Genomic DNA, 115,343 nt, shown 5'->3' on the forward strand with positions numbered 1-115,343 from the left:
ATTACCGGGATGATCGTTATTATGATCGTCGGGACCGTCGCTACTATCGCGAAAAGCGTCGTTATAAGCGCGACAAGCGTCGCTATCGCAGTGATCGCCGCCGTGGTTGTGATCGTGGTACAGGCGGTACGATAATCGGTGCGATTGCCGGAGGCCTGTTGGGCAACGAAATCGCCGGTCGCGGTGACAAGACTGAAGGTACGATCATCGGCGGTGCAGTAGGTGCTCTTGCTGGCCGGGCGATTGACGGTAACTGCTAAAGTGAAACCGTATAGATATTAAAGATAAGCCCTCTGTATTCCGTTTTGAATACAGAGGGCCTCTCATTCCTCGCGTCGCGTATCGAGGAAAGGGGACCGTGGTCGCAAGCTCCGGTCCCCGTTTCTTTTTCAGTCTATCGGATGAGTCACCGGCGCGCCAGCATAGGCGGTATCGGCCCAACCCAATCGGACAGATTGGCTTTGTCATTCACAAAATAAGGTTTGCCCTGACTGTTAAGGTAGAAACGCTGCATCTCGCTGCGGCTGAATGGACGGGAGCCTAGTCTTCCAAACACTGCCATCTGGCCGCCAGTTTCATCAACCGCGCGGTCACGATCCAGTCCCTTGGACAAAGCCAAGACTGGATTCGGGGTGCGGGCAAAGGCAATTAACTCCGGCATAGGAGGAGGGGAGAAGCCATAATAATTGGGCTGGCTGTCCGGTGACGTCAGCTGAATAACTTTCAGGCCATTGCGGCCATCGGCGACATAGGCAAATAAAGTCGCGTTGGTCGAACCAACAATCACATCTTCCGCATCGTTCATCTGGCCGCCGAAAGTCTCTTTGCGGTAGATAACCGGTGCTTCGGGTTTGGTGATATTGGCGATGACCAAGCCTTCATCTTTCGCCGCAATATAAGCGTAAGTGCGGGCCAGATAGAGGCGGCGGGCGTTGTTCAGCGGGATTGTTCCGGATTCCACGGCAACGGGTTTTTCCATATCCGTGATGTCGAACAGCTTCACGCCCTCTGCGTCCGTAACCCAAATGTACCGGAATTGTAGTGCAGAAGCCCGTGCGTCGGTCATCGGCATGGTAACAACATGGCGCGGTTTCAGTGGATCGTTGAGGTCAATGACGACCAGCCCACTCGCGGCCGTAATATAGGCATAGTGACCGGCCAGCGTGATATGCTTGGCGCCGTTCAAGACCCCGTCGCCATTCCAGGTAACGGCGCGTTTGAAGAAATTATTGCGGAACTCGCCATCGGCCAGCGTGTTGACGTCAACCAGGATCAAGCCTTCTTCGCTGTCCGTAATGACAGCATAGTTATAGATGGGATGGAAGGCCTGCTCTTCGTTAATTTCACGCAGCTCCGCCGTGTTGCGTTCTGGTGCAATTGGCTGGTTGGTCGACAGCGCCATGCAGGTTGCGTTTTTCGTGTCGACATGCGTGTCATGACCCAACGAAGAGAAGGGCGCTTTTACAATGCGTTCGGAGAAGCCCTTGTTGCCGATGGAGGCAACATCATAGGCACGGAACCCGCCTTTACCTTCGGCGACAAACATATATTCGCCGCGCAGCTGCAAACAACGGACGCTATCGCCAGTGCCCTGAACAACATTGGCAAATTCTTCGAGAGCCTTGGTTTCACCGGACAAATCATCATCCAGTCGCTCGCCGCGGACCCAGTTGATCAGCTCGCGGCCATTATCTTCGACATGCATTTTCCAATAGTCGGGATAGGCATATTTTTGCAGGTAAGAACCGATGACCGCTTGCGGCTCGTCCCATTCGGTAACGCGGACGGCTTCAAAGCCTTTATCCATGCCGACCCATGCGTGCAGGCCGACAAAGTTTACGAAATTCGTGCCCTGCAGCAAGAGCTGCGACATGATCGCATTGTTATCGTTAGCCCCGCTCAAGTGACAATCGGAACATTGTTTCGTTTCGGTTTTACGAACTGTATGTGGGAAATGAGGCGCAAAGGCCTGGCTGGAAAAACCTATCGACGAAATCGGCGGCTGCTGCACATAGATACGCTCGCGGTTGATATTGGTCGAGGAAAGCACCAGCGCAGAAGTGGAGCGTACGGGTGCAATGATGCTGCCTTTGGTTGTTTGGTGACGGCCCAGCTGGAACATCTGATCACGAGCAACTTGCGGGTTATATGTTGCATAGTTACGCGTCGTGCCACCTTCATATTTGTGGCTTTCCGTCTGCCAGTTAGCCTCAATCGGCAAGTGACAACCACCACAGCTGGTTGTCCAGCTGAGATGGCAAGTAAAGCACACCATATTCTCGTCTTTATGGGCACGGTCAGCCGGCTCGACGCCGCTACCAAAAGTGAATTTTCCGGTTTCAGCTCCGGTTTTCGACATCAGCTTGGCCCGTGCCGATTTCAGGTTAAAGTCGGGATGCGATCGATCGACACTGTCTTTGACCAGGCTGACGCGCCAGCTGATTTTTGGATCTACAATAGACCGTTGAATCAACACACGTTTGCCATTGGTATCCTGCATCCATTCAAAACGGCGTTGACCATCGGCATTGCGCAACAGACTTAAATTATTGCCTTTTGGCCGTGCCGCCAGATTAGAGGTCATTAGTGTTGGATAGGCATCGGCGGTACCGTGACAATCCTTACAATTAATTTCCACCGCATTGGCGACTTCGCCGTAGATAAGGCCATTGCCGTGGCTGTCTTGGGCAAAGTGGCAATCGGCACATTGCATACCAACTTCGGCATGAATGCTCATCATATGAACCGATTTACCTGGGTTTATGCCCGGTTCCACAAATTTCGGTTCGTCCTCTTTGCGGAATTTTTCCGGATCATCATTGTCGACAATATCACCATCTTCGTCGAGCAGATTGCCATCGCGGTCGCGTTTTAATATGGCTCGGAAATTCCAGCCATGGCCATGATAGTCAGCAAATTGTGTGTCCTTGGCCTCGCTGTTGAGGTCATAGACATTGCGCAGGAAATCGAGATCGCCCCACAGGCCTTTGGGAGAAGCGGCCTCGGGGTTACGGTCCAGTATCTTGCGGACTTCTTCTGCATCCGGATATTTCTGCTGCTTGTAGGTTTTCTGATATTCCTCGTCGCTCATGCCCTTGGGCCGCGGCGTGGTATTATTCGGTCCGGGCCACATCAGCGGTGCATCGGACTCATAGTCCCACATCGTATAACCAAGGAAGCTGTTCAGGAAGATATTGGGCTGATGCATGTGGCAGTTCATGCATTGCGCAGTTGGAATGGCACGGGTGAAGGCATGTTGGATTGGATGGCCTTTTTCTCGTTTCGCTGGGTCTATGTCACCGCTGTGATCATTGCCATGTCCATCATCATGGCCGTCCTTTTTGCCATAGGAAGCATCATAAGTTCCATATTTACCAACCCGATGCTCGCCCTCTTTGAGGTTGCGGATGGTTGGATCGACAGTTTGGGTCTGACCATCGCGGCCATATTTAGCCCAGATCAGGCTGTGGCGTGGTTCGCGGTCATTGGCATAGACAACATGGCAGCTGGCACAACCGGATTGGCGATAATCGCCCGGCTGGTCGTTGGTGCCCATGAACCAGGTAAACGGGTCGTTGAGGCGGGTTTTGTGGATGTTGAGAGCGGGAATGGCGACACGCAGGCCCGTTCCTGGACCGCGATTGGATTGTTTCAGATCAGGGCGTCCGGGTTCTTCCAGCCGCTGGATGATCCCACCGATATTGGGTAGGCCAATTTCGGGAAATTGCGTGTTGATATTGCGTCCGCCGCGTTCAAACACGCGAAAAACATCACCGGGCGGAATCGTGTGCCAAGTGGGCAGGGGATAAAGAATGGGCAACGCCCCGCGTTTCTTCTGCTCTTCCGTTACAGTGCCATGCGGGCTGCCGGGGGATTTGATCGTGGCTGGCAGACCTTTGCGCGTATAGGCTTCACCGAAGATGTAATTTTTAAACGGCACAATACCGTTGTTATAAGCCGCTCCGCCCCAGAGCATGGCACCGGTTGCCATCAGGGATCGTTCGGACGCTTCAATAATCTCCATATGGCAAGCGCCACAGGATTCCCGTGCGACACGGTAATCAGACGGGTTGACGAAGCGGACAAATTCAGGGGATTCCTTGTTCAGCAATGTGTAGCTGCGCTTCGGATTGGCAGACGAAGGCCAGTGCCAGCTTTCCGGATATTTGGGGAGGACATGCGCTTTTTTCAGCGCATACATATATTGCGGGCTTTTCTTGCCCCATGTATTGTCGCCAGTAACGCTAGCATCGCCGCCATGACAATCGACACAGCCTAGCACTACCGCTGGTGTCTCATGCATGGTTTTTTGATCGCTGTCGGTATGACAGGAAACACAGCCGGTGCTTTTCACATTGGCCGCATCCCATGTCTGGTTCTGCGGGGCAGGTGGTGTGAACGTATAATCTATTTTTTGAGGTTTTTCTTTCCCCGCTGCAAGCAATGCCGGCGTGGCGGCAATGCTTAGTCCAGCGATTCCGAGTCCTGCGACAAGAGGGCGCTTATATCTGGAAAGGAGATTGAAGAACCACATATCAGAAAGCCAATATTGCGTTAAAGAGAATGGAATAGTGGAAATCGCGTTTGTCGGTCTGGTCGAACAAATCCTTGAAACCCTTCCCGGGAAGTAGGGCTGCACCCGACAAGCGGAACACGATATTCTGGGTGGCTTTGGGGCGGTAAATCGCAGCTGCTGACAAGTCCCAGCCGATATCCTTGGGTATCGATCCTTCAACACGTAAAGCCTCAAGGCTCTCGGTCTTGTGGAACCACAAATGATTGGCATTGGCTGACAAACGGAAATCAGGCGTCAGGTCGGCATCGACACCAACACCGGCCAATATCGTACCCGGATTGTTGAAATTGCTCTGCCCTTGTTCCTTGGAGGATCGCAATGAATTGAGGATACCGTTGCGTCCATTGATGCTGATCACGCGTCCGCCACCGGCAAAGGGAATGGTTTGCCGGATCCAGTAGCTGGTATCAGCACCGGCAAAAATCGGGTTCTCGAAAATCGCGTCAAAACCGGCTTCAGTATTATTATAGGGATTGCCGTCTCCGCTTGCGAACAAGCCCGATGCCCGGAAACGCAAGAAGTCGACATCATAGCTGGCCTCGGCAGCGGCAAAATAGGCGGCAATCTTGGCCGGTTCGCTGGTGAAGATGCTGTTGCGGTCTTCACCAAAAGCCCCGTAAATCTGGCCGGTAACGTTAATCCGCCCGATACGACCATCCACGGCATAGCCGGGATAGACCACATCATAGGCCCGGCCGCGTAAATCACCGATCAGGGCTGGACGAACCGGAAAGCCGTTATCGTCAATCTCGATATCGCTCTTCTCGCGGTTCATATTGTAGGTAACACTGAACTGACTGGTCAGGCCGACAAAGGGCAAATCCTGACGATAGAGATTAGCAAAGAATATGTAACTTTCGCGCGGTGTCTGCAAAATGTCGTTGAGGCCGCTATTCGTGTCTTTTTCCAGCTGTACAAAGGCGCCGAGATTATATTGAACCCGGTTATTGTCGCGAGTACCAAACAGGCGGAAACCGAGCTGGTTATCCTGAAACAGGAATCCTCGGAAATCGGCCTGCATCGGCTGAATACCGATACGGAAACTGTCAAAGTCATAGCGCGCAGAAGTGTTGCGGATATGATAATCGAAAAATGCTTCCTGCACGCCGACAAAATAGTCTGTCCGGTTGGATGTTTTGGACGGTTCGACAAAAAGCACCCGGCGTTCCGGCACGTTAACATGATTGATTTGCGTGGCCAGCGTGAGCCGGTACTCGACATCAGGGGGTTTGTAAGCAGTTGATCCCTTGATCAGTGCAACGCCGGTGATGAAAGTCTGCGCATAAACTTCCGAACCGGAACGCCCGAAAACGTCTATACTGCCAGGACGTTCAGTGGTCTGCACACCCACAGGGATAGGAAAACTGCGCGGTTCAATCACCGTGTCTGAAATCGCGTTGACGACAAAGAACCAGTCATCGCCTTTCAGAAAAGACGGTTTCTTGTCGGCCGGAATCGGCTTGTCGCCCTTGAGCACATTTTGTGCGTAGGGATTGGACGTATTGCTGCAGTTATTCTTCAGCGCACCAAAAACTTTGTAGATCGACTGATCCCCGCCTTTTTGCGGGCATAACGTCTGCAATATCCGCCACCGATCCGGGACCGGGAATTCATCAGTTGGAAAGGCTTCAGGCGGCGGTGCGCTGATCGCACCGGGGTTATTCTGAGTAACGCGGTCGGGTAGTTCCCTAGGTACACCGGGACGGCGGCGACCATCTATCAAGGCTTCATCGGCCTCCAAGCCGTCAAAATCCATTTCCAGCTGTTCAGGCTCTGCCGCCGACGGTGCAGCTATATCGCTGCTTGCAACTGGTGGCTGTGATGCGGTGATCGTAGCTTCTTCTTCGGGTTCAGGACCGCCTATCGCTGAGGTTTCAGCGCCTATGCCCACGGCCAACGCGTCGTTGCCAATCGCCAATGCGCCCGCACTGCCATCGAGATGCGTCAGATCAAAATCCGAATTTTCTACGCGCATCCAATCAAATTGCTCGCCAGCCAGCAACGCAGTCAGCGAGCTTTCCATTTCTTCGACAGTTGCGCGCTGCGCTTCGAGCTGTTCTGTCTGGCCAGACATTACTGCCATAATCGGCATAAGAGAGGAAGAAGCAGCGGACACTTGCTTTAAAGTCCCTCGCAGACATTTTGGTCGTCGGTATCGAGAAAAGGTGCGAACGGACAGTTCACATAGCGCAGCCGAACTTGCGCATCGCCAAGGTCTACCACAACATTGTCGGCGCGAATGGCCTTAGGTGCATTTCCGATACTGCCAACGCGCAAACCTGCGTTATGCAGGCCGAGGAAGCTGATCATGTCATCTTGGTCGATGCCGTCGCCGGATACACCAAGACCACCAATGAGTTGATCGCCGCGATAAATGGGAACACTGCCCGGGAAAATCTGGATGCCATTTTCAAGCCGGTTTTGTCCCGCCACTGCGTCCGGTGTGTTGGTACAGCGCATATCAGTGTCATCCATGGATCCGCCAGTGACAAAGGTTAGATGCTCGACAAGATTTTGGAAAATCAGAGCAGCCTGAAGCCCAGTAGCCAATGGATTGAAATCCTCAATCGGGCGCGACAAAGGTCCGGGAGGACGTCCTAGTTCTCCATCTGGAAAATAGGGCCGAGAGAGATTGCCGCCGGAGCGATCAGCAAAAGCAACCGTTCCTGTCAGCGCATTGGGATCATTCAGGAACGTCCGGACGCGCTGAACAAACGCCGCAACATCGGTGTCGGGGTTGCCGAGCAAATCGGATGCCGCAACGCTGTTGGAGAAAAAGGATGCTGTCCGTGCTTTTTGCAGCGAAACATCGGTTCCAAAAATCGGTGCATCTGGCGACCGAACAATGCCTAGTATTTCGCCATGCGTGTCCACCACCGAAATCGAAACCTGCGCACGACTATCCAGTGGTTGCCGGATTTGCGCCCGTGCACGAGACATGACGATGAATGCTTCTTCCAAGATGGCACGAGATTCGTCTGCTGTTAGCGGCGTAGCAACATCTGCTCCATCAGTACCGGCGCGGATCGGGAAGCGGTTCGCACCGGTGCCATCGGACAGCACAAAGGCATCGCGGTTTTTAAATTCGGCAGCGGTTGAAGCCCGGATGCCTGAGTCTTCGGTGCCATAAGCTGAACCGGCGATGATTGTGGCGGTGGAATAGCCGGTCACCGCAATCAAATTTCCGGAGGTGACGTTAATTGCTGCGAAATTATTTTGGAGCGGGGACAGATCGTTCACGACCATATCGCTGAATCGCAACGATGTGCCATCAACCGAAATGCGGTTAGCCGTGATCGCAGCGGACGGCGCAAATCCCTGAATTCCCGCTAGAGCAATGGCTTCTTCATCATCGACATCAATATCGAGAATATTGGAATCGAAGCCATAGTCACCGTCACCCATGACGCCGATTGCACCAACGACAACGCCATTTTTGTAGAGCGGTAGTCCGCCCGGATCAGCCGACAGCCCCAAGGGAGAGCGCTTTGGCCCGATCAGCGCCATCGCACCGGCGTTGCCGAACCGTTGATTGAGGTCGGAACAGGGGAGTTGGCTAAATTGCACGCCAAATAGCGGACCGCTTTCCAGACCTGCCGCGGTTGGCGCAGGAGGAAAATGTTCCTGCACGATCTGACTGGCGGTACGAGACGAAAAAGCGTTGCCTGAACTCGACAGATAGGCTCCGGTCACAGCTTTGGCGATTGCTCCTGCCGCTGCTGGTACAACCACGCCCTGTACGTCTACACCGGGATTGTTGATTGTCCCCATCGCGGTTCGCGCGCTTGTGGTGGCAGTAGCGCGCGCGCCGTTCATTTCAAAAACAGCAAGCACGTTACCAACGCGGTCAGTTACTGCAATGACGGAGGGCAAATTACGCGCCGTTGCTTCGCCGACCGCTTGGGCAATAACGGTCTGGACATCCGCAACGCTCAGTGACTCTTGGGCTGGTGGCGTGAACGCGCCACCATTGCCATCTATCGGTGATGGTGAAGGGGTTGGCGTCGGCGCCGGTGAGGGCGATGGTGTGGCGCCAAAGTCGTTGCTGCCACCGCCACCTCCGCAAGAGGTAAGAACCAAGGCAGCTGCGGAGATTGCAGCGGTGAAACTGAATTTCCGCATTATCGTAGAGCCCTTATGGTTCTGACAGCGCTGCCCAGTGCTCGACGGAATTGCAGGGGTTTGTAGCTGTTAGGTTCATCAACGGCTTTATAGGCCACATTGATCTGACCGCGCAGGCTCGCTGCTGCTGCTTCGCTCACCTGACCGCTATTAACCAGGCCGTTGAGTAGCGTATCAATGGCCATGACCGCCTGCACGCTGCCCTCATAGTCGGTGAAGCGCGGCGAGATGGCTTGTCCGGCGATGATCTCCATGATCCTGAAGGTTTGATCGCGACCGAAGCTGGCTCTGGAGAAGCGATCAGCCAGCGTCTGTGCCGTTTGACGCAACCGCGCCGCAGCTTGAACAGCTGGCGCGCGACCTTTGCCCATCGCCGCGTGGAATGCTTTTGACCGGGCTTCGAACTGACCGGCTAGATCGGGTGCGGCCACTTTTATTGCCGCACTCAACATGATCATATTCTCGTCATTATAAGGCGGCATGCCTTCGGGGATGGGGCGGCCGGGGTTATTGATCGAAGTCGGACGGGCCGAGGCTTCATCATAGATGCGGCGGTGACAGCTATGGCAGTCATAGAAATAAAATTCGGGAAACAGCCCCTCTTGTGCCAGCGCGGGCTTGGAAAAGAGATTGAGTGAGCGCTCCAGCGCCATGGACTGCCCCACGGCCCAGAACCGAACGCTGTTGGTTTTTCCTTTGCGCCGGATATAGTCGATATCCTCATCATGATGCTGCTGGAGTGTCGAGAAGAGATCCATTTCAAAGGAAATACGGGGGTGCCCGGCGGCCATGATCCGGTGATCCACAAATTGGCCGCTTTTCGCGCTGCCGAAGTGGCAGTCGAGACAATTGCTGGCGCGTACTTTGGGATTATCCAGCGGGGTCAAACCTAGCGAGACGTTACGGGCATGATTAGCGCCTACGGCATAGTGAGCAGATAGCCATCCGGATGAAGGGCCGTGACAGGCTTCACAACCTACACCATCACTAACTTGGAAACGTGGCCCCTTTTGGGCGGCCGGCGTACTGTGACAGCCCAAGCATTGTTGGGATGAAGACGCATCTTTGATGCCAAGACGCTTGGCGATGGCAATACTGCGGGGCTCTCGCAACACGCGAAAGGCGCGGCTATGGGCGCCGCCTGGGGTGGATTCTTCTTGCCAGCGCATCAATTCGTCCTGACGTACAATTTCGCCATCGGCTTCTTGCCGCCCATGACAGGTAGTGCCGCCGCAGGTCGCAACGCCCATATGGGTTCCGCTTGCTAAATCTTGAGCGGCTTCGACCGGTGCAGGTGTCGCGACTGACGATATAAAGAGGGCTACGCCGGCAAGCGCAAAACAGAATAGGCTAGCGGCCAGTATCGACCAGCTTCGCTTCCACGAAAGATTTTTCCCCATTTGCATCGTTGCTTTTCCTGATCCGGAGATCAGGCCCCTCTGTAAGCTCGACGCGACCCAAGTCGTTAACTATGATCTACGCGCTCTATTATGCTTCATTGAAACCTCAATGCAACGGTAAAAAAGCTCGAATATGGCGGTTTTTCTATGACTTGCATCACTCTTTTCGCTTTACTCACTGCTCAAACGTTGCTGATTTACAACTGTTTCACGCTTTGACTGCCCAGTCACAAAAATCTGATGTGGTCTGATTCGGAAGACTAAACTTTGCGGCGAATGACCAAATTACGAATTTCGGTCATGTCTTCCATCGCGAATCTGATACCCTCTCTTCCTAGGCCGCTATCCTTGACGCCGCCATAAGGCATATTGTCAACGCGATAGGATGACACGTCGTTAATCACGACGCCGCCAACATCAAGCCGGTCCCAAGCATCCAAGGTTTTGAACAGGTCACGGGTGAAGATGCCAGCCTGCAAACCAAACTTACTATCGTTAACTTCGTCGAGAGCGGCGTTGAAATCACTAAACTTGGATAGCAGCGCTAGCGGGCCAAAAGCTTCTTCGCGATTGGCGGCAGCATTGCTGTCGACATTTTCCAGCAAAGTTGCTTCCAGCATATTGCTGGTGCGGTTGCCGCCACAGAGCAAAGTCGCTCCGCCAGTAACGGCCTCGTCGATCCAACCATGCAGACGCTTGGCCTCGCCTTCCGATATCATGGGGCCAATGAACGTGTCCCGGTCTTTGGGATCACCGGCGATCAATGTCTTGGTTTTGGCAACTAGCATGTCCTTGAACGTGTCGTAGACAGATTCATGAATGATGATCCGCTGTACACCGATGCAGCTTTGGCCGGATTGGTAAAAGGCACCGAAGATAATCCGCTCCAGCGCGTCTTCCAGATCAGCATCGTGATCGACGATGACTGCAGCATTGCCGCCAAGTTCGAGGATTACTGGTTTCTTGCCTGCCTTGGCTTTCAGATCCCAGCCAACACCGGGGGAGCCGGTGAAAGAAAGAAGCTTCAGGCGTTCATCAACTGTGAATAGATCTGCACCATCGCGGCTTGCTGGCAATATCGAAAACGCGCCTTTGGGCAAATCGGTTTCAGCCAGAACTTCGCCCATGATAATCGCGCCCAGCGGTGTCTTGGACGCTGGCTTCATTACAAAGGGGCAGCCCACAGCAATAGCAGGAGCAATTTTATGCGCGGCGAGATTGAGTGGAAAGTTAAACGGCGAAATGAAGCTGCAAGGGCCAATGGGCACCCGTTTCCACATGCCTTGATAACCTTTGGCACGCTCGGAAATATCAAGGGGTTGGACCTCGCCATAGTTACGCGTCGATTCCTCAGCGGCAATGCGGAACGTGTCGATTAACCGGCCAACTTCGCCCTCGGCATCCTTAATCGGTTTGCCAGCCTCAACGCACAGCGAATAAGCCAGTTCATCAAACCGCTCTTTGAACCGGTCCACACAATGTTGCAGTACATTTTGCCGCTCATAGCTTGCCATTCGCGCCATGGGTTCGGCGGCTTCCACCGCTCCTGCTATGGCTTCCTCAATTACATCAGGTGTTGCCAAAGCAGTCCGGAAAGCCACCTCATTGGTAAACTTGTCCGTGACTTCCAGATCTTCATTTGGTTGGGAAGCAACATTATTGAGGTAAAGCGGATAAACGTCTTTGAGTTTTGTCATGATCTATCCTCTTAAATCTTCGCGCTGAGGTCCTTGATTTCAACGTTGAGGATACGATCATTGTCGGAATAGTCCACCGGGCAATCGATCAAATGTACGCCTTCGCTGTTGAGGCATTTGTCGATCGTTTCCTGCAGGTTTTTCGCGCTGGTGATCCGGTGCCCATGAGCGCCATAGCTTTCCGCATATTTTACGAAATCCGGATTGTCATAGGTCAGGCCCCAATCCTTGAAACCCATATTGGCTTGCTTCCAGCGGATCATACCATAGCTGCTGTCGTTGAGGATCAGCACCGTGATATTCAATTTCAATCGAACGGCTGTTTCCATTTCCTGACTGTTCATCATGAACCCGCCATCGCCGCAAATCGCCATAACTTTGCGATCAGGATAGACCATTGCCGATGCCATAGCGGAAGGCAGGCCAGCACCCATGGTTGCCAATGCGTTGTCGAGCAATACGGTATTTGCCTCACGCGCTTTGTAGTTGCGGGCAAACCAGATTTTATAGACGCCGTTGTCGAGGCAGATAATACCATCGGCAGGCATTTGCTCGCGAACGACTTTTACCAGATGCGGTGGATAGATGGGGCAACGCATGTCGTCATCCATCGTTGCCGTATGCTCTTCTTCGGCCGCACGGGCCTTATACATGTGGTCGAAGTTCCAAGAACCGGAAGGAACAATATCTTCTTTCATCTGCCAGATAGCATTGCCAATATCGCCGATCACTTCGATCTGCGGGAAATAGACCGGGTCGACTTCAGCTGTGTTCATGGAAACATGGATGACTTCGGTGCCGCCGTCTTTCATAAAGAAAGGGGGCTTTTCGATGACATCATGACCTACATTGATGATCAGGTCAGCGGACTCAATCGCGCTGTGGACAAAGTCATTGGCCGACAAAGCCGCGCAGCCCATGAATTCCTTATTGGTTTCATCGACCACGCCTTTACCAAGCTGCGTCGTGACAAATGGGATACCGGTTTTCTCGATAAACTGAGTCAGCATTCGCCCAGTCGTGGTGCGGTTTGCTCCGCCGCCAATGACCATGATGGGTGACTTTGCGCTTTCGATTTTTTTGGTCGCAGCGCGCACCGCCTTGGGTTCAGCAATTGGACGTCGGGATAAGCTCGGTTTGATCGGCGTTGAATCCGTCTGCTCATCGGCAACATCTTCCGGGAATTCGATATGGGTCGCGCCGGGCTTTTCTTCTTCGGCCAGACGGATGGCTTCGCGCACGCGGCTTGGGATATTGTCCGCAGACGCAAGTTGATGCGTGAACTTTGTAATCGGGCCCATCATATCGACAACATCGAGAATCTGAAAACGGCCTTGCTTAGATTTCTTGATGGGCTTTTGCCCTGTGACCATCAAAATCGGCATGCCGCCGAGTTGCGCATAAGCGGCGGCGGTTACGAGATTGGTCGCACCGGGTCCGAGGGTCGCCATGCAGACGCCAGTCTTACCGGTATGCCGTGCATAAGTCGCGGCCATGAAGCCAGCGCCCTGTTCATGCCGCGTCAGGATCAATTCAATTTTCTTGGAGCGCGACAAGCTGTCGAGCATATCGAGATTTTCTTCGCCGGGAACGCCGAAAAGATACTCTACGCCTTCATTTTCAAGACATTGGACGAATAAATCAGATGCTTTGGTCATGTGGGTCCTTCCCCGATCTTGCTGATCAGTGTTTGCTCAAAATTGTGGCAACGACCCCAGAATGAATTTTTCCCCTCCAGAAAAAGACTCATCCCTACCCCTATGCTATTGGTTGATAAGTCAAATTTACATGTGTGTCACGTCTCAATCGCAAAATTTTATCGGTGGTTTAGTAACCGCGATCCAGATTAGCGACCGCAACCATTTCATCACCATTTTGGTAGCGCTTCAAATTCTCGACAAAGCGCGATGCAGCGCGCTGAAACATGCGGGTTTGCGCCACACCCGAAACATGCATGGTGATGAAGCAATTGGGCGCGGTCCAGAGCGGATCGCCCTTGGGCAGTGGTTCCGGTTCGGTAACATCGAGGACGGCTCCGCCAATAGTCTTGCTGTTGAGCGCCTCGACCAGTGCATCCTGATCAACCAACGATCCGCGCGCGACATTGACCAGCCATGCCGATGATTTCATTGCCGCGAATTCGTCTTTGCCAAGCAGTTTTTGTGTTTCGGTGGTGGCTGGTGCCGAGACGATTACCCAATCAAACTCTCCGAGCCGATCGCGCCAATCACCTGTCCCAATCACTTCTGTACCAACGCCAGCAGGATCATCGCTGGCTGTCCGCCGCACAGCGGTTACGTCGATTTCAAAGCCGGAGAGCTTTTTGGCAACCTGTTGGCCAATGCCACCATAACCAATGATCAATGCCTTGCCGTCGGCCAATTCGGTCGTGCCGGGCGCTTGCTCCGGCCACTCCTGTTGCCTCTGAAGCTCTAGCAATTTATCGGTTCTCTTTGCGGCAGCGAGCATGCCCATCAGCACAAATTCTGCGATAGGCGAGCTGTTGAGGCCTGCGCCATTGGTAACGATTGTCCCCTGCTGCTTGAGTTGATCGAGCGGAAAATGTTCGACCCCGGCGTAGATGCTGTTGAGCCATTTCAGGTTGGTGGCTGCACCAAGAACCTGCGCCATTTTCTCTTTATCATACATATCGAACCAGCCGATTTCGGCATGGGGCGCTATTTCCAGCGCTTCTTCTGTACTGGTAAACCATGTCACATCAAGATCATTGCAATGCGGTTCGACCATCGGACGCACCAGGGAGGCCATGGCTGCTATAGGTTTGCTCATATCATAATGCTCCATTCCCAGCGTAACGGATCGCCATCCATAAGTTCCACACCCTGCGCGATCAGTTCATCGCGGATGGCATCGGCGGCGGCAAAATCCTTGTCCGCTTTGACTTTCTGGCGAAGGTCGAGCTTTTCTTCAATCTCTGCTTCCGTAATAGACGCGGATTTCGGACGCAACCGCAAGTCCGCTCTGGTTAGCATTTCCAAGTTCAGTCCAAGCAGCTTGTCAATTTCCTGCAACAGTTTCATCCGCTGTACCGCATCGATTTTTTTCAGTGTGAGCAAGTCTTCCAGCAAAGGAATGACCGGGCAACTGTTGAGATCATCGCTCATCGCAGCATCCAATTGCTCACGCATTTCGGCAAGCTTGGGATGAGGCGGCCTTTCATCTTGCCCAGCCGTGAGGCGACCCTTCAATCGCTCGATGCCCATGATGATACGTTTTAGCCGCGTAAGTGCGGCGACCAGATTATCCCAGCTAAATTCGAGTTCGCTGCGATAATGGGCCTGCAAACACATCAGGCGATAGGCGAGGGGGTGAATGCCTTTGTCGATCAGCAGTTGCAGGCGTAAAAATTCGCCCGCCGATTTGGACATTTTGCCCGCGCGGTCGATCAGGAAATTATTGTGCATCCAGATCCGCGCGCCGCTGTGGTCGCAACCGCTATGCGCCTGGTTCTGGGCGATTTCATTCGGGTGATGGATCTCGCGATGATCGATCCCGCCCGTGTGGATATCAAAAGGCAGGCCAAGCAATGCCTCTGACATGACAGAGCATTCCAGATGCCAGCCCGGTGCGCCTTTGCCCCATGGGCTATCCCACTCCATTTGCCGGGTTTCGCCCTCTGGTGTCTTGCGCCAGATCGCGAAGTCGGCGGCATTGCGTTTGCCTTCCACGGTATCAATTCGACCTTCGCCATCTTCGGTCGCGGCACGGGCGAGACTTCCATAATCCGCGATGGTCGAGACATCGAAATAAAGGCCGCTATCCAGCTCATAGCAGTGCTTGTCGGCAATGCCTTTGGCATAGTCGATCATCTGCGGAACATAGTCGGTAGCGATCGACCAATGAGCAGGCTGGCGGATGTTCAGTGCTTTGATGTCTTCCCAATAGGATTCGGTATAATGTTTGGCGATATCCCAGATGGACTGCGCCCGTTCGGCCGCTGCCTTTTCCAGCTTGTCCTCTCCGTCATCGGCGTCATCGGTCAGATGCCCGACATCGGTGATGTTGATAACATGGGTAAGTTTGAAACCCTTCCAGCTTAATGTTCGTCCCAACAGATCGGCAAAAACATAGGCGCGCATGTTGCCGATATGGGGATAGTTATAGACTGTCGGACCGCAGGTATAGACGCGGGCTTCCCCATCATGAACCGGCTCGAAAGTCTCCAGTTCTCGCGTAAGGCTGTTGAATAGTTTCAGCGGATGATCGATTGTCCCTTGCATGGTTCATCGCCTAATGGCTTGCGGTGCAAAAGGTCAACCGATCAATTCATTCTGCCGGTTCCAGTTCTTCTTCCTCGGCCGGGCCGCCCTGACCACAGGATTCATCGCCTTCCGCACATTCGCTATTATCTTCGTCGCTGACCTCTTCTTCGCCAATCCACAGATCATCATTGCCGGCGCCGGTGACTGGTTCATCAATCAACGGATCTTCGACATATTCCTCGTTTTCCTTCAGTTCGATGAGATTGGTTTCGAACGGATCGCTGACCACAGTGCCATCTTCGTTAGGTGTGACCTCTTCCTCGATAATATCCTGCACCGGATCATCAATTTCTGGATCGGGCGATGGATCAGGTGTTGGTGTCGGAGTTGGCGTGGGTGTCGGGGTAGGAGTTGGAGTGGGCGTCGGGGTAGGAGTTGGAGTGGGCGTCGGTGTCGGCGCACCACAGCTCGACGGATCGATTATTACACAGCCATTAATTGTGGAAGCATTGTCAAATCCAACCACAGCGTCTGTTGCGAAAATCGTGTCGATACCGGTGTCACCGCCAACAATACCATTGATCACAATATTGGCGTTGCTGCCCGCACTGAGTCCGTTGATCATTAAACTATCGACCGTGAAGCCGCGGCGTTCATCGAAAGAGACACCGGGCGCTGTGTTCTGGATGAACAGATCGCCATCGACTACAAACTGAGCAATGCCGCCACGGATGAGGCCATTGTCGAGATCAACACCGTCATTATTCTCAAGACGAAGATCGACGGCATTTACATCAAGTCCGGCAATATCGGCAAAGGCCTGATCGGTCATTGCATAGATATTTTGCGCGGTCAGGGTCATAAGTCCCACGCCACCAAAACCGCCATTAGTATCGGTAATCTGGATCAGGCCGCCATTGGCATTGATCCTGAGGTCGTTCAGGGATGTCATGTTCAATGTCGTGCCAGCCGAAGCATTGGTGAGGTTCAAATTTCCGTCAACTCGCGTGGACTGACCGGAATCGATAGTTAGAGTGCCTGAAAAACCGATTGTCGCTGTTTGAGCGCCGCTAACATTGTCGCCAGCCTGTATGGTCAGATCCTGAACGATCAGGTCCGGTGTAGAGTTGCCGGTTTGGGCAACAAACAAGGTGAGGTCCTGATTGGATTGGATGCGCGAAAATTCATCATTATTAAGGCTGAACACACCGGCGGTTCCTGCGCCACCCAAAATCGCTTGATTATTGCCGTTGCTTTCGATGAAAATATCATTGGTCTGAGTAAACTCGCCGAGCTGGCCGGACGTACCGATGTTGATATCGGCCGATGACAGGTCAATCGTCGTGCCGGTCGCAAGGGCCTGGATATCGACCAGGTTGCCAGCCGTTATGGTCAACGCAATGTTCGCATTGACGGTATCATTAATCGTAACGTCGACTGCTGCCGTCACGTCAATATTGCCATTGGCGCTGACGACTGCTTGGCCGCTGATCCCGGCGGGCGATCTTCCTACGCCGCTAGCTACGATGATGAGTTCGTTTAACTCTGCACTGCCCGCCAGACTGGTGAGCTGGATGTTGCCTGTAGCGCTGGCATCATCGACCACAAGGTCACCTCTTGTGACGATGTCTATGTTGCCATCATTGGCGGTGGCTCTGACTCTCATCGCCCCATCAGATCGGAGAAACACATTGTTGCCGATGGCGCGGACGGGATCGGTGAGCATGGCATTGTCACGCACAGCAACATCGCCGCCGGAAGACTGCAACACGGTCGATCCGCCGATCAGCTCTCCAATTTCAATACCTAGATTAGCATCAAAATTGCTGCTGAAGACTTCGGCGCGCGTGACATCGACCAGCCCATCAACAAAGGCCCGGAGTGAGCTGGCAGCGACGGTTTCAGCAGTGAAGTTACCATCAGCCCGGACGCTGATGAAAGAATCGGATGTCACATTGCCAAATGTAACGGAACCGACCGACCGCAAGTCCAGCCTAGAAGGTATTTTGCTGGTCACATCGACATCACCGAAAATGATGTCGCCCGAGGCGAAGAAATCCCCGGTACGTGAAATGTCCAGATCGCCGCCGATATTGATGTTGCCGTCGAGCGCGCGGATACGCAAACCTTCGGTAAACCGAATATCACCATTATCGCCAGTATCCGCGCCGCCTAACGTAACCGAAGTGCCTTCCAGAAATGTTTCATTGACCGAAATAACATTGCCGATGGTCAAGTTGCCAGCGGCCACAACCCTATTGGTGGTTCCGGCCATCAAACTATCAAATGTCGCATCTCCAGTATCGCTGGTAGCAGTAATGGTGTTGCTGGATATCACATCGCCGGTCACAATGGCTGAAGCATTAAGCGTGACTATTTCTCCAGACTGAATATTGCCGGTGATCGTCAATGGGCCATTTGCATCGAGGTTTACGCCAACACCGCCGCCGCTGTCAGTCAGGGTAGCGGAATTGCCGGTAATGGATCCACCGGCCCTTACAATCAAATCGATTCGACCGGCGCCAATATCAACAAAGCCGACATTGCCATCAGTGATTGCCGTAAATGCGCCGTCGGCCAGAATAGTCGACAGGTTGATATCTTGCGTAGCATTTAAAATGGCACTGCCGCGTAAGCTATTGGTGCCTAGCGCGGTTATGCCGCCATTAGATGCCGTTGCTTGTACGGTACCCAGGTTAAGATCACCCAATGTGATATCCGTGCCGCGTACAATCGCCGAAGATAGCTGACCGTTGTTGCTCAACGGACCAATTACAACAGTCCCGCCGCCGGTGATATTTATCAAGCCATCGGTAACGGCTCCAGTGACAGAAGCGGCTGCTATGTTGCCACCTGCAAGCAAGCTCACCCTATCCTCTGTCTCAAGAGCACCGGAAAGGGTAATATCGCCGTCAGCATCCAGAGAAATAGTTTCACCGGAGCGGGTACCATTGCGCGTCAAGGTACGGGTCGCACCGCCGCTGATGCTTCCACCGGCCACTATCGCGATCGAGTTTCGATTATTTGTAATATTGTCAAAGCTTATGTCACCGCCCGCATCGGCGTTAAACCTGGCTTCTGAACGGACGTTGCCCATGCTGATACTGTCGACTGCATCGAGATCGATGACCCCAGCTGCAGTGACGGTTCCAAGAGTAATATCACCACCATCAATATCGACACTCTGGGCACCAGACGTGGCCCCCAAAAAAACTGATCCCGGCGCATTTAATATTATGTTTGTGTCAGGCACATTGATCTGATCAAAGCTGAAATTGCCACCAGCATCATAATCTACGTCGCCGACCCCAACCGTCAAAACGCCAACATTCATGCTGCCTGGCACGGAATAGAAGCCTTCCGGTACATCGCCACGATCTTCTACTGTCGTCAGTTCGCCGCCAGTATTTATCACGGCGGCCGAGATATCACCGCTGACGGTAATGCCAATATCGTTTCCGCTGTTCAGCGATCCCGAACCCAGCAAACTTCCGGCTGCCTCAACACCCAGTGTACCGCTAGTGAGTTCAGCATCGCGCAGGTTCACATCGCCTTCTGTGCTGTTCACAAAGATTTCGTCGCTGGCAATGAAGCGTGACGGAATGCCGTCCGCACCCATGACAATGTCACGGCGTGTGGATACCAATATCCGATTGGCTATAATGTCGCCATTTTCGATGATCGCCTGGATTGGAACGCCGGATTGACCGATTTCAACGATGTTATCGGCACTCAAAGCACCAAGGCAAAGATTGCCTTCAACACAGTTAGCACTCAACAAACCATTATCGTCAGATTGGCCAACGGCTGCAATTACGGCGTTTGACGGAGCGTTGTTGATGTCAGCGCTGATGGAGCTGGCGGTTATTGTTCCACCGATGCCATCCACGGCGTTGGCAGTCATTATGACAGCAAAATCATTGGCGTTGATGTCGCCGGCAGCGAGGATCGACGCGATAGGCGTCAGGGGTGTGCTGAACAATTGGCCTGCGGCGCCAATGTCACCGGCGAGCAGGACCAGATTGTTCAAGCTGCTAAACGGGTCAGCAAGATTGGCTGGATCGACGGGATCGTTCGCCGCCGCAATGCTTGCGCCGGATTGGATGATTATGTCATCACCGGTACGCACCGAAAAGAGATTGTCGGAAACAATGTCGGTGCCGGTCTGGAAAATTGCATTGCCGCCAGCTTCAACCCGGATTGCGCCGGAAGATGAAATATCGCCGGTGAATGTGGCGTTAAATTGGGGGTCAAAAAATTCAAAGCTAAAGCCATTGTCGCCGCCAGCCCGCACGAATATACCGCTCGTCACTGTTGTACCTGCGCCAGATACAAAAGTAATTGGCGGTCCAGTTACAGAGGCATCGTTCAGCAGCGCATTTTGCCCAGCTGACAGGTCAATATTGGTCAAAGCTCTCAAATTAGAAGCAGAGGCATCGCCTTCCGCGCGAATAGCAATGCTAGTGTCGGAGTTGATGATCGATCCGGCCGCGCTGTTAAAATCGCTTTGCGCTCGTGCATCAAAAGTTCCGGCAACATCAATCGACGTTGTTGGACCCGCATTGTTGCTATGGGTTACGAGGATGGAGGAGCTGCTCATAACATCCATCAATCCACCAACCACCAGCTGGCTATCGCCATCATAGGCAAATTCAGCATTGCCAGCTACGTTGATGATTACATCGCCTGCAACTGAAATGGCACCACTATTGCCGCTCATGAAAAAGCCGCTCGCGGGCCCGACTCCGGCCAAAGCCTCAGCGTTTAGAGACGCCAGCGTGATCAAACCGGCAGGATCGATTGATGTGTCGGTTATTTCGATCCGACCGCCAATACCGGTAGGAACTGAGCCGTCGCCCGCGTTAAATCCATTGGCAATCATATTAACGTTGCCGAGGGTGATGATACCGGGGCTACCTTCCTGAACTTCTAAAGCAGAAGTTCCACCCGCACCCAGTCCGCCCACGCCAGTTATTCCCGCTATTCCAACCCCAAAGCTTCCGGCTAAGCCGGCATCGCCGCCCTGACCGGTTGTGGTTATGGTAATATCGTCACCCGTAAGGTTGCCCCCTTGGGCCAGCAAACGGGCTGTGCCCCCGGTTCCTTGGCCAGCATTACCGCCGTCCCCCGATGTCTCTGAATAAGAATAACCACCGGTGCCGCCCTGTCCGCCTGTTCCGGTGCTGGATAGCGTAAAGGGCTCGCCACCGTTTAATTCGAAATTTGCACCTGTGCGGACAGTTATTTCTGTTGTTCCGCCTGTGGCCGAACCGCCAGCGCCGCCGTCGCCGCCATCTTCAAGGAATCCACCGAAACCGGTGCCACCAGTGCCGCCGACGGCATCACTATTGGTGATCAGAGGTCCGCCAGTGGTGGTCAGGGCCGCATTGGCACCCACTATTTCTAATCTCGCAACACCGCCTTGCGCGTCACCGCCATTGCCGCCGCTGCCTCCAATACCGTCACTGATGCCACCATTTCCGCCGGTTCCGTTGGATAAAATTGTTGGTTGGTTAAGCTGGACTGTTACGTTGTTGACGTTGAGGGTGGAGGTACCTCCTGTAGCATTTCCGCCATTGCCGCCATTAAGGCCGCTACCACCAAGGCCGCCGGTTGCGCTGCTGCCAACAATATAGCTTGGATTGGTGGCGTCATCCTGATTCAGGTTGATGGTAGCAAAGCCGCCAGTGCCGTTGCCACCATTGCCACCGGCTTCGGGCGCTTCGCCGGTGGTAATTCCTCTGCTATCTCCACCATCGCTGCCAATGCCCAGTGATTGCACAGTCAACTGATTGAAGCTGATCGCACCGGTTGTGTTGTTGAATGTTGCGTTACCGCCGGTTCCGTTGCCACCACGTCCACCAGTGCCAGCGAGAATATCTACCCCGTTGATATTTCGCGGACGGGCCAAACCGCCTTCACCGCCAAAACCATCTGTGCTGATAAGCACTTCCTGGGCATTGACGATTGATGTGCCGTCAAGATTGAAAGTGGCAGTCCCGCCGGTACCAATACCGCCATTGCCGGCGTTGCTGCCGTTTCCTGTGCCGCCATTGCCTCGGATAGAAATAAATGAAGAGAAGCGAATTGCATTACCCAGCGCATCGACTCTAATCTGGTTGACGTCCAACGTTCCTGATGTGGCGTTAAAGGTCGCATTTCCTCCGATACCAATACCACCATCGCCGGCACTAGCGCCAGAGTTCGGATTGCCCGTACCACCTGCACCGCCAAGCCCGCTTGCGGTAGCCGTTAAGGTATCGATGGTTGCATTGCTGCCATTTAGGTTAAAGACAACATCGCCGCCTGTACCCGTGCCGCCACTTCCGGCTGGACCCGACGGGTTGGGGCCACCCACTCCACCGAAGCCATCGCTGCTGATAGTGATATCATCAGCTACAAATGTTCCATTCAGAAGATCTATAGTGGTCAGTCCACCGATGCCGGCGCCGCCATCGCCATTGGGAGGGCTACCGAAGCCGGATTCTACATCGAAAAACACAGAACCATCTGTGCTCAATGAAAGATCGTTTAACGCCATGGATGCCGCGTCCCCATCGATCACCAATCGAACGGTACCGCCAGTTCCATTGCCAAGATCTGCGTCACCAACGCCATTGGCGCTGGCTGTAACACTTCCGGTGAAGTTGATGGACGCGTCGTCTGCAGAAATCAGTATGTTACCGCCAATTGCATTTACGGCTGATGAAATCGGGCCGAAAAAACTTGCAGTTTGAGCACTTGAAAACAGGCCTACGCTTCGGCCTGAAATTACCGCGCCATTGCGGGAAAGGACATTGATATTTCCGCCAGAAAGTGTCGTGCCATCATCAAAGCTGCTGCTGCTCGATAGCGTTAGGCGGTCGAAGCTGATCGTACTGTCGTCGGCAATGAGGTCGATTGATCCCGCGGTATCGGCATCAAGGCCGCCAGTTATCAGCAAACCTGAGCCTACACCTGTTCCGATCACGGATATCGTTGTTGACGGTGTAGCCGCATTACCGGTGGAAACATCGTTTGTGTTCGTGTTTAGGCTAAGGTTGTTAGTAACAGTCAACGTTGTGCCAACGCCGCTGATTGAGAGGTTGGCGGTCGGTCGGTTGGCGACCCCACCCACAACTTGACCCAGTCCAGCGGAAAAATTTCCTTTTTGTGCTTCAGAAGTTGAAGAAAGCGAATCTATTGTATGACTGCCCCCGGTGATGGAGATATCAACATTACCAGCAAAGCCGTCATTGCTCTGGGCGATATTCGGGTTGCTGCCGTTCGATGCAATTCCGCTGGTGTCTATGGCAATCCGACCGGCAACCATTGTGCCGCCTTGGAGATTGAGAGAAAAATCACCACCTGTACCGTCGCTGCCAAAACCACCAACGCCGTTGCCACCAGCTTTACCACTATTGGCACTTACTGTTCCCGCGTCGAAGGTCACACCGCCGAAGCTGATGCTGCTGGTATCATCGGTGAGGGTCACACTGATATTACCTGCCTGGGCTGAGCCATTAATCTCTTCACCCTTGCCGCCTTGCGCTTGGGTCAGAAATTGTGACGAACCATCAACTTGAAAACGGCCGCCAGTGTTTACGTCGATGGTGATGTCACCGCCAACAGCATCTTCGCCAACCCCAGTTCCTCCATTATTGCGGAAGGTGAAGAAATCATCAGCCCCCATTGCGCTGACGTCGGCGATAAAATTCCCTGTTATGTCAGTTGCACCGATGCCGTCCGGATTTGCAGGGTCGTTGACCGCAATAATATTAATGGTTCCGCCATTTGCTGATGAACTTCCAGCACGAAGGCTGGCATTTCCCGCAACACGGAAAACGCCTCCGGAATCAGCGCCAATGTTGATTTCTGTCCCGGCATTCAAATCAAGGTTATAGCGGTCACCCGATGCGGCGCTCTGGATATCGATTCCCAAGTTCGTTGAAACCGCATTGATGGAACCATTTCCCGTTGCGGAAATATCTGCCGTGAAATCGCCACCGGTAAATTCTATGTTGCCAGCAAGAGCGGAAAGGGGTGTATCGGCAACCACAACCTGCGCATTGCTTGTCGATCCCCCGACAGAAACATTATATCCAGCGCTTAAAACTACCTGGCCATTGACGATGCTGGCTTCGGCAGCGGGGCGATATCCAACTTGGCCGCCGACAAGCATCGTAATCGCGGCATTTTTAGGAACAGCAACCATGTAAATAGCTTGCGCATCACGGTTTGCTTCATTGACAAACATGGTGGCTGGATTGTCTTCAATAGGTATTGAGGAATCGCCGGTTGTCGTTCCGGTGTGAACAATGCCGTTGCCATTGGTGGTGCCAACCGTAACGTTGATATCGAACAACCCATTATTGATCGTCAATTCGGCTTGTTCGGCCGCGACATAGGCGGCAGAGCCCGCAACATCCACAGTGCCACCCTGAACGACACGAGGAGCGACAAGGGCTACATAGTCACTAATATTTGAAAAGGCTGTGTCGGCGTCGATGGTTGCTGATTCCGCAATACTGACGACGGATGAGCTGTTTGCGATGCCGTTGAAACGGATTTCACCCGTGGGCCCAAACAAGCCGCCGCTGGTATCGATATCATTAGCGGTCAGAACCAAACTGCCAACGTTAAAGACAGAGCCAGCACCTGCAATAATACCGCCAGGGCTATAGAACCAGGCGCTGCCACCTTGAGTGCCATTAACTCGGGTGTTTACAGTACCGTTAAACTGGATCGCGCGAAATTCACCAGCCAGGCTAGGTGTAGGCAGGATACGGTTAAGGACCGTAAATTCAGTTGCATTGTTGAAGGTAATCGAACCGGTAGACGGGAGAATGTTAATCGGCACGATGGTCGTGTCTAACGTTGCAGTATCCAGAGGTGCCCAGTTGATGATGGATTCAGTGCCTGAGATAAAGACGTTATCTGTAGTTGGTCCGGGTGACCAACTATCGCCAGGCTGAAAGGTTGGGGTGGCCTGAAAAGATCGAGTTGGATCAAGCGCCTGAGCTTGGGCTGTTTGGCCCAAAGCCGAAAGAACCACCGCAGCAGCTGTGAAAGAACCACTGGCGAGCAGTTTTAACTTGCTGAACGAAGGCGCATTGGCGGACCTGCTTTTGCTTTTTGCCATAGCTTTGCCGTTGATCCGGATGGTTTTTCTATTCTCTGTCATCATCTTGCCTCTGTTCATCATTCGCCGCCTTGTTGCCTATCGCGACCATGGTGCGAGCTGCACCGTCAGTGTCATCAAAGCTCGCGCGCTGTCTCGCCGGGTTTGGAAGGGGCCGCGTTTCAGCGGCACTACGGCCATCACATCCAGGCTGGCCTGACGGCCAATGGTTGCGCGGATACCGCCGCCAGCGGAGTATATTTTTTGAGGATCGTCGGGGAAATTTTTGTTCCAAACGGCCATCGCATCAAAATAGACATAGGGCTGCCAGGCCGTCCCATTAGGGGAATCCGGGATCAGGGAACCATAGCTCACCTCGGTCTGCAGGCCGTAGCCGCTGTCGCCAATAATCGTTCCTGGGTCATAGCCGCGACCGGTTGTGTAATTGCCGCCTGAAATTTCTTCATAAGAAAACAGAGCGTCGGGTGAATATTGAAAACGCGGCTTCAGGGTGAAAGCCAGCAGCGGGGTAGGGCGATAGTCGAGCTTCGCCTGTCCGCGGATCACAAATGCGGTGGGATCGCCATCGGCTCGTGTTGGAATAACGGTCTGGCCAATGCAGCGGACAAATGCTGGTCCGCAACCTTCGCTGGCGCCCAATATGCCCAATCCCTGGCGAAATTCCAGTGACCCTGCCATCGCCCATTTTGGTTCGAAGGCGGAATAGCCACCTCGACCAGATATACTACCTGCCTCAATTTCGCTGAAGTCCAGGCGAGCATAGGCGATGCTAAGGTCATCCTCATTCGTACGTGTGCCCAGAATTTCGGTCTTCTGGTCAATATATTCAAAGCCGATTGTCCCAAACAGGTTGCGGGTCTGTTTGCGGATGAACGGATATGTGGCGTAAACACCCGCCACCAAGGTTTCGGATTCAATATCAAAATTGTTGGCTATCTCGGGATCGGTCCAAGCATAGGTGAAATTGGCACCAAAACGCAGGCCTTCGCCCCCGACCCGAAATTCATGACCGGCTTGTAGAACCTGTTGTTCGCTAAAGTCAGCGGTGGAATAGGCACTGATCGTCGTTTCATCGCCAAGGCCGGTAATGCCATTAAACCGCGCACGCACCAGCCCGCCAAAACGCCCAACCTGTTTGGAACCGAAATTCTGTATATTGGCATCGACATATACGGGTGTACGGACCACGTTAAATTCGCCAATCACATCACCCGGCCGGCCATCGGCACCGGACGTAACAGGACGCAGCGACAAGCGCACATCAAGCCCGGGAATATCCCGAGCAAGCAGCAAATAGCGTTCCGCCACATCAATATTGAAAACTGGCTCGTTGGTCAGTTGATCAATATACTGCTTCAGCAGTTTTTCAGATGGTCCGGCATCCCCGCGCACTTGCACGGATGTCATACGCGCAAGGAGCACATCAAACTTTACATTGCCGCCATCAATTGTCTGTGGCGGGACCTGTACTGCGGCAAGATAGCCAGCACCGCGCAAGATAGTCGCGGCGCGATCGCGAATTTCGCAAACCACGGCGACTGAGACTTCTTGGTCGATATAGCCGGTATAGGCAGATCGTAATATCGATGCATCGACTATACCCAATCCGCTGAAATCAACGGATTGCAATGTGAATTTGACATCAGCAAATTCCGGGCTGGCGAGCGGACAAGCCGATCGCTCGATACCGCCCTCTACCGTAAGCGGTTGCGGTTGGCCTTTCTCGGCCTCGCCCAGCAAGCCCCGCTGAATTTCTTCTCGCGTCGGAGCAGCCACAGATGATTGTGCCCATAAACTACTATGAGCAGCCAGTATGACTGGTACTGATACCAATAAAGCTAGTTTTCTTGTTGCGCGCGCTCGCGACATATTCTTCCCCGGTTTTTCATATTCCCTGCGCGACCCTGTTCGGGAATATGATATTTTAGCTTCACGCCACGACCCTCACCTCGAGGCGTGAAACCTTCTTTTCAATTAACTCTGTTCTTCGTTTGCTGATGAACCATCATCGAGTGTTTCGACCAACAGATCGAGCTGGCTCTGACAGCCATTGGCGATCAAAGCAGTCGCCGCCTCGTCAAGATTTTCGGGTGCTTTATTCAGCATCACAAAATTGACTTCGACAGACTTTTCTACATTTGATCCGATCAATCGATAGCTAGCACCATCTGTTAACGGTGCCTCCGCTTTCGGCCAGCTTTTCAGCGGATTGCCTTTGCGCCAAGCGACTTCTGTTACAGCGCCGTTGGTTGGCTCGACAATGCTGGCGGTGGCTGATCCGGTATAGTCCGGTCGCCACAGCACCAATGCGTTGGCATCTGAAACGCAGAATTTGCCGCCCTTGGTCACGTCCAAATACCAAAGATTAGGATTCCTGGGCGCAACATTTGCTTCTACGACACCGGCGCTGCGGACAGCTCCGGTTCTGGCCCGGCTGCTGCCGCGGTTATTGATGAAGCTCGAGAGGCGGGTTGAACTGTTCGATTGGCGTGCCCTGCTGCTGTTTAGGGAAAATGTCCCTGGCCCCTTGATAACGCGGGTGCCGCCTTTGCCGAGAATTGTGACCCGGTCCAGTTTTTTGAGCGTGAGCTTCGCATTGTTGGATAACTTCTTGCCAGCAGGATAGGATTTTGCAGATGGTCCGGTCGAACGCACGACCATGTTCTGGGCAATCGCCGTACCGGTCATTCCCACTAGCAAAAACGCGCCAAACGCAGTTTTACCTATATTTCCAAATTTCTTCCCATATCTGGGTGATTTCAAATCAGCCGAGTGCATAGCTTTCTCCATTCTCTGTCTTTTCCAGTCGTTTTCGCAAATTGGCCAAGCCTAAATCTTCGCCATATTGCGTCACCATAGCGGTAAGTGCCTGAATATAATCAGTATCACCTTTTTGATGGGCCGCTATGACGGCTGTCACTGCCGCACGATCTTTTTCTTCCCAATCAGGTACCGGTTCAAAAACTTCTACCGGGGTAGAGCGACCACGTAGCGTGATCTTACCCATGGGGCGGTACCAATCGAGACCGGTGCGCTCCATCGCTTCCCTGCTGACCAGGACTTTCGTCTCCAGCGTCTTGTTGGCTGCTTCCAACCGAGCCGCTGTATTCATGGCGTCGCCAAGCGCCGTATATTGGATGCGGCCATCTCCTCCGAAATTACCGACAATCGCATCGCCATAGTGCATACCTACCCGTGTCCGGCCGATAGGCGGCACGCCTTCGGGCACGTTTTTGCGAAATTCCTCACCCGCCTGATAAAGGGCATAGGCGGCTTTGGCAGCGCGTTCGCCATCATCAGGATAAGCAATCGGTGCGCCCCAGAAAGTCACCAGCGCGTCGCCGACAAATTTGTCGATGGTTCCGCCATATTCGAGCGCGACTTCACTCAGCCGGTCGAGATAATCGTTGAGCAATGTTGCCACCATTTCCGGCTCGATGGCATGGCTCAACTTGGTAAAACCTTCGAGATCGGTGAACACGGCAAATATCTGACGTTTTTCGCCGTGGAGAGAGAGTTTCTCGGGATCCCGCAAAATTTCACCGGCGATAGATTTCGGAAGATATTTGCCGAGTGCGCCCTGCGCAAAAGCACGTTGTTTGGAGTTGATGGTTCTTGCTGCCGATCCAACAGAGGAATAGCCGAATAACCAGCCTAGAGCCCATCCAAAAGCGGGCAGGGTTAATGTATCAATGCCAATATTCTGCAGGACAAAGGGAAAAACCAGGAAAAAGGCAAACTGGCCGATCAATATACCGCCGACCTTGGCTGCATTGCCCATGATGAGCGCGGAAAGTCCGCCACATATCGCAACGATCAGCGCTGCAACCCATAATGTCCAGCTGGGAATAAGCGCGGGTACATCATCATTGAGCAACTGCGCTAGCATATGGGCGTGCACTTCCAGGCCGATCATTTTGCCGTCTTCGCTCTGTAAGTCAGTAATGACCCCAATAGGCGTTTCAAACCGGTCGCGATCGACAAAATCGCCGCCGATGAGGACATATTTATCCTTGATGAAAGACTGCAACATGTCAGCGGTAGCCGGATCAGCGAAGCTTTCGATGGGGAATTTATCGAACACCGGCATATCCGCGGTTGAGGGCACCAAATAACGTATGGCACCATTATTTGCTGCGAATTTCGGGTTGGGCTTGGTGAGAGCCATGGCCATGAATTCCGGGGCTTCGGCGTTTTGGGGTGTCCAGCGCCGCTGAACGCCATCGCTATCGGTATTGAGCCGGATGGTTGTCGGCTTCAGCTTGTCGCCTTCAACTTCGTCTAGGAAAGATTTCAGAAACTCATGTTCGGCGAAGGCGATTTCCGGATTATATTTAGGATCAGCATAGGCAATATAGGTCGGCGTTTCGAGTTGCTTGAAGGCCGAAACCAGCAGTTCGTCATCATCCTGCGGCATGGTGAAAAGAATATCTATGCCGATTGATTTCGGCTGGGCGGCATCAATGGTTTCCAGCGCCTGGGCAAGGATCGTTCGGTCTACCGGGGAGCGCTGACCGGTCAGCTTTAGCGTATCCTCGTTATAGACGATCATCACGACCCGGTCTTCTTTCTCGACCTCCGGCGCGAAGACTGAGGCGCGCATGTCATACAGCGCACGTTCGGCATCCTGGATTAGCGGTGTGGTCCAGCTATACCGGGCCATGAGAAGAGCAAGCACGAGGAATAATAGTGTCGAGCCCAAACGGATCGGACCAAGCTGGTCGAACAAGCGGCGCATGGATTGCAATACGCCTCGCGCTTCCGCTTTGACATCACGGCCTGATAGTGCCGGGTCGTTTGGGTTTGCTGTGCTTGTCACTATTTCAAAGCTGATACCGTCATTTCAGGACTGTCGGTTGTAGCCGCATCCGCACTTTGGCCATCCGGCGACCCATCGAGCAAGAAAGGCCGTGATCCATCGCCGATAATGGCGAAACCGGACCAATAGTAGGGATGGGATGTTATGGGATCGTCCATCAATTCTTTCTGTGAAGTCCGCAGTGCCGAAGCGACAGACTGGCCTTTTCCTTTTGAGAACAGGCCGCCAATAAGGCGCTCGGTTGCCTGAAAATCATCAGGTGCCGGCCAATGGCTGGCGAGCACAGAGCGGCTGCCTGCGCCTATGAAGGACCGTACGAGGCCGTCCAATGCAGTGCCGCCGCCGCTGCTGACACCAGCTTCGCGGGTCGCCCTGATGCTGGCTTTACCAGCCGTATCGCAGGCTGAAAGGATAACGATATCAGCATCCAGTTTCATGTCGAAAATTTCGTCAAAGGCAAGCAAGCCATCTGATTTCTCACCGCCAAAAGACGTAAGCAAAGCAGGTTTGGCAGGACAAGATGGCTTGGGCGCCGTGACCAGGCCGTGGGTCGCGAAATGCAGAATGCGATAATCAGAAATATCGGACTTCGCTAATATCTTGTCGTCCGAAAAAGCTGCGCCGGTGAGTATCTCCGAGCCACCTTGGCCGATGATCGAACGCGCTTGAACCAGCTCGGCATCGGAAATCGGATTGTTCCATTCGTTTAGTGCCCAGTTGCACTGTGCGTCGACACCACTGGTGGAAGCACGAACGCCGCTCGCACCGGTAGCAGCCGCCACCGGTTGGTTATTACCAAGGCCGAGATATTGCCGGGAGGCTTTGGAACTGGGCGATTTGCGGGCATCGGCAAATCCGCGTGCCGATACAGCTGTGCTGATATTGGTATCCGTGCCGAGCCAGCGCATGCCGGTATAGTCAAAGGGATCGCCGTCTGGTTGCTCTACCCGCTCCAGATACTCAGCGACGGACGCATCATCGACGACAAACAAATTTATCGGCAAGCGCAACATCGCTCCATCTGGCTCAAATATAAGATGGCTTTTTGCCGTCAATCGTTCCGATATCGGTTCCATCAGATCCTTAAAAAGGCTGCGTGATGTCTCGACGTCAAAGGGGTAGGTCACATATTGGCCATTTTCAAAAGCCGAAATGGATGCCCGCAGCACATCCACTTTCTCATCGAGCGCATTGGCGGTGAGAGAGCTTTTGTAAGTGGTAGCGAAATCTTTCTCGGTGTAGAAAATGAAAACATCATTTCCGACAATTGCCATACGCAAATAGGCTTCATTGTCGGTCATGCTGGACCGCAAATCTTCCAGTGCGATCGAACTGTCCGCGACCGCGCGATATTGCGGATATTGTGCCAGACTAACAATGGTTAGCTGTTGGCTCCGTTCCAATTCTTCGATCTCGGCGGCAAGGTCGCTGCGCCGTTGCCGCGTTGTCGTCGTTTGCTCGACCTTGCCCAAGGCGGTAAAACGCATGCGCAAGCGTTCGATGCTGCGGTCGAGATTGGCAGACTGGCGGAACAATCGGGACGCCTCGTCAGTGCCGCCTCTTAACTCCCGTGATAAAACAGCTTGGGTTTCGGCAACACCTGGTCTTACGAGAATTTGGGAGGCTTTGAAAAACTCCGCAGCGGCACCTGGATCCTCTGTCATGAGTTCGAAATAGGGAGCCAATTGATTAGCAATACCTGTCACGGCGCTGCGTTTGCCAATCGTATTGTCGACCACTTCCCGGTAATATTGCCGGGCTTCGCTTGGCTTGCCTTGGCGTAGCAAATAGCTTGCTAGCTTTGCCTTTGCGCCATTGACGGCCCTGGTTTCAGGATATTGTAGCTCAACCAATTCGAGGCCGTTGCGCAACAGTTGTTCTGCATTGGCAAATTCGCCCTGCGATTCCGCGATCAGTGCCAGTTCCGACAATATCTGTGTGCGCAGGCGAGTAATTGATGTCACGCGGCCGTCACGCACCGCAACTGCCTGATTATAAGAGGTGGTGAGAGATTTCTGAGCTTCGGCGGCATCACCTCTGATCCGCTGAGCTGTTCCAATAAGCTGCAGGGCTTGCGCATCGATAATCTGTCCGCGCTCTGCTGCAGTGAGTTTCAGTTCATCATTCAGACCCAGCAGATTAGCTGTCTTGTCATCGCCATTGAGCCGCATCGCGATCGGCTGCGTGATGGTGAGGCCTTTGGTCAATGAATCCTTTTGTAAAGCATCCGCCGCGATCGGTAAGTTGACCCGCGCGACTGCCTCTTCATAACGCCCCTGATTTAGCAGATGCATGGCTTCGAAATTGCGCAGTAATTTCTGGTTTACAACGCTGCCGGAATCAACCGATGTTGCTTCGCGAAACAGCTCATCAGCTTCAGCAAATTCTCCAAGATTTGATTTTTGCAAAGCACGGTTGATGAAATATTCTTGGGGATTGATATCAACGTCTTCAAGGCCTGCTGTCCGTTGTTGCAAGGTTTCAAAAAAAGCTGCCGCCTCGGCATAGTCGCCGCTCAAATTTCGGCGATAGCCCTCTGCCAGCGCTTGATCGGGTTTCAGCGTCAATGCCTGCACCCGAGCAAAAGCGAAGGGATCTTCAATAGAGGTCGAGGCAACATCGATTTTGCCTTTGACAATCTTGTCGGAAATGATGGATTTCAGTGCGAGCGTGGTTGCGCTGTCATAGACCGTCAGGCCTTCTGCAACATAGGAGACGTTTCCGCGCTGCTCTTGGAATATCGAATAGGCAACTGGCTCTTCGGAAAGCTTGCACGTGATGCGATTCATGCCGCCAATAACGGCCTGCTGGGATTGGTCAGGGCAGGAAACTGCATCATTGCGATGCGGAGCTATGCGCTGCAAGACATCGTCTTCTGGCGCGCGGAAGGCATAGACATAACCTACGGGACGGGCGGAATCGCGGCATACGACTGCCCAGCTGCGGTCAAAAATGCTCTGTTTTGCTTTGTTCTCAAGGCTTCTGTCCTGAACCTGACAAAGCGTTCCATCACCCGATCCAATCGGAAAGCTGTCGCGCAATGAAACCGGCATCCCTTGCGCATGAGCAAGAGAAGAAGAAGCTGCCAAAATTGGTAGCAATGCCATTAGCGGCAAACGAAATTCACCCGGACCGATCATATATTCCCCACAATACCCCATGGCAACTTATGCCCGTCGGCTAAGTTACTCAAATTGCGACCCGAAAACCCTCAGGAACATCCATAAGCGACGTTTCCGAGTCTGGCATAGGATTTAATGGACACAGTGGTGTAAATGAGGTGACAATTGTCACCATTTGAAACACCTAAAAGACAAAAATCAATATTTTCAGATGGTTAGATGATTTAAAAACCCTGAAATTTTACAACTTCGTCCAGCGATACACGTGGGACATCGAAGTTGTTAATCGGCGCATCGGGATCACGATAGCCAATGGCCATGCCGCAGAAAAAGATATGGTCATCGTCAATGCCCAGCAGCTCGCGCATATAGGTACCATACATGGCCCATATTTCCTGCGGGCAGCTGTCCAGGCCTTCTTCGCGGAGCAGCAGCATGACAGTTTGCAGCCACATGCCCATATCCGACCATTGCGGCGGCCCCATATATTTGGGGGTATAGGTGAACAGCTGCACAGGTGCGCCAAAGCTGTCCCAGTTGGCCATCATCTGTTTGATCCGCGCGCCGCCATCTTCCCTGGGGATTTTTAGAGAATTGAACATCGCTTTGCCGACGCCTTTGCGTTGTTCCTCGTAGCGCCCCTCCAGGTCTTTGGGATAAATATCATATTCCATATTCTCACCCGCAGGTGCGCTAGGAACTTTGGCTTTGACGGCATCTGCAATACGGGTCAGCTCATCCCCGCCAACAACAACCGCATTCCATGGTTGCGTGTTCCCGCCAGATGGCGACCTAGCTGCAGTTTCGAGTATTTTCTGAAGGGTTTTTTGATCAACGGGCTTATCGAGAAATTGGCGGACGGAACGGCGGGACTTAACAGCTTCGGTTACGTTCATTTTGTTTCCTCATCGAAAAGACCAGCGAGTTGTTCGACCATTGTCCCGCCCAATTGCTCCGCGTCCATAATGGTGACGGCGCGTTTATAATAGCGGGTTACATCATGGCCGATGCCAATAGCGACCAGTTGTACTGGAGAGCGCCCCTCGATCCATTCGATAACCTTGCGCAAATGGTTTTCGAGATAGGCACCATGGTTCACCGAAAGGGTTGAGTCATCCACCGGCGCACCATCGGAAATTACCATCAATATGCGGCGTTCTTCGGGCCGGGCAATCAGGCGGCTATGCGCCCAAAGCAAAGCCTCGCCATCGATATTTTCTTTCAGCAACCCTTCGCGCATCATCAAACCAAGATTTTTGCGCGCGCGCCGCCATGGCTCATCCGCCTGTTTATAGATGATATGGCGCAAATCATTGAGCCGTCCCGGATTGGCAGGACGATCCGCCGCGAGCCAGCTTTCGCGGCACTGACCGCCTTTCCATGCGCGCGTGGTAAAGCCCAGTATCTCGGTCTTGACGCCGCAGCGTTCGAGAGTGCGTGCCATGATATCGGCACTGATCGCGGCAATACTGATCGGGCGTCCACGCATTGAGCCTGAATTATCGATCAGCAACGTTACCACGGTATCACGGAAGTCGGTTTCGCGTTCGATCTTATAGGACAGGCTGTGCGCTGGATTGCTAACGACGCGGGCGAGGCGAGCCGCATCCAGCATGCCTTCTTCCTGATCAAAGTCCCAGCTGCGGTTTTGCTGCGCCATCAAGCGGCGTTGCAGGCGGTTAGCGAGTTTTGTAACAGCGCCCTGCAAGTTGGTCAGTTGCTGATCGAGAAATGCGCGCAGCCGGGTGAGTTCTTCCTCATCGCACAATTCGGTGGCGCTGATAATTTCATCGTATTTTTCTGTCCACGGCGCATAGTCAAAGCCGGGCGGTAGATCGGACATCGGGCGGTTAGGCCGGACCGGCATCATGCCATCGTCACCGGCATCACCCATTTCCTCTTCAGCGCCCTCTTCAAGATCGTCGGCGTTTAACTCGCTTTCGCTTTCCTGCGCATCATCCTCGGATTGTTCGGAGCGCATGTCCTGCTGGCCCTGATCGCCAGTGGCTTCATCATCTGCGCCATCATCTTCCTGATCGTCGCTGTCTTCGTCGGAATCATCGTCACTATCGTCTGCTTCAGAATTTTCATCATCGCTTTTGATCAGGTCGAGATGTTCGAGCAGCTGGGTCGAGAGTTTCGCAAAACTGTCCTGATCATCGAGCGTCAGGTTAAGACCATCCAGATCAGCGCCCGCGCCTTCCTCAATCCACTCGCGGAGCATATCGACGCCCTTCAGGGTTGATTCGGGCGGCGCTTCACCAGTCAGTTTTTCTCGCGCCAACAAGGCTAGGGCGGTCGAGATAGGTACTTCGTCGCGATTCTGTGCGCGCGATATCGGGTCAGAGCGCATCCGCATTTCCAGCGCGGCATCGAGATTGCCGTTGACTCCCTTCATATTCCGAGAGCCGAGCGCATCGGTACGAACCTGTTCGAGCGCATCGAAACAGGCGCGGGCAATCGCCTCTTGCGGCGCATTTTTCCGGTGACGACCCTCGTCATGATAGCGTAGTTTCAGTGCAAAACTGTCGGCAAAACCGCGGGCTTGTGCCACCTGATCAGGCGGGAGATCGCGGGCGGGCATCGGTACCTTAAGATGCTCCCCCGATTGCGAGGGCGCTTCGGCGGTATAAGCCAGTTCTACCTCGGGTTCATGGGACATCGCGCGCGCGGTCCCGCCAAGCACGTCTTTCAGATCATCAAGTTTGGAACGGTCTGCCATAGAGGAAGATAGCCATAAGCGGAATCTGGAGGGGAATCAAAGGGCAAAATTCCACCTTTTTGCTAGGGATATAGTCGGTGCCTAGCGATCCGTAGCGGCAGGTGCTTCTTCGCGCCTGCTCTCAATGGCGACACCATCATTATCAAGGCGCAAATCGACCGGGATTCCTCCAATTTCCGTAGAAATGGAGACACTATCACCGCCGTTTATGCGGATTTCGGACTCGCCAAGATCGATCGGCACGTCCTCCAGGTCCTCTATATCCGGCACGTCCAATGGCTTGATCGGCCCATCAGGATCCGGTTTCTGGGCTGGTTTTGGCTTGCTCACTGGGCCAGCGCCTTTGACCGCCTGGCTCATGAAATCGCGCCAGATACGGGCCGGAACGCCGCCGCCATTCACGCCTTTTAGCGGGCTATTGTCATCATTGCCGACCCACACGCCGACGACCAAATCCTCCGCATAGCCGACAAACAGCGCGTCGCGATTATTCTGGCTGGTGCCGGTTTTACCATAGTTAGGAATAGCGAGCTGGGCATTGCGACCGGTGCCTTCGTTGACCGCAGCACGCAGCATGTCTTCCATCCGTTCATGGGTATTGTCACCATAGCGTCCCGGCCAGTCGAACAGCCATTCTGCCCAGCTTTGTTCCTTCTTTTTAAAGGCATAGGCTTTGACTGGCCAACTATTGCTAGCAACGCCCGCATAGGCGGCGGTCAGTTCCAAAAGCGTCATCGTCGATGTGCCGAGCGCTAGACTGGGGTCATCCTCAGCCAATTTTGATGTGACGCCGAGATTTCTGGCTTCTCGGATCACGGCTTTGTCGCCGACTTGCCCGAACAGGCGGACGGCAGCGACATTGCTGGATTTGGCGAACGCCTCTTTCAGTGTGATCTCGCCGCGATATTTCTCTCCCGAGTTTTTCGGTAAGTAACCGCCCTTGGTGATCGGGCTGTCATCGACCATGTCATCCGGATGGACGTCGGCACGCAATGCGGCAAGCCAGACGAATAGCTTGAAAGTCGAGCCGGGTTGCCGTTTGGCTTGCGTCACTCGGTTAAACGCCGATTTCTTGTAATTACGTCCGCCAATCATCGCGACGACTTCGCCATCTGGCCGCATCGCCACCAGCGCAACCTGTGCTTTGCCAAGGGGTGCACGATTGATAACATTATTAGCAATTTTCTGCAGCCGGGAATCCAGCGTGGTAGTGAAGGTCAGCTTGCTATAGCTCATCTCTGACAAAGCGCGCGCGCGCGGCATCGCCCAGTCAGCAAAATAGGTGCCGGTTGGCACCGTATTTTTTGCCCGTACATCGAGCACCGGGTTGGGTAGCTTGTCGGCTTCTGCTTGCGTTAGAAAACCGCCATTGACCATGGCTGACTTCACGAGCTTGGCGCGTTTGGCGGCAAGCTTGGGGTTACGCGTCGGAGCAAGGCGGGAAGGGGCCTGCACCAGTCCGGCCAGCATGATTGCTTGTTCGGGTTTCAGGTTTTCAGGCTTGCGATAATAATAGTGCAGCGAGGCTGCGCGCAGGCCGTAGACATTATCGCCAAAGTAAACGTTGGAGAGATAGCGCTGAAGAATTTCGTCTTTCGACAAGCGCCCCTCCATCCAGAACGCGATCAACATTTCGCGGGCCTTGCGGGTCAAGCTGCGTTCCGGTGTCAGGAAAGTAAGCTTGGCGAGCTGTTGGGTGATGGTGCTGCCGCCCTGGGTAATGCCGCTACCCGTTGCATTGCTCCAAGCTGCGCGGGCGAGGCCGCGCGGGTCGACGCCCCAATGGGAGTAGAAACGCCGGTCTTCTATCGCCAGAAAGGCGTCAACGACATGATCGGGCAATTTATCAATCTCGACCGGCTCATCAACCACCGCGCCGTTGCGCGCAATGGGTTGGCCATCAGCGGTCAACAAGGTGATCTGCGGCGGTGCAATAGGCTGCAAAGATTTGGACAGCGGCGCAGTGATTGCCAGCCAAGCAATGAGAAGAATGAAGAGGAACAGTGCAGCGGCAACGCCCCTACTAAACCACCACCATTTTCCGCGCGGTTTTTTGAGTGGTGCAAGCGGTTCGTCCTGCAAATGCGGGGGCAAGGCGTCGCCATAAGGTTCGTAAAACACAGTCTCAACGGGCGCTTTACGGCCAAAAGGCCAATACCAGCGGCGGCGGGGCGCATCGGGGGGAGACGTTTTATCCAGCATCAGTTACTGTATTATACTAGTAATACACAAAATGCGAGAAAGAATTTTGAACGCCCATTATCCATCCCTCCGTGAGTCGAAGAAAATCATATGGATGTTAATGGGTGAACTCGAAATGAAGCCGGTTTAGGCCCCAACCACACTTTCCGGCAGATCTTCACCAAAGACGCGCTGATAATATTCGGCCACCAGCATCCGTTCGGCTTCATCGCATTTGTTGAGGAAGCTTAGACGGAACGCAAAGCCGACATTGTTGAATATCGCGGCATTCTGGGCCCAACTGATCACAGTCCGCGGGCTCATCACGGTCGAGATATCGCCGTTCACGAAGCCTTGACGCGACAGATCGGCAACCTTGATCATATTCTCGACCGTCTTGTCGTCGGTGTCCGGAACCTTGGAGAGAATGACTTTTGCTTCGGTTGCTGCGGGCAAATAATTGAGCGTGACGACGATATTCCAGCGATCCATCTGGCCCTGGTTAATCTGTTGCGTGCCGTGATACAGCCCACTGGTATCGCCAAGGCCGACTGTATTGGCAGTCGCGAACAGGCGGAAATTCGGATTCGGGCGGATGACGCGGTTCTGATCGAGCAGGGTCAACTTACCCTCGGCCTCCAGAACGCGCTGGATCACGAACATCACGTCGGGGCGGCCAGCATCATATTCGTCAAACACCAAGGCGGTAGGTGTCTGCAACGCCCATGGCAGCAGACCTTCACGGAATTCTGTGACCTGCTGACCATCTTTCAGAACAATGGCGTCACGGCCGACAAGATCGATACGGCTGATATGCGCGTCGAGGTTGATACGGATACAGGGCCAGTTGAGCCGTGCAGCAACCTGTTCAATATGGGTCGATTTACCCGTACCGTGAAAGCCTTGAACCATCACCCGGCGGTTAAACGCAAAACCGGCGAGTATCGCTGCGGTCGTATCCTGATCAAAGACATAGGATGGATCGAGGTCGGGAACCCGCTCATCCTTTTCACTGAACGACGGGATTTGCATGTCCAGATCAATGCCAAACATCTCCCGCGCATCAACGGTCTGGTCCGGTGCGTCCAAAACAGTTTCGCCGCTGCCGTCGGGATGGGTATTTGGTATGTCAGTCATGTTTGTCCTTTGAAAACTCGGGCCTCAATATGAAATGCAAAAAGCCAGAGCCACTATCTAAAATCCGGTGATTCCTTAAGCTGCGTATAGGCCGCGATAACATTTGCCAACTGTTTCTCGTGACTTCTGTTGCCGCCGTTGCGGTCAGGATGATATTTGCGAACGAGTTCGGAGTAGCGCCTGCGGATTTCTCCGCGCTCTGCATCCTCACCAAGCCCTAGCGTCTTTAGTGCCTTGCGGTCGCCAGCGCTGATCGCGCGCCTTGGTGTTTGGGGCCGCGAAACACTGGCAGCAAATCTTGCACCAATTGCATCTAGTGGATCGGTAAAATCACTCCATGCCGGTGCATCGCTTGGTCCGGTTTGATAGATTCGCCGACTGCTGTCCCACCCGCGGATCGGATGCTGCGCTTCAAAAATCTGTTCCTGATCCATGCCGTCGAAATAATCATAGCCTTGATTAAATTCACGGACATGATCGAGACACAGCCAGCGATATTCACCCGGACCATCATAGCCATGGCGCGCGCCATAAATGGGCGGTGCGCGAAATTCACCATCTTGCTCACATCCGTCAATCGCACAGGTCTGGCCATTGCTTTCCACGCGGCCATGAAAGCGGTTTGGCTTCTTTTTTTGAGGATCGGAGGAAGGCAAGAATAGTGTCCGGTTGATAGGTGAGAAGGCGGTTCGCAAATGTTGGTGAAGCCTCTATATAGGCATGATGGAAACAGAATCAAAAGGCCCCGTGGCCGCAGAAATCGAAAAACGGCTCTTGGAGGCACTATCGCCCGCGTCGCTGAATGTTATCAACGACAGCGCCCAACATCATGGCCATGCCGGTGATGACGGCAGCGGAGAGTCGCATTTCACCGTGGAAATCGCCTGCGCCGCCTTTGAAGGGCAATCGCGGCTCAACCGGCAGCGGATGGTCAACAAGGCGCTCGGCGATTTGATGCGGGACAAGGTCCACGCGATGGCGATCAAGGCGACGGTGCCGGGGGAGTGATCCGCTGTGCCTGCCTTTTGGAAACGAAGGGCGAGCAAATCATGCTGGTGCGTGTTCGTAACAATGCGCTTTGGTATCTGCCCGGCGGAACGATTGAAGCCGTTGAAACCGCCGAGCAGGCGCTTATACGCGAAATCGATGAAGAGCTGGGCGTTGCGATTGATGAGCAATCGATGAAATTTGATCGACGCATCGTTGGACCAGCTTTGGGACGGGATGGTGATGTGGAGCTGAATTGTTATCGAGCGCGATGGACTGGTGATATTAAGCCGATGGCGGAGATATCGGAAGTTGCCTTTATCGGTTATCAGCAGACAGACAAAATGGCTCCGGCTATTAAAATTCTAGTGGATGAAATGCAGCGAGGTCAGCAATCATGACAATCCAAAAGGTCAATCTTAAGGACGCCTTTGCAACCTTCTCCGATCATTGGTCTCCCAAAATCGCTGGTGATATCAACGATGCGCAAGTGAAGTTGGCGAAATTTGAAGGTAAATTTGACTGGCATCATCATGAGGAAGAGGATGAGCTGTTCCTCGTTATTGCGGGAACCATGCGCATGGGCCTGCGCACTGGCGATGTCGATGTCGGGCCGGGCGAATTTATCATTGTTCCGCGCGGAGTAGAGCACCGACCCGAGGGTCTTGATGGCGAATGTCATGTGCTGCTGCTTGAACCCAAAACAATCCTGAATACCGGCAATGTTGTGACCGAAAAAACGGTGACGGATTTGGATCGGTTATAGCGGGCTGGCGACTGGCATAAATTCCGCTTTCCTACAGGGGCTGGCTTGTGCTTTATCATTTAAACTATCTATCAACATAGAGGATTCGCAGAGATTTTTTACCGCCATTCAGTGTAAGTTCTGTATAATCTTTATCTAACCGGCCTTGAACCTGAACGAAATCAGACGGGTCATTAGTGCGTCCCGAGCCACTTTACCCAAGCTCCATGGGCATGGGCTTCGCCAAGCTTGACCGGTTCACCGCCACCACCACCTTCTTGAGGCCAGTGCCGGACAATTAGCTCGTGGCGATAAGTCTCGCGATTGGCTTCCAGCGATAGCCATGCCAGCGGCCGTTCTGCCGTCGCTTTGACGCCTGCGGCCTCCATCGCTAGGCTAATCCGATCACGCCCGGCCTTGGGTATATATTGCCAGACGATGGAGTGAACCAAGACCCGGGTGACGCCCGCTTCTTGAGGCTGAGCGAGCTGCTCGATCATCCAGTCATCGGCGCTGGCGCCTTCCAATCGTGGCGCCTTGTCGTTGACGAGCGCGATGGCGGTCTTCATCCGTTCGAAGCGGACTTTATGTTCTGGCCAGATATAGGCAGTCAAGCGGCGGGCTTGCGCGGGATCGGCCAGATCAACCGGCGCAATGTCACAGCCGCGGATCGAGTCAAAGGTGAAAGGCGCATCAGGCGGCGGGGGTCCCTGCCATTCCGGCGCAAAGGACAAAGGCGCATTATCGGGGCCGACAGAAACCCCGCTAAGGTCATAGTGATAGCGATCAATCATCAGGTTGAGGCCAGCGCTGGACCCAATTTCCAGCAGCTCGTAGCGTGGGGGCAGGCCCTGTGCCGTGAGCCAAAGCAATCCAGCGATATAAGAGGAGGAACGCCCGGCCTCGTTGGTTTGGGGTGGGGAATTCAGCCAAGGCAGCAAGGCTGCTTCCTCGCTGGCAATGGTTTCGGATATGATCTGCTCTGCATCGGCGGCGGCTTGATCATCGCCATTATAGATGGCGGAAAGTCGTTCATGTGTGCCCGCGAGGTGGAGCGCATGAAAGCCGCCCGCAACCCGCAAGGGCAGGGCATCGGCCAGCGGATTGCCTTCCCATCCCAACACCCGGCGACCCAATATGGTGTTTTCATCCAGTGCCCCGAGTATCGCCTCGACAATGCGGCCGGTAATCGGCGCGCCGTTGGACCGGCAATATTCGATCTGGTTGGTGAAGGCGTCCTGTATCTTTTGCTGGTGAGACATATTGCCCTTTCCGGTGTGAAGCCCTAATGGGTCGGCTTCTATGACCACACCCCTCATCTTTGCAATCCCCAAGGGACGGATTCTCGACGAAGCCTTGCCAATGCTGGCCAAGGTCGGCATCGAACCTGCACCCGAATTTTTCGACAAGGCCAATCGCAGCCTGATGTTTGGAACCAATCAGGCGCATGTTTCGATCATCCGTGTCCGCGCTTTTGATGTCGCGACCTTTGTCGCCCATGGCGCGGCGCAGATCGGTATTGTCGGATCGGATGTGGTTGAGGAATTCAATTACAGCGAGCTTTACGCCCCGGTTGATCTGGGCATTGGCCGTTGCCGCCTGTCAGTGGCCCAGCCCAAGGATGACGCCGATCAGATCGGCAATATATCCCACATTCGCGTTGCCACCAAATATCCCAACCTTACCAGCCGCCATTTTGAAGCGCAGGGCATTCAGGCAGAATGTGTGAAGCTGAACGGTGCGATGGAATTGGCGCCGTCGCTTGGATTGTCGCGGCATATCGTCGATCTGGTCGAATCCGGCAGCACTCTGAAAGCCAATAATCTTGTCGAGACCGACAGGATTATTGATATCTCTGCGCGGTTGGTGGTCAATCGAGCCGCTTTCAAGATGCGCAGCGAAGAGTTGACAGGACTGGTCCAGAAATTCCGCGAGCTGGTGGGGCAGGTCTGATGGCTTTGCGGCTTTCGACATCCGATAGCGGCTTTGCTGAAGCGTTTGACGCACTCGTTAATGCCCGGCGTGAAGCAGATGCTGATGTGTCAGCGGACGTCGTTGCGATCATCAAAGACGTGCGGGCCAATGGCGACGAAGCGCTATCCCGGCTGACACAGAAATTTGACGGGCACGACTTGGACTTTACTGGCTGGCAAATATCTCAGCTGGAATGTGAAGCAGCGCTGGAAGGCCTTGATCCCAACCTGCGGATCGCCCTCGAACTGGCCGCCATACGGATCCGTGATTATCATGAGGGGCAAAAGCCCGATAACCGCGACTATCGCGATGATGCGGGGGTACGCATTGGTGCCCGCTGGAACGCCGTCGAACGGGCCGGGACATATATTCCTGGTGGCCGCGCAGCCTATCCGTCTTCCGTTTTGATGAATGCCATACCGGCCAAGGTGGCCGGCGCAGATCGCGTCATCATGGTCACGCCGACGCCGGGCGGTGAAGTTAATCCGCTGGTCCTAGCCGCCGCCCAAATTGCCGGTGTTGATGAAATCTGGCGGATCGGCGGCGCGCAGGCAGTGGCGGCATTGGCCTTTGGAACAGAGAAAATCGCACCTGTTGATGTGATTACCGGTCCCGGCAATGCCTGGGTCGCAGAGGCCAAGCGACAGGTTTATGGTGTAGTGGGCATTGATATGGTCGCCGGACCATCCGAGATTGTGGTTGTCGCCGATGGCCAGAATGATCCGGACTGGATTGCCGCTGACTTGCTGTCACAGGCAGAGCATGATCCAACCAGCCAATCGATATTATTTACCGATGATGCCGCCTTTGCCGATCAGGTTGCCGCGCAGGTTGAAAAGCAGCTTGGCGAATTGGCAACAAGCCAGACAGCAACACAGAGCTGGGCCGATAACGGCGCGATCATATTGGTTGATCGGCTGGAAAAAGCTATGCCGCTGGTTGATCGTTTGGCTGCCGAGCATCTCGAGCTGGCTTGCGACGATCCGCAGGCCCTGTTTAACAAGGTCCGTCATGCCGGTTCCGTATTCTTGGGCCGTCACACACCGGAAGCGGTTGGCGATTATGTTGCCGGTCCCAATCATGTGCTGCCAACCGGAAGGCGTGCACGCTTTTCATCCGGGCTGTCGGTAACGGACTTTATGAAGCGCACGAGCTTTTTGGAATGCGATGAAGCGGCGCTTGAAAAAATTGGCCCTGCGGCCTTGGCTCTGGCCGAAGCAGAAGGTTTGCCTGCTCATGCTGCCAGCGTGCAAAAGCGGCTGGACACGAGCCGATAATCAACAGATAGACATAGCCTATGACCATTTCATTATATGACGCAGTTATTCCGTCACAGCTTCAGATTATCGCAGCCGTTCGCGCGCTTGTTGATAAGGCGAAAGCCCATTGTGAAGAAACCAGCACTGCTGCCAAAGACATTATCGGTGCGCGATTGATTGAAGATATGCAGCCCTTTTCCTACCAGGTGAAATGTTGTCGTGAGCATTCGCTGGGTGCGATAGAGGCTGCGCGTGAAGGCGTGTTTACACCCAGCCTGGTAGCGCCACCAGATAGCTGGGAGGGGCTTTACGAAAAGCTCGACGAAGCGAAAGCCGGGCTTGAAAAGGCTGACGAAGCCGAAATGGCCGGTTTTGTCGGACAACCAATGGAATTTCGTTTCAGAGAGACCGTGATGCCATTTACTGTCGAAAATTTCCTGCTCAGTTTCGCACAACCCAATTTCTATTTCCACGCAACCACCGCCTATGATCTACTGCGTGAACGCGGGTTTCAGATTGGCAAAATGGATTTTGTGGGTGTTCCGCGGATGAAGCGGCCAGTATGACCGCAAAATCAAACACCCGATCCACCGCCCGCCTTGCAGCGGTGCAAGCGCTTTTTCAGCATGATATGGAGAAGACGCCGGTACCGCGGCTGCTGAAAGAATTTCATGACCACCGGCTTGGCGCTGAAATTGAGGATGCGCAATATCGTCCGGTAGAGGTCGATTTCTTTGATGATCTCGTCGTTGGAGTGTCCGAAAAACGCGATGAAATTGATGCGCTCATCGCTGAAAAACTGGCATCTGGCTGGTCTATGGGGCGGCTCGACAAAACAATGTTGCAAATTTTGCGCGCCGGGGCCTTTGAATTAATGGCGCGGGACGATGTTCCGACGGGGACGGTAATCAGTGAGTATGTTGACATCGCACATGCCTTTTTTGATAAAAAGGACAGCGGTTTCATAAATGGATTGCTGGACGCTATAGCGAAGCAGGTTCGGGGCAGCTGAGGGGCTGACATTCACACGGTCCTGCTTTGTAGGGGAGTGTGAGTGTTAGTTATAGATGTGGGGCACATCTTCTTTGTGAAGGGGGCCTCGATTGACCGAATTAGATTTTATTGACCAGTTAAAAGCACTGGCAACCCATCCGGCTGCACGCGGATTGGCTGATGATGCGGCGGTATTGCCATTTGGGCGGCACAAGCTGGTCATGACCCATGACATGCTTTTGGAGGACGTTCATTTTCTGTCCAGCGCTGATCCGGCTGACGTGGCCTGGAAACTGGTAGCCGTCAACCTGTCTGATCTTGCGGCCAAAGGCGCTAAACCGCTTGGTATATTAATGGGCTATAGCCGGACAGACGATGACGCTTGGGACACGGCTTTTATTCGCGGCTTGAAAGAGGCGATCAGCCATTTCTGTGTGCCTTTGCTGGGCGGCGATACCGTTTCTGCGGGAACGGATGGCAAACGAACATTGGCATTGACCGCTTTTGGTGAAGCGAAAGGCCATATCATACCCGCGCGCTGCGGCGCGGAACCGGGGCATAGCATATATGTGACGGGCACTATCGGCGATGCGTGGGCTGGTCTGCAGATAGCGTCTGGTAAGGCGCATGCCGAAGATATCGAAACGTCCGCCGCTCTGCTGAAAGCGCACAACAGGCCTGATCCGAAGCTGGATGATGGTCGGGCTTTGTCGTCTCTGGTCAGCACAATGATGGATGTCTCAGATGGCTTGCTGCTTGATGCTTCCCGGATAGCCAGTGCGAGCGGGGTCAATCTCGAAATCGATCTGGACCAACTTCCTTTGTCGCAATCATTTAAAACCGTGTTTGGTGAGGGTGAAGAGGCTCGTATGAGCGCAGCGACAGGCGGCGATGATTATCAATTATTGCTCACCGCCAGCCCGGAGACTGTATTGCCGATCAACCTAACCCAAATTGGTAAATGCCGGCCAGGGTCAGGCGTATCGCTGATCCAAAAAGGTGAGCGGGTCGGTCTGCCCGAAACACTGGGTTTTGTGCATGCTTGATCCGACCTGATTTCTTCCAATTTTCGAGGTATCTGAAATGCTAGGGAATGCCTATAAAATCAGGGGTTGCGCCATGCGCTTCACGCTTTATAAGTTTCCGCGATATTGCCCCGCTTCTGGGGCGTTTCATTATAAAAATATAGGGGGAGAAGAACAGCAATGACTGTTGTCACCATTTCAATAATCTGCGGTTTAATTGCCGTATTATATGGGTTTATTACAAGCCGTCAGGTGCTCGGCGCACCGGCTGGCAATGAAAAAATGCAGGACATTGCCGCGGCTATTCAGGAAGGTGCACAAGCCTATCTGAACCGGCAATATCGGGCGATTGGTATCGTTGGCATCGTTGTCGCGGTTATTGTTTACTTGTTCCTTGGCGGCATTTCGACCGTCGGTTTCCTGGTTGGCGCCATTCTTTCTGGCGTTGCAGGATATATTGGCATGAACATTTCGGTTCGCGCCAATGTCCGGACGGCACAGGGCGCTAGCGAAAGCCTGCAAACTGGTCTCACCGTCGCGTTTCGCGCTGGTGCTGTGACCGGTATGTTGGTGGCTGGCCTTGCCTTGCTTGCAATCTCGATATTCTATTGGGTGCTGACAACGCAACTAGGTCTTGAAGCGAAAAGCCGGACGGTGATTGACTCGTTGGTGGCTCTGGCCTTCGGCGCTTCGCTGATTTCGATCTTCGCACGTTTGGGTGGCGGTATCTTTACCAAAGCTGCTGACGTTGGCGCTGATCTGGTTGGCAAGGTTGAAGCGGGCATCCCTGAGGATGATCCACGTAACCCTGCAACCATTGCTGATAACGTGGGCGATAATGTCGGTGACTGTGCCGGTATGGCAGCTGATTTGTTCGAAACCTATGTTGTGACTGTTGGTGCGACCATGGTGCTTCTGGCGCTTACATTTGGTGACCTTGTCGGCAATGGAATGTTGAACAACCTGATGTCTTTGCCTCTGATTGTTGGCGGCGTCTGCATCATCACTTCCATCATCGGGACCTACATGGTGCGCTTGGGCAAAGGCACCAATATCATGGGCGCCTTGTATAAAGGCTTCATCACCACTGCTGTGCTATCTATTCCGGCAATCTATTATGTCACCATGCGCACGCTGGGTGATATGAACACGGTTATTGGTCAGGGCCTTGATGGAACTGGTGGTTTCACCGGTATGGCCTTGTTTTGGTCAATGATGGTTGGTCTGGCCGTTACTGGTCTGATCATCTGGATCACCGAATATTATACCGGTACGGAATATCGTCCGGTGCGTTCCATCGCTAAATCTTCTGAAACTGGTCATGGTACCAATGTGATCCAGGGACTGGCGATTTCTATGGAAGCTACTGCATTGCCAACATTGGTAATCGTGGTTGGTATCGTTGTGGCATTCCAGCTTGCTGGTCTAATCGGTCTAGCCTTTGCTGCGACATCGATGTTGGCTCTGGCTGGCATGGTTGTGGCGCTCGATGCTTATGGTCCGGTGACTGACAATGCTGGCGGTATTGCTGAAATGGCGGGACTGGACGAAAGTGTCCGTAACAAGACTGATGCTCTCGATGCTGTTGGTAACACCACCAAAGCTGTTACCAAGGGCTATGCCATTGGTTCTGCTGGTCTGGCGGCGCTCGTGTTGTTCTCTGCCTATACCGCTGACCTCAGGGAGTTCTTCCCTGATCTGGAAATTAGCTTCAGTCTCGAAAATCCCTATGTGATTGTCGGTCTGTTGCTCGGCGCTTTGTTGCCATATCTCTTCGGAGCCATGGGTATGACCGCTGTGGGCCGTGCTGCTGGCGACGTTGTGAAAGACGTTCGCGCGCAGTTTGCTGCTGACAAGGGCATTATGGATGGCACATCGCGTCCCGACTATGCGCGTACGGTTGATCTTGTGACCAAGGCGGCGATTAAGGAAATGATCCTGCCATCGCTGCTTCCGGTGCTGGCACCGATTGTAGTCTATTTCGTGGTCACTGCCGTATCGGATCAGGCCAATGGCTTTGCGGCTCTAGGCGCATTGCTGCTCGGCGTGATCGTCTCCGGTCTGTTCGTTGCTCTGTCGATGACAGCAGGCGGCGGCGCATGGGACAATGCGAAGAAATATATCGAAGACGGTAATCATGGCGGCAAGGGTTCAGAAGCCCATAAAGCAGCTGTGACGGGTGATACTGTGGGTGACCCTTACAAGGATACTGCAGGTCCAGCCGTGAACCCGATGATCAAGATCACCAATATTGTTGCCTTACTGCTACTCGCGGCGCTGGCGCACGGTATGGCTTGAGGCTTATCTCAATATTGGCCTAAAAGACCCCGCTGGAAGAAATTCCGGCGGGGTTTTCTTTGGGTTGTTCTTGATGTCCCGTCTCCCCCATAGATCCAGAAATCGCCGTTAATCGGTTATTACCCTATTTTTGCTAGCAAAATGCCCAGATTTAAGAGGGCAACGATATGGATGCAGGCGGGTTTCAGGCCCAAAGTGATGAAGAGGTTCATTATGAAACCTCTGATCGTGTGTGCCTGCAAAGCTCTGCGTCTGCTGAACTACAGCCGATAGCCACAATGGGCGCGGATTTGCTACCATCCTGGCAGAAACTGGCCCGCAATGCAGCAGAGCCCAATGTCTTTTATGAGCATTGGCTACTCGACCCCGCATTGAAGCATTTCAGCACCCATTCAGAACTCAGCCTGTTTCTGTTCTGGGCGGGTGTGCCGCACAAGTCCGATTTGCTCGGATTGTTGCCGGTTGGTCCATCGCGGCAATTTGGGCGCTGGCCAGTACCCTTTGTCCAGAACTGGACCCATCATAACAGTTTTCTCGGCACACCATTGGTACGAAGCGGATTTGAGAACCAATTCTGGACCGCGTTGTTCAAGGAATTGGATGCCAAAAACTGGCCTGGTTTCTTGCATATCAGGGGACTGACAGTTGGCGGCCCGTTGGATCAAGCCTTGCGGGCGGTCTGTGCTCGGCAAAAGCGGCGCTGCGACTTGGTGCACAGCGAGGCGCGCGCGTTACTGGAAAGCGATCTGGACGCGGAGAGCTATTATGCCGAAACGGTCAGGTCCAAAAAACGCAAGGAACTTAGACGTCAGTCCAAACGATTGGCCGAAATGGGCGATCTGAAATTTTCACATTACGTCGACGATGCCGACCTAAGCGCATGGACAGATGATTTTCTGGCGCTGGAGCGGCAAAGCTGGAAAGGGCAGGAGGGTTCGGCGCTTGATTGCTCCGATGATACCCGAAGTTTCTTTAGTGAAGCTTTGGCAGGCGCCGCCCGCGTCGGCCAGCTTGAGCGCCATGACCTAAGGCTCCATGGCAAACCACTGGCGATGCTGGTAAATTTCCAATCCGCACCGGGCAGTTTTTCTTTCAAAACCACATTTGACGACACCTATGCGCGTTTTTCTCCTGGCGTTTTGCTGCAACTTGAAAATCTCAAAATTCTCGAACAACCGCACATAGACTGGATGGATAGCTGTGCGGCAGAGGACCATCCGATGATCGACAGCCTCTGGTCCGAGCGCCGCCATATCGGTCGTTTCTCTATTGAACTGAAAGGCCTGTCGCGCACCGTCATGTTTCGGGGAGTTCGTCTTGGCGAAGACCTGATGGCACATCTCAAGAAACGCGAAATTGTTGACATTGCACAGGTGCAGACATGAACCAGATTTCTGGAAAAGATGCGTTTAGCAGGCAGGTATTTGGTGAGACTGTCCGGCGGGAATTTGCCGGATGCTATCCTGAACAGCCGCAGATACTCGACCACAATATGGTGACGAATGAACTGCTCTCGCTCGATGCTTTGGCAAAGCTCGGGACGGCTTTGCCAAAAGCCAGTGTCGAATATAACCCCGGTGACCTGCCGGTGGGGATCGACCCGAATGATGTGCCGGATAATGGCATGTCGATTGCCGATACGATTCTGATGATAGAAAATTCGGCGAGCTGGGCCGTGCTCAAAAATATCGAGCAGGTACCGGAATATGAAGCATTGCTGCTATCCTTGCTCGCGGAAATTAGACCAATACTGGAAAGCAAGACCGGCAAGATGCTGCGCCCGCAGGGTTTCATCTTTGTCTCGTCTCCGAACGCGATGACGCCGTATCATTTCGATCCGGAGCATAACATCCTGCTGCAACTGCGCGGTGAAAAGGTGATGACAGTCTTTCCTGCCGGCGATGAGAAATTCGCTCCGGCCACATCCCATGAATCCTATCATACCGGCGGACCGCGGAATCTGATCTGGCAAGATGATTTCGCAGACCATGGACAGGCCTTTCACTTGACGCCCGGCAAGGCGATTTTCGTGCCGGTGATGGCGCCGCATTTTGTCAGAAACGGATCGCAGCCAAGCATTTCCCTTTCCATCACTTGGCGTTCCGATTGGAGCTTTGGCGAAGCGGATGCCCATGCGTTCAATCATATGCTGCGCGGCTGGGGGATGCACCCGGCGGCTCCGGGTCGGTTCCCGAAGCATAATAAAGGGAAAGCCATGGGTTGGCGTGTTTTGCGAAAGCTGGGTTTGGTGAAGTAGCTGTTTATCGGCGGCGGAATTCCAACGAAGTTCACAAAGTACACAAGTCCTTTTGGGGTCTTTTCCGCTCGAAATAATATTCCAAAGTTCACACAATTCTCAACCCCTCGCGCGTCGGCGCAAAGAGGTATCAAATAAATATTCAAAGCTGAGAAAGAGCCTTGGAAATGATATCATAGGCGCGCAGATGTAGGAAAGCGTCCCGGCAAATCTGCTTTGTGGGGTGCTCTTAAATTCGACATTCAAAGCCTGCGCTTGGTCTAGGCTTCTTCCTCATCGTCTTTTTTGCCGAACAGGGTTGAAAATACTCCGAACAAGATCAGCAAGCCTGCCGGGTAAATACCCCACATATGTTTCCATCGTGAGAAGCTGTATCCTTCGGTCGGGTCCGAACCCAATGACTCTTTTAACTTGGACAATTCCGCTTCATTGAGCGGTAGATAGGAATAGCCGTCTTCTGTTTCGGTGTAGAGCACGAATGTGTCGGTCGCTGCCTCGGCCCAAAGCGGCACGGTAAAGAGGCTGGTTGATTCATACATATAACCAACGTCGACATAGCTGCCTTCAATCTGATACTCGTCTGTATCCGGGAGATCCTCGACCAGCGCTATTTCTTGATTGGTCGTTCCACGCTTCCTTGCTTCTGCTGGTTGCGCAACTGCAACCATCATAAAAACCCCAATAATCACAGTAAGATATCGCATGTATTCCCCCTTTTGAAGCGGCGACGATAGCTAGCCCATTGCCTGTGTAAGTGATGTACATCACAGGGAAGATATTTTATATTACGGGCACAGCGCATGATGCGATGTCTCGCCAGATTGCCGGGCTAAAAACGCTTTCTGAAACTCACTTCGACATAGCGCCCGATGGGGTCGATAAAGCCGGGCTGATAACTGAGCGGCACCAATCCATCACTATCGCGCACGTCCTGAATATCGTCGAAAACATTATCGATACGAAAGGCGATGCGGCTGCCTTTGAGAAACTTGAAACGCTCGGTCAGGTTGCCGCGATCATCGAGGTTGATGAAGGCGCGCAAGTTGAGCGTTGTCAGATCGGAGAAACGCAGGTCAGAGCTGGTGAGCCCGCCATCCACGCGTGTCGCGGTTTGATGCTCTGCCTGAACCCGAAAGCCGATGCCATTGTTGAACCAGCGTCCCTGCAGTTCAAATTCGTGGCGCGGTTGACCGCCGGTTGATCCAATCGCGGACCCGTCCAGCAAATCCAGTTCTTCGACACCGGGTCGGATCAATATCCGCTCATCCAGATGAACCGTGTGATAGGCGGATACGCGCCAGCGGCCGCCGCCACGCCCACCGGGTCTGCCACCACCGCGCGGCGGACCACCGGCTCGCGCGCTGGGTCTTCCCGCTTCGGACCGACCGGCCCCGGAACGCTCGCTGTCGGGCCCACCTTCTGGTGGCGGTCCATCGCTTGGGGGACGGGCATCATCGGGTGGCGGTCCGTCATCTCCGGCAACCGGCCTACCTGCACCCCTTACTCCACGACCCCCGCGTCGCTGGCCGAAGCGTTTGGAAAATTCGAGGCCATAGCGAATGCTCTCGCTGCGCACATTGCTGTAATTAACCGGACGCTGGTCAATCGCGATCAATCGGCCCGTCTCATCCCGCGTGACGCGGTCGGGGAAAGCCGCCTCAATTTCCTCGGTCAGCAGGGGAAAGTCGGAGGCGACATTTTCGCTATTGTTGCGAATATATTCGCCCAAAAATGTCATGCCATCCAACCATTCGGGGCTGTAATTGACCGCCAGCTTGATATCCCGCCGTTTCTCGGTTGGCAGGTTCAGATTGCCGCCGGTGGTAATGCTGGCCAGCACGGTTTCGCCATTGGTGAAATCAAAAGTGGTCACATTGGGGGTGATGATCACCGGATTGCCAAGCTGCTGGATGGTCGGCGCGGCTTCTTCACCAATGGCCGAGGCGGTGAAAACCAGGCCGTCAAGCGGTTCCCAGTTCAGGCCAAAACCAAATTCGACGAGACCGCCAAAATCGGACAGTTCGCTATATCCCAAATTGCCGTTGATCGACAGTTCCCCGATGGCCTCTGTCACGTCGATATTCTCGTCCGCTATTGGGATATCGATCGTGATTCCGGCGTTGAAATTATCCCGGCCCAGATTGCTGAGCGTGGTCAAACCATCGGTGGTATCCCGGCTGTCGAGATCCTCCCTGCTATAGCCGCCGCGCAAGGTCGTGGTCACCGAGCCGGAGGGCAGGGTGATCAGTGCGCCGGATATGGTCGCAAGGGATTCAAGCGTGTTGCTGACCGACCGTGCTTCATCGGTGATCGGGGCCGATAGCAATGCACCAAAGTCGGCAGCAAACGGGTCGGCTGTGCCTGCGTCAATCGCCGCCTGCAGGGCGCTGATATCGCCGCTATTATCGGTTTCGGTCTCGGTTTCTTCTCGCGCATAGTCAGCGGTCAACGACCAGCGCCAGCCGGACAGCATGCCGTTCAGCACCGCGCCGCCCTGAAACGTGTTGGTCTCAACGGTTTTGCGCAGCGGGCCAAATTGGGTGAAGTAGCGGAACAGGCTTTCGCCCGTCGCCGGAATGTCCAGTGTCCCACTGGGTAGTCCTAAAAGCGCAGGCGACCTGTCGTAAACATATCCGCCGTTGAGAGACAGCGACATGCCATTGGAAAAGGTGCGGCTGTAATTGCCGTTAAATTCAACCGTATCGGTTGGCGCGCTTAGCGTTCGGAAATTGCCCAGATTGACGAGGTCGCCTGCCTCGTCCTGAATGATATCGCGCTCTGCCTCGGTAATCGCGGTTTGCGTTTCATATTCAACGTTCAGGTTCAACCGGCTGTTCTCGCCAATGCGCGTGAAGGTGGATTCCAGTTCAGCCTTGCCCTGATCTCCGCGTGTCGGGACGCCATATTCGGCTTCGGCGCTTAATCCGGTATAATCATCCTGCAGGATGAAATTGATCACGCGTTCGTCCGGCGCATAGCCATATTGCAGGGCCAGCTCTTCCGGGAATACCTGGACGCTTTTGATCGCTTCCGGCGGCAAATCACGGATATCGCGAAAACCCGATGTGCGCTGGCCATTGATCAGCACAATCGGCCGCCCGCTGCCGCGCCCGCGGTTGGAACTGGTTTGCGAGCTTAGCTCTTCGACAAGGTCTTCAACAGACGATACGCCATAGCTGGCAATATCATCGGCATCGAGCTCGACAATCGGCGGAACTTCGGTGATCACGGACCCGCGCAGGCGTTCTGCCGTGACGATAATATCCTCGTTTTCGAGGTCGTCGTCATTGGATTGGGCGTAAGCAGGAATCGCGTTCATAAAGGAAAGGGCCAATAGGCTGGCCCCGAAAAATTTGGGAGAGGATTGGGTCATTACTATTGCTCTAACAACTCAGGCGTTGGGGGAAACATGTACAATTTGCCTTGCGGAGCGGTTGTCATCAATCAAATGTTTGTAATAATTTGTCGCAAGGCTTGGGCGGTGCGATTTGTAACCATGCAGCAAATCCTTCCCTTTTGCAGAGTTTGGGGTTATGGCGCACCGCAACACGTCGAAAAACCCACGAATCAACAGGGATGAAGTAAAGCCGGATGGCAAAAGAAGAACTATTAGAAATGAAGGGGATGATCCGCGAATTACTCCCCAACGCGATGTTCCGGGTCGAATTGGAAAATGGCCATGAAGTCCTTGGCCATACTGCTGGCAAGATGCGCAAAAACCGCATCCGTGTGCTGGTGGGCGACGAAGTGCTCGTTGAACTCACGCCTTATGACCTGACCAAAGGTCGTATCACCTATCGCTTCAAATAAGCCGGGTTTGCTGCCGTGGCGCGGCCTGATTAAATGAAATTGGTCCTTGCCTCATCCAGTCCGCGACGGCTGGAATTGCTTGGCCGGTTAGGGGTGAAACCTGACCGGATCGCTTCTCCTGACATTGATGAAACGCCACTAAAAGGCGAGTTGCCGCGCGACTATGTCATCCGCATGGCGCAGGAAAAGGCGGCGGCGGTTGCGCGCGAGGATGGCGAAGTCCTGATCGCTGGTGATACCATCGTTGCAGTGGGACGACGTATCCTCGGCAAGGCCGAAGATGATGCAGAGCAGCGCCAGTTTCTGAAACTCATGGGCGGGCGGCGACACCATACAATGTCAGCGGTATGCGTGATCGCGGCAGACGGAACCGCGCGGACGAACTTGTCGGACAGCATTATCAAGTTCAAGCGTTTCGAGGACAGCGAAATTGACGGGTATATCCGGTCCGGCGAAGGGCAGGGCAAAGCCGGTGGCTATGCCATTCAGGGGCTCGCCGAAGCCTTTGTGATTTCGATCAGCGGCAGTTTCAGCGGGATCATGGGATTGCCGCTCTATGAGACACGCAATCTGCTGATATCCTCGGGCTATCCTGTTGACTGATTTCAAAAATGGCTGGCTCTATGAGGCCGGTATCGGTGAAAACCGCGCTGCCCGCATTGTAGATGGCGAGTTAGTCGCTGTCCGGATCGAGCGCGAGCGGGTTGGCGCGCGATTGGGCGCCGTGGCCGATGCGCAATTTACAGAGCAATGGGTCGCTGGTCGATCGGGTATCGTGACGCTGGAAGCCGGCGAGCAATGCTTGCTGCAACCGCTGCCCAAAGGCCTGACCGAAGGTGCGAAGGTGCGCGTCGAAATTGTGCGTGAGGCTTTGGATGAAAAAGGCGGACAGGCGAAGCGGGCCAAGGCCAGACCATCAGAGGCTGGCAGCGCTCTGGCACAGGGCCCAAGCCTCTTGGACACCATCGAAGCAAGCGGAGAGCCGATCCGAAAGGTTCAGGCACATGAGCCGGATATACTGGCCAGCATGGGCTGGAACGAAGCAATCGAGCAAGCCGAGACCGGACGGATAGAATTTGACGGAGGCAGTCTGCTAATTTTCCTCACACCGGCGATGACGGTGATTGATGTGGACGGGCCGCTCAAGCCATTTGAATTGGCCAAACGCGCGGCGAAAGAGATTGCACTGGCGCTGACCCGATTGGATGTTGGCGGTTCCATTGGCGTCGATTTCCCGACCTTACAGGCCAAGGCAGAGCGGACAGAAGTCTGTGCGATATTTGGTCAACATATGACCGGCAATTGTGAACGGACGGCGATTAACGGCTTTGGCTTCATGCAGGTGGTCAGTCGCAAGACAGGCCCATCTGTTCTTGAAATTATGCAGGCAAATAAAGTGCTGAGCGCCACACTCGCGCTATTGCGTCAGGCGGAACGGACCCAAGGCACTGGTGCCATACAGCTCGACGTCCATCCCGCGGTCGCGGCGAAACTGAAGCATCGGGAGGGGTGGCTGGACATCTTGTCGAAGCGTACTGGTCGCAGTGTTTCGGTGGAGGCAAAAGGCGATATTGCAATCGCAGGTGGGCAGGTTACTTAATCCTCTCCCCTTGAGGGAGAGGAAACGGAGACTTGGCAGCTTGCTGCCCTAGTCGAGTTGGAGAGGGGGTCTGGCTTGGTGTATCCTCTCCTATCCCTCACCAAGATTTTCCAGCGAACAAGTTCGCAAGCAAATCTGTCCTCTCCCTCAAGGGGAGAGGATTTAGCCTCTCGTGGCTACACCCCTTGCAATTTATCAACCTCCTCTGCACAAGCCGTTCCATGACAGATATCATTCTCTATGACTATTGGCGCAGCTCCGCGAGCTACCGCGTGCGTATCGCGCTCAACCTAAAAGGCATTGCGTATAAATCGGCCAGTACCAATCTACTCGACGACAGCACCAAACAGGCCAATTATATTGCGCGTAATCCACAGGGTTTCATTCCGATGCTGCATATTGACGGGCAAGACCTGACCCAGTCGCTGGCGATTATCGATTATCTCGACGCGACGCACCCGGAGCCGCCAATGGTATCGAGCGATCCGCTGGAACGCAGCCGGACATTGGCACAGGCACTCGTCGTCGCTGCGGATATTCACCCGGTGAACAATCTTCGGATCATGAAATATCTCAAGAATGAAATGGGTCAGGATCAAGAGGCGATCAATATCTGGTATCGTAATTGGGTCAGCGAGGGCTTCAAGGCACTCGAAGCCATGGCACCGGAAGACGGTTTTTTCGGTGGTGATACCCCCAATTTGGCGGATGTCTGTCTCGTCCCGCAAATGTATAATGGCCGCCGATTTGAAACCGATATGACGGCTTTTCCAAAGCTTGTGCGAATAGACGCTGCATGCAATCAACTGGAGGCGTTTCAAAAAGCCGCCCCAGAAGCGGTAAAGGATCAATCATGAAAGTTGAAGGTGGCTGCTATTGCGGCGCGGTGCGCTACAAAGCCGAAGGCGAGCCGATGATGAAGACGGAATGTTTCTGCCGCGAGTGTCAATATATTACCGGTGGTGGCAATCTGCTCGTCATGGCAATGCCGGTGGAAGGTTTCGAACTGACCAAAGGCGCGGTAAAGGGCTTTACCCGCGATGATATCGAGCATGCTGTGACCCGTGAATTTTGCGACAATTGCGGCACGCATCTATTTACCCGCGCGCCAGGTTTTGCAGCGGGCGTGATCATCAAAGTGGGATCATTGGATGACCCCAGCGTCTTCGGCAAAGCCGACAGCGCCAATTATGTCTGCGATGCGCAGCCTTATCACCGATTGCCGGACGACATGCCGGTGAACCAGAAGTGGATGCATAGTTAAATCATGAAAAAATCAATTTTGGCGTTGCCGTTGATAGCGCCCGTTTGTCTTGTCAGTGCCCCGGCTATGGCGGAGTCTGCCGCAGATTCAGCCGTAGTGGCTGAAGAAGGAATTACCGTCACTGGCTTACCGCTGCCGGATGCGGATGATGCCTATAGCACCATCGTAATCGAGCTGGACGAAGAGGCGCGCATTGAGAATGTATTGCGCACGATTCCCGGTCTTCAGCAATTCCGCCGTTCTGATGCGCGTTCTGCCAATCCCACCAGTCAGGGGATTACGATCCGCGGCCTTGGCGGCAACGCCTCTTCGCGTGCTGTCCTGTTGCTTGATGGTGTTCCGCAAGCTGATCCCTTTGGCGGCTGGGTGGCATGGCCCGGCTATGACGCGCTGGCGCTTGGTTCTGCACGGGTCACACGTGGTGGCGGCAGCGGCACCGAAGGGTCCGGAGCGATTGCCGGAACCATCGAACTATTCAGCAAAGATGTCGGCAATCTGATCGAACTGGGAGCGGCTTATGGCAGCCGCAACAGTGTCGACGCGGACCTGCTATTCGGCCGCGAACTGGGGCAGGGGCAGCTGACTATCTCCGCCAATTATGCACGCGGCGACGGCTTTACACCGATTATCGAAAGCCAGCGGGGCGATGTGGATCGTCAGGCGGAATATGAACAGGCCGGTATTGCCGTGCGCTATGTGGCTCCGCTGACCGACAATACCGAATTGCAGGCCAATGTCCGCGCTTTCACCGATGATCGCGAACGCGGCTTTGCGTTTAGTGAAAATCATAATGATGGTGCAGATGCCAGCATCCGGCTGGTCAACCGGTCTGATACGGGTTGGCAATGGTCGGCATTGGGCTATGTCCAGATCCGCAATTTCGACGCGAGCTTTGGCGGTGTCGCCGCTGATCGCAATAGCGTGAACCGGGTTTTTGAGCAGTTTAATGTGCCCTCGACGGGACTGGGTGCGAGGTTTGAAGTGCGCCCCCCCGTTGGAGATAATGTCGAACTGCGGATAGGCGGCGACTGGCGCCGGACGGAAGGGGAAACCAATGAAAATTTCTTCTTCCTCGACGACGACACGCCGCGCCGCAGCCGAAACGCTGGTGGCTCGACAGCCACTTATGGCGCCTTTGTAGAGGGCAGTGTGCAGGCGACCGAAGCCCTTACACTGACAGGTGGCGGGCGCATTGACTTTTGGACCATTGATGATGGTTTCCGCAAAGAGATTGAACTGATCAATCCCTTTCCGGGCTCCGTGCGAACCGACGCGCAATTCGCCAATCGTGATGGTACCGAATTTACCGCGCGCGGCGGCTTTGCATTTGCCGCGACCGATCAATTGACCTTGCGCGGGGCCGCCTATCTCGGCTGGCGTTTGCCGACATTGAACGAACTATTCCGTCCGTTTCGCGTTGGCCCGGATGCAACGGCGGCAAACGAGCTGCTGGAACCGGAGCGTGTGAAAGGCGCTGAACTGGGATTTGATTGGAATAGCGAAACTGTCTCTATAGGCATTACCGCTTTCTATAACGAGTTGGATGATGCCGTCGCCAATGTCACGCTTGACAGCGGACCGGGATTGTTCCCCGGCGTAGGTTTCGTCTCTGGGGCAGGGGTTTTCCGCCAGCGCCAAAATCTGGATTCCATTGAGTCTAAAGGGATTGAAATCGACACCGAATTTGATCTGGGTAGCCTGGTGAACAATTTGTCGGCGCGCGCGGCCTACTCCTATGTTGATGCCAAAGTAAATGCTTCTGGCGATGCTGTTGCCGTTGATGGACTGCGGCCAGCACAGATACCGGAGCACAATGCTTCCGCGAGCCTTCTTTGGGAGCAGGAAAATGGCACCGGTGCTTCTGTCTCGCTGCGCTATATTGGCAATCAGTTTGAGGATGACCAGAATACACGGCGCTTGGATGATGCTTTCACTGTCGATGGCCGTCTGGCTTTTGCAGTGAATGATCGTCTGTTGGTCGAAGGGCGGGTTGAAAATCTGTTTGATGCGCGGGTAGAGACTGCGATTAGTAGCAGCAATATTATCGAGCGTGCATTTCCAAGGACATTTTGGATTGGACTTCGCACTAAAATTGAATAAATATTACTTATGACAACAAATCTTGACGATTTCATTCCCTATCAATTGTCCACTGCGTCCAATGCGGTGAGTGACCTGATTTCCAATGAATATAAGAGCCGCTTCGGGCTGAAAATCCCGGAATGGCGAGTGATGGCGGTCTTGGGCAGTCGCGGTGCCTCGACCCAGCGGCATCTTGTCGAAGCGACCCTGATGGACAAGGTGACGGTCAATCGTGCGGTGAAAACTCTGGTCGATCGGGAATTGCTCGACCGTAGTCCGAATAATGCTGATGGTCGCTCGCATCATCTGGTGTTGAGCGGGACGGGCCGGGATCTTTATGATCAGATCATGCCCGCGGCTGAAGCAATGGAAAAGAAGATCATGACAGTCCTGACCGCTGATGATCGGCGGCAATTGTCGGCGATGCTAGCGAAAGTCAAACAGTCTGCGGATGATATTGCGGCTGGTTGAACAAGCTGATTGAAATATCTTAGGCAAAAAAAGAGCGGCTGTTGAAGGCCGCTCTTTTGCTTTGAGGTTCGCGATCTTCGCTACAACATTGTATCCGAGATCGAGCAGGCCGCAGGGCCCAAGATCACGATGAATAGCGTTGGCAGAATGAATAGAATCAACGGGATCGTCATAATCGCGGGAAGACGGGCCGCTTTTTCTTCGGCACGCATCATCCGGTCGTTACGGAATTCAGCCGACAACACGCGCAACGCAGATGCTAGCGGCGTACCATATTTCTCGGTCTGGATCATGGTTGTAACCACGCCTTTGACATGCTCCAAAGCCACGCGATAGGCGAGGTTCTCGAAGGCTTGTCGACGTTCTGTAAGGAAACCCAGTTCAATCGATGTCAGCGAAAATTCGTCCGCCAGCTCGGGATAGGCGTCACCGAGTTCCTTGGCAACACGTGCAAAGGCGGCGTCAACGGTAAGGCCAGCTTCGGCACAAATAACCAACAAATCGATCGCATCAGGCAAGCCTTTACGGATCAAGTCTGTCCGTTTGGCTATGATGTTGTTGAGATACACATCAGCTGCTTTGTAACCCGCGATGCAAGCGACGGCAAAAGCACCAAATCTTTTGACCGGAGTCCAGTCTGGAAAATATTCAAAGCCATATATAGCTAAGGCAGCGCCGCCACCGAAGACAATCGGCAATACCATTCGACTGAAAATAACCGCGTAAGCCAAGTCTTTTGAACGGATACCGGCCTGTGCCAGTTTCTGTTGCGATTCTTTAAGCTGATCATCCTGCAAGACTTTGAGGCTTGATAGCATACCGCGCATACGGTCTGTCGTATCATTTTGCTGGATGAGCTTAGCGCGTTTTTTGGTGGTCGAAGCGGAAATACCGGCTTTGAGCTGCTCGCGCCGTTCATTGAGTGACTTTACCCGCTTTGCCATCGGATCGCGCACCGTGACCGCTGTATATATAGCGAATATCACAGCAACTGTCGCGACGGCAGCCAGCAAGGTTGCCACCCAAAGCACATCTATTCCCAGTAATGTTGGACCGTCAACTTGGGTCATTGCATCATACCTTCAGCTTAGATTTCAAAGTTGACCATTTTGGCCATGATGAACACACCAATGCTCATCCAGGTCAGGCCGCCCAGCCCTGCGATAATCAGACGCTCTTCGTAAAAGAACCCCGCAAGGTAGGTAGGATTAACCGACCAAACCAATGCGAAGACGATAAATGGCAAGGAACCAACGATATAGGCCGATGCTTTCGATTCCGATGACATCGCCTTAATTTTCAATTTCATCTGGCCACGTTTACGCAGTACATCTGCCAAGTTGGCCAAAGTTTCCGCGAGGTTACCACCAGTTTCACGCTGGATGGCCAAAGTGATGCAGAAAAACTTGAATTCGGCCGTATCGAGGCGTTTCGCGCTTTCGCCCAATGAATCTTCCATTGTGCGGCCAATTTTAATCCGGTCTACAACTTTGGCAAATTCTTCGCCAACAGGACCATCAATTTCTTTTGCGACAACACCAATAGTCTCTGTGACCGGTAGACCGGATCGCAGACCGCGCACCAAAAGCTCAATCGCGTCGGGAAAGGCAGCAGTAAATTTGCTCACACGCATACTGATGAGAACGCCCACAATCATATGAGGGAGACCAAAACCAATCGCCATGCCGCCGAAGAGACAGAGCAGGATTGGAGCTCCCTGGAAGAAAAGCCCTGCAGCCAAGATTAAAGCGAGACCGCCACAAACCGTGAAAAACTGTTTGATGGTCCACTCACGGCCGGTCCGATCCAAGCGGATAGCAAGCATATCCATCTTCGACAGCGTTTCGCCAGTTGGACGATGATTTTTCCGGCGGGCTGTGACCGCCTTCTTCATCTGTGCTTCCATCTTGGCGTTCGTGCTTTCCGAGTGACGGAAACGCACTTTATCCAATCGTTTTGCCTTTGCTGCGGCCTCGGAAGGACCAGCAAAAGCGAAAACGACGAGCATCAGGAATATCAAAACTCCGCCGGCAAGTATGGCTGTTTGCATCATATCCATTAGGTGCGTCCTCGCATTTTAGAAAGAAACAGCTGTCGCATCACGATTTGGATGCTTCAGCTTCCTTCTTTTTCTTTGAAGGCAAGAGCGACTTCACGCCGCCAAATTTATCCATCAAAGATTTTTTCGCTTTGTCCTCGCCTTCCTCGCCTTCGTCTTCGACGGTTCCGAGAATAAATTCGGACAAGGCAACAATTTTAGCGGTTGCTTTGCTGGACTTGCCAGCTTCCACAAAGGCTTGGCCCAATTTTGCCGCATGCGCAGCCGCTTTAGGGTCAGCTGGGATGACAATGTCGATTTTACGTTCAATCGAATTCTCAAAATCCTGTCGGGAAATCTCTTGATTGCCGGACTGAACTTTATTGGCGACAACAATCACCTTACTCTGTGCGGCATGTGATTTCAGCCAAGACAGCAGGCGAATAGCGTCGCGTGCAGAAGCCAGTGTCAATTCTGTGACAATAACGGTTGCATTTACGTCGCCCAAGAGATGCGGATAACTGATCAGCATTTCGCGCGGCAAATCTATCACCGTACATTCAAAAGCAGCCCGAAATTCTTCCTGAAGTTGGAAGAAGGCCGTTCCGTCCGTCATCATAGGCGAATTGATTGGCGCTTCTGCAGACAACAGGGACAGCTTCTCATTCGCCTTGATCATGGCACGTTCGATGAACAGGCCGTCAATCCGGCTGGGATTGTCGATCGCGTCGGTTAAGCCGCGACCTGGTTCCAGATCAAGCGCCAGAGCACCGGTTCCAAAATGAACATCCAGATCCAGCAACGCTGTCAGGCGTTCTTTTTCCTGACTGAGGAGCCAGGCCAGAGAAGTCGCAACCGTTGATGCGCCAACGCCGCCACGGGTTCCGATAACCGCCGTCGAAACATGCGGTTTTTCACTTCCGGTTTCTTCACTCTTCGGCGCGTTCAAGACAGCTTGTGCCTGACCGAGGACATCGCGCAATTGTTCGGGGCTGAATGGTTTCAGCAAATAGTCCTGAAGGCCGCTGACGATCAAATCGCGATAGAGGCGAACATCGTTGACCTGGCCCATCGCGATAACGACGGTGCCTGGCTCGCAGACTTCCGCAAGAGAATTAATGTCGGCCAGCGGATCGCCTGATTCTGACAAGTCGACCAGTAGGATATTAGGGCTCGCAGCAACAGAAAGCGATTGTACCGCATTGCGCAGTCCACCTTTATGGCATTTGTCAACGGGCCATCCCATTTCTTCGACGACAGGGCGCAAGAGATCTAGCGTATCATCGTCGCATACGAAGGCTGAGAAAGGATCACGTCCGTTCACGGCACCGGGTTTCCAGGGAGCGTTCATTATAGGCCTCCAGCTTGTTTGGCTTTATCACGATAGGCGCGGATGGCTTTCGATGCCTCCGCTTGATCTTCCCCATTGCGGGACTTACCGCGGACAAGGTCTTCGGGATCGGCAATCATGGCTGCCATCGTGCTGTTAATACCGCAGCCGTAATTTTCACTAGTACGCGCCTGAAAATCGGTATGGCTGCGATTGCTCCAGTCCGGGCAACCAGGAACCTCAGCGATAGAGCGTGATACAATAACGCGCATCGCCCCGCTTGGAACATTGCCCTCGGTTACGGGTGCGAGCTCGCTAACCAACAATCCTTTTTGTGCAGCCAGTGCCTCAACAGCACCGCGCGCAGATGCGCTGGCATTATAGCTGGGATCATCGATCGAGACACGGTCTCCATAACCCAGTCCCAGTGCGTCAAGCCAACCGCCAAGGCGCTCTAGCTCGCCGGAGGATAAAGACCCAGATCCAGCAGTGTTGACATCCAATACAAAATTGGTGCGTGTAACAACGGGTTGCCGCTCACTATAAACTGTTCGGTTGGCGGTATTGGCACCGCATGCAGCAACGGAAAGTCCGAGAGCGGTTACAAGTGCTGTAGAAACAAAACGCATGATGTATTCTCCTAAAACGGACTATTTATCGAAGCTGAAACCGGGAGCAGCGCCACCAGATTTTTTCGATTTCTTTGCGGTTTTACCAGTCGCTGGAGCCGAGAGGCTGCTCAGAGCAGGACCGGAAGCGACAGGCGGTGCAACCGATGGTTTTGGACGATCGCCCGTACCGTTTGAACTGTGCCGGTTCATAATCAACCGCTCAAAATCATTGGCTTGTTTGAACCCGTCTGTTGGCAAGACAATGTCCCTATCGCTGACCGGTTTGACCAGATATGGGGTGACAACGATCATCAGCTCGGTTTCGTTTTTCCGATAGCCATCAGATTTGAACAGATTGCCGAGGATAGGCACATCAGCCAGTCCCGGAGTCTTATCGATGGTTGAGCTGTAGTTATTTTGCATCAGCCCAGCGATCATGAAACTTTCGCCAGAACCCAGTTCGACGGTCGTTTCCGCTTCCCGGGTAGAGATGGCTGGAATTTCAAAGCCGTTCAAACGGACAGCGCCATTTGCTGATATATCAGATACGCTTGGCTTGACCCTAATCGAAATCCGTCCATTAGATAATACCGTTGGCGTATAAGAAAGCTCAACACCAAAGCTTTGGTAGGTGACACTAACTTCGCCGAAACCGGATGATTGGGGTATCGGAAAGCGTCCACCAGCCAAGAAGCTGGCAGTTTCACCAGAAATCGTGGTCAGGTTGGGCGACGCCAATGTAGTGACCAAACCAATGCGTTCGGATACGTCCAGTGCGGTAGCAATATCTAGACCAAAAAGGCGGCCTGCGGCTTGAATAGAGTCCAAACCAGTTGCTTGGTTAAAGTTAAATGCGGTGCCGCCCTGGGTAACAAACTGGCCCGTTGCCGTGTTAAAAGGCAAGGAAATGGACCCAGCAGGCAAACCAAACAGATTGGATGCATCCAGGGTCGGGAAGCCGCTTGTATCAAAATCCGTAATCGAACCAAAGTTCCGGCCCCGCGCAACACCAAATTGGAACCCGCTGGTAGAATCACGCGTCAACAGATTGCCATTGATATTTTTGGCTAGTGAACGGCTAACTTCAGCAAACCGCACCTTCAAGTTGACTTGCATGGGGGTTGCCGTTTTTAGGCGACTGACGACCGTAGTGCCTTCGCCACCTGCGCCATCACCAACATAAGCTCTTACCAGGTTTTCGGCTTCTTCCGCATCATCTGGGTTCGCGATAGTTCCGGTCAACAAAACGAAATTATTATTGGAGCTGACCGTAATCTTTGCATCCGGCATTGCCAGAGCAAGCATTTGATCAATAGAGGATATCTCTGCCCCTACAGATACTTCTGCGGAATATACAACTTTTCCGGACCGGCTGGTTGCATAAAAGCTGGTCTGTCCACCGGTTTTACCAAAGATATAGATTTGGCGCGGTGAGCGGACTTGCACATCGGCAATCCTGCTCTCGGCGATAAAAATATCTTCAATAGGTGCAGGCAATGTGATCAGCTTGCCGCGACCGACGGCAACCGTTACACGGGATTGCGGTGCGGAAACCTTGACCGATTGTGCGTTAAGCGGTGTAGTGCTGTTCGCGGTTACAGCTAAGGCTAGAACCGCAGCAACTGCTGTACCCATTGTTTTTTTGATTGAAATATCGTTCATCAACCGGCTCTGTTTTGCATGTTGCGTGGACATTATTTGTCTCCAAACTTAACTTCGTTGACGGAGTTACCGCGTGCAACTCGGACTTTTGGTCCTTCGGGTTGTTCTGCGATAGGTGGCGTGCGTGCTTCAAAGCGCGACACTTCTCCGCCGGTTGAAAATGTTGATTTTTTGGCATTTGGCCGTGTTGCCAGAGACTTGATCATTGCTGCTTCTTCAGCAGGATCATCTGTTTTCGGCAGCGTGATTTCGCCTGATGCGATAGCCTCTTCCAGTTCAGCTGTGCTATCTGCCAGCGAACGGAGAGAGAGGCTCAAGGTACCCAAAGTCTGTGCTACCGCTACTTTCTCAGCAATTTTCGGCGTTGCTTCCAGTGTGACCAATTTGGTCTTGGTTGCAACGGCTTGACCAGCCTCGTTGACAGTCTGTGTCACACGATTGTCGGTAGCCAAAACACGGACATTGCGAATGACTGTTTCAGAAACTTGCATTTCTGGACCATCACCGACGACTTTTTGCGTGAGCATCAGGTCAACACGGTCGCCAGGGAATACAAATCCTGCAACACCGGTTAATCCAGATACCGGGATTGTTACAGCACGCATACCAGGGCTAAGCGCCGCAGCAAGAAATCCGCGATCGCCAGGGCTTACAATGGCGCCCTTGGTTAGCGGTTGGCCTGCCGTAATGGCATTGCGAACCACTGTTCCGTTCAGGGCTTCAATATCTGTGCCCTCTTTCTGGAAATAAGCTTCCTCAACCAGATCTTCAGGCCAAGGCTGAAAGCTGAAAGCGTCAGGTGTAATGATTGTACCGACGGGCAGAGCGCGTGAAGCCACCAGGACTTCTTCACCGAGTACCTCGACCTTCTTCGCTTCTGCCTGAGGTGCGCTCGCACCGGTGAACATGCTTCTTGCGAGCAATGCTGTGACTACAGCCACAACCAATGCACCGACTAGCAATATAAGTTTCTTTTTGTCCATGACGTCTTACGCCTCCTGAATGCCCCACCCAAATCGATCACCCTGAAACGATCCGTTGGCGGTAAATTTCTCTTTCAAGTAAAATGGTTAAAATATCGTTCGCTAATTATCCAAAGCCCCGCAAATGATATGGCGACTCCGTACGGGACCTTTACTGGACCCTCAGTTTTTTGGATTTTCTTAGCTGTTATCATTAACAACGTAAGCACACCGCCAGCGATCGACATGATCACCAGCATCTGAATTAAAGTGAGCCAATGGAGCCACAACGCAATGGCTGTCAGGAGTTTGACGTCCCCGCCACCCATCGCGCCAATGGCAAACATTCCGGCAAATATGGTAAACACGACCGTAGCGATGCCGATTTGCCACACCATGTCGGGCCAGAAAGTCATGTCGCTGGCAATCCAAAATAGTGGTGCGCCGAGCGCAATGGCCAAATTCAGCTTGTTTGAAATGTGACGGCTCCTGATATCGGTAATGGCCGCCACAATCAGTGCAATTGCCAATCCGCCCCAGAGCAAGTAGATGAGTTGTTCCCCGTTCATGGGAAACAGCTTTAAGAAAAATGCCTTACCAAATAGTAACCATGATGACCGGAGCCCATTGTTGAGTCGATCAAACCCGCCTTTATTTGATCGACGATCCATTCCCAAAGACGCCAAAGAGCTGGAATGGCACGCCCCTGACGGTTGGGCGATCCGACAATTTGAGTGGACACAATCCTGTAAAGAAAATCGCGGTTCGATATTATTTATGACCGGCCGGGCGGATTTTTACGAAAAATATGTTGAGACGTTTAACGATTTTCACGCAGCCGGATGGAATGTGACATCACCCGATTGGCGCGGGCAGGGTGGTTCTGGCCGCTGTGGTCCGCATCCTCATGTCGGGCATATTGATGATTTCGCCACATGGGTTGATGATCTGCGGGCCTTTTATCCGGATTGGCGCGCCAGCCATCCCGGTCCGCATATCGTTATTGGTCACAGCATGGGCGGACATCTGGTCGCCCGCGCGCTGGCGGAACAGCGCATCTATCCCGACGCCGTTATTTTAAGCGCGCCAATGCTGGCGCCGGCGGGCGGCGGAATGCCGGAATGGACGGCCTATTTACTGTCCAAGATTATCTGCGCTTTTGGCAGGGAAAAGCGCCGCGCCTGGAAAGTCAGTGAGAAACCGTTGGAACCAGAAGTTTTGCGGCAAGGCTTGTTAACCCACGATGCGGATCGTTATTCAGACGAGTTTTTCTGGTTTGGCGAGCGGCCCTTTGTGCGTCTGGGGCCAGCCAGCTGGCGCTGGGTGGAGCGGGCCTATGGCTCGACCCGACATCTGAGAAACCGAAAGCATCTGGAGGCTGTGGACATACCGATATTGATGCTTGCAACGGCGACGGATGAGCTGGTTGATCATGCGACCATAGAACGGGCGCTGCATCTCTTGCCTCGGGCTGAGATGAAATTATTTGGCAAAGAATGTGCGCATGAGATTTACCGGGAAGCCGATCCCGTGCGGAATGAAGCCTTGCAGGCCAGTTTTGAATTTCTGGATAGAGTGGCACCTTTGAAATGAGTTTTTTCCCTTCATGAACCAATATGATGTTGCGATAATCGGAGCCGGAATAGCGGGCGCAAGCATTGCTTCGGAAATTGCCGATCAACGGTCAGTGGTCATGCTGGAAGCGGAAGATCAACCCGGTTATCACAGTACCGGCCGATCTGCTGCTTTCTGGACAGAGACCTATGGTGGTCCGCAAGTGCAACCGCTGACAACGGCGTCTTATGGTTTTTTGAGTGATCCAGATTTCACGTTTTCTGAGGCTAGCTTCCTGATGAAGCGTCGGGCAATTAATATTGCGCGTTCCGACGAACAGCTTTTGGTGGATCAGTTTATTGCTGAATTTGCTGAAAGCGGAGTCGCCATGACCCCGTGGAGCAAAAACGAAATCGGCGAAGTTGTGCCCAATCTAAAGCCGGGTTGGGACCACGCGGTATATGAGCCCGATTGCTGCGATATTGACGTGGCGGGTCTTCACATGGCGTATTTACGTGATGCAAAGCGTAAAGGTGCGACACTTTTATGCCGAATGCGGGTAGAGAAGATTGCGCGCGAGAACGGTGTGTGGGCTATCCATAGTGGCGGTGAAACTGTTCATGCCAAACAAATCATCAACGCGGCTGGCGCTTGGGCAGCGGAGGTATCAGCACTGGCCGGAGCGCTGCCGATCGATATTCAGCCGATGCGCAGAACGATGGTGCAATTGCAAACGGATCCGGAGTCGTCACCGGAGATGCCGCTTGTGGTGGCGCTGGACGGAAGTTTCTATTTCAAACCCGAAGCAGGCGGCAGCTATTGGCTTAGTCCGCATGACGAAACACCGGTGCCAGCTGGAGATGTTGCGCCAGAGGAATGGGATGTGGCTCTGGCGATTGACCGGTTTCAGTCGATAATGGATGTTGAAATTCGGAGCGTGAATCGCAAATGGGCGGGCCTGCGCAGCTTTTCGCCTGACAGGCTGCCGGTTTATGGATTTGACCCCAAGCAACCGGACTTTTTCTGGTTTGCGGGTCAAGGTGGTTTCGGCATTCAAACCGCTCCGGCAGCGGCCAAATTGGCTAGGTCGATTTTTCTGGATGTGGAGCGCGAGCCATCCGTACGATCGCTTGAAGCGGCTTTATATGATCCCGTTCGTTTCGCCCATTGAGCAGATTTAAATATTTGCCGTTGCGTTCAACGCTTTAAGACGCAATAAATCGGAAGTCCGATGGGGACCGATAAAGGCCAGCATAGGCCGAAAAAGGAGAGCCGAAAAATGGCGCATAAATTTGAGATCTATAAAGATAAAAAAGGCGAGTTCCGGGTTCGCTTCAAACATAATAGCGAAATCATGTTCTCGACCGAGGGTTATGCAAGCAAGGCTAGCGCCAAAAATGCGATCGCTTCGATCATTAAAAATGGTCCTGGTGCTGACGTTGAAGATAATAGCTAAGGCTACCCAACAAGTTTAAGCGTTGTCCCGGTTGATGCCGGGATGACGCATTTTGCTTCCTAGAAGCCGGCGGCCACATTTAAGGCCGCGTCGCTTGCCAGCATATCGGCTCGCTCATTGTCAGCATCACCGGCATGACCCTTTACCCAATGCCATTCTATGTCGTGACGTTTCACCGCCTCGAGCAGGTCTTGCCATAGGTCCGCATTTTTCACCGGCTTTTTGGCCGCCGTGCGCCAACCATTTTTCTGCCAGTTAAATACCCATTGTGTGATGCCGTCTTTCACATAGGTGCTGTCGATGGATAGTTTCACCTTGCAAGGCCGCTTCAATGCGTTGAGCGCTTCGATGGCCGCACGCAATTCCATGCGGTTATTGGTCGTTTCGGGCTCGCCGCCGGAAATTTCCTTTTCTTTGTCACCAAAGCGAATCAATGCGCCCCAGCCACCTGGACCAGGATTGCCTTTACATGCGCCATCTGTGGCGATTTCGACGTAAGAAAGATCGCTCATGCTTTGAAAATATCCGGATTGTCCTGATAAAATTTCAGGCGATTAAGAAAGGCCGTTGGGTCTTTGCGAGTCACCAATGCGTCGGCGGGGGTATTGATCCAGTCGTAGGCGCGGGTGAGCATGAAGCGCAGTGCTGCGCCGCGCGCCAGTATCGGGAGAGCCAAGCGCTCGTTTCTACCAAGATCAAATGTTTCGCGATAGCCTTCCAGAAGGGCTGACGAGACTGCCGCATCAAAATGTGCACCATCTTCCGAAAAACACCACGCAGTATGGGTTATTGCAAAATCATAGGCCCGGATATCGGTGCAGGAAAAATAAAAGTCGATCAGGCCAGTGACCTGATCATCTAGCATCAGCACATTGTCCGGAAATAGATCGGCGTGAATGACGGATTGGGGTAGATCATCCGGCCAATGGGCATCAAGATGATCTAGCTCGGCTTCCACCAGATCATGCAAACCGGATGCAATGGCATCGAGATTATCGGGGCCGCAGTCCTTTGCCAATTGCCGCCACGTATCATGGTTCATGCTGTTGGGCCGCGTACCCGTGAAATCCCGCAGGGCATCGTGCATATTACCTAGGGCACGTCCTGTCGCCTGGGCCTGTGCCGCTGTTGGCACAGTCACGGAAATGCCGGGAAGAAACTTGATGAGGCAAGCCGATCGGCCGCACAATTCCTGTATTTTGACCCCGTTTCGATCAGCAATCATCGGCGGGATGGGGCATTTTTTGGCGGCAAGATGGTCCAGCATCGCAATGAAGAAGGGCAAGTCATTCGGATCAACGCGCTTTTCGTAGAGCGTTAAAATGAAGCGGTCCTCAGTTGTCTCTATAAGATAGTTACTATTCTCGACGCCTTCGGCAATGCCTTTGGCAGAGACAAGCGTACCGACATCAAAACGGGTCAGAAAGGCATCAATCTCTTCTGCGCTGACCTTGGTGTAGACTGCCATTAGGCGGTTTCTAGTCCGCGCGGGAGTTTAAAGACCATACGTTCGTCGGTGGTTTCTACTTTCTGCTCGTCGACGATAAAATGTTCTTCCAGCCGGTTGACGACTTCCCGTACCAATATCTCTGGTGCTGACGCTCCGGCGGTCAGACCCAACGTGCTGACGCCTTCCATCCACGCTAGATCAATCTCATCGGCGCGCTGAATCAGATAGGAATCTGTCCCTTCCCGTTCGGCCACTTCCACCAGTCGCAGGCTATTGGAGCTGTTGGGTGCGCCAATGACGAGTACAAGGTCGCAGGCTTTCGCGATGCTCTTGACGGCTTCCTGACGGTTCGAAGTCGCGTAGCAAATATCCTCGCCTTTTGGACCGACAATGGATGGAAAGCGAGCTTGCAGGGCTTCGACTATGGCTCTCGTGTCATCGACTGACAGAGTTGTCTGGGTCAGAAATGATAATTTGTCCGGATCGGCAGGATCGAGCGCGGCGACATCCTCAACCGTTTCAACCAATGTCATCTTCCCATCGTCCACCTGCCCGAATGTCCCGATGACCTCAGGATGATTCTCGTGACCGACAAAAATAATATGCCGCCCGGCCTCTACCTGACGTTCTGCCTGACGGTGCACTTTGGATACGAGCGGGCAGGTGGCGTCGAGATATTCCAGTCCGCGTTCTTCCGCTTTGTGGGGTACCGCTTTCGGGACACCATGAGCAGAAAATACCACCGGAACACCATCCGGCACTTCATCCAGTTCCTCGACAAAAATTGCGCCAAGCTTCTTCAATTCATCGACAACATAGCGATTATGGACGATTTCATGGCGAACATAGACCGGCGCACCATATTTTTCGATCGCCAGTTCGACAATTTTTATTGCCCGATCGACGCCTGCACAAAAGCCGCGCGGGGCGGCTACAAGCAAGCTTATGCGGGGTTTTTCTGATTTCTGCTGATTCATAATCAAAGCCTTAGTGAAAAACGGGGGCGGCGAAAAGCCTGTCTGTTCATCCTATGGATGGTTGCGCGCTCTTAAAGGCATAGATAAGGGTTTCCAAACCCTGAACAAGGACGCAGATCATATCTGCGTGAAATGGGACTAAAGGCAAGGAATAGGCATGATATTCAACGGGCGTTTCAACAAGCTGCTATTGACGGGTGTAACGGTTTTGGCACTGGCGGGCTGTGCCAAGGATGGCGCGCTCGACATCAGTTCCGGTGTTGGCATCAGTGTTACGCGAACAGGTTGTCCTGCAGTTGCCATTCCTGATCATACAGGGGATGTTACGGTCTTTGACCCTGCGGGTAGCACCGATGCCAGTGCAATTGATGTGGTAGCCAATATCACCAATCTCCGCTCCACCTGTAATAGTGAAGGCGCGCGCATTTACTCTGAGGCCACTTTTGATGTTTACGCTATCCGTTCTCGTCCCAATGGTGCGCGGACGGTTACGGTGCCGTATTTCTCGACTGTGGTGCAGGGCGGCACTGCCGTTATCGCCAAGCGCGTCAAAAATGTGACACTGACTTTTGCTGACGGACAATATCGGGCCTCTGCATCAGGTAAGGCAGGTTCCTATGTGGACGCCGCAGCTGCGCGTTTGCCAGAAGATGTGATTGAAAAAATTACCCGCCGCAGAAAACCTGGAGATCCGGACGCTGCGTTGGACCCGCTGGCAGATCCAGCGGTGCGTGCAGCAGTTGCGCGATCAACCTTTGAGCTTTTGGTCGGATTTCAGCTGACCCCAGAGCAGCTACAATATAACGCGACCCGATAAGGCTTTCAGGTTATATGTAATTTTTGGCTCGGCAGGTTCGGGCTCTGTAATCTATTGAAAATTGGGGTGAAGCGATGCTGTTTGATATTTTTCAGCAACATATAGATAAAGCTTTGGATGATCTGGTGGCCAGCGGAGACTTGCCCGCCGATCTGGATCGCAAGAATGTAACGCTGGAACCGCCGCGCGATCCGTCGCATGGCGATCTATCGACCAATGCTGCGATGGTGTTGTCAAAGGCGGCGGGTCAAAAGCCACGTGATTTGGCGGAAAAAATTGCCGATCGGCTGGTTGTTCTGGATGATGTCAAGACTGCGGAAATGGCTGGGCCAGGTTTCATAAATCTACGGGTTAGTGATGCTATCCTCATTGCAGAACTAAGAGAAATCCAAACATTGGGTGCCGATTATGGTCGCTCAACCAAAGGGCAGGGCGTCACCGTCAATGTCGAATATGTCTCTGCCAACCCCACTGGCCCCATGCATATGGGCCATTGCCGGGGCGCAGTGGTTGGCGATGCGCTGGCCGATTTGCTTGAGTTTATCGGGCATAAAGTGATCCGCGAATATTATGTGAATGATGCCGGTGCGCAGGTCGATATTCTCGCTGAATCTGTGCATATCCGTTACCGGGAAGCGCTCGGCGAAACGATTTTGGCAATTCCCGAAGGCCTTTATCCCGGAGACTATCTGAAACCCGTGGGCTGGGCGCTGGCGCAGCAATATGGCGATAAATATGTTGATGCGCCGATTGATGACTGGCTTCCGATCTTCCGTAAGGCAGCGGTTGCTGGCATGATGGACATGATCCGGGCTGATCTGGAACTGCTGGGTATCAAACATGATGTTTTCTCGTCTGAAGCGGAATTGCATGAGGCCGGTAAGGCAGATGCTGCCGAGGCCGAACTGCGGTCGCGTGATCTGGTTTATGACGGTGTGCTGGAAAAACCCAAGGGCAAAACCATAGATGACTGGGAAGCGGTGGAACTGCCGCTATTCCGGTCCACCCAATTTGGCGATGATCAGGATCGCCCGATCAAGAAATCCAATGGTCGTTGGACTTATTTCGGTGGCGATCTCGCTTACCATTTTCAGAAAGCCCAGAATGCGGATGAGCTGATTGACATTTGGGGCGCCGATCATTCCGGCACCGTGAAACGGATTAAGGCGGCTGTGGCGGCGCTGACCGAGGGAAAAACCAAATTCGACGTCAAGCTGGTTCAGATGGTCCGGTTGCTGCGCGACGGCGAGCCTGAAAAAATGTCGAAGCGTTCCGGAAACTTCGTCACCATTGCCGACATGGTGGAGGAAGTCGGCAAGGAAGCGGTGCGTTTTACCATGCTGACCCGCAAGGCCGACGCGCAAATGGACTTTGATTTTGCCAAGGTAACCGAGGCGTCACGCGACAATCCGGTATTCTATGTGCAATATGCCCATGCGCGGATTCAATCGACGCTGCGCAAGGCGGCCGCTGAAGAAAATATCGAACCTTCAGCGGAACATCTTGGCAAGCTGGGTGCTGAAGAATTGAACCTGATCAAGCAAGCGGCCCAATTCCCGCGGATCGTCGAATCGGCCGCAGCTAATCGCGAACCGCACCGGGTTGCCTTCTATCTCAATGACCTAGCGGCGGCCTTTCATGCCTTTTGGAACATGGGCAATGATCGGCCTGAGATGCGGATTATCATGGTTAATGATCCTGCCATGACATCCGCTAGGCTTTTCTTAGCTAAATATTTAGGGCAAGTAATTAAGAACGGTCTCGCGCTGATGGGGGTTAGCGCCGCTGACAAAATGTGAGCGTTCAAAATTACTGTGGGGTTTGAGTATGTCTGATGTGAATAGCGATAGTCTGGACCTGGACGATGAAAACCGTCTGCCATGGCTTGAATCGGCGGAAGATTATGATGGTGAGGACGAATATTCTCCCATTCGCGTCGCTTTGTTCGTTGGTCTTGCGATTGCTTTGCTCGCGGCCATCGTCGGCGGCATATATTGGATGCAAAATCGTGATGCAGGCGGGTTGAGCGGCGATGGCACGCTGATCGCTGCGCAAGAGGGCGACTATAAGGTGCGTCCCGACGACCCGCAGGCCAAACAATTTGAAGGCGAAGGTGATGCCAGTTTCGCCGCTAGCCAAGGGCAGGAAACGCCCGGAAAACTGGGTACTGCTGCCCCGGTTGAAGCGCCCATCAGAAAGGCTGCTCCGACGACACCAGGTAGTGCGATGATCCAGCTGGGCGCGTTTAGCTCATCCGGTCAGGCTGATCGTGCCTGGTCCGGTTTTTCCCGGCGCTTTGCCGATATTGGCGCTTTGCCGAAGAAAATCGTTCAGGGCACTGTCGAAGGCGGTACAATTTATCGCCTGAATGCGGTGGCTCCGGATGTTTCTGCTGCACAGAAAGTGTGCAACGGCCTGAAAGCGGCTGGCGAAAGCTGCATTGTTGTCCCTCAATAAGGACTAAAAAGCCGTAAGAACGGGGGAAGCGCTGTGGATAACGGCGCTTTCCGCTTTACCGGTCTGTCAATTGTGCGCATGATGCCAAGGTGGTATTTTGCGCGGGATTGGGTAGAGTTAGATCATGACACCAGCAGTTTTTGGCATGTCGGGGCTGAGTTTGACGTCCGACGAAAAGGCGTTTTTTAAAGAGTCCGACCCTGCCGGCTATATTATTTTCGGCCGCAATATCGATAGCAAGGACCAACTGCGGGCGCTTACCGATGAATTGCGCACGCTGCATGGGCGCGATGATCTTGCCATATTAATTGATCAGGAAGGTGGCCGCGTCGCCCGGATGAAGGAACCGATCTGGCCGAAATTCCCCGCCGGCGAAGTATTTGACAAGCTTTATGATATTGCCCCGGCCACCGCGATTGAGGCGGCTCGACTTAATGCACAGGCGATTGCAACGAGCCTGAATGAAGTCGGTATCACGGTAGACTGTCTGCCGCTTCTGGATGTCCGCCAGCCGGATGCGAATAATGTCATTGGCGACCGGGCATTGGGCAGCGAACCGATGCGGGTTGCTGCTCTCGGCCGAGCGATATTGGACGGGCTGCAGCGCGGCGGTGTCGTTGGCGTGGTAAAGCATATGCCGGGCCATGGCCGTACCAGCGTCGATACACATAAGGCGCTACCAACTGTTACTGCAAGTGACGAAGAACTGGAGATGGATCTGGCGCCGTTTAAGACGCTCAAAGACGCACCTATGGGGATGACCGGCCATTTGCTGTTCACGGCTTGGGACGCGGAGGTGCCGTCAACACTCTCGAAAACGGTGGTGCAGGATATTATTCGCGACCGGATCGGTTTTGATGGGCTGTTGTTTACAGATGATCTGGACATGGAAGCCTTGTCGGACTCTGTGCCTGAACGCGCCGTTCGAGCGCAGGAGGCAGGCTGCGACATTGCGCTAAATTGCTGGGCAAAAATGGATGATATGACCGGCATCGTAGAGGGCATGACCGATATGACGCCCAAAACCCGTCAGCGGTTGGATGATGCGATGGCAACCATAGCCGAAACCGATGACGGCCCGGATTTGCAAGAATTGGTAGCCCGGCGTGATGAATTGTTGGCGGCGGCCTGATGGATCAGAAGCTGGAAATGGACGGCGAAACGGAGAGCTTTTTCTTTCCGCCATCACCAGCGGAAGAAGACACGTCACTCACGTTGAATATTGACGGCTGGGAAGGGCCGCTCGATCTTTTGCTGGCGCTTGCACGCAATCAGAAAGTCGATTTGCGGGAAATCTCGATCTTGGAATTGGTCCAGCAATATTTGAAATATATCTCCGATGCGCAAAGTTTGAAGCTGGAACTGGCGGCTGATTATCTGGTGATGGCGGCGTGGCTAACCTATTTAAAGTCAGGCTTGCTGCTGCCCAAGGATCCGGAAGTTGATCCTTCGCCGGAAGAATTGGCGCTGCGTCTGCAAATGCGGCTGGAGCGGCTGAATGCCATGCGGGAAGCAGGGGCTCGATTGCTCGCTCGCGACCGGATTGGCCGGGATGTATTTGCTCGCGGCGCGCCTGAAGGCCTGCGGGTTGTTAAAAACCGGCATTGGCAGGCGGAATATTTCGACCTGATTTCAGCTTATGGCCGCGTCAAATTGCGTAGCGTTCCACCTGTACATATCGTCAAACAGCGCATGGTGATGACACTGGAAGACGCATTGGCACGGGTATCATTGATGCTCGGCGAGGCAGTTGACTGGATGGACATCAGGGCCTTCCTCCCACCGGGCGCACCACCGCAATTGCGTAAATCGGCGCTGGCATCGAGCTTTGTTGCAGCGCTCGAACTGGCGCGACAGGGGAAATTGGAGCTTAGTCAGGAAGAGAGCTTTGCACCGTTAAAATTGAAAGCAAGCAGTGATGGATGAGCCAGTTAAAGATGACCGCGACCTGATCATGGGCATGAATGCCGAGATGGATGAAGGCACACGCGCCGTAGAAGCGACGCTGTTTGCGTCCGAAAACCCAATGACCATCGCTGATATCAAGCTCTATGTCGGCGAAGAGATTGATATTCGTGCTGCGCTCAATGATTTGCAGAATGATTATTCCGGGCGCGGTATATCGCTAGTGAAAGCCGGCGACCGTTGGCATTTTCAGACGGCGCATGACCTGTCGCATCTGCTGCGTCGGGAACGGGCGGAGCTACGCAAATTAAGCCGAGCGGGCATGGAAACACTGGCGATCATTGCTTATCACGAACCGGTTAGCCGCGCAGAGATCGAAGCGATCCGAGGCGTTCAGGTAGCAAAAGGTACGCTGGATGTGCTGATGGAAGCGGGTTGGGTCCGTCCAGCCGGTCGCCGTGAAGTGCCGGGAAGGCCGCTTATTTATGCCACAACGGCCGAATTCCTGACCCATTTTGGCCTGCAAAGCCGCAAGGAACTGCCGGGTATTGATGACCTGAAAGCCGCCGGTTTGCTGGACCCTGTCGATCTGGCGATGGAACGGCTGGAGATGGAGGCGGAAGAGGAATTGCCGCTGGAACAGGAACTTAACGAAGATGGTGCACAAGAAAATGATGATGACACCGCCGATTCACTGGAAAATGAGGCGGAAAGCGCTTAAGTAGAGCGCATAGATCAGGAGAATTTCGATGCAACCGAGTATTTGGCAGATTTTAATTGTAGCAGCACTGGTACTGATCCTGTTCGGTCGCGGCCGGATTTCGGAGATGATGGGTGATGTCGGCAAAGGCATTAAGTCCTTCAAAAAAGGCATTACCGAAGAAGAGGAAAGCGTGAAAGCTTCTGCGCAGATTGACAGCAAACCAGCTGATGTCAGCGCGGACAAAGCCACGACATCCGACAAGACCGCTGGCTAGGGCTGGTCCCGCTGGATCTAGGCCGGAACTGACGGCGCACAGATATGTTTGACCTTTCCATATCCGAGATCGCGATTATCGTGATCATTGCCATTGTCGTGATTGGCCCGAAAGAGCTTCCGCGCGCGCTTGCCACGGCAGGTCGCTGGATGGCAAAGGCCCGCGGCGTGATGGGCAATTTCCGCACTGGCTTTGACGCGATGGTTCGCGAGGCCGAGCTGCAGGAAATGGAAAAGAAATGGGCGTCTGAAAACGAACGCATCATGTTGGAGCATCCGACAGTTTCCGACGATGAGCCGCAGATGGAGCCATTGGACGGCCCGGCTGCACCTGATGAGAAAAGCGACAATGATCAGCCTGACCTGCCGTTAAACGATGATAGCCCAGAAAAACCGGGCGCATGAACGAGCAATCGGCACCGGACATAGATGACAGCAAGGCGCCGCTGATCGAGCATTTGATCGAGTTGCGCCAGCGCCTTGTATGGGCCGTGGTGGCCTTGGTCATCGCTTTTGCAGTCAGCTTTTATTTTGCAGACGAGATTTTCGGGCTGTTGGTCGTGCCGCTAACGGACGCCTTTCCGCCGGGTGAAGGGAAACTCGTTTTCACCAAGCTTTATGAAGCGTTTTTTGTTGAGATAAAGGTTGCGATGTTCGCTGCGTTCTTCCTCGCTTTTCCGATTATTTCCAACCAGCTCTGGGCCTTTGTTGCGCCGGGGCTTTATGCCAATGAGAAAAAGGCGTTCCTGCCATTTATCTTCGCCACGCCACTTTTGTTCACGGCGGGCGCGGCTCTGGCTTACTATATCGTGATGCCAACGGCTTTCCGGTTTTTCCTCGGCTTTGAAGGCGAAGTAGGCGGCCTGACGCAGGAAGCCTTGCCCGCAATGGGTGATTATCTCGATCTGGTGATGCGATTCATCTTAGCCTTTGGCGTCTGTTTCCAGCTGCCAGTGCTGCTGTTGCTGCTCAATCGCGCAGGCTTGGTCACACGCCAGCAGCTTATCGGGCTGCGCCGCTACATGGTTGTCGCAGCCTTTGTATTGGCTGCGATACTAACGCCGCCGGACGTTGTGTCGCAGTTCCTACTCGGCCTGCCATTGATCATGCTCTACGAAGTATCGCTAGCGATCATGTGGTTTACCGAGCGCAAGCGCGCCAAGCTGGAAGAAACCAGCGAATAGCTTAATTTATAGCGTCTTCACCGGCGCGGCCGACTGATTCGATATCTTGGCCGACGCCCTGCACGGTATTGCAGGCCGCTAGAACCAGCGTCGATGAAATTATCAATGATGTCAAAATCTTGCGCATGTTCATTCTCCCGATGAAATGGATTAATCGATCGCCCGTTCGCCAGCACGGCCAACGGATTTAATATCATCGCCAACACCTTGCACAGTGTTGCACGCGCCCAGTATAAGCGCTGAAGATAGGGCGATAGAAGCGATTATTTTGCGCATAAGGGTAACTCCTGATCCTGCGTTTATAGCAGAAACACGAAGCCACCCCGATTTTGGGCCCGATTTCCGCTAGAAACTAAATTTTGCGCTGACACGAATATCACGCCCAGCCAGCGGTACAAAATCTTTCGTGAACGAAGCATGACGACGCGCTTTCACATCAAAGATATTATTGGCCGAGGCGAGCAGGGTCACGCCGCCATCCTTACCCAAAGGCCGCCATGCAGCGGAGGCATTGACCATGGTAAAGCTGTCGGTTGACGTTTCAAAAGTCGAAACTCGGTTCTGGCTGTCTGACCATTCCAGTTCCGCCCGCAAGTCGAGAGAATCGCTTTGGGCTCCAATACCGCCGAGCAGCCGCAAGGGCGGGATCCGCGGAACAGGGCCGCCGCCGTCCTTGATTTTCGCTCGGACATAATCGGCAACCCCGTCGGCGACAAAAGCAAATCCGCCTGCGCGAGCGAAAACGACAGATGCGGAGGCTTCAAAGCCATAATAGGTCGCATCTTCTTGAAAGAATTGGAAAACCGGCAAATCGTCCTCTTCTTCGCCAGTTTCCGTTTCAAAGATATAATCATCAAAGAAATTGGCATAAACGGTTGCGCTGAGTTGGACATCTTCTGAATTCCAGCGGGCATAAAGCTCGCCGCCCCAGCTTTTCTCGGTGGTGAAATTGGGATTGCCGATTTCAAACGCCTGCGTGGCAATATGCGGGCCGTCGGACAACAGTTCTTCTGCCGATGGGGCACGTTCCGAGCGAGAGAGATTGACGCCGAGTCTCAAACCATTGTCATCAGGGGCATAAGCAAAACCCAATGCACCCGAGAAACTGTCAAAACTGCGATCAAAATTGACAATATTGGATTTGATATCCGTATTGTCGAACCGGGCAGCGGCCTCGACTTCAAAATTGCCGAGATCGACTTCCTGTACGGTGAACAAAGCCCAGCTTTCGATGCTGTTTCTTGGAACGAAGGCTTCGGCGCCAATGGCGTTGAAATCGCGTACCAAAAGCTGCGTGCCGATCACACCGCGCCAGCCATTGCGTTCGTTTTGAACCAGTTCCGCGCGGGCTTCGATGCCTTCAACCTCAAAGACGGTACCAACTTCGTCGCCTTCAAATTCGGTATGCTCATAATCGGAATAACCGGCGCGCAGATTGAGCAATTCAAAGAAACCATCGCCCAGATTAACCCCGGCGCGGAGATCAGCACGGATCTGTTCGAGGCCGATGGTCACCGGACCTTCTTCCTCTTCTTCACCGGCGGGATCGGCTGGATCCCCATCTTCATGGCCATGTTCCGCGCCGGGCCGGGAGGGAACACCATAATCTGTGTCATAATAGCTGACCGAAAAGCCGATATGGCCGCCGTCTGTGATGTAGGCGAGACCGGTCGAGGCATTGTACGTACGGCTAGCGCTGTTGAATATTGTGCCCCGCTGATTGGCGGTTTCGGTTAGTTCGGCCGCTTCATCAAGATTGCCTTCTTCGGTTTCTTCTGCCACTTGCGCCAGCACTTCGCTGCGCAGTTCCGGCGATAGGACAAAGCCGGGTATGTCGAGATCACCGGTATCGCGGAAGCTGCCATTAATATGGAATACCAGCGACTCGGTCAGTGGTACATCTAGCGAGCCGCCGACGCTCCAATCATTGGCCGCGCTGCCGAAGCCGCCGACAGCATCAAGGTGAAAAGCTTCATCGGGAACATCGCGGGGAATACGCTTGTCGATGACGTTCACCGCGCCGCCAATTGCGTCGCCGCCGAACAACAGTACAGCTGGTCCGCGCAGCACTTCGACACTCTGGGCGGTCAAAGGATCAATTGAAACGGCATGATCGACCGAGGTGTTGGACGCATCTAGCGTCCCGATACCATCGGTCAGCACCCGGACCCGCGGGCCTTGGAAGCCGCGCAGGACCGGGCGGGAGGAGCCGGGGGCAAAGCTGGTCGCTGAAACACCGGGTAATTTGGTCAGACTGTCACCTATCTGGCCACGCAAATCGTTGGTCAGCTGATCGCCGGTGAGGACGGATGTGCCCGCCAATATGTCGAGCCGTTCGACATAAGGCGCGGTCACAACAATCGCGTCGTCATTATGAAAATCATCACCGGTTTCCGTCTGTTGAGCAGACTGGGCGAATGCAGGGGATACGGGCAATAATATAATAGCAGCGGAAGTCAGAAATTTATGATGGGACACGGACTACTCTTTTCTGGATTGGGGAACGATTAAAAGGGCGGATAGAGTAAATGATATGTTATATCAATTCCCTAATTGCATATTCGCAAAAGTGATGTAAATTTGCTACAGTATGGCCTTCTAGCGAGGAGAGGAATTATGACCCAATGGAAAGAAGACGGCTATCATAGCGTTACCGCCTATCTGACCGTCGATGATGCGGCAGCGGCGATCGATTTTTACAAAGCAGCTTTTGGTGCCGAGGAAGTCATGCGCATGCCGATGGGCGACAAGATTGGTCACGCGGATATATTGATCGGTGACAGCCATATCATGCTGTCCGATGAGTTTCCCGATATGGACAAGCTGGGTCCCAAGGCCCGGGGCGGTGCAACGTGCAGCCTGATGATCTATGTCGAAAATGCTGATGCCGCCTTCGACAAGGCGGTTGCGGCGGGCGCGACTGCGGTCCGGCCAGTAGAGGATCAGTTTTATGGTGATCGTTCCGGTTGGGTGAAAGACCCGTTCGGCCATGAATGGACATTGTCCACGCATATTGAAGATGTCAGTCCGGAAGAATTAAACCGGCGGATGGCTGAGATGATGGCAGGCGAAACGGCTTAAAATCATCCAACTACAGGATGACGAATATATATTTCTAGTTTAGGTTATCTTTCATGACCTTCACTAAAAAAATCCTGCTGCTCGGTTCTGGTGAACTGGGCCGCGAATTCGTTATTTCGGCCAAGCGTCTTGGCGCCTATGTTATCGCTTGTGACTCCTATGCTGCAGCTCCGGCAATGCAGGTCGCGGATGACAGCGAAGTCTTTTCCATGCTCGACGGCGACAAATTGCGTGCGGCCATTACAAAGCATCAGCCCGATCTGATCGTTCCGGAAGTTGAAGCCATCCGCACCGAAATTCTCGCCGAGGTAGAGGCTGAAGGCTTCAACGTTGTCCCTTCGGCCCGCGCGACCCAACTGACGATGAACCGTGACGCCATTCGCGATGTGGCGGCCAAGGAACTGGGCCTGACCACCTCGCGCTATCATTATGCTGAAAGCTTTGCCCAGGTGCAGGCCGCAGCTGACGACATTGGACTGCCGCTAGTGATCAAACCGGTCATGTCATCGTCCGGCAAGGGACAGAGCAAGGTCGATAGCGTCGCCGCCCTTGAAGCCGCGTGGACCTATGCAGTCGATAATATGCGCGGCGACCGCGCTCGTGTGATTGTCGAGCAGTTTATTGATTTTGATTATGAAATCACCCTGCTGACGGTTCGGACAAGGGAGGGCGTATTGTTCTGTCCCCCCATCGGTCACCGGCAAGAACGCGGAGACTATCAGGAAAGCTGGCAACCTGCCGCGATGAGTGAAGCAGCGCTGACCACCGCGCAGGATATGGCACGCCAAGTCGTGGATAATCTCGGCGGATATGGCCTGTTCGGCGTCGAGTTTTTTGTGACAAAAGACGGCGAAGTGATCTTCTCCGAACTCAGCCCGCGCCCACATGATACCGGTATGGTCACCCTGATCGGTCAAAACCTGAGCGAATTTGACCTCCACGCTCGCGCCATCATGGGCCTGCCAATCCCGCACATAGCCCTGACCGCCCCAGCCAGTGCGAGTGCGGTTATCTTGGCGGATCGCGACAGCGAGGATTTTGCTTTCACTGGCGTTGCCGAAGCATTGGCCCTCAGCAACGAAGGCGCTGAAGTGGATGTGCGGATATTCGGCAAACCGGTCACGCGGCCTTATCGGCGTATGGCGGTGGCACTGGCAACCGGCGCGGATAGCGATGAGGCCCGGACGCACGCGAAACAGGCGGCGGCTTCAGTCGGGATTGAATATCACTAAATAACGGTCTAGCCTTCGTTGTACTGAGGGTCGTGCAACTGCTGTTTGAAGGTCATTCTTCATTGTGGCTCCACTGGGAGTGCGGCGCATGATTCCTGTCGATCCCGTCAATCTGGCTGACTATGCGCCGTTTGACCCGTTTAGCTATTACATCCATATCATCATCGGGCTTGTCGGATGGGTTTGTGCGCTGGTTGCTCTGGCCTCGCAGAAAGGTAGTCGGCGTCATATTCTCGGCGGCCGGTTGTTCATCGTCAGTACGGTCGTGGTCTCTGTTACTGCCCTGGTTCTGCTGGCGACGCGTTTTGCTCCACCGTTATTTGTCGCCGCATTGACTGCGCTTTACGCCATCGCAACGGGCTATCTCGCGCTGCAACCGGGTTCCCAGAAGATCAAGCGCACCGAATATGGCCTGTTCGCCTTTGAGCTTGGCATGCTGCTTTTGTTCATGGCGATGGCGATCCCCAATGTCATGGCCGGGAATATCCCCGTGATGGGGCCGTTGGTAATCGCCATCATCCCGATCATTTTGCTCGTTGGTGACATAAACTTCTTCCGCAAAGCAGATCGGCGGCCTGCTATCCGAGTTCGGCGCCATTTGGCGCGGATGATCTGGGCGTTGATTATTTCGGTCCGCGCGCCGCTGGCTGAAATTTATGCCGAGCTATCGATCCCGGTCTTTTTCATATTATTCGGTCCATTGGTCGTTGCGCCGTTGATGATCTGGTTTTTTCTGAGAAAGTAGCCCCAACCAGATACGGTCGCTGCGAAATAGTGGGGCCTCGGTTCGGCATGAATGAAAAATGCTTGTTGACATCTGCCGCCTCTGATCGCTGATAGGCGGTCATAAAACTAACTGCATAAATCAACGGAGAGCCTCATTTATGACCGCCGAATATATTCTCTACGGATCGCCTTTGTCCCCCTTCCAACGCAAGGCGGAGGCGGTGCTAGCGCTGAAAGGCTTGGACTATGATTGTGTGGCGATCAATATCATGGCGATGCCGGACTGGTATCTGGAGATCAGCCCGCTGGCCCGGATTCCGGCCTTGCGGGATATGTCGATTGGTACCGAGGGAACGACCGGTACGATTGCGGATAGTTCGGCCATGTGCGGATATCTGGAAAAGAAATGCCCACAGCCTGCCGCTTATCCTGACGATCCGTTCCTCTATGGCCGGGCGCTATGGCTGGAGGAATATGCCGACAGCGTGATGGCGATGAACGGCGGCGGGGGTGTGTTCCGGCCGATTGTCTTTGCCGCAATGACTGGCGGCGAACCAGATATGGAAACCGCGCGCAAGACGTGGAATGAAAAATTGCCACCGCTCTATGATTACCTGGAAAGGGAACTAGACGGCGGGAAATATTTCCTCGGGGATAAGCTCTCCATCGCTGACATCTCCATCGCTGCCCAGCTCATGCAGACGGACCTGATTGCCGGACCACCGGACGCCGCTAAATGGCCTGGACTGGTCGCCTTTCTGGATGCGATGAACGCCCATGGAATTTTTCAGCGCAACCTGACCGCCTGTCAAAAAATGTTGGCAAAGATGGTTCCGGAGAAATTTGATCTGTCCTGATCGGCATGGCGGTCGAAACCGCCGCTGCTCATTAGTCCTCTGGTTCGAAGGCTAAGCAGCCGCGATTATAGAGCGCCAATATCAAATCCATCACGCCGTCGGAATGGATCAGCGCCTCGTCAATAGTCACGGGGGTTTGGGCACATAAGGTTTCGGCAATGGACATGGCATCGCCCGCACATTCGATGCACTGGCCATCAATGAACAGCAATAATTGCTGATCTTTGCGGATGAAGGAAAAGCGGCTTGCCGGATTGCGGCTCAATGGCACGCCTTGCTGCAACTGTTCGCGCAGCTCCTCCATCTCGATTGGCTCTTCCGGCTGCCAGTCTATTTGAGGATATTTAGGCGTGCTGTTATACTGTCCAAACCAGCGCGCGAAATTGTCGCGATCACCCATTTTCTCGGTAATCATCGCGTGGAGTCGATCAACGGCGTTGATTGATATTTCGCCCGGATTTTCCTGTATCGCCAGATCAGGATCACCATAGCGATCATCCTCTTGCTCCTGCATATCGGCCAACAAGTCATCGCACCAGTCCCCGATCAGCTCGCTGCGAGAAGGCGCGCGAAAGCCGATCGAATAGGTCATGCAATCATCACCCATCGCTATACCATCATGTGAGACACCCGGCGGGATATAGAGAATGTCGCCGGGCTCGCAGATAAATGTTTCCTCTGCTTCAAAATTGGCCAGCAAACGCAAATCATCATGTGGCAACAAGGCGCTGTTTTCATCGCAGTGGCCGCCCACTTGCCAGCGGCGTTTGCCAGCGCCTTGAATCAGAAACACGTCATATTGGTCAAAATGCGGGCCTACGCCGCCTTGGTCCGCGGCAAAGCTGACCATCACATCGTCGATGCGCCAATTGGGTATGAAGCGAAACGGCTCGATCAGCGCGGAAACCGCCGGGACCTGTTGATCGACGGCCTGCACAAGCAATGTCCAGTTGCTTCTCCCCAGACTATCGAAACGCTCTTCGGCCAACGGACCATGTTCCAATTGCCATGTCGCATCGGACTGCGTGACCAAGCGAGATTCGACACCTTCTTCACAAGCAAGTCCTGCCAGTTCATCTGGTACCAGCGGGTTGGCCCATGCGGCCCATGGGTTTTTGATATGGAGTGGTTTCTTTTGCCAGCTACCCTGAAGGAAGGTCGCGATATCGAAATTCTTGAAGTGCATGGGTGCTCCTTAGGGAAACAGGCGGCATTAGGATATCCAATAAATTTCCGTCCGAACATAAGCGCTATTCCATTGCCCGATCCAGTCATCAATGCCACAGACAAGCCATGGCTGATCTCGTCCTGTTCAACAAACCTTATGGCGTGCTTTCGCAATTTACCGATCGCGGTACTGTTACCGAGCGTCAGACGCTGTCGGATTTTATCGATCTGCCGGGCATCTATCCAGCGGGGCGGCTGGATCGCGACAGCGAAGGCCTGATGCTGTTAACCGGCGACGGCAAATTACAGGCGCGGATTGCCGACCCCAAATTCAAAATGCCGAAAACCTATCTGGTGCAGGTTGAGGGGGAGCCTGATGACGCTGCCTTGAATATGCTGAGGCAAGGCGTCCGCCTGAAAGATGGCCTGACGCGCCCGGCTGAGGTTGAACCGATAGAAGACCCGGCCCTATGGCCGCGCGATCCGCCGATACGGGTGCGCAAAAATATCCCCGACAGCTGGCTGAAACTGACGATCAGGGAAGGGCGCAATCGGCAGGTGCGCAGGATGACGGCGGCCGCCGGTCATCCAACCTTGCGATTGATCCGCTGGAGCATCGGCGACTGGACGGTGGAAGATTTGCCGCTGGGTGAATGGCGGAAGGATGCTTGAGAAACGGCATTTGCGGGCTTCAACGCTTTTCACTGCCCGGAAAAAGTCTGTCCTACATTACCCATTTTCAGATATAGTATCTGCCATGAACATGCCCGCTAAAACCTCTCATCTATACCGGTCAGCCGAAAATAGATTGCGCGAGCGAGCGCGTGTGAATTGTGTGAACTTTGCAATGAAACGACCGGACCGAAAAAGCGCAAAGGGGTCTGTGATGTGTGTGAACTTTGATAGGAAGCCACGGGATATAGAACCCTCAAAGGGGCTTCTGTACTTTGTGAACTTCGTAGGCAAATGCTTGACCGCAAAGCGGAAAAGATACCGCACCAGTAAAGCTGCGCTTTGCCCCACCCAAATTGTCCCCGCTTGTCGTCATTCGTCCGCCAGACTATGGAAGGCACTATGAACATAGTACCAAACACGCTTGACCTTATTGGCAACACACCGCTCGTCCGTCTTGCTGGCCCCAGTGCAGAGGCAGGTTGCGACATTTATGGCAAATGCGAATTTGCCAATCCCGGCGCATCGGTGAAAGATCGCGCTGCCCTTTTCATTGTGCAGGATGCTGAAGAGCGCGGTTTGCTCAAACCCGGAGGCATGATTGTCGAAGGCACGGCAGGCAATACCGGTATCGGGATTGCGCTCGTCGCCAATGCCAAGGGCTATAAGACGACGATTGTCATGCCCGAAACCCAGAGCCGTGAGAAAATGGATACGCTGCGCGCGCTTGGCGCAAAGCTGGTTCTGGTGCCCGCTGCACCCTATGCCAATCCTGGACATTTTGTGCATACCTCCCGCTGCTTGGCCGAAGAAACGGAAGGCGCGGTCTGGGCCAACCAGTTTGACAATGTTGCCAATCGGCGCGCGCATATCGAAACGACCGCTGAAGAAATCTGGACCCAGATGGATGGCAAAGTCGATGGATTTGTCTGTGCTGCTGGCACGGGCGGGACGATTGCTGGCGTTGGCATGGGCCTCAAGGCAAAAAATGAAAATGTGAAAATCGGTCTGGCCGATCCGCATGGCGCAGCGCTCTACAATTACTATGCCCATGGCGAACTGAAGTCGGAGGGCAGCAGTGTCGCCGAAGGTATTGGGCAGGGCCGAATTACCGGCAATCTGGAAGACGCGCCGATCGACACCCAATATCGCATCAGCGATGAAGAAGGCATGAAATGGGTTGAGCGCTTGCTTCAGGAAGAAGGGCTTTGCCTTGGGCTCTCATCCGGTATTAATGTTGCCGGTGCTATTGCGCTGGGCAAAGAGCTTGGGCCGGACAGCCGGATTGCGACGATCCTGTGTGATACCGGTTTCCGCTATTTGTCGTCGCTCTACAATGCCGAATGGTTGCAGCAAAAAGGATTGCCAGTTTTTCCCTGGCTCATAGAAGATGATTGAAGACCCCGAAAAGCAAAACGCCAAAAAAGACAATAATGGTCAGGATACGATTCAGCGCATCCAGGTTGGCGTAGTCGGTCTTGTGGCGGTGTTGCTGGTCGTCAGCGTTGCCAATTTCGTTTTGCAACGCGCCAGTGACGAACAGTCTGCGATTCAGGAAATTCAAACTGAGGCTCTTGAAAATGCTGGCCGCATTGCGGCTGAAGCCGAACCCACCCCGGTGCCCGTGCAGGCACCGGCTGAGCCATTGGCCGAGATGGGGATTACACCCGCGCCCGTACAAGAGGAAGAGGTTGTTGAGCCTGTTCCAATCGTTCCGGGCACGCGCGCGCAGGTTGTTCCCGATCTGGAACCCGATCCGAAGCTGGAAGCGCCGATGGATAAGGAGCAATAATCTTTGTTGCGGATGACCCGATTGGGACTGACCGCGCTGGCCGCAGGTTTGCTTGTCCAATGTAGTCCCGCCGCTACCAATGCTTCTTCCGAGAATAGCGCGCCTGCGAAAATTCAGTTGATGACAAGCCTGCCGATAATCTGGGGCGAAGGCGCATCGATGCAGAGCATATTATCTGGCAAGACATCTCCGGCACCCATTTATGCCTATTGGCAGCAAAAATATGACATCGCGGCCGTCGACAGTTTTGAAGCTTTGGATGAATCGGGGGCAGATATCGTCCTGCTGGCCCAGCCGCCAGCCATGGACCCAGCGGATATTGCTGCGCTTGATGCATGGGTCAGGGCAGGCGGCAAAGCGATCATCCTGACGGATCCGATGTTGTTATGGCCAACGGACTTGCCGCTGGGCCACAAAGGCCGGCCGCTGGCGTCGGGTTTATTATCACCTTTGCTGGAGCATTGGGGATTGGAATTGCAAGCACCGGACGAAGCGGGCTCCGGTGGTGTGGAACTGGAATTTTCCGGGGCGACCATTGCAACGGCTGGCATCGGGACTCTCAAACTCCTGCAAAAGCAATCATCCGACAATGATAAATGTATATTGAGCGTCGCCAATGTCATAGCCAGCTGTAAAGTCGGAAAGGGGCGTGCGATCATTATGGCTGACGCCGATTTTTTAAATGATGCATTTTGGCCCGATGCTGCAACCGGGGCAGATGAAAGCCGTCCGGAAGATGCGAGAGGATTGACCGATATTTTCATTGCCGATTTGCACAATGAGTCATGATTCTCGTGAGAGGGAGAATGTTAAGGTCGGCTTATTCTCTGTGTTTCCAACCACTAAACCGAGTTTCAGCCGGATCCGTCGAAAGGAGCGAAAAATAAAATACAATAAAATCAGATAGATAGACGAATTCACCCAGAATATCCCTTAAAATCCCGTAAAATCCCCTTCCATCCCCAGCTCTCCCCTGTTAACCCTATTGCGTTATCGGGGTAAATTTCCTGTCCGGGATTCTGGTGTTTCGGGAGTGGCTCGCTGCGCGCTTCTCCAAACAGGAGAGATTTGCCTTTCGATACTGTTGAGGGATTGAGGCTGTGTCAGGCAAATATGCGTATTCAGGATCGGGAATTTCCGCGATAGACGATAAAGGTCGTCTGTCCGTTCCTGCGTTCCTGCGTAAAGACCTGATCGCCAGCAGCGACGGCCGCGTCTTGTGTCTCGGCAAGCATGAAAAATGGGATTGTCTCGTCGGTTTTGGCCTCAGCCGCAAAATCGATATGCTCGCTGAAATCGACAAAGAAGAAGAAATCGCCATTGCCCGGTCAGAACCCTATGACCGTGATGCCGCCGGTGCTCGAAAATTCTCTACCCTGCAAGAACTTAGCTTTGATGCCAGTGGCCGCTTTGTCCTGCCGCCGATGTTGCAAGCCATTGGTGGTCTGAAAGACAATGTGCTTTTCCACGGCATTGGTAAGACTTTCTGCCTTTGGGCACCACAAGCATTGCTCGACACAACCAATGATGTGCCGGTGGACAAGCGTCTGGTGGAATTTCATCTCAGCGAATTGGGGAAAAAGAAATGACCCCAAAAGAAGCGACCGTGACGCCAGACCGTTCTCATATCCCCGTCTTGCTCGACGCAGTCATTGACGCGCTCGCCATTACCCCAGGCGAAACGCATGTCGATGGTACCTTTGGTGCGGGCGGATATAGCATGGCGATGATCGCTGCCGGTGCCAAAGTACATGGCTTTGATCAGGACCCTGATGCGATTGCTGGTGGTCAGTCGTTGGTCGAAGCCTCGGAAGGCAAGCTCGTTCTGCATCATGAATATTATTCGCAAATGGCGGATGTGCTGAGTGATGAAGAGATTGATGGTGTTGCGCTGGATATTGGCGTTTCTTCCATGCATCTTGATCAGGCGGAGCGCGGTTTTTCTTTCCAGAAAGATGGTCCGCTCGACATGCGGATGTCTCAGGACGGTCCAAGTGCTGCGGATTTTCTGAACGAAGCGGATGAAGAAGAGATTGCCAATGTCATCTATCGCTATGGTGAAGAGCGGCGTTCCCGCAAGATTGCCAAGGCTATTGTCAATGCTCGCCCGCTAACCCGGACTTCCGAGCTAGCCAATGTCGTGCGCAAGGCCTTGGGTCAAAAACCAGGCGACAAAAAGGATCCGGCGACCCGGACCTTTCAGGCTATTCGTATTCATATCAACCGCGAACTTGGCGAATTGGAAGATGGCTTGGTCGCCGCAGAGCGACTGCTGAAACCAGGTGGCCGCTTGGCCATTGTAACCTTTCACAGCCTAGAAGATCGTATCGTCAAAAATTTCCTGCGTGACCGCAGCGGCCAAAAATCCGCTGGTTCGCGCCATCTACCTCAAGTTTCCGAAACACGGCCGGCACCCACCTTTCATAAACCAGCCAAAATGGTGCGTCCGGCCGGGGCGGAGCAGGTCTCTAATCCCCGAGCCCGCTCCGCCACCCTCAGATCAGCGGTGCGTTCCGACGCGCCGGCAGGCGTGGCGACAGGAGGCGTGCAATGAAACTGGCAGTAAAGCGTCTTGAAGGTATTGGATGGCTCGCGCTTGTTTTTCTTGTCGCGATCCTGCTTTATCCGCTGTCCCTTAGCGTCGCCACTTTGCGCAGTGATTTGGCGCGGACTGACAATAAGATAGTGTCGGTCAAAAAAGAAATCCGCTATCTGGAAACAGAATTTAGTGCACGCGCCAATTTGCGGCAGCTTGAGCACTGGAACAAGCTGGAATATGGTTATGTGTCGCCCAATGCCTCTCAATATTTGGATGGAGAACGGGCGCTTGCTAATCTTGGCGGCACGGATTTGCGTAAACCGGTCAAGGTGGCGGTGATCAGCACCATGGATAAAGTTCAGCCGGCTGGTATTATTGGCTCGGTCTTTCCGACAGCCTCTGCAAACGTTCGCACCAATGAGGCCGATGATAGGGTGTCCGTTGCTATAAATGGCGAGGATGGCAATGCGAATGAAGAGCCAACAGCGGCTGAACTGCGCGAAACGAAAACCGCGCGGGTCGCTGACATGGAAGACAAGTTGCTTGATGACGGGCTGATCAAACAGCTCGCGGCCAGAGCGGATACCGAACAGGCGCGGAGCAGCGCCCAATGACAACCCTTCTGGCAAGCAGCAGAAAAATGCAGTTTTCCGGTAAGAGTAAGGAAGTAGCAGCCAGCGCCCACTTTCGCTTGATGGTGTTGCTGTTGGTATTTCTGGCGATCTTCACCGTCATCGTCGGTCGATTGATCAGCTTTAGCATATTGGAAGACGCAAAGCCCACTCGCATGTCGAGTTCGGTCTTCGTCCCGGCGCGTGGTGACATTGTGGATCGCAACGGCGTTCCTTTGGCGCGAACGATAAAAGGTTATGCTATTCGCGTGGTGCCTGAGCGGGTGCTGGGTGACAAAGAGTTGCTAGCGCGCCAACTGGCTGATTTATTTCCTGATACGACGGAAGCGGAATTTCTCTCTAAGCTGAAAGGTTCTCGGCCGACTTATCTTCGCCGACGTGCCTTGCCTAACGAAGTCAGGCAGGTCCATGCGCTGGGCGAGATCGGTATCGAGTTTCCACGAGAGAATGAACGGCTCTATCCGCAGCGCGATTTAGCAGCTCATGTTCTGGGATATGTGAACGCCGATAGTGAAGGTGTTATGGGCATGGAGCGTGCGCTTAATGACCGTCTTAAGGATGAAAGCCTGCGCGGTACACCGGCTGCATTGTCAATTGATAGTCGGGTTCAGGCCGCACTCGAAAGTGAGTTAATGGTGGCGATGACCGCGCATGAAGCGCGCGGTGCGGCTGGTATTATTCTGGACGTCCATACGGGTGAAGTGATGGCACTGGCGTCTCTGCCGGTATTTGATCCGAACAAGATCCGCAAAGCGACAATGAAATATCAGACCAATGAGGTCACGCAGAGCGTGTTCGAATTGGGTTCAACTTTCAAACCGCTAACTGTGGCTGCTGCATTGGATGCCGGAACGGTGACCGATCTCGCAGTGCGCTACAATGCTACAGAACCGATTAAGGTTGCCGGTTTTACAATTAAGGATGATCACGGCCAGAATCGCTATCTCAATGTACCGGAAACACTGGTCCATAGCTCCAATATCGTCACCGCGCGGTTGGCGGATAATCTCGGTATAGAGGGCATGGAGCATATGATCCGGCGGCTTGGCTTCGATGAGCGGCCACATATTGAGTTGGCTGAGCGCGGCAAACCGCTTTGGCCGCAAAGCTGGGGCCGGGTGACCAATATGACGGTGGCCTATGGTCATGGTATCGCGGTTACGCCGCTTCATTTGGCAAGTTCATACGCCGCTTTGGTCAATGGCGGGATCTGGCGTCCTGCTACTTTGCTGAAGGTTGAGCCGGGTGAAGAAGCGGAAGGACGCCGCGTTTTCAAGGCAGCGACCAGCGCGCGGATGCGGCAATTGCTGCGGATGATTGTTTCCAATGGTACCGGACGGAAAGCAGATGCGCCAGGCTATCGCATTGGTGGCAAAACAGGTTCTGCGGAAAAACCGTCCAATGGCGGTTATAACAAGACGTCACTCGTTTCGACATTTGCCGCCGCTTTTCCGATGGATAATCCCCGTTATGTAGTGATTGCTATGTTGGATGAGCCGAAAGGCAATGCTGAAACTGGTTTCCAGCGAACAGCCGGTTGGACGGCGGCGCCTGTTGTCCGCAAAGTGGTGCCGCGGGTCGGGCCGATGCTCGGTGTTGTTCCGGATGAACATCGCGATGTTGATGTCTCGGAGCTGACCCCACTTCTTTGGTCGCCGAAAGGATAGGCGATGAAATTATGCGCGCTCATCGCCGGTCTATCGGATACGGCATTGGAAAGCGAAGAAGGAGGCAACCATGTCACCGGTTTTGCTATTGACCATCGCAAGATCGCGCCAGGCAATATCTTTGGCGCTTTTCAAGGTGCCAAGGTTAATGGTGAGGATTTTATAGAAGCGGCTATTGCTGCCGGAGCGATAGCGATTGTCGCGCATCCAGATGCCGAGGTTGAAGGCGCTGTTCATATAGCAAACGAAGAGCCGCGGCGTGTTTTTGCATTGATGGCGGCGCGCTATTTTACACCGACGCCGCAATATGTCGCGGCTGTTACCGGGACCAATGGCAAGACTTCGACGGCGGAACTGACACGCCAGCTTTGGCGGATGGCTGGCCTTAACAGCGCGTCTATTGGTACATTGGGAGTCACTACGGCCAGTGAGCAGGTCAAGACCGGTCTCACTACGCCGGATATCGTGACTTTTCTGTCCAATATGTCTGGTCTCGCCCGTGAAGGGGTGAGCCACGCGATATTTGAGGCTTCAAGCCACGGCCTCTCGCAATATCGCACGGAAGGCTTGCCTGTGCAGGTCGGTGTGTTCACCAATCTCAGTCGAGATCATCTTGATTATCACGGTGATATGGATAGCTATTTCGAAGCCAAAATGCGTTTATTTGACGAGGTGGTGGACGATGCTGGTATAGCCGTCATCTGGGCCGATGATGAGTGGTCCGAAGCCGTTATCAAGCGCGCCATGGATCGCGGTTTGAATCTTTTCACGGTGGGCGAGCAAGGAACGTCGCTGCGCCTCCTGTCTCGCACGCCAACCCAATTGGGTCAGGTGCTGATGGTCAAGGCACAGGGTAATACTCACCGCATATCCTTGCCACTCATCGGCGCTTATCAGGCCGCGAATGTGTTGTGCGCAGCGGGCGTAATCCTGTCCACGGGCGGCGCGCTTGATGATGTGGTTGACCATCTCCAGAGGGTACAGCCGGTGCGCGGTCGTCTCGAACGGGCTGTCATTACGAAAGTCGGCGCGCCTGTCTATGTCGACTATGCTCATACGCCAGATGGTTTGCGCGCTGCGATTGATGCGCTGCGGCCCCATGTTAAAGGCAAGCTGATCACGATCTTTGGCGCTGGCGGCGATCGGGATAAAGGCAAGCGCCCCGAAATGGGCAAAGTGGCCGCGGAGCTTTCCGATATTGCCATCGTTACCGACGATAATCCGCGCGGTGAAGATCCTGCAGCGATTCGTGCCGACATTATGGCAGGTGCGTCCGGCGCACAGGAAGTCGGTGATCGCCGTGCCGCTATATCCCATGCCATCAGCCTTGTTGGTGCCGATGATATCATATTGTTGGCGGGCAAAGGGCATGAACAGGGTCAGATTATTGGCGATCGCGTCATTCCATTCGATGATGTCGAAGTTGCCCGCGAATGTGCCCGTGAAGCCAATGGTGCGCCGGAAGCCGAGCCTGTCGCATGAGCAGTTTGTGGACATCTTCCGCCATCGCGCAAGCGGTGCAGGGTAGGGCTAGTGCTGATTTTGACACCGATGGCGTCGCCTTTGACTCCCGTGAAATTGGTCCCGGCGACCTGTTCTTTGCCCTGAAGGGCGAGCAAAGTGACGGACACCTCTATGTTGACAATATTTATGCTGCCGGCGGAGCTGGTGCGGTCGTCAGCGAGCCGGCGAGCGGCCCTCATATATTGGTATCTGACACCACCAAGGCGCTCAACGATTTGGCCATTGCTTCTCGAACGCGCACAGATGCCAAGATTATCGGTGTTACTGGATCTGTCGGTAAAACCGGCACCAAAGAAGCCCTTTTTGCAGCTTTGAACCGTGCGTCCATGGGAAAGGCCCATCGGTCGGTGAAAAGCTACAATAACCATGTTGGCGTTCCGCTGAGCCTGTCGCGTATGCCGGCGGAATGCCAATATGGAATTTTTGAAATGGGTATGAACCATGCGGGGGAGCTGGCACAGCTCACACGATTGGTTCGGCCTGATGTGGCGATTGTCACTGCCATTGCGCCAGCCCATATCGGCCATTTCGCAAGCGTTGAAGCCATTGCCGATGCCAAAGCAGAGATTTTTCAGGGCCTGACTCATGAGGGCACAGCAATCATTCCCTTTGACAGCCCCCATTATGAACGGCTGCGCAAAGCGGCCCTGCGAAGCACGAAAAAGGTAGTGACTTTTGGTTTTGATGAGCAGGCCGATGTCCGCGCCATTGACATCGTTCCGGCTCAGGGTGGCGGTTCACTGGTAACAGCCAGTTTTCGCGATGATCGAGAAGGAGACCGTAGCCTCTGTTTCACGGTCGCAGAGCCCGGCAAACATTGGGTGTCCAACGCACTCGCCATATTGGCGGCGGTTCGCGCGGTTGGCGGCGATTTGGCAGCGGCCGGTCTGGCTCTGGCGGAGCTGCAGGGCCTTGATGGTCGCGGCAGGCGGCATCAGATTGATCTTGAAGATGGTGGCCGGGCGCTGCTGATTGACGAGAGTTACAATGCCAATCCTGTTTCCATGAAAGCTACGTTGGAGCAATTGGCGCGCGAAAATAGCGGCGGCAAAAAAACCGTCGTGCTGGGTGCTATGGGTGAGTTGGGCGACAAGGCGCAGAGCTATCATGAAGCGCTAGCCGAGGACATAATTGCGTCTGGTGCACAGACCATCATATTGGTCGGTGATGAAATGGCCCATACGCAAGCCCGACTGGCACAATTGTCGTCGGAAAAACTTGATCACACTCTCAAAATATCTCATGTCGCTGGCTCTTCGGAGGCGGCCACCAAAGCGATATTGGCTGAAGTCGCAGGGGAAATCAGCGACGAAGACGTCCTTCTTATCAAGGGGTCAAATTATCTGGGGCTCGCCAAGGTCGTTTCGGCTTTGGTGAGCGGGGAGTATTAATGTTTTATCTTTTGGCACAATGGCTTGAATTTGAAGGCGTTTTCAACGTCTTTCGCTATTTGAGTTTCCGTTCGGGCGCGGCCGTCGCAACCGCTTTATTCATTGGCATGCTGATCGGACCGCGGTTCATCAACATGTTGCGGATGAAGCAAGGCAAGGGCCAACCGATCCGCGAAGATGGACCGATTACCCATCTTAAAAAAGCAGGCACGCCGACTATGGGCGGTCTGATGATTTTGCTGTCGGTGGTTATTTCCACTTTGCTGTGGATGGATCTCAGCAATATTTTTGTTTGGGTCTGTATCTTTGTCACGCTGGGTTTCGGCGCGATTGGCTTTATGGATGACTATGACAAAGTCAGCAAAGCCAGCCACAAAGGCGTCCCCGGGCGGGTCAGATTGTTGATGGAATTTGTTGTCGCCGGGTTCGCGACCTGGATCATTGTCCAGCAGATCGGCACCAATCTCTATGTGCCGTTTTTCAACGATGTGCAGATTAATCTCGGGTGGTTCTATTTCCCCTTCGCGATGTTTGTTATTGTTGGGTCCGGCAATGCCGTGAACTTGACCGATGGGCTTGATGGTCTTGCGACCATGCCTGTTGCAATAGCCAGTGCTACTTTCCTGATCCTTGTTTATCTTTCGGGCAACGCGGTATTCTCAGAGTATCTCGGCATTCCATTCGTTCCCGGAGCCGGCGAAATTGCCATTTTCTGTGCCTGTATCATTGGTGCTTGTCTGGCGTTTCTTTGGTTTAACGCCCCGCCAGCGGCCGTGTTTATGGGCGATACGGGCAGTCTCGCACTGGGCGGCGCGCTTGGCGCGATTGCCGTCTCAATCCACCATGAAATTGTGCTCGCCATTGTTGGCGGACTTTTCGTATTGGAAGCGGTTTCGGTCATCGTGCAGGTGTTCTTTTTCAAACGCACCGGCAAGCGGGTTTTTCGCATGGCCCCGATCCATCACCATTTTGAACAGCTTGGCTGGTCTGAATCAACTGTCGTGATCCGCTTCTGGATTATCAGTCTGGTTCTGGCGCTGGCCGGTCTGGCGACGCTCAAACTCAGATGATGCGTTCTTCCGCCTTTGCCAATAAGAGCTATGCCATTTTGGGCCTGGCGCGATCCGGCATGGCGACGCTTGATGCTCTGCACGCCAGTGGTGCGCGGATATTGGCTTGGGATGCGCGTGAAGATTTGCGCGAAGCGGCGAAGGACAAAGCGATTATCGCTGACCCGCTAGAAGCGGATCTGAGTGACTATGATGCGATTGTCGTTTCGCCCGGCGTGCCGCTCAACACCCATCCGATCCGCGACAAGGCAGCCGATGACGGTGTACCAATTGTTGGGGATATTGAATTGTTCGCGCAGGCGCGGCGGTCGTTGCCTCCGCACCGTGTGGTCGGGATTACTGGTACTAATGGCAAGTCCACAACCACGGCGCTTTTGCATCATATCGTCCAAAGCGCAGCATTACCGACCCATATGGGCGGCAATATCGGCGTCCCGATCCTGTCGCAGGAACCCTTAGCGGCGGGTGGCGTCTATGTGCTGGAATTATCCAGCTATCAGATTGATCTGACTCATAGCCTCGATTGCGATGTCGCCATGTTGCTCAATATCAGTCCGGACCATCTTGATCGCTATGACAGTTATGATGCCTACGCAGCGGCGAAAGTGCGCCTGTTCGATATGATGGGGCCAGACCATGTCGCGATTTTTGGAGGCGGCGACGAAAAAACGCAGCTTGCTTTGCAGTTCATCCGCGCTGAAGGCCGGGTGCAAAATATTGTTGATATCAGCGCGATCCTATTGGAAGGGCAGGCGGATTGGCCGTCGCTTCAGGGACCGCATAATCTGCAAAATACAATTGCTGCGGTTGCCGCGGCCGAAGCCTTGGGCATACAGGAACGTCAATGGCGGCCTGCTCTGGAAAGTTTCAAAGGCCTGCCACACCGTATGGAACGGATGGTCGAAGCGGATGGCGTGTTGTTTGTGAATGACAGCAAGGCGACCAATCCTGCTTCTACAGGTCCAGCCCTAGGTGCTTATCCGAAAATCCACTGGATTGTGGGAGGGCTGCCCAAGAGTGATGATTTGAAGGAATGTGAACCTTATTTTGGCAATGTCATTAAGGCCTATACGATTGGCGATGCCGGACCGATGTTCGGCGAACTGCTTACACCGCATATGCTGGTCGATCCGTGTGAGATGATCCTGACCGCGGTGCAACATGCTGCCGCCAATGCAAAGCCCGGCGAGGTAGTTTTACTCTCACCGGCCTGCGCATCATTCGACCAATTCAAAGATTTTGAAGCGCGCGGCGATTGTTTTCGTAGTGCGGTGAATAGCGTCATCGAAAATGATCTAATCGGAACGGCGGCTGGGGGCAGTATAGAATGACCGATGGAACAACATCACAGGGTGCTTTGCCTGAAATTGCAGCGGGCCTCAAAAAGAAGCGCTTCCAACTGGAATCGCGTTTGGGTCGCAGCGACCGGTCGCCTTTGGCAATCTGGTTCTGGGAATTGGATCGTGTGCTACTGGCGTTGATGCTGACCCTCATTGCTATCGGCTTGATTGCGGTGGCAGCGGCATCACCGGTATCTGCGTTGAAACATAGTACGGCAGCCGTTTCGCTTGATCCGCTCTATTATTTCTATCGCCAGCTTGGCTGGGTGATTGTCGGTATTCCAATGATGTTGGTGGTATCGATGCTGCCCAAGGAACAGGCACGGCGTTTCGCAATTATTGCCGCTGTCGCAGCTTTTGCGCTGCTGTTTCTGGTCCCGGTTTTCGGCAAGTCGGTCAACGGCGCGCAGCGTTGGATTGGCTATGGTTTTGCGACGATTCAGCCAGGCGAGTTTCTCAAGCCCTTTTATGCCGTGTCGCTGGCATGGCTATTGTCGCTGCGGGTCAAGGATCCGTCGCTACCCGTGATATCCTTATCCTTTGTGTTGACCGGAGTGGTCGCTCTGCTTTTGATGATGCAGCCCAATCTGGGGCAAACCGTCATTTTTTGCGGCATCTGGTTTGTATTGATGATGATCTCTGGTCTGTCCGCACGGTTGATCGCGGGCATGGGTGTTGTGGGTGTGGGCGGTTTGATCGCCGCCTATTTCTTTTATCCGGTGGCGACCCAGCGGATTAACACATGGCTATTCGGTGGCGATGAATTTGATCAAGTGATGCTGGCCCACAAGGCTTTAACGGGTGGCGGCTTGCTGGGTACCGGGCCGGGTCTGGGGACCGCCAAGTTCAAGCTGCCTGAGGCACATACCGATTATATCTTCTCTGTCATTGGCGAGGAATTTGGATTGCTTGCCTGTGTCGCTATTGCTCTCGTTTATCTCGCTATCATCGTTCGGGTGTTCCTGCGCTTGCTGGATGAGGAAGATAATTTTATCATTCTTGCCGTTGCCGGGCTGACCGCACAATTTGGCGGGCAGGCGCTCATCAACATGGCGGTGAACCTTCAACTTTTCCCGTCTAAAGGCATGACACTGCCGCTGATCAGCTATGGTGGTTCATCGTTCCTAGCTCTTTCGCTCGGTGTTGGACTCCTGCTGGCATTTACGCGCAGAAATCCCTATTTAGATCGCTCACAATATGTCACGAAATGGCCTAAAGATCGGCCGAAGGAAATCATGGTGACCAAATGAGCTTTACGAAACATTATGTCCTCGCTGCCGGAGGGACCGGCGGCCATATGATACCCGCCTATGCACTGGCCAAGGAACTGGTCCAGCGCGGTCACCGCGTGGCTCTGATCACCGATGAGCGCGGTGAGAAAATTCCCGGCATGGTCGATGATGGCCAGGTCCATGTGCTGCCTGCTGGCCGGATCACCAAAGACCCGCGCGGCTGGTTATCCGGTGCGCGCGCGATCATGAGGGGCCGCAAGATGGCGATGCAGCTTTATGATGCGTTTGAGCCATCTGCCGTTGTGGGTTTTGGCGGCTATCCGGCCTTCCCTGCTCTACTGGGAGCGAGCCGGAAAAATATCCCGACAATTGTCCACGAACAAAATGCCGTACTGGGCCGCGTCAACCGGCTGGCGGCGCGCTCGGTCAATGCGATTGCGACATCCTATCCCGATATCCTGAAGCTTAAGCCAAAATATGAGGAAAAGGTCCATCTGGTCGGCAACCCTGTGCGCGAAGAAGTCATCGCACTGCGCGAGGAGCCCTATCCCCCTCTCACTGAAGAAGGTATTTTCCGGGTACTCGTGACAGGCGGCAGTCAGGGCGCGACGATCCTGTCGGACGTTGTGCCCGATGGTCTTGCTTTGTTGCCAATGCATTTGCGACGCCGACTGCAGGTGACGCAGCAATGCCGGGAGCAGGATATTGAACGGGTGCGTGAAAAATATGCCGAGCATGATATTCCGGCTGAACTCGCAACCTATCTGCCGGACTTACCGCAGCGGTTGGGCTGGTCGCATGTTGTTATCGGCCGGGCAGGTGCGTCGACCATTGCCGAACTAACCACCGCAGGCCGTCCAGCAATCCTTATTCCGCTCCCCATTGCAACCGATGATCATCAGACCCAAAATGTCCGTGAAATGGTTGCCGCTGGTGGCGCGCGCGCGATTGCGCAGCCACAATTTACCGCCAAGGAATTGGCCAAGCAGATGCAGAAAATGGCGCTCGGCCCCGATGCACTGCAAAATGCCGCTCGCTTTGCCCGCAAATGTGGTCGTCCCGATGCGGTCAGTAATCTCGCTGATCTGGTCGAGAGTATTGGTTCATCGCCACTGTCCAAGACATTGAAAGTGAAAAACGAAAAGTCGTCGATCGTTCCAAATCCACGTCCGGCGCTGGCGAAAGAAACAACGCAGTGAAGGGTGTCGGTACAGATATTGGCACAATCCACTTTGTCGGCATTGGCGGTATTGGCATGTCCGGCATTGCCGAGGTGATGCACAATCTCGGTTATCAAGTGCAAGGCTCAGATATAGCCGACAGCTATATTGTCGAAGGCCTGCGCGCCAAAGGCATCAAGGTCATGATTGGTCAAAGCGGCGATAATGTCGTTGGAACTGCGGTTGTCGTCACATCAACTGCGGTAAAACGCGGTAATCCCGAAGTTGAGAAGGCCCTTGAAGACCGCATACCTTTGGTCCGGCGTGCAGAGATGCTCGCGGAACTGATGCGGCTGAAAAGCACCATCGCTATTGCCGGAACCCATGGCAAGACCACGACCACATCGATGGTGGCCGCGATGCTTGATGCGGGCGGTATTGACCCCACCGTAATTAATGGCGGCATCATCAACAGCTATGGCTCAAACGCGAGGCTCGGCGACAGTGAATGGATGGTTGTCGAAGCGGATGAAAGCGACGGCAGCTTTTTGCGCCTTGATGGAACGATTGCCGTGGTCACCAATATCGACCCGGAACATCTCGACCATTATGGCAGCTTTGAAAAGATCAAGGATAGCTTCGTCGAGTTTATCGAGAATGTTCCATTTTATGGTGCAGCGATCCTCTGTCTCGACCATCCCGAAGTACAGGCGATCTTGCCGCGCATAAGGGACCGACGTCTGATCACTTATGGTTTTTCGGCGCAGGCCGATGTGAAAGGCGTTAATGTTACTCCGATCGCCGGCGGCAATCGCTTCGACGTGGTGATCCGGGACCGCGATGGTGAGACGCGGACAATAGAAGATATCACGCTCCCCATGCCCGGACGCCACAATGTCGAAAATGCGATTGCGGCGGTCGCTGTCGGTCTGGAAATGGGCATGACCGACGAACAGATTGCCAGCGGCTTTGATCATTTTGGCGGCGTCAAACGACGGTTCACTAAAGTTGATGAAGTCGATGGCGTGTCGATTATCGATGATTACGGCCATCATCCGGTGGAAATCCGCGCAGTTCTGTCAGCTGCACGTGAAGGTGCAGAAGGGCGTGTCATTGCGGTGGTTCAGCCACATCGTTTCACCCGGCTGCGCGATCACATGGAAGATTTTCAGCAAGCGTTTAACGATGCCGATATGGTCTATGTAACACCCGTTTTTGTCGCCGGAGAAGAACCAATTGAAGGCGTGGACAGCGAAGCACTGGCCGCCGGACTTAGAAAACGCGGACATAGGGTTGCCGAAACCGTTGCAGATGAAGCAGATTTAACGGCGCGGCTTGCCGAAGTGGCGGAAGACAAGGACATGATCGTCTGTCTCGGTGCTGGTGATATTACCAAATGGGCGGCGAGTTTGGCTGATGGCATCAAGGCGGCGCGGTCATGACGGTTGCGACAACCCTTCCAGAAACGCGCGGTAAACTGACCGCCGATGCACCTCTTGCGCCGCTCGTCTGGTTCAAAAGTGGTGGTCCTGCGGAGTGGCTGTTCGCCCCCAAAGATGTTGAAGACTTGCAGCATTTTTTGCGGCATCTTGATCCGGCCATAGCTGTTTGGCCCTTGGGATTGGGATCTAATCTCATCATTCGCGATGGTGGTAAGCGCGGCGTAACAATTCGTTTGGGCAAGGCTTTTGCCGGGATTGAAACCGTCAGCGAAGGGCGGTTTGGAATTGATAACGCTTTGATATGCGGCGCAGGCGCACCCGGTATCTCAGCAGCCAGCATGGCCCGCGACCATGGTATCGCTGGCATGGAATTTTTGCGCGGCATTCCCGGCACCATCGGCGGTGCCGTGCGGATGAACGCTGGTGCATATGGTCGAGAAGTCTGTGACATATTGGAAAGCGCCGATGTGGTTCTGCGTACCGGTGAGCTTCGGACGATCGCACTAGCAGATATGGGATATACTTATCGCCATTCGCAGTTACCGGAAGGGGCCATTGTTGTCAGTGCCAAATTGCGCGGCACAAGCGGTGATCCAGAAATTATTGGCGCAGAAATGAAACGCATTGCCGACGAGCGCGAGGCATCACAGCCGCTAAGATCCAAAACCGGCGGTTCGACCTTCAAAAACCCGGATGGCCATAAGGCTTGGCAACTGGTCGATGAGGCCGGTTGTCGCGGCCTGCAAATAGGGCAGGCACAGGTGTCGGAAAAACACTGCAACTTCCTGCTCAATCTGGGCGGTGCGGCCTCGTCAGATATCGAAACGCTGGGTGAAGAAGTGCGCCGGCGGGTGAAGGAACATAGCGGCGTCGAACTGCAATGGGAGATACAGCGCGTGGGGGATGAAGCATGACCGATGCCCGCGAGCTGAACGAATTTGAGCAACGGTTGTTAGAGAATGTCGACCAACATGGGTGTCAGGTGAACTGGGTTTTTGACGAAAATGGAGAAGATCCAGACTTCGCCTATTCCGTTGGATTTCGAAAAACAGCCAGTCAGCCCGAGGTTATTGTCTTCGGTTTGAAGAGAGAACTCATGCTTTATATGGTCAATGAAACACTTCGGCAATGTCGTGAAGAGGGATTGAAGCTCAGTGAAGGGATTGTGGTAAGTGATCTGATCGAAGGGTTCGATTGCATCGCTCGGCGCGTCCACCCTAGTCAGATTGACGAAGGCTATTTCAACTCATCGATGTGGTTCCATGAGCGGGAATTCGGTTCCGAATTGTCTGAAGCGTTTCAGATTGTTTGGCCGGGAGCTTTGGAGGGACTGTACCCATGGGATGAAGGATGTTCCGAGGAAACAATTGAAGCCCAACCCGCATTATACGAACCGAGGCTGGCCGCATGACCGATAAGCTCCACATAGCCGTATTAATGGGCGGCTGGTCCGCCGAGCGCGAGGTTTCGTTGATGAGCGGTAACGATATCGCCGTTGCGCTTGAAAAAAATGGCCATCAGGTGACCCGCATCGATATGGACCGTAACGTTGCGATGGTGTTGGATGCCGTGAAGCCGGACGTTGTGTTCAACGCGCTCCATGGCTGTCCTGGCGAAGACGGCACGGTGCAAGGCATGCTCGATCTGATGCAAATCCCCTATACCCATAGCGGACTAGCCACGTCGGTGATCGCGATCGACAAGGAACTGACCAAGCAGCAATTGGTTCCAGCCGGTATTCCGATGCCCGAAGGCAAGATGGTCAAAAGCGCCGATATTTTTGAAGCTGACCCGTTGCCGCGACCTTATGTCTTGAAGCCCGTCAACGAAGGATCGTCCGTTGGTGTCGCTATCATAACGGATCAGGGTAACTATGGTAACCCAATCGGCCGTGAAGTTACCGGGCCTTGGCAAGAATTTGACGAGCTGCTTGCAGAGCCGTTTATTAAAGGACGCGAGCTGACCACGGCAGTGGTTGGCGACAAGGCGCTTTGCGTGACGGAGTTGAAACCTAAGGCGGGTTTCTATGACTATGATGCGAAATATACAGAAGGCCTGACCGAGCATGTCTGTCCGGCAGAAATTCCAGCAGAGATTGAAAAACTCTGCCTGGACCATGCGCTGCGAGCCCATGAGATTTTAGGCTGCAAAGGGACATCGCGGACGGACTATCGCTGGGATGACGAATTGGGAGCGGATGGACTGTTTGTGTTGGAAACCAATACTCAGCCCGGGATGACACCGCTTAGCCTTGTGCCGGAACAGGCCAAGCAAATGGGGATAAGCTATGAAGAATTGGTCGAGATGATCGTGAGGGAAGCGCTATGACAGCAGCATCAGTCAGACGGACAAATAAAAAATCCAAGAGTAAGCCGCGCAAAGGCGGACGGAAAAAGGTTCGTCAGGTCTCAATTTTTGACAAAATTCTGCGCGCGATGCCGGTTACCGAGGCGCAGGTGCAAAAGGGCCTGACCTGGGGCCTGGTCGGCGTGTTTGTGCTCGGCGCCTATAGTGTTGCCCACTATACCGGAATTAATGAGCGATTAGGCAGTCAGATTGCGACCACAGTCGGCGATGCAGGCTTTGAAGTGAAGCGCGTTGAAGTCACCGGTGTGAACCGGATCGACGAACTCAAGGTCTATGAAATCACGTTGGCGCAAAAAGACCGGTCGATGATGCTGGTCGATATTGATCAGGTGCGCGATGATCTAATGGGCAATGGCTGGATCAAGGACGCCAGAATTTCTCGGCGTCTGCCTGACACATTGATGGTGGAAATTATTGAACGCGAACCAGCGGCTGTTTGGCAACGCGACGGCAAATTGTCGCTGATCGATCAGTCCGGATATCCGTTGCAGCAAATTCAGAAGGAAGAAATTCCCGACCTACCTGTTATAGTCGGCAAGAAGGCCAATGAACGTGTTCCGGAACTAACCAAATTATTGGGTGTGGCCCCCGCGCTAAGTCCGATGGTGACAGGCGCGACCTGGATAGGTAACCGGCGGTGGAATCTCGAATTTGATAGCGGTGAAACGCTGGCACTTCCCGAAGGCGAAGAAACAGCCGCGGCTGCGCTGCTGAACTTTGCTCGGATGGACGGGGTTAACCGCTTGCTTGGACGCGGTGTGGTTCATTTTGATTTGCGCGATTCAGAACGTGCCTATCTAAGGATGCCGCCAAAGGCCCGGGCATCGTCGGAACCAGAAGGTTAAACAACAAAGCTATCGATTGGGGGCACCATGAGGCAGCAAAAAGGAAGTAAGGGAACAGGCAAATGGCAGCACGGGTAGAAAAGATTTTTACCGCTTTGGATATCGGGTCGTCCAAGATTACGGCAATGATTGCCGGTCGGATGGACAATGGCGATATTACGGTGCTGGGCACGGGGCAGCGCGCCAGTAAGGGTGTGAAGCGCGGCTATATTGCCGATACCGAACGGACCGAATTGGACGTGCGCGATGCAGTGGAGCAGGCAGAGCGGATTGCCGGAACCAATATTGACGATGTCTGGGTGAGTTTTTCAGCTGGTGGCCTGACTAGCATGCTGACCGCAGTTGAGACGGAATTGGGCGGACAAAGGATCGAGCAAGACGATATCGATCACCTTCTGCAAGCGGGTCGTAAAAGCATTGATCCACAGGGAAAGATGGTTCTGCACGCACAGCCAGCCCTATATACAATTGATGGTCTTGCCGGCGTTAAGAAACCAAAAGGTTTGCATGCCGACCGCTTGGGTGTGGATATTCATGCCATTTTGGCCGACGCATCACCTGTACGCAATATCGACATGAGTGTGCGCGGTGCGCATCTCAACGTGAAATCCATCATCGCGTCGCCGATTGCTGCTGGGACTGCTTGTTTGTCGAAAGAGGAACGCGAGCTTGGTGTCGCGATGGTTGAATTGGGGGCAGAGGTTACCAATGTCTCGCTGTTTGCTGGCGGGATGCTCGTTGGATTGGCTACTTTGCCATATGGCGCAGCAGATATTACCGACGATATTGCGTCGTCTTTTGGTTTGCGGCGTGCGCAGGCGGAACGGATAAAATGTTTCCACGGATCGGCGACAACCAGCCCGCGTGACAATCATGATGTGATTGATTTGCAGCTGGACGAAATCGGGCCGGAAACAGATGAAGATGGTCGTATCACCAAGGCGCAGCTCATCGGTGTTATCCGCCAGCGGCTCGACCATTTGATCGGTGAAATTGGTCAAACGTTAAAAGCACTGGGCTTTACCGGTCCGGTTGGGCGACAGGTCGTGCTGACTGGTGGCGGCGCAGAACTGAAAGGCATTGCGGATTATGCGCAGTCGGCACTGGGGCAAACGGTGCGGATCGGACGGCCCACAGGACTTACTGCTTTGCCCGAAGCACATAGCGGCCCTGGTTTTGCTGGTTTGGCCGGTCTAGCGCTTTATGCGTCGCAGGAACCTGTCGACCTCAGATCGCTTTCCAGCAGTCATCAAAACGTCCACAAATATGCTGGTTCTGCGGTAATTGGGCGACTGATGTCGGCAATCCGAGGGAATTTTTAAGATTTTACGAAAAAAATTAACTTTTGGGGTGATTCCGACATCAAATTTGTGCAAAGCGTTACCCAAATGTTACACATCAAGTTTATGTCTGGGGAGACAGTAAAATGAGCATCAATATTGGCCCACCCGAAGTGGAAGAATTGAAACCACGTATCGCCGTTATCGGCGTTGGTGGTGCGGGCGGCAACGCGATCGCAAATATGATCGCGGCAAAGGTTGAGGGCGTTGATTTCATCGTCAGCAATACCGATGCGCAATCGCTCAACAGCTCTCCCGCAGAGCGCCGCATTCAGCTTGGGCCTGAAATCACCCAAGGTCTTGGCGCTGGCTCTCGTCCCGAAGTCGGTCGTGCTGCGGCTGAAGAGACGCTTGAGATGGTTGAGCAGGCGCTGGAAGGCGCGCATATGTGTTTCATCGCCGCTGGTATGGGTGGCGGCACCGGAACCGGTGCGGCTCCCGTCATTGCCAAAGCGGCACGCGACAAAGGCATTTTGACCGTTGGCGTTGTGACGAAGCCGTTTACGTTTGAAGGCACACGGCGGATGAAGTCCGCTAATGCCGGTATCGAAGAACTTCAAAAAAATGTCGATACGCTGATCATCATCCCCAATCAGAACCTATTCCTGGTCGCCAATCCGAATACGACGTTTAAGGAAGCATTTTTGCTGGCAGACGAAGTGCTACAACAAGGTGTTCGCGGTATTACCGATTTGATGGTAATGCCCGGCCTGATCAATCTCGACTTTGCCGATGTTCGTTCCGTAATGCACGAAATGGGTAAAGCCATGATGGGTACCGGCGAAGCCGAAGGTGATGGCCGTGCTCTTGAAGCGGCTGAAAAAGCCATTGCCAATCCACTGCTCGACGGCGTGTCGATGCAGGGTGCGAAAGGCGTTATCGTTTCCATCACGGGCGGTGAAGATATGCGCCTGATGGAAGTCGACGAAGCGGCTAACCATATTCGTGAATTGGTTGATCCCGATGCCAATATCATCTGGGGTAGCGCATTTAACGAAAATCTTGATGGCCGCATTCGCGTATCCGTTGTAGCCACCGGCATCGATAGCGATGGCTCTGTTGCTGCGCCTGCGGTTAGCTCGTCCTTTGCAATGAGCAATCCGACGCCAGCTGCACCGTCATTTGCTTCGACCATACCTGCTGAGCCGGAAGAAGAAGCGCAGGAAGAAGAACCTGTATTGGATATGGCGGATAGTCTTGAAACTTCCGAAGCGCAAATGGTTGTTGAGCCCGAGCCGGAACTGGAGCCGGAAATAGAAGCTGAGCCAGAACCACAGCCGGCCCCTGTGCCAGCGGCAACCTATTCTGACGATGACGATCTGGAAGATGATAGCTCTGTTGCTCCATCCTTTGCATCGTTGACGCCAGGTATGGTTAGCGACGAACCAGAGGAAGATGAACTGGTTCTCGGAGATGAGACCATTCAACCGATGGACGGGGAAGATGAAGCGGCACCTGCATCAGGCGAAGCTGCACCACGCGTTGCCAGTGGCGGCGGTACCTTGTTTGAGCGCATGTCTAACCTTACCCGCGGCGGGAATAAAGCCGATGAGGAAGGTGACGAAGATGAGGACAAGGAAAGTGATCCGCTCGATATCCCGAGATTTTTGAACCGCCAAAACAACCAGTGAGGACATCGCTATCGACGAGTTGCCTGCAATGGTTTCCTATCGTCTGATCGGGGCAGTTTGCCTTTCCTGCTTTCATGGGAGCTTGATTTTGAATGAATCAAGCCGTCTAGTGGGAAGGTGAAAAAGCTCTCAAAATATTTGATTCTGGCGGCATTACCGCTGACTAGCATTGGCTTGCCAGCACCGGCTACAGCGCAGCGCAGCGCTGACACCGTGGACTTGCAAGACGCGCTGCGCCGCATCGCTCGCAATTCCAATGACTCTTCGGCCCTTGCTGATGCTGGATTAGCCGCGTTGGCATTGGGGGACACGAGGGCTGCAATCGGTTTTCTGGCGAAGGCCGACCAAATATACCCGAAAAGCGGCCGCGTGAAAGCGGGGCTGGCGCGAGCGTTACTGCTTGAGCAAAACCCATTTGGAGCGATCCGCTATTTTGATGAAGCTATTGCCAATGGGTTTGCTGCCAAGGATATCGCGGTGGATCGTGGATTGGCGTATGATCTGATTGGTCGCAATGCCGATGCGCAGAAAGACTATGCGCTGGCATTACAACATGGCCGAAGTGACAAACTGTTGAAGCGCTATGCGATTTCACTGGGGATCAGCGGAAATATCGAAGGAGCGGAGGAACAGCTTAGTCCTCTGCTGCAAAAAAGCGATCGCGATGCTTGGCGCAATCGGGCCTTCATCCTGGCGATGAATGGTCAGAAAAAAGAAGCCAATAAGATTGCCAGCCAAACTATGCAAAAGAAAATGGCCAAAGCGATAAAGCCGTTTTTTGACCGCATGCCGAAATTGACAGCGGCGCAAAAGGCGGCGGCCGTTCATTTCGGGCATTTCCCCGCCAGTGAGAATATCGGTGTTGATGTCGCTTCGGTGCGTCTTGCGGCAAATAGCGCCGTGCGCGGCGGCGATGGGGCAGATGCTGGGCTAATACCAGTTGGTGAGCCGCTGGGTGCTGATGTAGAAAAGCCCAAGGTTCTAGCGATGCCGGATACTTCTCCGCGTCGTCGGCCTGGTTCCAAAAGCGGTGACAGGAAAAAGAGACAGATTGTATCTCGCCCGGCAACTAATGGAAAAATGCCTTTATCGCGGCGCACGCTGCCGACGCCGACCAGTGCCAGACCCTTGGTGAAACCGTCAGTAGATCGGCCAAATGATCCGGTCACTCAGACCGCAGCTAATGCGAAAAAGCAACCTTCATCCCCGGGCTTTGAAACAGCAGTCGGCGGCGCAACCGAAAAGGTTGAAAAGCAAATAGCTATATCTGCTCCGAACGAGGTCAAAGTTCCGCCGTTGGTATCAGAAAGCGTGACCAGAAAAGTGGATATTGGTGATGTTAAGGCACCGAGTCCTTCCAATGATGAAGTTTCGAAAAAGCCGGTTCAGTTGGTGACTTTTGATCTGGCCAAGGCTGGGTCATCGACACCATCACCGAATATATCCGGGACGACGGATGGTAAGCCATCAACAAATACACCAGTTCGACCTTTGTCGGACATTATTGGTTCGATCGCGATTCCTGAAGCAGAGAAAAAGACAGGTGTCGTACCTGTTGATTTGGCCGCAATTACGCCAGCCAAGCAAAAGCCAGTGGTCGAAAAGCCGGCGGTGAAAAAAGCGGAAGCTAAACCGAAGCCACCAGAACACCCAAAACGCTATTGGGTGCAGATTGCGACCGGGTCTAATCTCAGGGCGCTCCAATATGACTATCGCCGGATATCTGAGAAAAATTCTGATCTGTTTGCAGGAACCAGTGGTTGGACGTCCCCTTGGGGGAAGACACGCCGGTTAGTGGTCGGACCTTTCGAAGATTTTAGTGCAGCGAAGAAATTCGAAGCCGGTTTTCGCAAAGGTGGCGGCGATGGTTTTGCCTGGGTCAGTGCCAACGGCACGAAAGTGAACAAGCTGAACTAATGGCGCAGACTGCGAGCTATGCCAGCGACCCGCGTCAAAGCCGCGGACGGCGCTATGATGAAGGACGCGCTGAAAATGACGGCAGCGTGCGAGGACCCCGTGATGATTTTCAGCGCGATCGCGACCGGATCATCCACTCGATATCCTTTCGCCGCCTGCGCCACAAAACGCAGGTTTTTGTTGCGCCCGATGGCGATCATTTCCGCGTTCGCCTGACCCATAGTCTGGAAGTGGCGCAGATCGGCCGGACGATTGCTCGCTCGCTGGGGCTCAACGAAGATTTGACCGAAGCGCTTTGTCTGGCCCATGATATTGGCCATCCGCCTTTTGGTCATGCTGGCGAAGATGCTTTGGAAGACGCACTGGCTGACCATGGTGGTTTTGACCATAATGCACAGACGATCCGAACGCTGACAAAATTGGAGCGACCTTATCCCCGTTGGGATGGCCTGAACCTGACGTGGGAAATGCTGGAGGGGCTTGCCAAGCATAATGGTCCGGTGTCCACGCCGACTTGGGCTATGGCAGAAGCCAATGCGCCGATGGATTTGGATCTGAATAGCTGGCCGTCGCTAGAGGCGCAGATTGCCGCGGTGGCCGATGATATTGCCTATGATAATCATGATATTGATGACGGGATCAGGGCAGGGCTGCTGAGTATTGACCAGCTGCTGACATTACCCTTTATCGCCGAACGCTGGTCCGATATCTGCACGCGCTTTCCGGATATCGAACGGGATCGGCTGGTACCGGAATTGATCCGTGATCAAATTGGCTTGATGGTGAACAACGTCATCGAAACCACGGTCCAGCGGATCAAGGAGACTGGTGTCGAAACGGCAGATGATGTGCGCGGTGCTGGTTTGATGATCGGCGGGTTTTCGGATGACATGGCTGCGAAAGAGCGGACGCTTAAGACATTCATGTACGCCAATCTCTATAACCACCCGGAACAGATGGAGGCCGCTGACAAGGCGCGGGTTGTCGTCGCTGATCTTGTCACGGCCTATCGGGATAAACCGGCGCTGATGCCGGAAAGCTGGGCGGCTACACTACCATCGGGAGAACCGGACCGTATCCGGTATATTGCCGATTTTATGGCAGGTATGACCGATCGCTATGCTACCAACAAACACGCAGAGATTTTTGGGGCAGGCAATGACTGAATCTATAATAGTTGCAGGTGCAACTGGCTTGATCGGCAATTTTCTGGTCCGCAAGTTGATCGCCGATGGGCGAGATGAGGGGCTACATCTGTTGATGCGCAAGCCTGTGGAAAAGGATTATGGAGCGGCGACAATTCATGTTGCCCCGACCGAGCAGTGGCCGGAAGTGATTGCGTCTATCAAAGCCGGACGGGCGGTGTCTTGTCTTGGTTCCACAATGAAAAAGGCAGGATCGAAAGAGGCTTTTGCCGCTATTGATCGTGATCTGGTTGGAACGGTTGGAAAAGCCGCCAAAGCGGTAGGTGCGCGGCAATTTATTACGGTGTCATCGACCATGGCGAATGCCGAAGCGTCAGGATTTTACCTGAAAGTCAAAGGGCAGGCAGAGCAACTACTGCGCGCAGAAGATTTTAATCGGCTCGATATCATTCGTCCCGGCTTGCTGCGCGGGGAGCGTTCCAATGATGCGCGCCTTGGCGAGAGCCTGGCCATCATTGCTAGTCCTTTGCTGGATAGACTGCTGCATGGTTCGTTACGGCGCTATCGTTCAATCGATGCGCGGGAAGTGGCGACAGCGATTGCGAATTTACTCGCCGAGGATAAGCCGGGGGCTCATATCCATGAAAATGATGCGATATGGAAATTGGCCGAGCGGGAAACTGCCTGAACTTTTTAAAGGCCATCCTATCATCGAATCATTGACTCCGATGGCGCGCTCGGTCACGCTTCTGCCTGCTTTTGATTACAGCCTTACAGGCGCAAATCACGAAGCTGTGCGGGAGAGCGCCAAACTCCTAAAAAGACTGGCCGCCGAAGGAGCAACCGCCCCGGAAACTCTCAGGCCGATGGACCGCATAAGCTTCACAGGCACTCTGGAAAGAGTCGATCTTCGCGAAAGCGTGGACAGACCACCGAAGGGGTAAGTGGCTGCTTATTTAGCGCCATGAAACTCTCAGGTTCCGTGACAGAGGGGGCAGTTTTACAGGCTTTTGCTGTGAGCTGTACTCTTATGACGGGCGGAATTTTTGATGAGTGATGACAAAACCGAAACATTAAAGACACTGCCGCTCGATAGCTTGCATCGCGACCTTGGCGGGCGCATGGTGCCCTTCGCCGGCTATGAAATGCCGGTGCAATATGAAGGCGTGATGGCTGAACATCTGTGGACGCGCGAAAATGCTGGATTGTTTGACGTCAGCCATATGGGGCAGGTGCAGTTGGAAGGTGAAGGTGCGGCAGACGCGCTGGAGGCGATTGTTCCTGGCAACATCTCTGCTCTGGGTGCCGGCAAAATTCGCTACACGCTGTTGCTGGCGCAGGATGGCGGTATATTGGACGACCTGATGGTGACCAACACCGGCCGTAATCTCTATCTGGTGGTCAATGGTGCAACCAAGCATGATGATATCGCTTATTTTGAGGCTCAATTGCCATCTGGTGTGACGTTGACTCACATGGAAGATCAGGCACTGCTGGCATTGCAGGGGCCGAAAGCTGGTGAAGCACTAAAAAGACTGAAAATCAGACCGATGCAGCCCAATTGGCCGGTACCAACCGATCTTTATTTCATGGAAGCCGGGCCCTTTATGTGGGGTGATATTCCAATGGGTATCAGCCGCTCTGGCTATACTGGCGAAGATGGTTTCGAGATCAGCGTTCCCGCGGAACATGCAGAGAAATTGGCCGCAGCTTTATGTGCACTGGAAGAGGTCAAGCCGATTGGTTTGGGCGCGCGTGACAGCCTGAGGCTGGAAGCGGGATTGCCGCTTTATGGCCATGATATGGATGTGGATGTCTTGCCGGTGGAAGCGAATTTGAACTTTGCGCTATCGAAAGCGCGGCGCGATGAAGGTGATTTTGCCGGTGCTGAGCGGGTATTGGCGCAATATCCGAACAAGGCCGATAAAAAGCGTGTGGGGCTTTTTGTGAACGGCCGCCAACCCATCCGTGAGGGCGCCACCGTGGTCGATGCCGATGGCAAAAGCATTGGTGCAGTCACCAGCGGTGGTTTTTCTCCGACGCTGCAGAAACCTATCGCGATGGCTTATGTGCCAATGGAATTGGCCGAAACAGGTACCGAAATCACCGTGGAACAACGCGGTAAACCGATAGCTTGCACTGTCGCAGACATGCCCTTTGTGCCGCATAACTATCACCGCAAACCGAAATTATAGACGTTTAGAAGAGGGAAGAGGACGAGACTATGAGCCGATATTTTACTGATGAGCATGAGTGGGTCGACGTCGAAGGCGAGACCGCGACTGTGGGCATAACCGACTATGCGCAAGAACAACTGGGCGATATCGTATTTGTCGAAACGCCCGAAACCGGTGCGGAGCTGGCACAAGGCGATGATGCCGCAGTGGTCGAGTCCGTGAAAGCAGCCTCGGATGTGTATGCCGCCGTTTCCGGAACAGTGGTTGAAGTGAATGACGCGTTGGAAGATGAACCAGCGCTGGTGAACAGCTCTGCCGAAGAAGATGGCTGGTTTTTCCGCCTGACCCTGTCCGACAAATCTGAGCTAGACGATCTGATGGATGAGAAAGCTTACAAAGCATTCGTCGACGGACTTTAGAATTTAAGGAACAAGAAAATGCGTTATCTACCGCTAACTCCAAATGACCGTCAGGATATGTTGGCAACCATTGGTGCGAATAGTATCGACGACCTGTTCGTCGACGTACCGGAGGAAGTGCAGCTTGACGGTCCGATCCGTGACTTGCCAATGCATGCCGGGGAAATGGCGGTTGAGGCGCATATGAAGAAGCTGGCCAAGAATAACTCGGCCGCCGGTGATATGCCGTTCTTCCTGGGGGCAGGGGCCTATCGCCACCATGTGCCGGCCAGTGTTGATCACATCATCCAGCGCGGAGAGTTTTTGACCGCCTACACGCCCTATCAACCGGAAATTGCGCAAGGAACGTTGCAGACGTTATTCGAGTTTCAGACACAGGTCGCACGGCTGTTTGGTGTCGATGTTGCCAATGCCTCCATGTATGATGGCTCCACCGCTTGCTGGGAGGCGATTGTCATGGCGCGGCGGATTACCAAGCGCGGCAAGGCGATTCTCTCTTCTGGACTGCACCCGCATTATGTGTCGGTGGCCAAGACGATGGCGCGCTTTACCAAAGACCAACTGGTTAGCGAAGTACCAGCCTTGGAAGCGGCGACTGATGGAGCGGATTTGCTGAACCAGATTGATGATGATACCAGCTGTGTCGTCGTTCAATATCCTGACATATTAGGGCGGATATCCGACATGTCCGCTCTCGCCGAAAAAGCCCATAGT

97 protein-coding genes and 1 riboswitch (2 of these 98 only partly in view) are annotated in these 115,343 nt (G+C 53.7%); of the genes, 62 read left to right on the forward strand and 35 right to left on the reverse strand.

All coding sequences use genetic code 11. The features are described from left to right. Positions 1–260, forward strand: partial view of a glycine zipper 2TM domain-containing protein gene (locus ABJM21_RS03400; protein WP_348376545.1) — the 3' portion only. The gene continues 163 nt to the left of window position 1, outside the view; the window shows 260 of its 423 coding nt (coding positions 164–423); the start codon falls outside the window, past its left edge; its stop codon occupies positions 258–260. 146 nt (positions 261–406) lie between these two features. Here ABJM21_RS03400 and ABJM21_RS03405 read toward each other — a convergent pair whose 3' ends face one another. The 18 genes from ABJM21_RS03405 to ABJM21_RS03490 all read right to left on the reverse strand — a co-directional run bounded on the left by ABJM21_RS03405 (position 407) and on the right by ABJM21_RS03490 (position 39,776). After that, entirely contained in the window at positions 407–4,534 is a 4,128-nt protein-coding gene (locus ABJM21_RS03405; protein WP_348302803.1) for a hypothetical protein, read from the reverse strand. Position 4,535: 1 nt separating this feature from the next. Further along, a complete protein-coding gene (locus tag ABJM21_RS03410) occupies positions 4,536–6,692 on the reverse strand; it encodes a hypothetical protein (protein ID WP_348302802.1) in 2,157 nt (718 codons plus the stop codon). 5 nt (positions 6,693–6,697) lie between these two features. Continuing rightward, complete coding sequence (locus ABJM21_RS03415; RefSeq protein ID WP_348302801.1) at positions 6,698–8,698, reverse strand: heme-binding protein; 2,001 nt, start codon at positions 8,696–8,698, stop codon at positions 6,698–6,700. Continuing rightward, complete coding sequence (locus ABJM21_RS03420) at positions 8,698–10,098, reverse strand: multiheme c-type cytochrome (protein ID WP_348303356.1); 1,401 nt, start codon at positions 10,096–10,098, stop codon at positions 8,698–8,700. Before ABJM21_RS03420 ends, ABJM21_RS03415 begins: the two co-directional genes overlap by 1 nt. Positions 10,099–10,358: 260 nt before the next feature. After that, the gene (locus ABJM21_RS03425) at positions 10,359–11,795 is read right to left on the reverse strand and encodes an aldehyde dehydrogenase family protein (protein WP_348302800.1); all 1,437 of its coding nucleotides are present in this window, start codon (positions 11,793–11,795) and stop codon (positions 10,359–10,361) included. 11 nt (positions 11,796–11,806) lie between these two features. Beyond that, positions 11,807–13,453 (reverse strand): acetolactate synthase large subunit, encoded by a 1,647-nt coding sequence (locus tag ABJM21_RS03430; protein WP_348302799.1) that lies wholly within the window; start codon positions 13,451–13,453, stop codon positions 11,807–11,809. A 169-nt stretch (positions 13,454–13,622) separates the two neighbouring features. Next, a complete protein-coding gene (locus tag ABJM21_RS03435; protein WP_348302798.1) occupies positions 13,623–14,585 on the reverse strand; it encodes a D-2-hydroxyacid dehydrogenase in 963 nt (320 codons plus the stop codon). Continuing rightward, positions 14,582–16,036, reverse strand: a complete 1,455-nt coding sequence (gene cysS, locus ABJM21_RS03440; RefSeq protein WP_348302797.1) for a cysteine--tRNA ligase — start codon at positions 16,034–16,036, stop codon at positions 14,582–14,584. Before cysS ends, ABJM21_RS03435 begins: the two co-directional genes overlap by 4 nt. Before the next feature lie 46 nt (positions 16,037–16,082). Then, positions 16,083–25,181, reverse strand: coding sequence for a hypothetical protein (locus tag ABJM21_RS03445; protein WP_348302796.1), 9,099 nt, complete (start codon positions 25,179–25,181; stop codon positions 16,083–16,085). Between the two features lie 36 nt (positions 25,182–25,217). Further along, a complete protein-coding gene (locus ABJM21_RS03450; protein WP_348371383.1) occupies positions 25,218–26,915 on the reverse strand; it encodes a ShlB/FhaC/HecB family hemolysin secretion/activation protein in 1,698 nt (565 codons plus the stop codon). Between the two features lie 198 nt (positions 26,916–27,113). Then, on the reverse strand, positions 27,114–27,929 hold the full coding sequence (locus ABJM21_RS03455) for a hypothetical protein (protein WP_348302794.1): 816 nt from the start codon (positions 27,927–27,929) through the stop codon (positions 27,114–27,116). Next, a complete protein-coding gene (locus ABJM21_RS03460; protein WP_348302793.1) occupies positions 27,904–29,958 on the reverse strand; it encodes an adenylate/guanylate cyclase domain-containing protein in 2,055 nt (684 codons plus the stop codon). Before ABJM21_RS03460 ends, ABJM21_RS03455 begins: the two co-directional genes overlap by 26 nt. After that, on the reverse strand, positions 29,958–33,098 hold the full coding sequence (locus ABJM21_RS03465; RefSeq protein WP_348302792.1) for a CHAT domain-containing tetratricopeptide repeat protein: 3,141 nt from the start codon (positions 33,096–33,098) through the stop codon (positions 29,958–29,960). The genes ABJM21_RS03460 and ABJM21_RS03465 overlap by 1 nt, the downstream gene beginning before the upstream one ends. A gap of 206 nt (positions 33,099–33,304) precedes the next feature. After that, positions 33,305–33,976, reverse strand: a complete 672-nt coding sequence (locus ABJM21_RS03470; protein ID WP_348302791.1) for a nitroreductase — start codon at positions 33,974–33,976, stop codon at positions 33,305–33,307. Further along, positions 33,973–35,802, reverse strand: a complete 1,830-nt coding sequence (cobT, locus tag ABJM21_RS03475) for a cobaltochelatase subunit CobT (protein WP_348302790.1) — start codon at positions 35,800–35,802, stop codon at positions 33,973–33,975. Before cobT ends, ABJM21_RS03470 begins: the two co-directional genes overlap by 4 nt. 81 nt (positions 35,803–35,883) lie before the next feature. Next, positions 35,884–38,004, reverse strand: a complete 2,121-nt coding sequence (locus tag ABJM21_RS03480; RefSeq protein ID WP_348302789.1) for a transglycosylase domain-containing protein — start codon at positions 38,002–38,004, stop codon at positions 35,884–35,886. Positions 38,005–38,130: 126 nt separating this feature from the next. Beyond that, the gene (gene cobS / locus ABJM21_RS03485) at positions 38,131–39,120 is read right to left on the reverse strand and encodes a cobaltochelatase subunit CobS (protein ID WP_348302788.1); all 990 of its coding nucleotides are present in this window, start codon (positions 39,118–39,120) and stop codon (positions 38,131–38,133) included. A gap of 53 nt (positions 39,121–39,173) precedes the next feature. Further along, on the reverse strand, positions 39,174–39,776 hold the full coding sequence (locus tag ABJM21_RS03490) for a J domain-containing protein (RefSeq protein ID WP_348302787.1): 603 nt from the start codon (positions 39,774–39,776) through the stop codon (positions 39,174–39,176). Between the two features lie 67 nt (positions 39,777–39,843). Between ABJM21_RS03490 and ABJM21_RS03495 the strand changes: the two genes are divergently transcribed. Genes ABJM21_RS03495 through ABJM21_RS03505 form a run of 3 tightly spaced genes read left to right on the forward strand, consistent with a single transcriptional unit; the run spans position 39,844 to position 40,873 of the window. Continuing rightward, positions 39,844–40,128, forward strand: coding sequence for a BolA family protein (locus tag ABJM21_RS03495; RefSeq protein ID WP_348302786.1), 285 nt, complete (start codon positions 39,844–39,846; stop codon positions 40,126–40,128). Continuing rightward, on the forward strand, positions 40,125–40,508 hold the full coding sequence (locus ABJM21_RS03500) for an NUDIX domain-containing protein (protein ID WP_348302785.1): 384 nt from the start codon (positions 40,125–40,127) through the stop codon (positions 40,506–40,508). The genes ABJM21_RS03495 and ABJM21_RS03500 overlap by 4 nt, the downstream gene beginning before the upstream one ends. Beyond that, entirely contained in the window at positions 40,505–40,873 is a 369-nt protein-coding gene (locus ABJM21_RS03505) for a cupin domain-containing protein (RefSeq protein ID WP_348302784.1), read from the forward strand. Before ABJM21_RS03500 ends, ABJM21_RS03505 begins: the two co-directional genes overlap by 4 nt. Before the next feature lie 173 nt (positions 40,874–41,046). Here the strand turns inward: ABJM21_RS03505 and ABJM21_RS03510 are convergent, their stop codons facing one another. Then, a complete protein-coding gene (locus tag ABJM21_RS03510; RefSeq protein WP_348302783.1) occupies positions 41,047–42,114 on the reverse strand; it encodes a DUF2332 domain-containing protein in 1,068 nt (355 codons plus the stop codon). A gap of 40 nt (positions 42,115–42,154) precedes the next feature. Between ABJM21_RS03510 and hisG the strand changes: the two genes are divergently transcribed. From hisG to ABJM21_RS03550, 8 genes are all read left to right on the forward strand, one after another. Next, a complete protein-coding gene (gene hisG / locus ABJM21_RS03515; RefSeq protein WP_109356436.1) occupies positions 42,155–42,805 on the forward strand; it encodes an ATP phosphoribosyltransferase in 651 nt (216 codons plus the stop codon). After that, entirely contained in the window at positions 42,805–44,103 is a 1,299-nt protein-coding gene (hisD, locus tag ABJM21_RS03520; RefSeq protein WP_348302782.1) for a histidinol dehydrogenase, read from the forward strand. The genes hisG and hisD overlap by 1 nt, the downstream gene beginning before the upstream one ends. Positions 44,104–44,123: 20 nt before the next feature. Continuing rightward, complete coding sequence (locus tag ABJM21_RS03525) at positions 44,124–44,651, forward strand: DUF1993 domain-containing protein (RefSeq protein WP_348302781.1); 528 nt, start codon at positions 44,124–44,126, stop codon at positions 44,649–44,651. Further along, on the forward strand, positions 44,648–45,097 hold the full coding sequence (gene nusB, locus ABJM21_RS03530; protein WP_348302780.1) for a transcription antitermination factor NusB: 450 nt from the start codon (positions 44,648–44,650) through the stop codon (positions 45,095–45,097). Before ABJM21_RS03525 ends, nusB begins: the two co-directional genes overlap by 4 nt. 91 nt (positions 45,098–45,188) lie before the next feature. Then, positions 45,189–46,124 carry a thiamine-phosphate kinase gene (thiL, locus tag ABJM21_RS03535; protein WP_348302779.1) on the forward strand — a complete coding sequence of 312 codons (936 nt, stop codon included), beginning with the start codon at positions 45,189–45,191 and terminating at the stop codon, positions 46,122–46,124. A 159-nt stretch (positions 46,125–46,283) separates the two neighbouring features. Further along, a complete protein-coding gene (locus ABJM21_RS03540; RefSeq protein WP_348302778.1) occupies positions 46,284–48,401 on the forward strand; it encodes a sodium-translocating pyrophosphatase in 2,118 nt (705 codons plus the stop codon). Between the two features lie 167 nt (positions 48,402–48,568). Beyond that, positions 48,569–49,786, forward strand: coding sequence for a GNAT family N-acetyltransferase (locus ABJM21_RS03545; protein WP_348302777.1), 1,218 nt, complete (start codon positions 48,569–48,571; stop codon positions 49,784–49,786). Next, positions 49,783–50,658 (forward strand): cupin-like domain-containing protein, encoded by an 876-nt coding sequence (locus ABJM21_RS03550; protein WP_348302776.1) that lies wholly within the window; start codon positions 49,783–49,785, stop codon positions 50,656–50,658. Before ABJM21_RS03545 ends, ABJM21_RS03550 begins: the two co-directional genes overlap by 4 nt. Positions 50,659–50,918: 260 nt before the next feature. On the opposite strand, the gene ABJM21_RS03555 is transcribed toward ABJM21_RS03550, so the two are convergent. Then, positions 50,919–51,362 carry a hypothetical protein gene (locus tag ABJM21_RS03555; protein ID WP_348302775.1) on the reverse strand — a complete coding sequence of 148 codons (444 nt, stop codon included), beginning with the start codon at positions 51,360–51,362 and terminating at the stop codon, positions 50,919–50,921. 125 nt (positions 51,363–51,487) lie between these two features. Further along, positions 51,488–54,031, reverse strand: a complete 2,544-nt coding sequence (locus ABJM21_RS03560) for a hypothetical protein (RefSeq protein WP_348302774.1) — start codon at positions 54,029–54,031, stop codon at positions 51,488–51,490. Between the two features lie 218 nt (positions 54,032–54,249). Between ABJM21_RS03560 and infA the strand changes: the two genes are divergently transcribed. The 7 genes from infA (at position 54,250) to ABJM21_RS03595 (ending at position 59,885) form a co-directional block, all read left to right on the forward strand. Continuing rightward, complete coding sequence (infA, locus tag ABJM21_RS03565) at positions 54,250–54,468, forward strand: translation initiation factor IF-1 (protein ID WP_108810762.1); 219 nt, start codon at positions 54,250–54,252, stop codon at positions 54,466–54,468. 33 nt (positions 54,469–54,501) lie between these two features. Next, positions 54,502–55,071 carry a nucleoside triphosphate pyrophosphatase gene (locus ABJM21_RS03570; protein ID WP_348302773.1) on the forward strand — a complete coding sequence of 190 codons (570 nt, stop codon included), beginning with the start codon at positions 54,502–54,504 and terminating at the stop codon, positions 55,069–55,071. Continuing rightward, a complete protein-coding gene (locus ABJM21_RS03575; protein ID WP_348302772.1) occupies positions 55,064–56,068 on the forward strand; it encodes a ribonuclease E/G in 1,005 nt (334 codons plus the stop codon). Before ABJM21_RS03570 ends, ABJM21_RS03575 begins: the two co-directional genes overlap by 8 nt. Before the next feature lie 221 nt (positions 56,069–56,289). Further along, the gene (gene maiA, locus ABJM21_RS03580; RefSeq protein ID WP_348302771.1) at positions 56,290–56,925 is read left to right on the forward strand and encodes a maleylacetoacetate isomerase; all 636 of its coding nucleotides are present in this window, start codon (positions 56,290–56,292) and stop codon (positions 56,923–56,925) included. Beyond that, complete coding sequence (locus ABJM21_RS03585) at positions 56,922–57,332, forward strand: GFA family protein (protein ID WP_348302770.1); 411 nt, start codon at positions 56,922–56,924, stop codon at positions 57,330–57,332. The genes maiA and ABJM21_RS03585 overlap by 4 nt, the downstream gene beginning before the upstream one ends. 3 nt (positions 57,333–57,335) lie before the next feature. Continuing rightward, positions 57,336–59,432, forward strand: coding sequence for a TonB-dependent receptor (locus ABJM21_RS03590; RefSeq protein WP_348302769.1), 2,097 nt, complete (start codon positions 57,336–57,338; stop codon positions 59,430–59,432). A 9-nt stretch (positions 59,433–59,441) separates the two neighbouring features. After that, positions 59,442–59,885: a MarR family winged helix-turn-helix transcriptional regulator gene (locus ABJM21_RS03595; RefSeq protein ID WP_348302768.1), complete on the forward strand. Its 444-nt coding sequence runs from the start codon at positions 59,442–59,444 to the stop codon at positions 59,883–59,885. Positions 59,886–59,965: 80 nt separating this feature from the next. On the opposite strand, the gene ABJM21_RS03600 is transcribed toward ABJM21_RS03595, so the two are convergent. The 7 genes from ABJM21_RS03600 to ABJM21_RS03630 form a co-directional block, all read right to left on the reverse strand. Continuing rightward, positions 59,966–60,955, reverse strand: a complete 990-nt coding sequence (locus tag ABJM21_RS03600; protein WP_348302767.1) for a type II secretion system F family protein — start codon at positions 60,953–60,955, stop codon at positions 59,966–59,968. A 17-nt stretch (positions 60,956–60,972) separates the two neighbouring features. Continuing rightward, the gene (locus ABJM21_RS03605; protein ID WP_348302766.1) at positions 60,973–61,944 is read right to left on the reverse strand and encodes a type II secretion system F family protein; all 972 of its coding nucleotides are present in this window, start codon (positions 61,942–61,944) and stop codon (positions 60,973–60,975) included. 40 nt (positions 61,945–61,984) lie between these two features. Then, a complete protein-coding gene (locus ABJM21_RS03610) occupies positions 61,985–63,274 on the reverse strand; it encodes a pilus assembly protein CpaE (RefSeq protein ID WP_348302765.1) in 1,290 nt (429 codons plus the stop codon). After that, entirely contained in the window at positions 63,274–63,882 is a 609-nt protein-coding gene (locus ABJM21_RS03615) for a CpaD family pilus assembly protein (protein WP_348302764.1), read from the reverse strand. Before ABJM21_RS03615 ends, ABJM21_RS03610 begins: the two co-directional genes overlap by 1 nt. A 21-nt stretch (positions 63,883–63,903) precedes the next feature. Continuing rightward, positions 63,904–65,559 (reverse strand): type II and III secretion system protein family protein, encoded by a 1,656-nt coding sequence (locus tag ABJM21_RS03620; RefSeq protein WP_348302763.1) that lies wholly within the window; start codon positions 65,557–65,559, stop codon positions 63,904–63,906. Beyond that, the gene (cpaB, locus tag ABJM21_RS03625) at positions 65,559–66,509 is read right to left on the reverse strand and encodes a Flp pilus assembly protein CpaB (RefSeq protein WP_348302762.1); all 951 of its coding nucleotides are present in this window, start codon (positions 66,507–66,509) and stop codon (positions 65,559–65,561) included. The genes ABJM21_RS03620 and cpaB overlap by 1 nt, the downstream gene beginning before the upstream one ends. 74 nt (positions 66,510–66,583) lie before the next feature. Next, the gene (locus ABJM21_RS03630) at positions 66,584–67,057 is read right to left on the reverse strand and encodes a prepilin peptidase (RefSeq protein ID WP_348302761.1); all 474 of its coding nucleotides are present in this window, start codon (positions 67,055–67,057) and stop codon (positions 66,584–66,586) included. Positions 67,058–67,118: 61 nt separating this feature from the next. On the opposite strand from ABJM21_RS03630, the gene ABJM21_RS03635 reads away from it, so the two are divergent. The 3 genes from ABJM21_RS03635 to ABJM21_RS03645 all read left to right on the forward strand — a co-directional run bounded on the left by ABJM21_RS03635 (position 67,119) and on the right by ABJM21_RS03645 (position 69,498). Beyond that, the gene (locus ABJM21_RS03635; protein WP_348302760.1) at positions 67,119–68,081 is read left to right on the forward strand and encodes an alpha/beta hydrolase; all 963 of its coding nucleotides are present in this window, start codon (positions 67,119–67,121) and stop codon (positions 68,079–68,081) included. A 13-nt stretch (positions 68,082–68,094) separates the two neighbouring features. Further along, positions 68,095–69,213 carry an FAD-dependent oxidoreductase gene (locus tag ABJM21_RS03640; RefSeq protein WP_348302759.1) on the forward strand — a complete coding sequence of 373 codons (1,119 nt, stop codon included), beginning with the start codon at positions 68,095–68,097 and terminating at the stop codon, positions 69,211–69,213. 108 nt (positions 69,214–69,321) lie between these two features. Then, complete coding sequence (locus ABJM21_RS03645; protein ID WP_348302758.1) at positions 69,322–69,498, forward strand: DUF1508 domain-containing protein; 177 nt, start codon at positions 69,322–69,324, stop codon at positions 69,496–69,498. Between the two features lie 59 nt (positions 69,499–69,557). On the opposite strand, the gene rnhA is transcribed toward ABJM21_RS03645, so the two are convergent. From rnhA to ispH, 3 genes are read right to left on the reverse strand one after another with little or no spacing between them, the layout of a single operon-like run. Continuing rightward, the gene (rnhA, locus tag ABJM21_RS03650; RefSeq protein ID WP_348302757.1) at positions 69,558–70,010 is read right to left on the reverse strand and encodes a ribonuclease HI; all 453 of its coding nucleotides are present in this window, start codon (positions 70,008–70,010) and stop codon (positions 69,558–69,560) included. After that, the gene (gene thrB, locus ABJM21_RS03655) at positions 70,007–70,966 is read right to left on the reverse strand and encodes a homoserine kinase (protein ID WP_348302756.1); all 960 of its coding nucleotides are present in this window, start codon (positions 70,964–70,966) and stop codon (positions 70,007–70,009) included. The genes rnhA and thrB overlap by 4 nt, the downstream gene beginning before the upstream one ends. Next, a complete protein-coding gene (ispH, locus tag ABJM21_RS03660) occupies positions 70,966–71,925 on the reverse strand; it encodes a 4-hydroxy-3-methylbut-2-enyl diphosphate reductase (protein ID WP_348302755.1) in 960 nt (319 codons plus the stop codon). Before ispH ends, thrB begins: the two co-directional genes overlap by 1 nt. A 157-nt stretch (positions 71,926–72,082) precedes the next feature. Between ispH and ABJM21_RS03665 the strand changes: the two genes are divergently transcribed. The 9 genes from ABJM21_RS03665 (at position 72,083) to tatC (ending at position 79,264) form a co-directional block, all read left to right on the forward strand. Beyond that, on the forward strand, positions 72,083–72,742 hold the full coding sequence (locus ABJM21_RS03665) for a hypothetical protein (RefSeq protein WP_348302754.1): 660 nt from the start codon (positions 72,083–72,085) through the stop codon (positions 72,740–72,742). A gap of 74 nt (positions 72,743–72,816) precedes the next feature. Then, a complete protein-coding gene (argS, locus tag ABJM21_RS03670; protein ID WP_348302753.1) occupies positions 72,817–74,541 on the forward strand; it encodes an arginine--tRNA ligase in 1,725 nt (574 codons plus the stop codon). Between the two features lie 28 nt (positions 74,542–74,569). Further along, positions 74,570–75,199, forward strand: a complete 630-nt coding sequence (locus ABJM21_RS03675; protein WP_348302752.1) for an SPOR domain-containing protein — start codon at positions 74,570–74,572, stop codon at positions 75,197–75,199. A 124-nt stretch (positions 75,200–75,323) separates the two neighbouring features. Beyond that, on the forward strand, positions 75,324–76,331 hold the full coding sequence (gene nagZ / locus ABJM21_RS03680) for a beta-N-acetylhexosaminidase (protein WP_348302751.1): 1,008 nt from the start codon (positions 75,324–75,326) through the stop codon (positions 76,329–76,331). 17 nt (positions 76,332–76,348) lie between these two features. After that, positions 76,349–77,125, forward strand: coding sequence for a ScpA family protein (locus ABJM21_RS03685; protein WP_348303354.1), 777 nt, complete (start codon positions 76,349–76,351; stop codon positions 77,123–77,125). A gap of 34 nt (positions 77,126–77,159) precedes the next feature. Then, positions 77,160–77,825, forward strand: a complete 666-nt coding sequence (scpB, locus tag ABJM21_RS03690; protein ID WP_348303352.1) for an SMC-Scp complex subunit ScpB — start codon at positions 77,160–77,162, stop codon at positions 77,823–77,825. Between the two features lie 28 nt (positions 77,826–77,853). Further along, positions 77,854–78,081 (forward strand): twin-arginine translocase TatA/TatE family subunit, encoded by a 228-nt coding sequence (locus ABJM21_RS03695; protein WP_348302750.1) that lies wholly within the window; start codon positions 77,854–77,856, stop codon positions 78,079–78,081. A gap of 44 nt (positions 78,082–78,125) precedes the next feature. Then, a complete protein-coding gene (tatB, locus tag ABJM21_RS03700) occupies positions 78,126–78,485 on the forward strand; it encodes a Sec-independent protein translocase protein TatB (RefSeq protein WP_348302749.1) in 360 nt (119 codons plus the stop codon). After that, complete coding sequence (gene tatC, locus ABJM21_RS03705; protein ID WP_348302748.1) at positions 78,482–79,264, forward strand: twin-arginine translocase subunit TatC; 783 nt, start codon at positions 78,482–78,484, stop codon at positions 79,262–79,264. The genes tatB and tatC overlap by 4 nt, the downstream gene beginning before the upstream one ends. A 1-nt stretch (position 79,265) precedes the next feature. Here the strand turns inward: tatC and ABJM21_RS03710 are convergent, their stop codons facing one another. The 3 genes from ABJM21_RS03710 to ABJM21_RS03720 form a co-directional block, all read right to left on the reverse strand. After that, on the reverse strand, positions 79,266–79,391 hold the full coding sequence (locus ABJM21_RS03710; RefSeq protein WP_348302747.1) for an entericidin A/B family lipoprotein: 126 nt from the start codon (positions 79,389–79,391) through the stop codon (positions 79,266–79,268). A 23-nt stretch (positions 79,392–79,414) separates the two neighbouring features. Further along, positions 79,415–79,540, reverse strand: a complete 126-nt coding sequence (locus ABJM21_RS03715; RefSeq protein WP_348302746.1) for an Entericidin EcnA/B family protein — start codon at positions 79,538–79,540, stop codon at positions 79,415–79,417. A gap of 69 nt (positions 79,541–79,609) precedes the next feature. Then, positions 79,610–81,742, reverse strand: coding sequence for a TonB-dependent receptor (locus ABJM21_RS03720; protein ID WP_348302745.1), 2,133 nt, complete (start codon positions 81,740–81,742; stop codon positions 79,610–79,612). Between the two features lie 138 nt (positions 81,743–81,880). Here ABJM21_RS03720 and ABJM21_RS03725 point away from each other — a divergent pair, with 138 nt between their 5' ends. The 4 genes from ABJM21_RS03725 (at position 81,881) to ABJM21_RS03740 (ending at position 85,160) form a co-directional block, all read left to right on the forward strand. Continuing rightward, a complete protein-coding gene (locus ABJM21_RS03725) occupies positions 81,881–82,345 on the forward strand; it encodes a VOC family protein (RefSeq protein WP_348302744.1) in 465 nt (154 codons plus the stop codon). 53 nt (positions 82,346–82,398) lie between these two features. After that, the gene (gene purT, locus ABJM21_RS03730) at positions 82,399–83,577 is read left to right on the forward strand and encodes a formate-dependent phosphoribosylglycinamide formyltransferase (protein ID WP_348302743.1); all 1,179 of its coding nucleotides are present in this window, start codon (positions 82,399–82,401) and stop codon (positions 83,575–83,577) included. Positions 83,578–83,665: 88 nt separating this feature from the next. Beyond that, the gene (locus tag ABJM21_RS03735) at positions 83,666–84,322 is read left to right on the forward strand and encodes a hypothetical protein (RefSeq protein ID WP_348302742.1); all 657 of its coding nucleotides are present in this window, start codon (positions 83,666–83,668) and stop codon (positions 84,320–84,322) included. Between the two features lie 139 nt (positions 84,323–84,461). Then, positions 84,462–85,160 (forward strand): glutathione S-transferase family protein, encoded by a 699-nt coding sequence (locus tag ABJM21_RS03740; protein WP_348302741.1) that lies wholly within the window; start codon positions 84,462–84,464, stop codon positions 85,158–85,160. A gap of 31 nt (positions 85,161–85,191) precedes the next feature. Here the strand turns inward: ABJM21_RS03740 and ABJM21_RS03745 are convergent, their stop codons facing one another. Then, positions 85,192–86,346: a cupin domain-containing protein gene (locus ABJM21_RS03745; protein WP_348302740.1), complete on the reverse strand. Its 1,155-nt coding sequence runs from the start codon at positions 86,344–86,346 to the stop codon at positions 85,192–85,194. A 107-nt stretch (positions 86,347–86,453) separates the two neighbouring features. Between ABJM21_RS03745 and ABJM21_RS03750 the strand changes: the two genes are divergently transcribed. The 27 genes from ABJM21_RS03750 to gcvPA all read left to right on the forward strand — a co-directional run. After that, on the forward strand, positions 86,454–86,999 hold the full coding sequence (locus ABJM21_RS03750) for a pseudouridine synthase (protein ID WP_348302739.1): 546 nt from the start codon (positions 86,454–86,456) through the stop codon (positions 86,997–86,999). 402 nt (positions 87,000–87,401) lie between these two features. Further along, positions 87,402–88,397 (forward strand): cysteine synthase A, encoded by a 996-nt coding sequence (locus ABJM21_RS03755; RefSeq protein ID WP_348302738.1) that lies wholly within the window; start codon positions 87,402–87,404, stop codon positions 88,395–88,397. Continuing rightward, a complete protein-coding gene (locus ABJM21_RS03760; protein ID WP_348302737.1) occupies positions 88,390–88,791 on the forward strand; it encodes a hypothetical protein in 402 nt (133 codons plus the stop codon). The genes ABJM21_RS03755 and ABJM21_RS03760 overlap by 8 nt, the downstream gene beginning before the upstream one ends. A gap of 12 nt (positions 88,792–88,803) precedes the next feature. Beyond that, complete coding sequence (locus ABJM21_RS03765; protein ID WP_348303350.1) at positions 88,804–89,580, forward strand: DUF4350 domain-containing protein; 777 nt, start codon at positions 88,804–88,806, stop codon at positions 89,578–89,580. Between the two features lie 311 nt (positions 89,581–89,891). Further along, positions 89,892–90,380, forward strand: coding sequence for a division/cell wall cluster transcriptional repressor MraZ (locus ABJM21_RS03770; RefSeq protein WP_348302736.1), 489 nt, complete (start codon positions 89,892–89,894; stop codon positions 90,378–90,380). Next, on the forward strand, positions 90,377–91,345 hold the full coding sequence (gene rsmH, locus ABJM21_RS03775; RefSeq protein ID WP_348302735.1) for a 16S rRNA (cytosine(1402)-N(4))-methyltransferase RsmH: 969 nt from the start codon (positions 90,377–90,379) through the stop codon (positions 91,343–91,345). Before ABJM21_RS03770 ends, rsmH begins: the two co-directional genes overlap by 4 nt. Beyond that, entirely contained in the window at positions 91,342–91,944 is a 603-nt protein-coding gene (locus tag ABJM21_RS03780; RefSeq protein ID WP_348302734.1) for a hypothetical protein, read from the forward strand. The genes rsmH and ABJM21_RS03780 overlap by 4 nt, the downstream gene beginning before the upstream one ends. Further along, complete coding sequence (locus tag ABJM21_RS03785; protein WP_348302733.1) at positions 91,941–93,629, forward strand: penicillin-binding protein 2; 1,689 nt, start codon at positions 91,941–91,943, stop codon at positions 93,627–93,629. Before ABJM21_RS03780 ends, ABJM21_RS03785 begins: the two co-directional genes overlap by 4 nt. 3 nt (positions 93,630–93,632) lie before the next feature. Continuing rightward, entirely contained in the window at positions 93,633–95,111 is a 1,479-nt protein-coding gene (locus ABJM21_RS03790) for a UDP-N-acetylmuramoyl-L-alanyl-D-glutamate--2,6-diaminopimelate ligase (protein WP_348302732.1), read from the forward strand. After that, positions 95,108–96,544: a UDP-N-acetylmuramoyl-tripeptide--D-alanyl-D-alanine ligase gene (murF, locus tag ABJM21_RS03795; protein ID WP_348302731.1), complete on the forward strand. Its 1,437-nt coding sequence runs from the start codon at positions 95,108–95,110 to the stop codon at positions 96,542–96,544. The genes ABJM21_RS03790 and murF overlap by 4 nt, the downstream gene beginning before the upstream one ends. Beyond that, the gene (gene mraY / locus ABJM21_RS03800; RefSeq protein WP_348302730.1) at positions 96,544–97,614 is read left to right on the forward strand and encodes a phospho-N-acetylmuramoyl-pentapeptide-transferase; all 1,071 of its coding nucleotides are present in this window, start codon (positions 96,544–96,546) and stop codon (positions 97,612–97,614) included. Before murF ends, mraY begins: the two co-directional genes overlap by 1 nt. After that, entirely contained in the window at positions 97,611–98,945 is a 1,335-nt protein-coding gene (gene murD / locus ABJM21_RS03805; protein ID WP_348302729.1) for a UDP-N-acetylmuramoyl-L-alanine--D-glutamate ligase, read from the forward strand. The genes mraY and murD overlap by 4 nt, the downstream gene beginning before the upstream one ends. After that, entirely contained in the window at positions 98,942–100,204 is a 1,263-nt protein-coding gene (locus ABJM21_RS03810; RefSeq protein ID WP_348302728.1) for an FtsW/RodA/SpoVE family cell cycle protein, read from the forward strand. The genes murD and ABJM21_RS03810 overlap by 4 nt, the downstream gene beginning before the upstream one ends. Next, on the forward strand, positions 100,201–101,385 hold the full coding sequence (murG, locus tag ABJM21_RS03815) for an undecaprenyldiphospho-muramoylpentapeptide beta-N-acetylglucosaminyltransferase (RefSeq protein ID WP_348302727.1): 1,185 nt from the start codon (positions 100,201–100,203) through the stop codon (positions 101,383–101,385). The genes ABJM21_RS03810 and murG overlap by 4 nt, the downstream gene beginning before the upstream one ends. After that, positions 101,382–102,788 (forward strand): UDP-N-acetylmuramate--L-alanine ligase, encoded by a 1,407-nt coding sequence (gene murC / locus ABJM21_RS03820; protein WP_348302726.1) that lies wholly within the window; start codon positions 101,382–101,384, stop codon positions 102,786–102,788. The genes murG and murC overlap by 4 nt, the downstream gene beginning before the upstream one ends. After that, positions 102,785–103,702, forward strand: coding sequence for a UDP-N-acetylmuramate dehydrogenase (murB, locus tag ABJM21_RS03825; RefSeq protein ID WP_348302725.1), 918 nt, complete (start codon positions 102,785–102,787; stop codon positions 103,700–103,702). The genes murC and murB overlap by 4 nt, the downstream gene beginning before the upstream one ends. After that, positions 103,699–104,199, forward strand: a complete 501-nt coding sequence (locus ABJM21_RS03830; protein WP_348302724.1) for a DUF4262 domain-containing protein — start codon at positions 103,699–103,701, stop codon at positions 104,197–104,199. Before murB ends, ABJM21_RS03830 begins: the two co-directional genes overlap by 4 nt. After that, on the forward strand, positions 104,196–105,116 hold the full coding sequence (locus ABJM21_RS03835) for a D-alanine--D-alanine ligase (RefSeq protein ID WP_348302723.1): 921 nt from the start codon (positions 104,196–104,198) through the stop codon (positions 105,114–105,116). The genes ABJM21_RS03830 and ABJM21_RS03835 overlap by 4 nt, the downstream gene beginning before the upstream one ends. Further along, positions 105,113–106,000 carry a cell division protein FtsQ/DivIB gene (locus ABJM21_RS03840; RefSeq protein ID WP_348302722.1) on the forward strand — a complete coding sequence of 296 codons (888 nt, stop codon included), beginning with the start codon at positions 105,113–105,115 and terminating at the stop codon, positions 105,998–106,000. The genes ABJM21_RS03835 and ABJM21_RS03840 overlap by 4 nt, the downstream gene beginning before the upstream one ends. A gap of 62 nt (positions 106,001–106,062) precedes the next feature. Continuing rightward, a complete protein-coding gene (ftsA, locus tag ABJM21_RS03845) occupies positions 106,063–107,322 on the forward strand; it encodes a cell division protein FtsA (RefSeq protein WP_348302721.1) in 1,260 nt (419 codons plus the stop codon). 104 nt (positions 107,323–107,426) lie between these two features. After that, entirely contained in the window at positions 107,427–108,971 is a 1,545-nt protein-coding gene (gene ftsZ, locus ABJM21_RS03850) for a cell division protein FtsZ (protein ID WP_348302720.1), read from the forward strand. 117 nt (positions 108,972–109,088) lie between these two features. After that, the gene (locus ABJM21_RS03855) at positions 109,089–110,888 is read left to right on the forward strand and encodes an SPOR domain-containing protein (protein ID WP_348302719.1); all 1,800 of its coding nucleotides are present in this window, start codon (positions 109,089–109,091) and stop codon (positions 110,886–110,888) included. After that, on the forward strand, positions 110,888–112,054 hold the full coding sequence (locus ABJM21_RS03860) for a deoxyguanosinetriphosphate triphosphohydrolase (RefSeq protein ID WP_348302718.1): 1,167 nt from the start codon (positions 110,888–110,890) through the stop codon (positions 112,052–112,054). Before ABJM21_RS03855 ends, ABJM21_RS03860 begins: the two co-directional genes overlap by 1 nt. Continuing rightward, positions 112,047–112,721, forward strand: coding sequence for an NAD(P)H-binding protein (locus tag ABJM21_RS03865; protein WP_348302717.1), 675 nt, complete (start codon positions 112,047–112,049; stop codon positions 112,719–112,721). The genes ABJM21_RS03860 and ABJM21_RS03865 overlap by 8 nt, the downstream gene beginning before the upstream one ends. 99 nt (positions 112,722–112,820) lie before the next feature. Then, positions 112,821–112,917: riboswitch (glycine riboswitch) on the forward strand. A gap of 165 nt (positions 112,918–113,082) precedes the next feature. Next, complete coding sequence (gene gcvT, locus ABJM21_RS03870) at positions 113,083–114,228, forward strand: glycine cleavage system aminomethyltransferase GcvT (RefSeq protein WP_348302716.1); 1,146 nt, start codon at positions 113,083–113,085, stop codon at positions 114,226–114,228. A gap of 29 nt (positions 114,229–114,257) precedes the next feature. Continuing rightward, entirely contained in the window at positions 114,258–114,629 is a 372-nt protein-coding gene (gcvH, locus tag ABJM21_RS03875) for a glycine cleavage system protein GcvH (protein ID WP_348302715.1), read from the forward strand. Between the two features lie 18 nt (positions 114,630–114,647). Beyond that, positions 114,648–115,343: the 5' portion of an aminomethyl-transferring glycine dehydrogenase subunit GcvPA gene (gene gcvPA, locus ABJM21_RS03880; RefSeq protein WP_348302714.1), read on the forward strand. 663 nt of this gene lie beyond the right edge of the window; 696 of the gene's 1,359 nt are visible here — the first part of the coding sequence; its start codon is at positions 114,648–114,650; its stop codon lies beyond the right edge, outside the window.

Source organism: Parasphingorhabdus sp., assembly GCF_039977335.1.
In the GTDB taxonomy this organism is placed as follows: Bacteria; Pseudomonadota; Alphaproteobacteria; order Sphingomonadales; family Sphingomonadaceae; genus Parasphingorhabdus.

Coding starts and splice junctions, on each gene's coding strand:
- ABJM21_RS03405 (WP_348302803.1), bottom strand. CDS start 4,534: ATGTGGTTCTTCAATCTCCTTTCCAGATATAAGCGCCCTCTTGTCGCA.
- ABJM21_RS03415 (WP_348302801.1), bottom strand. CDS start 8,698: ATGCGGAAATTCAGTTTCACCGCTGCAATCTCCGCAGCTGCCTTGGTT.
- ABJM21_RS03420 (WP_348303356.1), bottom strand. CDS start 10,098: ATGGGGAAAAATCTTTCGTGGAAGCGAAGCTGGTCGATACTGGCCGCT.
- ABJM21_RS03425 (WP_348302800.1), bottom strand. CDS start 11,795: ATGACAAAACTCAAAGACGTTTATCCGCTTTACCTCAATAATGTTGCT.
- ABJM21_RS03430 (WP_348302799.1), bottom strand. CDS start 13,453: ATGACCAAAGCATCTGATTTATTCGTCCAATGTCTTGAAAATGAAGGC.
- ABJM21_RS03435 (WP_348302798.1), bottom strand. CDS start 14,585: ATGAGCAAACCTATAGCAGCCATGGCCTCCCTGGTGCGTCCGATGGTC.
- cysS (WP_348302797.1), bottom strand. CDS start 16,036: ATGCAAGGGACAATCGATCATCCGCTGAAACTATTCAACAGCCTTACG.
- ABJM21_RS03445 (WP_348302796.1), bottom strand. CDS start 25,181: ATGACAGAGAATAGAAAAACCATCCGGATCAACGGCAAAGCTATGGCA.
- ABJM21_RS03455 (WP_348302794.1), bottom strand. CDS start 27,929: ATGGAGAAAGCTATGCACTCGGCTGATTTGAAATCACCCAGATATGGG.
- ABJM21_RS03465 (WP_348302792.1), bottom strand. CDS start 33,098: ATGATCGGTCCGGGTGAATTTCGTTTGCCGCTAATGGCATTGCTACCA.
- ABJM21_RS03470 (WP_348302791.1), bottom strand. CDS start 33,976: ATGAACGTAACCGAAGCTGTTAAGTCCCGCCGTTCCGTCCGCCAATTT.
- cobT (WP_348302790.1), bottom strand. CDS start 35,802: ATGGCAGACCGTTCCAAACTTGATGATCTGAAAGACGTGCTTGGCGGG.
- ABJM21_RS03480 (WP_348302789.1), bottom strand. CDS start 38,004: ATGCTGGATAAAACGTCTCCCCCCGATGCGCCCCGCCGCCGCTGGTAT.
- cobS (WP_348302788.1), bottom strand. CDS start 39,120: ATGACTGACATACCAAATACCCATCCCGACGGCAGCGGCGAAACTGTT.
- ABJM21_RS03495 (WP_348302786.1), top strand. CDS start 39,844: ATGGAAACAGAATCAAAAGGCCCCGTGGCCGCAGAAATCGAAAAACGG.
- ABJM21_RS03505 (WP_348302784.1), top strand. CDS start 40,505: ATGACAATCCAAAAGGTCAATCTTAAGGACGCCTTTGCAACCTTCTCC.
- ABJM21_RS03510 (WP_348302783.1), bottom strand. CDS start 42,114: ATGTCTCACCAGCAAAAGATACAGGACGCCTTCACCAACCAGATCGAA.
- hisG (WP_109356436.1), top strand. CDS start 42,155: ATGACCACACCCCTCATCTTTGCAATCCCCAAGGGACGGATTCTCGAC.
- hisD (WP_348302782.1), top strand. CDS start 42,805: ATGGCTTTGCGGCTTTCGACATCCGATAGCGGCTTTGCTGAAGCGTTT.
- ABJM21_RS03525 (WP_348302781.1), top strand. CDS start 44,124: ATGACCATTTCATTATATGACGCAGTTATTCCGTCACAGCTTCAGATT.
- nusB (WP_348302780.1), top strand. CDS start 44,648: ATGACCGCAAAATCAAACACCCGATCCACCGCCCGCCTTGCAGCGGTG.
- ABJM21_RS03540 (WP_348302778.1), top strand. CDS start 46,284: ATGACTGTTGTCACCATTTCAATAATCTGCGGTTTAATTGCCGTATTA.
- ABJM21_RS03545 (WP_348302777.1), top strand. CDS start 48,569: ATGGATGCAGGCGGGTTTCAGGCCCAAAGTGATGAAGAGGTTCATTAT.
- ABJM21_RS03550 (WP_348302776.1), top strand. CDS start 49,783: ATGAACCAGATTTCTGGAAAAGATGCGTTTAGCAGGCAGGTATTTGGT.
- ABJM21_RS03555 (WP_348302775.1), bottom strand. CDS start 51,362: ATGCGATATCTTACTGTGATTATTGGGGTTTTTATGATGGTTGCAGTT.
- ABJM21_RS03560 (WP_348302774.1), bottom strand. CDS start 54,031: ATGACCCAATCCTCTCCCAAATTTTTCGGGGCCAGCCTATTGGCCCTT.
- infA (WP_108810762.1), top strand. CDS start 54,250: ATGGCAAAAGAAGAACTATTAGAAATGAAGGGGATGATCCGCGAATTA.
- ABJM21_RS03570 (WP_348302773.1), top strand. CDS start 54,502: ATGAAATTGGTCCTTGCCTCATCCAGTCCGCGACGGCTGGAATTGCTT.
- maiA (WP_348302771.1), top strand. CDS start 56,290: ATGACAGATATCATTCTCTATGACTATTGGCGCAGCTCCGCGAGCTAC.
- ABJM21_RS03585 (WP_348302770.1), top strand. CDS start 56,922: ATGAAAGTTGAAGGTGGCTGCTATTGCGGCGCGGTGCGCTACAAAGCC.
- ABJM21_RS03590 (WP_348302769.1), top strand. CDS start 57,336: ATGAAAAAATCAATTTTGGCGTTGCCGTTGATAGCGCCCGTTTGTCTT.
- ABJM21_RS03595 (WP_348302768.1), top strand. CDS start 59,442: ATGACAACAAATCTTGACGATTTCATTCCCTATCAATTGTCCACTGCG.
- ABJM21_RS03600 (WP_348302767.1), bottom strand. CDS start 60,955: ATGACCCAAGTTGACGGTCCAACATTACTGGGAATAGATGTGCTTTGG.
- ABJM21_RS03605 (WP_348302766.1), bottom strand. CDS start 61,944: ATGGATATGATGCAAACAGCCATACTTGCCGGCGGAGTTTTGATATTC.
- ABJM21_RS03610 (WP_348302765.1), bottom strand. CDS start 63,274: ATGAACGCTCCCTGGAAACCCGGTGCCGTGAACGGACGTGATCCTTTC.
- ABJM21_RS03615 (WP_348302764.1), bottom strand. CDS start 63,882: ATGCGTTTTGTTTCTACAGCACTTGTAACCGCTCTCGGACTTTCCGTT.
- ABJM21_RS03620 (WP_348302763.1), bottom strand. CDS start 65,559: ATGTCCACGCAACATGCAAAACAGAGCCGGTTGATGAACGATATTTCA.
- cpaB (WP_348302762.1), bottom strand. CDS start 66,509: ATGGACAAAAAGAAACTTATATTGCTAGTCGGTGCATTGGTTGTGGCT.
- ABJM21_RS03630 (WP_348302761.1), bottom strand. CDS start 67,057: ATGAACGGGGAACAACTCATCTACTTGCTCTGGGGCGGATTGGCAATT.
- ABJM21_RS03640 (WP_348302759.1), top strand. CDS start 68,095: ATGAACCAATATGATGTTGCGATAATCGGAGCCGGAATAGCGGGCGCA.
- ABJM21_RS03645 (WP_348302758.1), top strand. CDS start 69,322: ATGGCGCATAAATTTGAGATCTATAAAGATAAAAAAGGCGAGTTCCGG.
- rnhA (WP_348302757.1), bottom strand. CDS start 70,010: ATGAGCGATCTTTCTTACGTCGAAATCGCCACAGATGGCGCATGTAAA.
- thrB (WP_348302756.1), bottom strand. CDS start 70,966: ATGGCAGTCTACACCAAGGTCAGCGCAGAAGAGATTGATGCCTTTCTG.
- ispH (WP_348302755.1), bottom strand. CDS start 71,925: ATGAATCAGCAGAAATCAGAAAAACCCCGCATAAGCTTGCTTGTAGCC.
- ABJM21_RS03665 (WP_348302754.1), top strand. CDS start 72,083: ATGATATTCAACGGGCGTTTCAACAAGCTGCTATTGACGGGTGTAACG.
- argS (WP_348302753.1), top strand. CDS start 72,817: ATGCTGTTTGATATTTTTCAGCAACATATAGATAAAGCTTTGGATGAT.
- ABJM21_RS03675 (WP_348302752.1), top strand. CDS start 74,570: ATGTCTGATGTGAATAGCGATAGTCTGGACCTGGACGATGAAAACCGT.
- nagZ (WP_348302751.1), top strand. CDS start 75,324: ATGACACCAGCAGTTTTTGGCATGTCGGGGCTGAGTTTGACGTCCGAC.
- ABJM21_RS03685 (WP_348303354.1), top strand. CDS start 76,349: ATGGACGGCGAAACGGAGAGCTTTTTCTTTCCGCCATCACCAGCGGAA.
- scpB (WP_348303352.1), top strand. CDS start 77,160: ATGAATGCCGAGATGGATGAAGGCACACGCGCCGTAGAAGCGACGCTG.
- ABJM21_RS03695 (WP_348302750.1), top strand. CDS start 77,854: ATGCAACCGAGTATTTGGCAGATTTTAATTGTAGCAGCACTGGTACTG.
- tatB (WP_348302749.1), top strand. CDS start 78,126: ATGTTTGACCTTTCCATATCCGAGATCGCGATTATCGTGATCATTGCC.
- tatC (WP_348302748.1), top strand. CDS start 78,482: ATGAACGAGCAATCGGCACCGGACATAGATGACAGCAAGGCGCCGCTG.
- ABJM21_RS03710 (WP_348302747.1), bottom strand. CDS start 79,391: ATGCGCAAGATTTTGACATCATTGATAATTTCATCGACGCTGGTTCTA.
- ABJM21_RS03715 (WP_348302746.1), bottom strand. CDS start 79,540: ATGCGCAAAATAATCGCTTCTATCGCCCTATCTTCAGCGCTTATACTG.
- ABJM21_RS03725 (WP_348302744.1), top strand. CDS start 81,881: ATGACCCAATGGAAAGAAGACGGCTATCATAGCGTTACCGCCTATCTG.
- purT (WP_348302743.1), top strand. CDS start 82,399: ATGACCTTCACTAAAAAAATCCTGCTGCTCGGTTCTGGTGAACTGGGC.
- ABJM21_RS03735 (WP_348302742.1), top strand. CDS start 83,666: ATGATTCCTGTCGATCCCGTCAATCTGGCTGACTATGCGCCGTTTGAC.
- ABJM21_RS03740 (WP_348302741.1), top strand. CDS start 84,462: ATGACCGCCGAATATATTCTCTACGGATCGCCTTTGTCCCCCTTCCAA.
- ABJM21_RS03745 (WP_348302740.1), bottom strand. CDS start 86,346: ATGCACTTCAAGAATTTCGATATCGCGACCTTCCTTCAGGGTAGCTGG.
- ABJM21_RS03750 (WP_348302739.1), top strand. CDS start 86,454: ATGGCTGATCTCGTCCTGTTCAACAAACCTTATGGCGTGCTTTCGCAA.
- ABJM21_RS03755 (WP_348302738.1), top strand. CDS start 87,402: ATGAACATAGTACCAAACACGCTTGACCTTATTGGCAACACACCGCTC.
- ABJM21_RS03760 (WP_348302737.1), top strand. CDS start 88,390: ATGATTGAAGACCCCGAAAAGCAAAACGCCAAAAAAGACAATAATGGT.
- ABJM21_RS03765 (WP_348303350.1), top strand. CDS start 88,804: ATGACCCGATTGGGACTGACCGCGCTGGCCGCAGGTTTGCTTGTCCAA.
- rsmH (WP_348302735.1), top strand. CDS start 90,377: ATGACCCCAAAAGAAGCGACCGTGACGCCAGACCGTTCTCATATCCCC.
- ABJM21_RS03780 (WP_348302734.1), top strand. CDS start 91,342: ATGAAACTGGCAGTAAAGCGTCTTGAAGGTATTGGATGGCTCGCGCTT.
- ABJM21_RS03785 (WP_348302733.1), top strand. CDS start 91,941: ATGACAACCCTTCTGGCAAGCAGCAGAAAAATGCAGTTTTCCGGTAAG.
- ABJM21_RS03790 (WP_348302732.1), top strand. CDS start 93,633: ATGAAATTATGCGCGCTCATCGCCGGTCTATCGGATACGGCATTGGAA.
- murF (WP_348302731.1), top strand. CDS start 95,108: ATGAGCAGTTTGTGGACATCTTCCGCCATCGCGCAAGCGGTGCAGGGT.
- mraY (WP_348302730.1), top strand. CDS start 96,544: ATGTTTTATCTTTTGGCACAATGGCTTGAATTTGAAGGCGTTTTCAAC.
- murD (WP_348302729.1), top strand. CDS start 97,611: ATGATGCGTTCTTCCGCCTTTGCCAATAAGAGCTATGCCATTTTGGGC.
- ABJM21_RS03810 (WP_348302728.1), top strand. CDS start 98,942: ATGACCGATGGAACAACATCACAGGGTGCTTTGCCTGAAATTGCAGCG.
- murG (WP_348302727.1), top strand. CDS start 100,201: ATGAGCTTTACGAAACATTATGTCCTCGCTGCCGGAGGGACCGGCGGC.
- murB (WP_348302725.1), top strand. CDS start 102,785: ATGACGGTTGCGACAACCCTTCCAGAAACGCGCGGTAAACTGACCGCC.
- ABJM21_RS03830 (WP_348302724.1), top strand. CDS start 103,699: ATGACCGATGCCCGCGAGCTGAACGAATTTGAGCAACGGTTGTTAGAG.
- ABJM21_RS03835 (WP_348302723.1), top strand. CDS start 104,196: ATGACCGATAAGCTCCACATAGCCGTATTAATGGGCGGCTGGTCCGCC.
- ABJM21_RS03840 (WP_348302722.1), top strand. CDS start 105,113: ATGACAGCAGCATCAGTCAGACGGACAAATAAAAAATCCAAGAGTAAG.
- ftsA (WP_348302721.1), top strand. CDS start 106,063: ATGGCAGCACGGGTAGAAAAGATTTTTACCGCTTTGGATATCGGGTCG.
- ftsZ (WP_348302720.1), top strand. CDS start 107,427: ATGAGCATCAATATTGGCCCACCCGAAGTGGAAGAATTGAAACCACGT.
- ABJM21_RS03860 (WP_348302718.1), top strand. CDS start 110,888: ATGGCGCAGACTGCGAGCTATGCCAGCGACCCGCGTCAAAGCCGCGGA.
- ABJM21_RS03865 (WP_348302717.1), top strand. CDS start 112,047: ATGACTGAATCTATAATAGTTGCAGGTGCAACTGGCTTGATCGGCAAT.
- gcvT (WP_348302716.1), top strand. CDS start 113,083: ATGAGTGATGACAAAACCGAAACATTAAAGACACTGCCGCTCGATAGC.
- gcvH (WP_348302715.1), top strand. CDS start 114,258: ATGAGCCGATATTTTACTGATGAGCATGAGTGGGTCGACGTCGAAGGC.